The sequence below is a fragment of the Bradyrhizobium lupini genome (assembly GCF_040939785.1).
Lineage (GTDB): Bacteria > Pseudomonadota > Alphaproteobacteria > Rhizobiales > Xanthobacteraceae > Bradyrhizobium > Bradyrhizobium canariense_D.
This window is the reverse complement of record NZ_CP162553.1, coordinates 2954103-3069445: the sequence shown is the minus strand read 5'-3', so window position 1 is coordinate 3069445 and position 115343 is coordinate 2954103. Positions and strand designations below refer to the sequence as shown.

Annotated in this window: 95 protein-coding genes, 1 tRNA gene and 8 pseudogenes (2 of these 104 cut by a window edge); 47 read left to right on the top strand and 57 right to left on the bottom strand. The window is 63.9% G+C overall.

The genetic code is table 11. From position 1 onward, the window contains the following. Positions 1 to 539, bottom strand: the 5' end (the start) of a protein-coding gene (locus tag AB3L03_RS14555; protein ID WP_368508833.1) for a permease. 988 nt of this gene lie to the left of the window's left edge; the window shows 539 of its 1527 coding nt (coding positions 1–539); its start codon is at positions 537 to 539; the stop codon falls past the left edge of the window. Then, positions 536 to 1285 carry an ABC transporter ATP-binding protein gene (locus tag AB3L03_RS14550; RefSeq protein WP_085383890.1) on the bottom strand — a complete coding sequence of 250 codons (750 nt, stop codon included), beginning with the start codon at positions 1283 to 1285 and terminating at the stop codon, positions 536 to 538. Before AB3L03_RS14550 ends, AB3L03_RS14555 begins: the two co-directional genes overlap by 4 nt. A gap of 263 nt (positions 1286 to 1548) precedes the next feature. Here AB3L03_RS14550 and AB3L03_RS14545 point away from each other — a divergent pair, with 263 nt between their 5' ends. The 6 genes from AB3L03_RS14545 to AB3L03_RS14520 all read left to right on the top strand — a co-directional run bounded on the left by AB3L03_RS14545 (position 1549) and on the right by AB3L03_RS14520 (position 8385). Beyond that, on the top strand, positions 1549 to 2424 hold the full coding sequence (locus AB3L03_RS14545) for a branched-chain amino acid ABC transporter permease (RefSeq protein WP_368508832.1): 876 nt from the start codon (positions 1549 to 1551) through the stop codon (positions 2422 to 2424). A gap of 4 nt (positions 2425 to 2428) precedes the next feature. Continuing rightward, a complete protein-coding gene (locus tag AB3L03_RS14540; RefSeq protein WP_018458186.1) occupies positions 2429 to 3580 on the top strand; it encodes a branched-chain amino acid ABC transporter permease in 1152 nt (383 codons plus the stop codon). Next, positions 3577 to 4335, top strand: coding sequence for an ABC transporter ATP-binding protein (locus AB3L03_RS14535; protein ID WP_018458187.1), 759 nt, complete (start codon positions 3577 to 3579; stop codon positions 4333 to 4335). The genes AB3L03_RS14540 and AB3L03_RS14535 overlap by 4 nt, the downstream gene beginning before the upstream one ends. Positions 4336 to 4339: 4 nt before the next feature. Further along, positions 4340 to 5128 (top strand): ABC transporter ATP-binding protein, encoded by a 789-nt coding sequence (locus AB3L03_RS14530; protein WP_018458188.1) that lies wholly within the window; start codon positions 4340 to 4342, stop codon positions 5126 to 5128. Between the two features lie 139 nt (positions 5129 to 5267). Then, a complete protein-coding gene (locus AB3L03_RS14525; RefSeq protein ID WP_085349298.1) occupies positions 5268 to 7106 on the top strand; it encodes a long-chain fatty acid--CoA ligase in 1839 nt (612 codons plus the stop codon). A 79-nt stretch (positions 7107 to 7185) separates the two neighbouring features. Next, entirely contained in the window at positions 7186 to 8385 is a 1200-nt protein-coding gene (locus AB3L03_RS14520) for an ABC transporter substrate-binding protein (protein WP_368508831.1), read from the top strand. 160 nt (positions 8386 to 8545) lie between these two features. On the opposite strand, the gene AB3L03_RS14515 is transcribed toward AB3L03_RS14520, so the two are convergent. Then, positions 8546 to 9670 (bottom strand): lysozyme inhibitor LprI family protein, encoded by a 1125-nt coding sequence (locus AB3L03_RS14515; RefSeq protein ID WP_085349300.1) that lies wholly within the window; start codon positions 9668 to 9670, stop codon positions 8546 to 8548. A gap of 100 nt (positions 9671 to 9770) precedes the next feature. Next, the gene (locus tag AB3L03_RS14510) at positions 9771 to 10502 is read right to left on the bottom strand and encodes a transglutaminase-like cysteine peptidase (protein ID WP_204513225.1); all 732 of its coding nucleotides are present in this window, start codon (positions 10500 to 10502) and stop codon (positions 9771 to 9773) included. A 728-nt stretch (positions 10503 to 11230) separates the two neighbouring features. On the opposite strand from AB3L03_RS14510, the gene AB3L03_RS14505 reads away from it, so the two are divergent. Next, positions 11231 to 19549 carry a VCBS domain-containing protein gene (locus AB3L03_RS14505; protein WP_368508830.1) on the top strand — a complete coding sequence of 2773 codons (8319 nt, stop codon included), beginning with the start codon at positions 11231 to 11233 and terminating at the stop codon, positions 19547 to 19549. A 79-nt stretch (positions 19550 to 19628) separates the two neighbouring features. After that, complete coding sequence (locus AB3L03_RS14500) at positions 19629 to 21860, top strand: CHASE2 domain-containing protein (RefSeq protein WP_368508829.1); 2232 nt, start codon at positions 19629 to 19631, stop codon at positions 21858 to 21860. Between the two features lie 255 nt (positions 21861 to 22115). Here AB3L03_RS14500 and AB3L03_RS14495 read toward each other — a convergent pair. Then, a pseudogene (locus AB3L03_RS14495) lies at positions 22116 to 23710 on the bottom strand (ABC transporter substrate-binding protein). A 210-nt stretch (positions 23711 to 23920) separates the two neighbouring features. Between AB3L03_RS14495 and AB3L03_RS14490 the strand changes: the two are divergent. The 13 genes and pseudogenes from AB3L03_RS14490 to AB3L03_RS14430 all read left to right on the top strand — a co-directional run bounded on the left by AB3L03_RS14490 (position 23921) and on the right by AB3L03_RS14430 (position 38555). Beyond that, positions 23921 to 25579 (top strand): ABC transporter substrate-binding protein, encoded by a 1659-nt coding sequence (locus AB3L03_RS14490; RefSeq protein WP_368508828.1) that lies wholly within the window; start codon positions 23921 to 23923, stop codon positions 25577 to 25579. A 195-nt stretch (positions 25580 to 25774) separates the two neighbouring features. Next, positions 25775 to 26728, top strand: a complete 954-nt coding sequence (locus AB3L03_RS14485) for an ABC transporter permease (RefSeq protein WP_085349306.1) — start codon at positions 25775 to 25777, stop codon at positions 26726 to 26728. A gap of 2 nt (positions 26729 to 26730) precedes the next feature. Next, a pseudogene (locus AB3L03_RS14480) lies at positions 26731 to 27632 on the top strand (ABC transporter permease). Positions 27633 to 27634: 2 nt separating this feature from the next. Continuing rightward, the gene (locus tag AB3L03_RS14475) at positions 27635 to 28696 is read left to right on the top strand and encodes an ABC transporter ATP-binding protein (RefSeq protein WP_085383889.1); all 1062 of its coding nucleotides are present in this window, start codon (positions 27635 to 27637) and stop codon (positions 28694 to 28696) included. Then, a complete protein-coding gene (locus AB3L03_RS14470) occupies positions 28693 to 28887 on the top strand; it encodes a hypothetical protein (protein WP_018457593.1) in 195 nt (64 codons plus the stop codon). Before AB3L03_RS14475 ends, AB3L03_RS14470 begins: the two co-directional genes overlap by 4 nt. Next, positions 28884 to 30298, top strand: a pseudogene (locus tag AB3L03_RS14465) (amidase). The gene AB3L03_RS14470 and the pseudogene AB3L03_RS14465 overlap by 4 nt, the downstream one beginning before the upstream one ends. Then, the gene (locus AB3L03_RS14460) at positions 30295 to 31272 is read left to right on the top strand and encodes an ABC transporter ATP-binding protein (protein WP_085358021.1); all 978 of its coding nucleotides are present in this window, start codon (positions 30295 to 30297) and stop codon (positions 31270 to 31272) included. Before AB3L03_RS14465 ends, AB3L03_RS14460 begins: the two are co-directional and overlap by 4 nt. 97 nt (positions 31273 to 31369) lie before the next feature. Beyond that, a complete protein-coding gene (locus AB3L03_RS14455) occupies positions 31370 to 31639 on the top strand; it encodes a GlsB/YeaQ/YmgE family stress response membrane protein (RefSeq protein ID WP_007605178.1) in 270 nt (89 codons plus the stop codon). A 260-nt stretch (positions 31640 to 31899) separates the two neighbouring features. Continuing rightward, the gene (locus AB3L03_RS14450; protein ID WP_085358019.1) at positions 31900 to 33645 is read left to right on the top strand and encodes a type I secretion system permease/ATPase; all 1746 of its coding nucleotides are present in this window, start codon (positions 31900 to 31902) and stop codon (positions 33643 to 33645) included. Further along, positions 33642 to 34976 (top strand): HlyD family type I secretion periplasmic adaptor subunit, encoded by a 1335-nt coding sequence (locus tag AB3L03_RS14445; RefSeq protein WP_085354331.1) that lies wholly within the window; start codon positions 33642 to 33644, stop codon positions 34974 to 34976. The genes AB3L03_RS14450 and AB3L03_RS14445 overlap by 4 nt, the downstream gene beginning before the upstream one ends. Before the next feature lie 100 nt (positions 34977 to 35076). After that, positions 35077 to 36546 carry an AMP nucleosidase gene (locus tag AB3L03_RS14440; RefSeq protein ID WP_204513229.1) on the top strand — a complete coding sequence of 490 codons (1470 nt, stop codon included), beginning with the start codon at positions 35077 to 35079 and terminating at the stop codon, positions 36544 to 36546. 77 nt (positions 36547 to 36623) lie between these two features. Beyond that, entirely contained in the window at positions 36624 to 36899 is a 276-nt protein-coding gene (locus tag AB3L03_RS14435) for a DUF1488 family protein (RefSeq protein WP_026233404.1), read from the top strand. Positions 36900 to 37139: 240 nt separating this feature from the next. Then, on the top strand, positions 37140 to 38555 hold the full coding sequence (locus AB3L03_RS14430; RefSeq protein WP_368508827.1) for a hypothetical protein: 1416 nt from the start codon (positions 37140 to 37142) through the stop codon (positions 38553 to 38555). On the opposite strand, the gene AB3L03_RS14425 is transcribed toward AB3L03_RS14430, so the two are convergent. After that, positions 38539 to 39627 (bottom strand): Zn-dependent alcohol dehydrogenase, encoded by a 1089-nt coding sequence (locus AB3L03_RS14425; protein ID WP_027515339.1) that lies wholly within the window; start codon positions 39625 to 39627, stop codon positions 38539 to 38541. The two genes, AB3L03_RS14430 and AB3L03_RS14425, sit on opposite strands and share 17 nt — an antisense overlap. Before the next feature lie 44 nt (positions 39628 to 39671). Further along, positions 39672 to 41456 (bottom strand): acyl-CoA dehydrogenase family protein, encoded by a 1785-nt coding sequence (locus AB3L03_RS14420; RefSeq protein ID WP_026233403.1) that lies wholly within the window; start codon positions 41454 to 41456, stop codon positions 39672 to 39674. A gap of 231 nt (positions 41457 to 41687) precedes the next feature. Between AB3L03_RS14420 and AB3L03_RS14415 the strand changes: the two genes are divergently transcribed. Together AB3L03_RS14415 and AB3L03_RS14410 are read left to right on the top strand one after the other, a co-directional pair. Continuing rightward, a complete protein-coding gene (locus AB3L03_RS14415; protein WP_018457582.1) occupies positions 41688 to 42389 on the top strand; it encodes an SDR family NAD(P)-dependent oxidoreductase in 702 nt (233 codons plus the stop codon). 111 nt (positions 42390 to 42500) lie between these two features. Continuing rightward, positions 42501 to 43331 carry an enoyl-CoA hydratase gene (locus AB3L03_RS14410; protein ID WP_018457581.1) on the top strand — a complete coding sequence of 277 codons (831 nt, stop codon included), beginning with the start codon at positions 42501 to 42503 and terminating at the stop codon, positions 43329 to 43331. A 51-nt stretch (positions 43332 to 43382) separates the two neighbouring features. On the opposite strand, the gene AB3L03_RS14405 is transcribed toward AB3L03_RS14410, so the two are convergent. Both AB3L03_RS14405 and AB3L03_RS14400 read right to left on the bottom strand, forming a co-directional pair. Beyond that, positions 43383 to 44006 carry a GNAT family N-acetyltransferase gene (locus AB3L03_RS14405; protein ID WP_018457580.1) on the bottom strand — a complete coding sequence of 208 codons (624 nt, stop codon included), beginning with the start codon at positions 44004 to 44006 and terminating at the stop codon, positions 43383 to 43385. An 80-nt stretch (positions 44007 to 44086) separates the two neighbouring features. Continuing rightward, complete coding sequence (locus tag AB3L03_RS14400; protein ID WP_007599575.1) at positions 44087 to 44290, bottom strand: DUF1127 domain-containing protein; 204 nt, start codon at positions 44288 to 44290, stop codon at positions 44087 to 44089. Between the two features lie 110 nt (positions 44291 to 44400). Here AB3L03_RS14400 and AB3L03_RS14395 point away from each other — a divergent pair, with 110 nt between their 5' ends. Further along, on the top strand, positions 44401 to 45300 hold the full coding sequence (locus tag AB3L03_RS14395; protein ID WP_026233402.1) for a transcriptional regulator GcvA: 900 nt from the start codon (positions 44401 to 44403) through the stop codon (positions 45298 to 45300). A 37-nt stretch (positions 45301 to 45337) separates the two neighbouring features. On the opposite strand, the gene AB3L03_RS14390 is transcribed toward AB3L03_RS14395, so the two are convergent. Genes AB3L03_RS14390 through AB3L03_RS14380 form a run of 3 tightly spaced genes read right to left on the bottom strand, consistent with a single transcriptional unit; the run spans position 45338 to position 47942 of the window. After that, positions 45338 to 45751, bottom strand: a complete 414-nt coding sequence (locus AB3L03_RS14390; RefSeq protein WP_018457577.1) for a Rieske (2Fe-2S) protein — start codon at positions 45749 to 45751, stop codon at positions 45338 to 45340. Beyond that, positions 45751 to 46860, bottom strand: coding sequence for an amidohydrolase family protein (locus AB3L03_RS14385; protein ID WP_018457576.1), 1110 nt, complete (start codon positions 46858 to 46860; stop codon positions 45751 to 45753). The genes AB3L03_RS14390 and AB3L03_RS14385 overlap by 1 nt, the downstream gene beginning before the upstream one ends. Positions 46861 to 46883: 23 nt before the next feature. Then, positions 46884 to 47942 carry an amidohydrolase family protein gene (locus AB3L03_RS14380; RefSeq protein ID WP_204513236.1) on the bottom strand — a complete coding sequence of 353 codons (1059 nt, stop codon included), beginning with the start codon at positions 47940 to 47942 and terminating at the stop codon, positions 46884 to 46886. Between the two features lie 169 nt (positions 47943 to 48111). Between AB3L03_RS14380 and AB3L03_RS14375 the strand changes: the two genes are divergently transcribed. Continuing rightward, positions 48112 to 48594: a CinA family protein gene (locus AB3L03_RS14375; protein WP_018457574.1), complete on the top strand. Its 483-nt coding sequence runs from the start codon at positions 48112 to 48114 to the stop codon at positions 48592 to 48594. Between the two features lie 57 nt (positions 48595 to 48651). Here the strand turns inward: AB3L03_RS14375 and AB3L03_RS14370 are convergent, their stop codons facing one another. The 9 genes from AB3L03_RS14370 to AB3L03_RS14330 form a co-directional block, all read right to left on the bottom strand. Then, positions 48652 to 49005 carry a nuclear transport factor 2 family protein gene (locus AB3L03_RS14370; RefSeq protein WP_018457573.1) on the bottom strand — a complete coding sequence of 118 codons (354 nt, stop codon included), beginning with the start codon at positions 49003 to 49005 and terminating at the stop codon, positions 48652 to 48654. A gap of 10 nt (positions 49006 to 49015) precedes the next feature. After that, a complete protein-coding gene (locus AB3L03_RS14365; protein WP_368508826.1) occupies positions 49016 to 50488 on the bottom strand; it encodes an amidase in 1473 nt (490 codons plus the stop codon). A gap of 230 nt (positions 50489 to 50718) precedes the next feature. After that, the gene (gene mbfA / locus AB3L03_RS14360; RefSeq protein ID WP_368508825.1) at positions 50719 to 51690 is read right to left on the bottom strand and encodes an iron exporter MbfA; all 972 of its coding nucleotides are present in this window, start codon (positions 51688 to 51690) and stop codon (positions 50719 to 50721) included. Between the two features lie 62 nt (positions 51691 to 51752). Beyond that, a complete protein-coding gene (locus AB3L03_RS14355; protein ID WP_204513239.1) occupies positions 51753 to 52904 on the bottom strand; it encodes an alpha/beta fold hydrolase in 1152 nt (383 codons plus the stop codon). 134 nt (positions 52905 to 53038) lie between these two features. Beyond that, the gene (locus AB3L03_RS14350) at positions 53039 to 53908 is read right to left on the bottom strand and encodes an MBL fold metallo-hydrolase (RefSeq protein WP_368508824.1); all 870 of its coding nucleotides are present in this window, start codon (positions 53906 to 53908) and stop codon (positions 53039 to 53041) included. Positions 53909 to 53924: 16 nt separating this feature from the next. Next, positions 53925 to 55118, bottom strand: a complete 1194-nt coding sequence (locus tag AB3L03_RS14345; protein ID WP_368508823.1) for a serine hydrolase domain-containing protein — start codon at positions 55116 to 55118, stop codon at positions 53925 to 53927. Between the two features lie 25 nt (positions 55119 to 55143). Continuing rightward, on the bottom strand, positions 55144 to 55755 hold the full coding sequence (locus AB3L03_RS14340) for a glutathione S-transferase family protein (protein ID WP_018457568.1): 612 nt from the start codon (positions 55753 to 55755) through the stop codon (positions 55144 to 55146). Between the two features lie 156 nt (positions 55756 to 55911). Next, positions 55912 to 56754 carry a fumarylacetoacetate hydrolase family protein gene (locus AB3L03_RS14335; RefSeq protein WP_085361660.1) on the bottom strand — a complete coding sequence of 281 codons (843 nt, stop codon included), beginning with the start codon at positions 56752 to 56754 and terminating at the stop codon, positions 55912 to 55914. Between the two features lie 128 nt (positions 56755 to 56882). Next, positions 56883 to 57731 carry an MBL fold metallo-hydrolase gene (locus tag AB3L03_RS14330; protein WP_026233400.1) on the bottom strand — a complete coding sequence of 283 codons (849 nt, stop codon included), beginning with the start codon at positions 57729 to 57731 and terminating at the stop codon, positions 56883 to 56885. A 136-nt stretch (positions 57732 to 57867) separates the two neighbouring features. Here AB3L03_RS14330 and AB3L03_RS14325 point away from each other — a divergent pair, with 136 nt between their 5' ends. Next, a complete protein-coding gene (locus AB3L03_RS14325) occupies positions 57868 to 58344 on the top strand; it encodes a DUF3775 domain-containing protein (RefSeq protein WP_018457565.1) in 477 nt (158 codons plus the stop codon). A 12-nt stretch (positions 58345 to 58356) separates the two neighbouring features. On the opposite strand, the gene AB3L03_RS14320 is transcribed toward AB3L03_RS14325, so the two are convergent. The 3 genes from AB3L03_RS14320 to AB3L03_RS14310 all read right to left on the bottom strand — a co-directional run bounded on the left by AB3L03_RS14320 (position 58357) and on the right by AB3L03_RS14310 (position 60765). Beyond that, positions 58357 to 59346 carry an NADPH:quinone reductase gene (locus tag AB3L03_RS14320; protein ID WP_085361658.1) on the bottom strand — a complete coding sequence of 330 codons (990 nt, stop codon included), beginning with the start codon at positions 59344 to 59346 and terminating at the stop codon, positions 58357 to 58359. After that, on the bottom strand, positions 59343 to 60125 hold the full coding sequence (locus tag AB3L03_RS14315) for an SDR family oxidoreductase (protein WP_085361657.1): 783 nt from the start codon (positions 60123 to 60125) through the stop codon (positions 59343 to 59345). Before AB3L03_RS14315 ends, AB3L03_RS14320 begins: the two co-directional genes overlap by 4 nt. A gap of 127 nt (positions 60126 to 60252) precedes the next feature. Beyond that, positions 60253 to 60765: a CvpA family protein gene (locus AB3L03_RS14310; protein ID WP_018457563.1), complete on the bottom strand. Its 513-nt coding sequence runs from the start codon at positions 60763 to 60765 to the stop codon at positions 60253 to 60255. A gap of 118 nt (positions 60766 to 60883) precedes the next feature. Between AB3L03_RS14310 and AB3L03_RS14305 the strand changes: the two genes are divergently transcribed. Beyond that, positions 60884 to 61645: an SDR family oxidoreductase gene (locus AB3L03_RS14305; protein WP_085361656.1), complete on the top strand. Its 762-nt coding sequence runs from the start codon at positions 60884 to 60886 to the stop codon at positions 61643 to 61645. A 64-nt stretch (positions 61646 to 61709) separates the two neighbouring features. On the opposite strand, the gene AB3L03_RS14300 is transcribed toward AB3L03_RS14305, so the two are convergent. After that, positions 61710 to 63302: a GMC family oxidoreductase gene (locus tag AB3L03_RS14300; protein WP_085385072.1), complete on the bottom strand. Its 1593-nt coding sequence runs from the start codon at positions 63300 to 63302 to the stop codon at positions 61710 to 61712. Positions 63303 to 63422: 120 nt separating this feature from the next. Continuing rightward, positions 63423 to 64880 (bottom strand): coniferyl aldehyde dehydrogenase, encoded by a 1458-nt coding sequence (locus AB3L03_RS14295; RefSeq protein WP_085361654.1) that lies wholly within the window; start codon positions 64878 to 64880, stop codon positions 63423 to 63425. 312 nt (positions 64881 to 65192) lie between these two features. Here AB3L03_RS14295 and AB3L03_RS14290 point away from each other — a divergent pair. Further along, a tRNA-Met gene (locus AB3L03_RS14290) sits at positions 65193 to 65269 on the top strand. Between the two features lie 117 nt (positions 65270 to 65386). Here AB3L03_RS14290 and AB3L03_RS14285 read toward each other — a convergent pair. Then, the gene (locus tag AB3L03_RS14285) at positions 65387 to 65698 is read right to left on the bottom strand and encodes a helix-turn-helix transcriptional regulator (RefSeq protein WP_026233807.1); all 312 of its coding nucleotides are present in this window, start codon (positions 65696 to 65698) and stop codon (positions 65387 to 65389) included. A gap of 93 nt (positions 65699 to 65791) precedes the next feature. On the opposite strand from AB3L03_RS14285, the gene AB3L03_RS14280 reads away from it, so the two are divergent. Together AB3L03_RS14280 and AB3L03_RS14275 are read left to right on the top strand one after the other, a co-directional pair. Beyond that, positions 65792 to 66544, top strand: a complete 753-nt coding sequence (locus tag AB3L03_RS14280; protein WP_085361679.1) for an SDR family NAD(P)-dependent oxidoreductase — start codon at positions 65792 to 65794, stop codon at positions 66542 to 66544. Between the two features lie 281 nt (positions 66545 to 66825). Further along, positions 66826 to 67725 carry an alpha/beta fold hydrolase gene (locus tag AB3L03_RS14275; RefSeq protein ID WP_231189505.1) on the top strand — a complete coding sequence of 300 codons (900 nt, stop codon included), beginning with the start codon at positions 66826 to 66828 and terminating at the stop codon, positions 67723 to 67725. 149 nt (positions 67726 to 67874) lie between these two features. Here the strand turns inward: AB3L03_RS14275 and AB3L03_RS14270 are convergent, their stop codons facing one another. Continuing rightward, positions 67875 to 68366: a hypothetical protein gene (locus tag AB3L03_RS14270; protein WP_018459438.1), complete on the bottom strand. Its 492-nt coding sequence runs from the start codon at positions 68364 to 68366 to the stop codon at positions 67875 to 67877. Between the two features lie 263 nt (positions 68367 to 68629). On the opposite strand from AB3L03_RS14270, the pseudogene AB3L03_RS14265 reads away from it, so the two are divergent. The 3 genes and pseudogenes from AB3L03_RS14265 (at position 68630) to AB3L03_RS14255 (ending at position 73752) form a co-directional block, all read left to right on the top strand. Beyond that, positions 68630 to 71685 (top strand): annotated as a pseudogene (locus AB3L03_RS14265) (adenylate/guanylate cyclase domain-containing protein). A gap of 314 nt (positions 71686 to 71999) precedes the next feature. Beyond that, the gene (locus AB3L03_RS14260; protein WP_026233810.1) at positions 72000 to 73217 is read left to right on the top strand and encodes an OpgC domain-containing protein; all 1218 of its coding nucleotides are present in this window, start codon (positions 72000 to 72002) and stop codon (positions 73215 to 73217) included. A 46-nt stretch (positions 73218 to 73263) separates the two neighbouring features. Then, positions 73264 to 73752: a DUF2059 domain-containing protein gene (locus AB3L03_RS14255; protein ID WP_026233811.1), complete on the top strand. Its 489-nt coding sequence runs from the start codon at positions 73264 to 73266 to the stop codon at positions 73750 to 73752. Between the two features lie 49 nt (positions 73753 to 73801). On the opposite strand, the gene AB3L03_RS14250 is transcribed toward AB3L03_RS14255, so the two are convergent. Further along, the gene (locus AB3L03_RS14250; protein WP_026233812.1) at positions 73802 to 75004 is read right to left on the bottom strand and encodes an ABC transporter substrate-binding protein; all 1203 of its coding nucleotides are present in this window, start codon (positions 75002 to 75004) and stop codon (positions 73802 to 73804) included. Between the two features lie 213 nt (positions 75005 to 75217). Here AB3L03_RS14250 and AB3L03_RS14245 point away from each other — a divergent pair. After that, positions 75218 to 76830 (top strand): annotated as a pseudogene (locus tag AB3L03_RS14245) (acyl-CoA synthetase). Positions 76831 to 76840: 10 nt separating this feature from the next. On the opposite strand, the gene AB3L03_RS14240 reads toward AB3L03_RS14245, so the two are convergent. Continuing rightward, on the bottom strand, positions 76841 to 78043 hold the full coding sequence (locus AB3L03_RS14240; protein ID WP_026233813.1) for an MFS transporter: 1203 nt from the start codon (positions 78041 to 78043) through the stop codon (positions 76841 to 76843). Between the two features lie 190 nt (positions 78044 to 78233). Here AB3L03_RS14240 and AB3L03_RS14235 point away from each other — a divergent pair, with 190 nt between their 5' ends. From AB3L03_RS14235 to AB3L03_RS14225, 3 genes are all read left to right on the top strand, one after another. Further along, positions 78234 to 79037 carry a hypothetical protein gene (locus AB3L03_RS14235; protein ID WP_018459445.1) on the top strand — a complete coding sequence of 268 codons (804 nt, stop codon included), beginning with the start codon at positions 78234 to 78236 and terminating at the stop codon, positions 79035 to 79037. Positions 79038 to 79191: 154 nt separating this feature from the next. After that, complete coding sequence (locus AB3L03_RS14230) at positions 79192 to 80208, top strand: alpha/beta fold hydrolase (RefSeq protein WP_018459446.1); 1017 nt, start codon at positions 79192 to 79194, stop codon at positions 80206 to 80208. A 15-nt stretch (positions 80209 to 80223) separates the two neighbouring features. Then, positions 80224 to 81171, top strand: coding sequence for a fatty acid desaturase (locus tag AB3L03_RS14225; RefSeq protein ID WP_018459447.1), 948 nt, complete (start codon positions 80224 to 80226; stop codon positions 81169 to 81171). A 68-nt stretch (positions 81172 to 81239) separates the two neighbouring features. Here the strand turns inward: AB3L03_RS14225 and AB3L03_RS14220 are convergent, their stop codons facing one another. Next, positions 81240 to 81473 (bottom strand): hypothetical protein, encoded by a 234-nt coding sequence (locus AB3L03_RS14220; protein ID WP_018459448.1) that lies wholly within the window; start codon positions 81471 to 81473, stop codon positions 81240 to 81242. Positions 81474 to 81572: 99 nt separating this feature from the next. Then, positions 81573 to 82592, bottom strand: a complete 1020-nt coding sequence (locus AB3L03_RS14215; RefSeq protein ID WP_085361649.1) for a YafY family protein — start codon at positions 82590 to 82592, stop codon at positions 81573 to 81575. Positions 82593 to 82673: 81 nt separating this feature from the next. Here AB3L03_RS14215 and AB3L03_RS14210 point away from each other — a divergent pair, with 81 nt between their 5' ends. Both AB3L03_RS14210 and AB3L03_RS14205 read left to right on the top strand, forming a co-directional pair. Continuing rightward, complete coding sequence (locus tag AB3L03_RS14210) at positions 82674 to 83318, top strand: glutathione S-transferase family protein (RefSeq protein ID WP_026233814.1); 645 nt, start codon at positions 82674 to 82676, stop codon at positions 83316 to 83318. A gap of 17 nt (positions 83319 to 83335) precedes the next feature. Then, entirely contained in the window at positions 83336 to 83770 is a 435-nt protein-coding gene (locus AB3L03_RS14205; RefSeq protein ID WP_018459450.1) for a DUF6157 family protein, read from the top strand. Here AB3L03_RS14205 and AB3L03_RS14200 read toward each other — a convergent pair whose 3' ends face one another. The 4 genes from AB3L03_RS14200 to AB3L03_RS14185 form a co-directional block, all read right to left on the bottom strand. Next, complete coding sequence (locus AB3L03_RS14200; protein ID WP_368508822.1) at positions 83771 to 84556, bottom strand: enoyl-CoA hydratase/isomerase family protein; 786 nt, start codon at positions 84554 to 84556, stop codon at positions 83771 to 83773. Between the two features lie 31 nt (positions 84557 to 84587). Then, on the bottom strand, positions 84588 to 85697 hold the full coding sequence (locus AB3L03_RS14195; protein ID WP_026233815.1) for a cyclic nucleotide-gated ion channel: 1110 nt from the start codon (positions 85695 to 85697) through the stop codon (positions 84588 to 84590). 108 nt (positions 85698 to 85805) lie between these two features. Further along, positions 85806 to 86024: a hypothetical protein gene (locus AB3L03_RS14190; RefSeq protein ID WP_018459453.1), complete on the bottom strand. Its 219-nt coding sequence runs from the start codon at positions 86022 to 86024 to the stop codon at positions 85806 to 85808. A gap of 122 nt (positions 86025 to 86146) precedes the next feature. After that, complete coding sequence (locus AB3L03_RS14185) at positions 86147 to 87592, bottom strand: TAXI family TRAP transporter solute-binding subunit (RefSeq protein WP_368508821.1); 1446 nt, start codon at positions 87590 to 87592, stop codon at positions 86147 to 86149. 401 nt (positions 87593 to 87993) lie between these two features. Between AB3L03_RS14185 and AB3L03_RS14180 the strand changes: the two genes are divergently transcribed. Next, a complete protein-coding gene (locus tag AB3L03_RS14180; protein WP_018458457.1) occupies positions 87994 to 88341 on the top strand; it encodes a DUF3307 domain-containing protein in 348 nt (115 codons plus the stop codon). A 309-nt stretch (positions 88342 to 88650) separates the two neighbouring features. Continuing rightward, the gene (locus tag AB3L03_RS14175) at positions 88651 to 89049 is read left to right on the top strand and encodes a hypothetical protein (protein ID WP_007599645.1); all 399 of its coding nucleotides are present in this window, start codon (positions 88651 to 88653) and stop codon (positions 89047 to 89049) included. A gap of 73 nt (positions 89050 to 89122) precedes the next feature. Here the strand turns inward: AB3L03_RS14175 and AB3L03_RS14170 are convergent, their stop codons facing one another. Then, complete coding sequence (locus AB3L03_RS14170; RefSeq protein ID WP_018458459.1) at positions 89123 to 89452, bottom strand: YkgJ family cysteine cluster protein; 330 nt, start codon at positions 89450 to 89452, stop codon at positions 89123 to 89125. A 2-nt stretch (positions 89453 to 89454) separates the two neighbouring features. Beyond that, positions 89455 to 90153: a YafY family protein gene (locus AB3L03_RS14165; RefSeq protein WP_007599649.1), complete on the bottom strand. Its 699-nt coding sequence runs from the start codon at positions 90151 to 90153 to the stop codon at positions 89455 to 89457. Positions 90154 to 90265: 112 nt separating this feature from the next. On the opposite strand from AB3L03_RS14165, the gene AB3L03_RS14160 reads away from it, so the two are divergent. Further along, complete coding sequence (locus AB3L03_RS14160) at positions 90266 to 90571, top strand: hypothetical protein (protein WP_085351693.1); 306 nt, start codon at positions 90266 to 90268, stop codon at positions 90569 to 90571. 38 nt (positions 90572 to 90609) lie between these two features. Further along, positions 90610 to 91338: a glutathione S-transferase family protein gene (locus tag AB3L03_RS14155; protein WP_204513255.1), complete on the top strand. Its 729-nt coding sequence runs from the start codon at positions 90610 to 90612 to the stop codon at positions 91336 to 91338. Between the two features lie 177 nt (positions 91339 to 91515). On the opposite strand, the gene AB3L03_RS14150 is transcribed toward AB3L03_RS14155, so the two are convergent. The 11 genes from AB3L03_RS14150 to AB3L03_RS14100 form a co-directional block, all read right to left on the bottom strand. Next, the gene (locus tag AB3L03_RS14150) at positions 91516 to 92667 is read right to left on the bottom strand and encodes an ABC transporter substrate-binding protein (protein ID WP_204513256.1); all 1152 of its coding nucleotides are present in this window, start codon (positions 92665 to 92667) and stop codon (positions 91516 to 91518) included. A gap of 78 nt (positions 92668 to 92745) precedes the next feature. Further along, positions 92746 to 93177, bottom strand: coding sequence for a thioesterase family protein (locus AB3L03_RS14145; RefSeq protein WP_018458463.1), 432 nt, complete (start codon positions 93175 to 93177; stop codon positions 92746 to 92748). Between the two features lie 10 nt (positions 93178 to 93187). Then, positions 93188 to 93949 (bottom strand): SDR family NAD(P)-dependent oxidoreductase, encoded by a 762-nt coding sequence (locus AB3L03_RS14140; protein WP_204513258.1) that lies wholly within the window; start codon positions 93947 to 93949, stop codon positions 93188 to 93190. A 26-nt stretch (positions 93950 to 93975) separates the two neighbouring features. Continuing rightward, complete coding sequence (locus tag AB3L03_RS14135) at positions 93976 to 95859, bottom strand: feruloyl-CoA synthase (protein ID WP_368508820.1); 1884 nt, start codon at positions 95857 to 95859, stop codon at positions 93976 to 93978. Further along, complete coding sequence (locus AB3L03_RS14130) at positions 95856 to 96665, bottom strand: crotonase/enoyl-CoA hydratase family protein (RefSeq protein ID WP_085361644.1); 810 nt, start codon at positions 96663 to 96665, stop codon at positions 95856 to 95858. Before AB3L03_RS14130 ends, AB3L03_RS14135 begins: the two co-directional genes overlap by 4 nt. Before the next feature lie 147 nt (positions 96666 to 96812). After that, positions 96813 to 97211, bottom strand: a complete 399-nt coding sequence (locus tag AB3L03_RS14125; protein WP_085351700.1) for a type II toxin-antitoxin system HicB family antitoxin — start codon at positions 97209 to 97211, stop codon at positions 96813 to 96815. A 5-nt stretch (positions 97212 to 97216) separates the two neighbouring features. Next, positions 97217 to 97405, bottom strand: coding sequence for a type II toxin-antitoxin system HicA family toxin (locus AB3L03_RS14120; RefSeq protein WP_368508819.1), 189 nt, complete (start codon positions 97403 to 97405; stop codon positions 97217 to 97219). Between the two features lie 41 nt (positions 97406 to 97446). Beyond that, positions 97447 to 97908: a DUF3237 domain-containing protein gene (locus AB3L03_RS14115; RefSeq protein ID WP_085361643.1), complete on the bottom strand. Its 462-nt coding sequence runs from the start codon at positions 97906 to 97908 to the stop codon at positions 97447 to 97449. Positions 97909 to 97920: 12 nt separating this feature from the next. Continuing rightward, positions 97921 to 99240, bottom strand: a complete 1320-nt coding sequence (locus AB3L03_RS14110; protein WP_018458468.1) for a TRAP transporter large permease — start codon at positions 99238 to 99240, stop codon at positions 97921 to 97923. A 2-nt stretch (positions 99241 to 99242) separates the two neighbouring features. After that, positions 99243 to 99752, bottom strand: a complete 510-nt coding sequence (locus AB3L03_RS14105) for a TRAP transporter small permease (protein ID WP_085351703.1) — start codon at positions 99750 to 99752, stop codon at positions 99243 to 99245. Positions 99753 to 99972: 220 nt separating this feature from the next. Then, positions 99973 to 100989, bottom strand: a complete 1017-nt coding sequence (locus AB3L03_RS14100; protein ID WP_018458470.1) for a TRAP transporter substrate-binding protein — start codon at positions 100987 to 100989, stop codon at positions 99973 to 99975. Positions 100990 to 101203: 214 nt separating this feature from the next. On the opposite strand from AB3L03_RS14100, the gene pobA reads away from it, so the two are divergent. Further along, complete coding sequence (gene pobA, locus AB3L03_RS14095) at positions 101204 to 102373, top strand: 4-hydroxybenzoate 3-monooxygenase (RefSeq protein ID WP_368508818.1); 1170 nt, start codon at positions 101204 to 101206, stop codon at positions 102371 to 102373. A gap of 234 nt (positions 102374 to 102607) precedes the next feature. After that, complete coding sequence (locus AB3L03_RS14090; RefSeq protein WP_018458472.1) at positions 102608 to 103027, top strand: PaaI family thioesterase; 420 nt, start codon at positions 102608 to 102610, stop codon at positions 103025 to 103027. Between the two features lie 5 nt (positions 103028 to 103032). Here AB3L03_RS14090 and AB3L03_RS14085 read toward each other — a convergent pair. Beyond that, a pseudogene (locus AB3L03_RS14085) lies at positions 103033 to 103916 on the bottom strand (LysR family transcriptional regulator). Positions 103917 to 104036: 120 nt separating this feature from the next. Here AB3L03_RS14085 and AB3L03_RS14080 point away from each other — a divergent pair. Next, a pseudogene (locus AB3L03_RS14080) lies at positions 104037 to 104650 on the top strand (pyridoxamine 5'-phosphate oxidase family protein). 178 nt (positions 104651 to 104828) lie between these two features. On the opposite strand, the gene AB3L03_RS14075 reads toward AB3L03_RS14080, so the two are convergent. The 3 genes and pseudogenes from AB3L03_RS14075 to AB3L03_RS14065 form a co-directional block, all read right to left on the bottom strand. Then, the gene (locus AB3L03_RS14075; RefSeq protein ID WP_018458475.1) at positions 104829 to 105560 is read right to left on the bottom strand and encodes an ABC transporter ATP-binding protein; all 732 of its coding nucleotides are present in this window, start codon (positions 105558 to 105560) and stop codon (positions 104829 to 104831) included. Next, positions 105557 to 107325, bottom strand: a pseudogene (locus AB3L03_RS14070) (ATP-binding cassette domain-containing protein). Before AB3L03_RS14070 ends, AB3L03_RS14075 begins: the two are co-directional and overlap by 4 nt. A gap of 7 nt (positions 107326 to 107332) precedes the next feature. Continuing rightward, the gene (locus AB3L03_RS14065; RefSeq protein ID WP_368508817.1) at positions 107333 to 108373 is read right to left on the bottom strand and encodes a branched-chain amino acid ABC transporter permease; all 1041 of its coding nucleotides are present in this window, start codon (positions 108371 to 108373) and stop codon (positions 107333 to 107335) included. 176 nt (positions 108374 to 108549) lie between these two features. Between AB3L03_RS14065 and AB3L03_RS14060 the strand changes: the two genes are divergently transcribed. Further along, positions 108550 to 109071 (top strand): MarR family winged helix-turn-helix transcriptional regulator, encoded by a 522-nt coding sequence (locus AB3L03_RS14060; protein WP_085351833.1) that lies wholly within the window; start codon positions 108550 to 108552, stop codon positions 109069 to 109071. Between the two features lie 58 nt (positions 109072 to 109129). Here AB3L03_RS14060 and AB3L03_RS14055 read toward each other — a convergent pair whose 3' ends face one another. From AB3L03_RS14055 to AB3L03_RS14040, 4 genes are all read right to left on the bottom strand, one after another. After that, complete coding sequence (locus tag AB3L03_RS14055; protein ID WP_368508816.1) at positions 109130 to 111229, bottom strand: putative bifunctional diguanylate cyclase/phosphodiesterase; 2100 nt, start codon at positions 111227 to 111229, stop codon at positions 109130 to 109132. A 222-nt stretch (positions 111230 to 111451) separates the two neighbouring features. Then, positions 111452 to 112786, bottom strand: a complete 1335-nt coding sequence (locus AB3L03_RS14050) for a glycerate kinase (protein ID WP_368508815.1) — start codon at positions 112784 to 112786, stop codon at positions 111452 to 111454. Positions 112787 to 112926: 140 nt separating this feature from the next. Continuing rightward, positions 112927 to 114156, bottom strand: a complete 1230-nt coding sequence (locus AB3L03_RS14045; RefSeq protein ID WP_204513262.1) for an ABC transporter substrate-binding protein — start codon at positions 114154 to 114156, stop codon at positions 112927 to 112929. 239 nt (positions 114157 to 114395) lie between these two features. Further along, positions 114396 to 115343, bottom strand: the 3' portion of a protein-coding gene (locus AB3L03_RS14040; RefSeq protein ID WP_368508814.1) for an ABC transporter substrate-binding protein. The gene runs 279 nt beyond the window's last position; only the last 948 of its 1227 coding nucleotides appear in the window; its start codon lies off the right edge, out of view — the gene reads right to left on this strand; it ends in the stop codon at positions 114396 to 114398.

Here is a 115343-nt window from a genome sequence, read left to right as displayed (position 1 = left end):
ATCAGGCGGAACAGCAGGATGGTGACGGCGATCGCGATCGCTGCGGCCGACAGGCCCATCGCGACGACGACGCCGAACGCTGCAAGCCAGCGCGCGCCGCCCCCGAACACCAGCACGTCGATGAAGGGTGTCGAGAACAGCAGCGCCATCACCGTGATGGCGAGCGCGATCGCGGCGATGCGCACCGAGAACAGATTGGCCAGCGTCGCGGGTGAGGACATGATGAGCTCGAGATCGGCGCGTGCGTAGAACACCCGCGTCACCGATTCGATCGCCTGTGACAGCATCAGCGTCCAGGCGAGAAAAATTGTCGCCGAAATCACGATCAGCGAGGATTTGTCGAGCGGCAATTGCAGGTCGGCGAAGCGGCCGATCACCGCCCAGGCCGGGACGTGCAGCAGCGCCGCGAAGAACAGCAGGCCGATCACCGCGGCACGCGTTCGATTGCGCCGCCCGCCGGTCATCATGGCAAGCCATTCGCGCCAGGCGAGCCGGAGCTCGTGGCGGGCGAACCAGGACAGCGCGGTGGCCGAGCTCATGCGGCTTCCTGGAGGGTCACCAGCGCGATGAAGAGATCTTCCAGGCTGGTATCGGCGTGCCCGTTTTGCTGCCGGAGCTCAGTCAGCGTGCCCTCGGCAACCAGGCGGCCGGCTGCGATCACGCCGATGCGGTCGGCCATGCGTTCGGCGACCTCGAGGATATGCGTGGTCATGATGACGGTGCAGCCGGCGCGGACGCGCTCGCTCAGGAGTCCCTTGACATGGCGGGCGGAGACGGCGTCCAGTCCCGTCAGCGGCTCGTCGAGGATGATGAGGCGGGGATCGTGCACCAGGGCGCCGGCGAGGGCGACCTTCTGGCGCATGCCCTTGGAAAAGCCCTCGCAGCGTTCGTGCCGGTGCAGCTCGAGCCCGAGCGAGTTCAGGAGCTCCGTGGCGACCGGTTCCGAGGCCGATGGTGCGATGCCCCACAGACCGGCTACGAACTCGAGATATTCGAGCGGCGTGAGCTTGTCATAGATCATGGGCTCGTCGGAGACCCACGCCATCACCTGCTTGGCGGCGACGGGGTTTTGGAGCGCATCGATGCCGAAGATGGAGACCGAGCCGGCATCGGGCCGCAAAAGGCCTGCAACCATGCGCAAAGTGGTGGTCTTGCCGGCGCCGTTGGGGCCGACCAGCGCATAGAATTCGCCGGCATGGATGGTGAGATCGAGGTTATCGACCGCCAGACGGTCAAAACACTTCGTTAACCCCATGACTTCGAGCGCCGAGTCGTCCCGCTTCATCACGGCCACACCTTGCGGTTTTGCATCGCTCGCGACCATGCCCCGAAGATGATTCGGCACCGTGAATCGCGCTGCCGCAAATTCCGTCATCCGGATTGGACTAATGGCAAGTCACCGTTTGTTGACAGCGCTTGGCGGTTCAGGCTGAATTGGTGAAGGGACGAATGGCGCGAACGCAGCGAAACGACTGCGTAGCGACTGAACACAAGATGCGGCAAGGCGGTCAGGAAGAACCGCCGGTTGTATCGGGAGGATGCGCGACGATGCTGGATTTCGTTCAGCAGCTGGTCAGCGGTGTTGCGCTCGGCTGCGTCTACGGCCTGATCGCGCTCGGCTTCGTGCTTGTCTACAAGGCCACCGAGGTCGTCAATTTCGCCCAGGGCGATTTGATGATGCTGGGCGGCTTCTTAGCCTTCACCTTCATCGGCATGATGGGGCTGAACTACTGGATCGGCTTTGCCGGTGCGGTGGCGGCGATGGCGCTGTTCGGCATGCTGGCCGAGCGCGTGGTGGTGCGGCCGATCCTCGGCTATCCGCAATTCTCCATCATCATGGCCACCATCGGGCTCGGCTATTTCCTGCGCTCGATCGCAGGCATGATCTGGGGGACCGATGATCTGAAGATCGAGACGCCGTTTAGCCAGGGCGTGCTGCGCATCGGCCCGCTGGTGCTCGCCTACGACAAGCTCTCGGTGATCGCGGCGACCATGATCCTGTGCACGCTGCTCTATCTGTTCTTCAACAAGACCACGCTCGGCACTGCGATGCGCGCCAGTTCCGAGAACATGCTCGCGGCCTATTACATGGGCATTCCGGTCAAGCGCGTGGTGTCGATCGTCTGGGCGATCAGCGCGGCGGTCGCGACCTGCGCCGGCGTGCTGCTGGCGCCGATCACCTTCATCCATTCCAATGTCGGCCTCGTGCTCGGCCTCAAGGCGTTTCCGGCCGCCGTGCTCGGCGGCTTCGGCTCGATCCCCGGCGCCGTGGTCGGCGGCGTCCTGATCGGCGTCATCGAGAGCATGGCGGGCTTCTATCTGGCCGAGGGCTGGAAGGACGTCGCGCCCTACATCGTGCTGCTCGCCGTGCTCTTGCTCAAGCCCGAAGGCCTGTTCGGCCTTCACGTCCGCAAGAAGGTCTGAACGCATGCGCTTCCTGTTCAAGACCGACTACGAGGACGACATCAGGCTGTTTCCGCATTCGGGCTATTACGTCTCATACGGTCTCCTGCTGGCCGTGCTGCTGATCGCGCCCTATGTGCTCTCCAGCTATCTGATGAGCCAGCTCGTCTTCGTCTGCATCTATGCGACCGTCGGCGTGGCGCTGCTGATCCTGACCGGTTTCACCGGGCAGGCCTCGCTCGGGCACGCGGCGTTCCTCGCGATCGGCGCCTACACGGCGGCGTACTTGCAGACGTACAACGTGCCGTTCCCGGTCTACTTCCTCGCCGCAGGCCTTCTGTCCGGTTGCATTGGCGCGTTGGTCGGCTTTCCCGCGCTGCGGCTCCAGGGCATCTACCTCGTCATCGCCACTATCTCCTTCGCCTTGATCGTCGAGGAGATCCTGGCGCGTTGGGAGAGCGTGACCCACGGCAACGAGGGCATGCGGGTGAAGACGCTGTCGCTGCTCGGCGTTGCGGTGCCGCGCGACAGCCCCACTTTCTATTTCCTCTGCCTCGCCGTGCTGGTGCTGACCATCGTCGGTACGCTCAATCTGCTGCGTTCGCCCACCGGGCGCGCCTTCGTCGCGATCCGCGACAGCGAGACCGCGGCGCGCAGCATGGGCGTCAATGTCGCGCTGTACAAGGTGAAGTCCTTTGCGATCTCCGCGGCGATCACCGGCTTCGCCGGCGTGTTGTTCGCGCACAAGCTCTCCTTCATCTCGCCGGAGATGTTCACGCTCCAGCTCTCGATCGAGTTCATCATCGTAATCCTGATCGGCGGCACCTTCAGCCTGCACGGCGCGGTGCTGGGGGCAATCTTCATCGTGATGATCGATCCGTTCCTGACCTACCTCAAGGACGACATGCCCGGCATCATCGCCGGCATTGCAGCGACCTTCGGAGCGGGCACGCAAGCCGCAGCCAATGTCCAGTCCAAGGTCGCGGCCTTTGCCTCGCTCAACGGCCTGAAAGGCGCGATCTACGGCATCATCATCGTATTGTTCGTGCTATTCGAGCCGCTCGGGCTTTACGGCCGCTGGCTCAAGATCAAACTCTTCTTCCAGCTGTTCCCGCTCTACAAGCGCGCCACCTTCAAGCGGCAGAAGATCTACGTGAAGTCGGAGCGCAACCGATGAGCTATTTTCGCGCCGAGAACTTGTCCCTGCATTTCGGTGGGCTGAAGGCCGTCGATGCGGTGTCGTTCGCGGTCGAGAAGGGCGAGATCCTCTCGATCATCGGGCCCAACGGTGCCGGCAAGAGCTCGATTTTCAACCTGATTTCGCGGATCTACCGCCCGACCTCGGGTCGCATCTTCTTCGAGGACCAGGACATCACGGAGCAGCCGCCCCACGACATCGCAAGGCTCGGCATCGCCCGCACGTTCCAGAACATCGAACTGTTCGAGAATGCGACGGTGTTGTCGAACCTGTTGGTCGGCCGCCACCGGCATTCGACCACGCAGCTTTGGCAGGAGCTGTTGTTCCTGCCGGGCGTGCGCGCCGACGAGAAGGTGCATCGCCGCAGGGTCGAACAGGTCATCGAATTCCTCGATCTCGAGCCCTACCGCGACAAGCTGATCTCGGGTCTGCCTTACGGCGTGCGCAAGGTGATCGAGCTGGCGCGCGCGCTGTGCTCGGAGCCGAAGCTGATCCTGCTCGACGAGCCGTCCTCCGGCCTCAACGTGGAGGAGACCGACGACATGTCGTTCTGGATCCGCGACCTGAAGAGCGAGCTCGGCGTCACCGTGCTCATGGTCGAGCACGACATGTCGCTGGTCAACCGCGTCTCCGACCGCGTCATCGCCCTGAACTACGGCCGGGTGCTGGCGATGGGCTCGCCCGCCGAAGTGCAACAGCACCCCGATGTCGTTGCCGCCTATCTGGGAGCCTGACGCGATGGATGCCGTGGTAACACCAGACATCATCCTGAAACTCTCCAACATCGAGAGCTATTACGGGCCGATCATGGCGATCCGCGGCATCTCGCTCGAAGTGCCGCGCGGCCGCATCGTCACGCTGCTGGGCGCCAACGGCGCCGGCAAGACGACGGTGCTGAAGACGATCTCGGGCATTCTCGATCCGCAGAAGGGCGCCATCGAGTTCATGGGCAAGTCGATTCAACGCATGGAGGCGGACAGGATCGTGCGGCTGGGCCTCAGCCACGTGCCGGAGGGACGCGAGGTGTTCCCGTTCCTCTCCGTGCGCGAGAACCTGATGATGGGGGCCTATCCGCGCAAGGATCGTAACGGCGTTGCGGACGATCTGGAGCGCGTCTACGGCTATTTCCCGCGGCTGAAGGAGCGCATCAACCAGCCGGCCGGACAGCTCTCCGGCGGCGAGCAGCAGATGCTCGCGATCGGCCGCGCGCTGATGAACCGGCCGACTCTGTTGCTGCTCGACGAGCCCTCGCTCGGGCTGTCGCCGATCCTGGTGAAGGAAATCTTCGCGATCATCCGGCGCGTCAATGAGGAGCAGGGCATGTCGATCCTGCTGGTCGAGCAGAACGCCAAGGTGGCGCTGGAGACGGCGCATTATGGCTATGTACTGGAGACCGGCCGGATCGTGATGAACGACAGCTGCGACCGCTTGATGCATTCGAAGGACATCCAGGAATTCTACCTTGGCGCCAAGGAAGCGGGCGCACGAGGCGAGCGGCGCTGGAAAAAGAAGAAGACTTGGCGTTAGAGGAAGACTTGGCGTTAAGGGAAGACTTGGCGTTAAGGGAAGACTTGGCGTTAGAAAAAGCCTTAAATACCAAAGCCCATCCGCCAATATAGACCGCCGGCAAGGCAGGCAGCGGAGGGGAACGCGGGAGGAGACGTGCATGGCCCGACCGGCGGTGCTGACGGTCGCTGACACGATCGCGAAAAGCTTTTTGCGCGCCGCGGAGACGCGGGGCGACAGGCCGGCTATACGCGAGAAGAAATTCGGGATCTGGCAGCCGACCAGCTGGCGCGAATGGCTGGAGATCTCGAAGGAGGTCGCCTACGCGCTGCATGCCATCGGCTTCAGGCCCGGCGACGTTGCTTCCATCATCGCCAACGCCGTGCCGGAATGGGTCCATGTCGACATGGGCATTCTGTGCGCCGGCGGCGTCTCTTCCGGGATCTATCCGACCGATGCCTCATCCCAGGTCGAATATCTCGTCAACGATTCCCGGACGAAGGTGATCTTCGCCGAGGACGAGGAGCAACTCGACAAGATCCTGGCCTGTCGTGCACGCTGCCCGTCTCTGCGAAAGATCATCGTGTTCGACATGGAGGGCCTCAGCGGCTTCTCCGATGAAATGGTGATGTCGCTCGACGAGTTTCGCGCGCTCGGGCGCAACCACATGGCCGGCCGCGAGGCGCTGTGGCAGGAGATGGTCGACAGTCGTAGCGCAAGCGATCTCGCGGTCCTCGTCTATACATCCGGCACCACGGGTCCGCCCAAGGGCGCCATGCACGCCAACCGTAGCGTCACGCACCAGATGCGGCACGCCAACGATTTCATTCCGGCGCGCGAGAACGAGGACCGGCTGATCTTCCTGCCGCTTTGCCACGTCGCCGAACGGATCGGCGGCTATTACATCTCGGTCGCGCTTGGCTCGGTGATGAATTTTGCCGAGAGTCCGGAGACTGTGCCGGACAATCTGCGCGAGGTGCAGCCGACCATCTTCCTCGCGGTGCCGCGGATCTGGGAGAAATTCTATTCCGCGATCACCATCGCGCTGAAGGATGCGACGCGGTTGCAGCAATGGGTCTACCGCCGCGCCATCGACATCGGCTATCGCATGGTCGATTGCAGGATTGAAGGCAAGCCGCCGCCGCTGCCGTTGCGGCTCGCCAACGGCATCGCTTACCGGCTCGTCTTCCGCAACATCCGACGCATGATCGGGCTCGACCGTTGCCGCATCGCCTTCACCGGCGCGGCGCCAATCGCGCCGGAGCTGATCCGCTGGTATCTCGCGCTCGGCATCGACATTCACGAGGTCTACGGCCAGACCGAGAATTGCGGGGTCGCCACCATGATGCCGGCGGAGCGGATCAAGCTCGGCTCGGTAGGCAAGGCGGTTTCCTGGGGCGAAGTCGCGCTGTCACCCGAGGGGGAAATCCTGATCAGGGGCGACTTCCTGTTCATGGGCTACCTGAACCAGCCGGAGAGGACAGCCGAGACCATCGACCATCGCGGTTGGCTGCATACCGGCGACGTCGGCACCATCGACAATGAGGGCTTCGTCCGCATCACCGACCGGATGAAGGACATCATCATCACCTCCGGGGGCAAGAACATCACGCCGTCCGAAATCGAAAATCAACTGAAATTCTCGCCCTACATCTCGGATTCCGTGGTGATCGGCGACAAGCGGCCATACCTCACCTGCCTCGTGATGATCGACCAGGAGAATGTCGAGAAATTCGCGCAGGACCACGACATCCCCTTCACCAATTATGCCAGCCTGTGCCGCGCGGCGGAGATCCAGGACCTGATCTGGCGCGAAATCGAAACGGTCAATGCCAATTTCGCCCGCGTCGAGACCATCAAGAGATTCTATCTGATCGAACGCCAGCTCACCCCGGAGGACGAAGAGCTGACGCCAACCATGAAGCTGAAGCGCGGCTTCGTGAACAAGCGTTATGCCGCCGAGATCGACGCGATGTATCCGGCGCGGGCGGTGGCTTGAACAATCTTGTTTGAATAACAGCGAAGGAGTGAAGGCCCCACCCTTCGCATCATAAGGGCCCCAAGGAGAGGAGACTTCAATGTCGAGATCGTTGAAAACGTTCGGCTTTGCGGCAGGCGCGGTGGTGCTCACCTGTCTGCCTGCCGCGGCGCAGACCAAGGTCACCAATGAGGGCATCTCGGCCTCCGAGATCGTCATCGGCACCCATCAGGATCTTTCGGGGCCGATCAAGGGCTGGGGTGTGCCAGTCTCGAACGGCATGAAGATGGCGGTCGAGGAGATCAACGCCGCCGGCGGCGTCCAGGGGCGAAAGATTCGGCTTGTGGTCGAGGACAGCGGCTACGATCCGAAGAAGGCCGTGCTCGCGTCGCAGAAGCTGATCGAGCGCGACAAGATCTTCGCGATGGTGGGGCCAATGGGCTCGCCGACCGTGCTGGCGGCGCAGGATATCCTGCTCGACGCCGGCGTGCTTCAGCTCTTCCCGCTGACGGCGGCGGAGTTCACGTTCAAGTTCGATCCCGCCAAGCCGCAGGAGCGGCTGAAGTTCAACAATCTGCTGCCCTATGTCGAGAGTACGCGGGCGGCGCTGAAGTACATGATGGAGTGGAAGAACTTCAAGAAACCCTGCATCATGCATCAGGACGACGAGTACGGGAAGAACGTGCTCGACGGCTTCAACCAGCAGCTTACTGCCATGAAGGTGCAGCCGGCCTCGATCACGAGCTACAAGCGCGGTGCCTCCGACTTCAGCGCGCAGATCGCCAAGATGAAGTCCGACAGCTGCGACCTCGTTGTGCTCGGCGCTGTGCTCCGTGAGCCCATCGGCGCGATGACGGAAGCCAAGAAGCTCGGCTGGGAGGTCACCTTTCTCGGCGCGACGCCGACCAACGTGATGGAGGTGCCCATGCTCGGCAAGGAGGCGGTCGAAGGCCTCTATGCTGCGTCCGGATTCGAGATTCCCTACGAGGATACCGCAAAGGGCAAGGTGAAGGACTGGCTGGTCAACTACAAGAAGATGTTCAGCACCGATGCCAACACGCAGGCCATCATTGGCTACAATGCGGTGATGACGTTCGCGTTTTACGCCAACAAGGCGGGCAGGGATCTGACCGGCCAGAAGATGCTGGACGCGCTGGAATCGGGCGACAAGTTCCTCGACATCTTCAACTCGCCGCCGACCAAATTCTCCAAGACCGACCACCTCGCCAACACCATCACCCAGGTGCAGCAGGTCAAGGGCGGCCGCTGGGTTCTGGTGAAGGACAATCTGATGTTTTGATTTCTTCGCCTCTTCCCGCATGCGGGGAGAGGCGGGAATTTGCGCAGCAAATCCGGGTGAGGGGGCTCTCCCAAGAGTCTAACTGTCACCGGATTCGCTGAAGCAGCCGCTCACCCCAACCCTCTCCCTGCGAAGAGCGGGAGAGGGAGAGCACACAGCCCTACGATCCTCCACCCGCGGTGCCTGAATTCACCGGGGCCAGTTCGTCTTCCCGGCAGCGCCAGCCATCGGCGGCTTTGACAAATGCAAACGTGCGCTGGATCCGCAGGCGGCGTGTGACGTTGAAGGCGTCCGTGGAGCGCTCCTTGTTGCCGACGCCGGGCTGCGGACGACCCGTTCTGGCATCCCAGCAGGTGCCCGTACAGGTCGTGGCGATCTTGCTGCAGGTGGCGAAGGGCGCCAGCACGGCCATCTCGATCTCGCCCGTGACCTGCGCCTCCTGCTCGCCCACCTGGCTGTCGAGTGCGTAGACGCGGTTGATGCGGAGGAAGTTGCCGCAGGAATTGGCCGCGTGGATTCGCGCGGCGCAGAAATCGACGGCATCGGTGTCGGGCGAGTGGGCTGCGACCTGCCGGCCGAACACCTTCTTCGGATCGCCTTTCGCCGTGCCAATCTCGTCAGCCTTGTGCTTCAGATAGCCGGCGAGACAGTCCTCCGCGGACTCGAGCTCCCCGAGCGGCACGTTCTCCTTGCCAACCAGATTGCATTTGCGATCGCGCTCCCGCGTCCACCGGCCGTATTCGGCGAAGGCAAAGCGCGCCGCGGTCGGATCGAGCTTGCCGATCAGGCCGAGAACCTGGCTGTTCAACTCAGTCTCGGCCAGCGCCAGCGACGGGTCCGCACAGATCAGCGCGCCCGCGGCGGTGTTGGCGGCGAGACAGTCGAAATCCGGATCGCGTACGATCGCTGCGCGCTCATCGGTCACCTTGAGAAGACATGCCTTCACCCGGTCGAAATCTTCGGCGCGGATCGCGGTCTGGCCGACGATGCCGCAACCGAGATTGCGCTGGCGGATCCAGATCGCGTTCTCCTCGATCCCAGGCAGGCGATCGGGCAGGCGGGCAAGCCGCGCCTCGATTCCCGTGCTCAGCTTCTCGGCGGCGGCGGCAAGCTCGGCATCACCGCAGAACAATTGATTGCCGGGATCGCGGATCTGCTGGCAGTTGTTCTTGGCAAACAGCGGCAGCCTGTCGGCGACGGAGCGGTCAGACGGGCTGGATTGCGCGAAGCCTGGAGCCGCCGGCAAGGCCAGCAGCGCAAGCATAGTCAGCACGATGAACCGCATTCCAGTCGCCCCCGCATAGCCGCGGGCATGCTAGCGTCCCGAATCGCGCGGCGAAATGGCTTTGTGGGGTAAGCGTACTTTTTACCGGGCTACAACAAGATCAACGCGCCTCGGCGGCGATCATCGAGAACCGCACGGGCTCGTCGACATATTTCAACACGGCCGACTGGTAGAGCACGAACAGCGGCTGGTAGCTCCGTGCAGCGTCGTCCTCGACCATTGCCATGCGACGGTTGTCGAGCATCAGCCAGTGGCCGTCGAGCCGTGCAGCGGCAATTGCATGCTCTTCGCCGGCCCTGAGGTCGCGCACCACGACGATGCGGAGATCTTCGGCGGCAATGCCCGCGAGCTTAAGAGCGGCGAGCTTGGCAATGGCATAGTCCTCGCAATCCCCGGCGCCACGCGCGAAGGTCGCGAGCGGCGAGCTCCAGACGTCCTCAGAACCGTCATCGGCGGCGCGGATGCCGAGGTTGATGGCGCGATTGGTTTCGCCCAGCCGGGCGCGGCCGTCACGGCTGCGGGCCTGGTCGACGATCGCGAGCAGTTTCAGCGCAGCGGGCGAAGCGCAATTGTTCCGGTCGCCGTCGCACAGCGCGAGCTGCACCATGTCATCGTCGAGCCTGGACCTCAGCGCGAGCCATTTCTCTTGCAGGCTGCCGGCTGAGATGGCGAAGGCGAACACGCCGAACGGCTCGGCGGATTTACGCACGAGGACGCCGGCTCCCGGCGATAGTAGCGTGCCAGCGCGAAGCTCGGCGGCCGATCCGAGTAGGATCAATCCGCACAGCACAAGGATAGCGCGCCAAGCGCGCGAACGAGCAGCGGTCTCCATCTGACATCCCCTTCCGGCTTCGCCAGGTCCCCCTCGACCTGCACGTGCCGGGCTTTGTTGCTTTCGCGGAGATAGTGCGAGGCGGGCGGTTTTGTTCTGCTTAACGCGCCCGGCTGGGGTCCCAAAACCGGGCAACAGGCTGAAACGGGCCTGCTCATATTGCGTAAAATTTTACGATTCGCCCGCTAGGAGGGCGGCGGTTGCCGCGAAGAGGGACCAATCGCAGGCGGAAGTTGTCGTGGAACTGATTCTGCGCCCTGTGGCTAACGGTTGGCTATTTCGCAAGTTCTGTTAGCTGGATCACAGATTTGGCCCCGTATTTGCCGCAGGGTGGTGCGGGGCACCACGAACAAAAGATGACAGAAGTATCTATTGCCAGATTTCTGCAATAGAATACATGAGGTTACTGAAAATGAGCGAAAATAAGCGCTACTTTACTTATGAGTATTTGAAAGATTACTTTGACTTCCCTGCAGGTGCCCAGCCGTCCGAGAGCATCGACCGCTTGGTGATGCGAAATCACACAAGCAATAGGTGGTTTCGCTAAGGACTTGGTAATGATATGCAAGTTTAGGCAAGCGATACTTACTTAGATTTTAACTCCTTTTTTGGTGCCCGGATTGAATTACGCTGGCAAATTTGACGCCGCGATTTCCTTGGACGGCTTGGGTTCCCGATCGCCCGCCGATGGCCATGTCGATTCCTTTACTGCGAAGGCACACGGCCACGTGCCCGATGGCGCATTCGTGGTTCCCGACCCGAACCTGATCTTCAACGGCGATTTCAAGCGCGCCGGTCTCGATCTCGTGCTGTCTCATGATGGGCACGATTTCGTCGTTCACGATTATTTCAGGGGCGACAAGCGCGCGGCGATCGCCTCGCCCGACGGCGCGCACCTCACCGGCGACGTCGTCAACGCACTCACCGGCCATGTGCAATACGCGCAGGCCGCCTCAGGCATTGCCGCCGCGCAGGTCATCGGCCACGTCACCAAGCTCTCCGGCAGCGCGACCGCGGTCCGTAACGGCGTCTCCGTCATCCTGAACAATGGCGACAACGTCGAGAAGGGCGACGTGGTCTCGACCGGCGGCGACTCGACGCTCGGCATTACGTTCATCGACGGCACGGTGTTCGGCCTGTCCTCCAATGCGCGGATGGTGCTGAACGATATGGTCTACGACCCCAACGGGTCGAACAATTCCTCTCTGCTCAGTCTGGTCGCAGGCACCATCACTTTCGTTGCCGGTGAGACCGCTAAGCACGGCGACATGAAGGTCGACACGCCGGTCGCCACCATGGGCATCCGCGGTACGGCGGTGCTGAGCCAGATCAACTTCGTCGTTCCCGCTGGCGGCGGCGATCCGCAGCCGCAGGCAAGCTTCCAGGTGCTGGTCGAGCCGAACGGCACGACGGGCTCCTACATCCTGTTCGACAAGGTCACGCTGCTGCCGATCGCGACGGTCAACCAGGCCGGCCAGATGATCCAGATCAGCGGCGGCAACGTCTCGATCTCCAATGCGCTGATGTCGCCGGACATCCAGAAGCTGATCACGGACGTGTTCACGCTGAAGTTCACGGACAACAACAGCAACACCAAGCTGACCCAGAACTTCACCGACTCGATCACGCAGACCGGCAACATTGTCTTCATCAAGACGGATACCGGTGCCACCGCGACCGCGACCTTCACGCATCTCCCTGAGCCGGGATCGCAGGGGACCGGCCATAATCCGTCGACCAGCACCCGCATTCCCGGCCCGCCCGTTCGTCGAAGCCTCGATCTCAACGGCAATGTGAAGACGGCGTTCGAGATGATCGAGCGCGCGGGCACGACCGGCGACACAACTCATTACGATACCATCTCCGGTCGCATCACCTTCGTCGATCAAAACCTGGCCGATCTGCCAACGGTGAGCATAGACCTCGGCGATGCGCCGAACTTTGTCTACAAGAACGCCGGCCAGCAGGATGTCACCGGCGCGCTCTCTGCGCTCCAGAAGCAGGACATCGCGGCAACGCAGATCCAGCTCAGCGTGGCCGCAGCCGCCGGTAACAACAACAACGGCTCGGCGGTCTGGACCTACACGATTCCCGACCACGTCTTCGACTTCCTCGCGGCGGGCGAAACGTTGACGCTGACCTACAAGGTCCGCGTCAACAATAATTTCTCGGTCAATCCCGAAACGTCGACCATCGACATCACCATCACGATCACCGGCACCAACGACAAGCCGGTGATCACCACCAGCGTTCCGACCATCATCTTCGAAGGCGGCACCAGCGTGCCGGGTGGCCCGCTCACCAGCGATGTTCCCACGTCGGGCACGCTGAGCTTCGACGACGTCGATCTCACCGACAAGCATACGGTGTCGGTGGCGTTGAGCAGCGCGACCCTGCCTGACGGCACCGTTCCGCCGGGGCCGCTTGCGGCGTTCCAGAGCGCGATGTCGGTCGCGATCGCGGCGGGCGCCGATAGCACCGGAGACGGCACCGGCACCATCAACTGGTCGCTGGCTGACCTGCCGGTCTATCTCGCCGACTTCATCCCCAAGGGTGAGGTGCTGACGCTGGTCTACACCGTGACGCTCAAGGACGCGCAAGGCGCCACCTCGCAGCAGACCATCACCGTCACGATCACCGGCACCGACGCTCCCGCCGTGGTGTGGATCGCGACCGACAAGCTCGGCGCTCCCTCGGGCGGCTTCTGGAAGGATGCGGCCAACTGGGCAACCGGCACGGTCCCGACCATCAATGACGACGTCATCGTCATCACCGACCAGCTGCATGGGCTGACGCCGTCCTATCCGGTGACGATCGACACGGCAGCCTTTGCCAAGTCGATCACGATGAACGACTACGACACCGCGGTCGGCCACAAGGCGCCGGAAGTCATCAACAAGAGTGCGTTGACGATTGCGGGCGAGATCAGCCTCAAGGCCGATTCGAAGCTCACCAATTTCACGGCAAGCACGATCTCGGTTGGTGGCAAGGCTGAGTTCCTGGACAGCAGCGTCCTCACCAATGCCGGCTACCTGACGCTCAAGGGCGGCGGCGATTTCGCCAACGGCACCACAATCACCAATTCCGGCACGATCGAGCTGTTCGGCGGCACGCTGAAGACGCTCGCCGGAATTAACAATGCCGGCGGCACGCTGAAGGCCGATGCCGGCACGACGCTGATCGTCGACACCGCCACCATCAGCGGCGGCACGGTCACCATCGCCGGCAAGCTGGAACTCGACGGCAGCAGCGTCCTCAAGAACGGCACGCTGAACAATTCAGGGGCGGTCAACGTCAAGGGCACGGCGGATTTCGCCCACGAGACCGTCGCAAACACGTCCGGCGGCACGATCAAGGTGCTGGCGAATGGCTGGCTGACGATCGACCAGGGCTCCGGCGTCGCCAACACCGGCAACGTCACGGTGGACGCCACCGGCAAGCTGACGGTCAACGGCGCCACGATCAGCGGCACCGGCACGGTCACCGGCAACGGTGAGATTGATCTCACCGGCGCTGCGGTGCTGAGCGGCAGCATCCTGAACAACAACGCGGTCTTTAAGGTCAGCGGCACCGGCAACGTGCTGGACCACGAGACGGTCACGAATGCGAGCACCGGCACGATCGAAGTGCTGGCGAACGGCGCGCTGACGATCGACCAGGGCTCGACGGTCGCGAATGCCGGTAACGTCACGGTCGATGCCAACGGCAAGCTGACAGTCAATGGCGCCACGCTCAACGGTGCCGGGACTGTCACCGGCAACGGCGAGATCGACCTGACCGGCGCTGCCGTGCTGAGCGGCGGCATCCTAAACAACAACGCGGCCTTCAAGGTCAGCGGCAGCGGCAACGCGCTGGACCACGAAACGATCACGAATGCGACGACCGGCACGATCGAAGTGCTAGCGAACGGCGCGCTGACGATCGACCAGGGCTCGACGGTTGCGAATGCCGGCAACGTCACGGTCGATGCCAACGGCAAGCTGACGGTGAACGGCGCCACGATCAATGGTGCCGGTACGGTCACCAGCAATGGCGAGATCGATCTGACCGGCGGCGCGGTTCTGAGCGGCGGCATCCTGAACAACAATGCGGCCTTCAAGGTCAGCGGCACCGGCAACGCGCTCGACCATGAGACGATCACGAATGCGAGCACCGGCACGATCGAGGTGCTGGCGAACGGCACGCTGACGATCGACCAGGGCTCGACTGTCGCGAATGCCGGCAACGTCACGATCGATTCCGCTGGCAAGCTGACAGTTAACGGCGCCACGATCAGCGGTACCGGGACTGTCACGGGCAATGGCGAGATCGATTTGACCGGCGCTGCGGTGCTGAGCGGCGGCATCCTGAACAACAACGCGGCCTTCAAGGTCAGCGGCACGGGTAACGCGCTAGACCATGGAACAATCACGAACGCGGGCACCGGCACGATCGAAGTGCTGGCGAACGGTGCGCTGACGATCGACCAGGGCTCGACGGTCGCGAATGCCGGTAACGTCACGGTCGATGCCAACGGCAAGCTGACGGTCAACGGGGCGACGATCAACGGCACCGGCACGGTCACCGGCAATGGCGAGATCGATTTGACCGGCGCTGCGGTGCTGAGCGGTGGCATCCTGAACAACAACGCGGCCTTCAAGGTCAGCGGCACCGGCAACGCGCTGGACCACGAGACGGTCACGAACGCGAGCACCGGTACGATCGAAGTGCTGGCGAACGGTGCGCTGACGATCGACCAGGGCTCGACGGTTGCGAATGCCGGTAACGTCACGGTCGATGCCAACGGCAAGCTGACGGTCAACGGGGCGACGATCAACGGCACCGGCACGGTCACCGGCAATGGCGAGATCGATTTGACCGGCGCTGCGGTGCTGAGCGGCGGCATCCTGAACAACAACGCGGCGTTGAAGGTCAGCGGCACCGGCAACGCGCTGGACCACGAGACGATCACGAATGCGAGCACCGGCACGATCGAGGTGCTGACGAATGGCGCGCTGACGATCGACCAGGGCTCGACGGTCGCGAATGCCGGTAACGTCACGGTCGATGCCAACGGCAAGCTGACAGTTAACGGCGCGACGATCAGCGGTGGTACGATCAACGGTCTCGGCACGATCGATGTCACCGGCGCCAGCAAGATCGATCAATCGGCGACGCTGAGCACCACTGCCGTGACGGTCGAGAGCGGCGTCATCCTGACGCTGGATGACGTGATAGTTGCGGGCACCGCAATCGCCAATCATGGCACGGTCAAGGTCGATGCAGGCAGCAAGCTGACATTGAACGGTGCGAGCCTGACAGGCGGCGCGCTCACCGTTTCGGGCACGCTGAATTCGACCGGCACAACTGCGATTACCGACGCCAACATCTCGAACAACTATCTGATCGAGGCAACCCTGGGCGCGTTGACGCTGCTGGCGACGACCTCCGCAAGCTCGATCGCGAATGGCGGCATCCTCAGGGCCAATGGCGCCGAGCTCGACATCAACGGCGAAGCCATCGCAAACACCGGCACGCTGGCGGCGATCAATCATGGGACACTGAAGCTGATCGGGATGACGGTGACCGACACCGGCAGCGGTAGTGTCTCGGTCGAGTCCGGCTCGGCACTCGATCTTCAGGGCGCGACCATCGACGGCGGCACGGTGACGATTGCCGGTACGCTGGAATCGACCGGCACCAGCGCCATCGACAATGCCGACATTACCAACACCGGCACGATCACGGTCACCAGCGGTACGCTGACGATTGATCCCGCCACGCTTCACGCCATCACCAATCACAATCTCATTCAGGCGAAGGGCGGCGTGCTCGACGTCTCCGGTGAGGATATCTCCAACACTGCGGCTCTTGAGGCAGTCAACCACGGCACGCTGAAGCTGGCAAATCTCACCGTTAGCAACAGCAGTGCTGGGTCGATCACGGTCGACGGCACCTCGAAGCTCTATCTGACCGACGTTTCGATCAACGGCGGCAGCCTGAGCAATGCCGGCAATCTCTACAGCGCCGGCGTCGATACGGTCACGGGCAGCGTCACCAACACTGGCATCATCGAGGTCCAGAGCGGCATTCTCGACCTTGCGGGCGGCATCGCCGGTTCAGGCAAGGTAATCGTCGATGTTGGCGCGACGCTGGAGTTTTCGGGCGCGACCGGTTCGATCCACATCGTCAATTCCGGCTCCATCGTGGGCGCCGGTGGCAATGCGGCGATCCACATCCAGCAGGATACGACCGGTTCGGTGATCAACAATTCCGGCACCATCGGGCCGCCCGCCGCTTCGAGCGTGACCTCCGCGACCGACGCGATCATCGAGATCGGTGGCAGCCTCACGATCAACAACACCGGCCACATCAACGGCAATATCTCGGTCGCCAGCGCGACCTTCAATAACGAGTCCGGCGGCACCTGGACGGTCGCCGGCACGAGCGCCTTCGGCAATGCGTCGTCGATCGTCAATGACGGTGTCATCGATCTCCTCAACGGCGCCTCGATCTCCCTGGGTGGGCCTGGACTCGTCAATCACAGCCACATCGACAGCTGGGGCACGGCGTCGATCTCGGGCACCATCAGCAATACCGGCAGCATCGAGGTCCATGATGGCGAGCTGTCGCTGTTCGGCTTGCTGACCGGCACGGGCTCGGTCACCGTCGATGCCGGTGCGCTGCTGAAGCTCGAAGGCACGGTCGCGCAGACGATCAACCTCGCGGGCGACGGCGCCGCGGTTGAGATCGATACGGATACGTTCGGCGGATCGATCGCGGAGCTGTCGGCGAACGACACGATCGACCTGTCGACGATCAAATACGGGCTCGGCACCAGCGCGGTCTATGTTGCAAACTCCAATCCCGCGACCGGCGGCGTGCTGACGGTGACCGATGCGGACGGCAATCACATCAGCCTGAACCTGGCCGGCGCCGACTACAGCAATGCCCATTTCGCCGGGAGCGACGACGGCACTGGCCACACGCTGATCACGATGACCGATGACCACGCCCCGGCCTTCACCGCCGGCGGCGTGCTGGCGGGGGGCGTCTCCGAGCAGGCGGACGCCACCGGTGACTTCGCCACCTCCGATACCTCAACGCCTGCGACCGGCGCGATTGACTTCACCGACATCGACCTGACCGACCTGCCGTCGGCACAGATCACCGGCCAGGACGTGACCTCGCTTGGCGCCGATCACAGCACTAACCTCACCTCGTCGCTCTCGCTTGACGAGATCGCGGCGCTCAAGAGCGGGCTGACGCTTCTGCCGCAGGCCGGGCTGAACAATGGCATCGTCACCTGGAGCTATTCGATCGCCGACGGCGCGCTGGACTTCCTCGCCAAGGACCAGACCGCGAAGGTGGTTTCTACCATCACGAGCACGGACGATTACGGCGAGACCGCCACAACCGACGTCACGGTCACGATCACAGGCAAGAACGACGCGCCGACCTTGGCCGCGGTCACCACGGATCCGCTCGTCGATACCTCCATCGCCGACAGCTTCTCGGACGTCACGGGAATGCTGGTCGGAACCGACGCCGACCATGGAGAGACGGCGGGGCTGACCTATGCCGTTCTGAACGCGGATAGTCATGGGACGACGGCTGGCCTGTACGGCTCGCTGACGGTCAACGCGAACGGCACCTACACCTACGTTCCCGATGCGGCTTCGATCAACGCGCTTTCGGAAGGCCCTTGTTCGGACGTCTTCACGATTCAGACCACGGACGCGCAAGGTGCTGTCGGCACGGCATCATTCACGGTTGCCGTAACAGGCGCCAACGACGCTCCGGTGTTGACCGATGGTAGCATCGGGCAGCTCACCGATACGTGCGCAGCGGATAATTTCTCTGACCTCACCGGACAGGTGGTCGGGACCGATGCCGACTCCGGCGATACGCTGACCTACACCTTGCTGAACGCAGATCACCAGGCAGTCGGAGAGGTCACGGGTCACTATGGCGCGCTGGCGCTCAACACGAACGGCACCTACACCTACGTTCCCGATGCGGCTTCGATTAACGCGCTGCCGGGCTGCTTGCACTATTCCGACAGTTTCACGGTCCAGGTCACGGATGCACATGGCGCCGCCTCCACGGCGATATACACGGTGGACCTGACGGGCGCCAACGACGTGCCAACGCTGTCCGCTCTCAACCTCGGCAAGCTTACGGACACGGCGGCGACCGACACCTTCTCCAATCTCACCGGAAATCTCGCGGGCACCGACGCCGATGCCGACGAGACGGTGACGCTGACCTATTCTGTCCAGAATGCGGATAGTTGCGGGACGGCTCCAGGACACTACGGCGCGCTGACGGTCCACTCTGACGGCAGCTACACCTACGTTCCCGACGCGGCTGCGATCAACGCGTTGCAAGAAGGGCCCTTCGCGGATACGTTTACGGTCCAGACGACGGACGCGCATGGCGCGGCCGGCACTGCGATACTCACGGTGGACGTGGACGGCGCGAACGATGCGCCGGTAATGGACGTCAACCAGATCAGCCTCACGCATGACGGCGCTCAAGTCACTGTGCACGGTATCTCGGCCACCGACTCCGATGCGGCTGCCAATGAAACCTTCACGCTCGTTGCTTCCGGCTCGGGTAGCAATTTGAGTCCGGCGTCGACGTCAGATACCTTGGCGCATATCAATTCCGCGCTGCAGACCGTGACCTACACTGATGCAAGTGAAGGTGCGGCCATACAGACGGTCACGCTCACCGTGGCCGACAGTCACAACGCAAGCAAGACGGTTAGCCTGCTCTTTGGCACGGCCGGGCAAGATGACTTCATCGGGACAGGCCATCAGGACCAGTTCGTGTTCGCCGCCAGTTCCAACAACGATACGATCACCAATTTCACGCCCGGTCAGGACCATATCGACTTGTCGGCAGTCGTGACCGCCAGCGATTTTGGGGCATGGATGGCGCAGCACGTGGCGGCTTCGCCGACCAATTCCGCTGACACCCTGGTCACGATCAACGCTTCGGACACCATCCTTCTGAAGGGTGTCGCCCACCTCCAGGCGAGCGACTTCATCGTCCATGCCTGATTGCTGCATGATGGGCCGCGATCGTCGGCAGGCCCGATCCACGCTGCCGTTCACCGCCAAAGCGTGATATCCAGCCACCATGAAACGTCTCAAGATCCTGCGGCGGTGGTTTGCGCGCAAGTTCGGGTTTGCGCGGCTGATGTGCCTTGCGCTGCTGGTCGTATTTGCCGGCGCTCGGCTCTGGGATCCGCCTCCGATCCAGGAACTGCGGCTGCGCACGTTCGACATGTTTCAGTTGATCGATCCGCGCCACAAGACGGCGCGGCCGGTCACCATCGTCGACATCGACGACAAGAGCCTCGCCAAGCTCGGCCAGTGGCCGTGGCCGCGGACGCGGATCGCCGACATGATCCAGAACCTCACCAGTCACGGCGCGGTGGCGATCGGCTTCGACGTCGTGTTCTCGGAGGCCGACCGGCTCAACCCGGATCTGGTCGCGAGCCAGATGCGCTACCTGGACGACGCCACCCGCGCCAAGCTGCGCGAGCTGCCGAGCAACGACCAGATCCTCTCCGAAGCGATCAAGCGCTCGCGCGTGATCCTGGGCGAGACTGGGCAGCGGGCGATTTCGTCCGAGGTCGACAAGTCGCTGCCCTTCACCGGCGTCGCGACGGTCGGCGAGGAGGGCGCTGAGCGCTTCCTGTTCGAATTTCCCGGGCTGTTGCGCAACGTGCCCGAGATCGAGAAGGTCGCGGCCGGCCGCGGCCTGTTCTCGATCAAGACCGAGCGCGACGGCCTGATCCGGCGCGTGCCGATGATCATGCGCGCCCAGGGCATGGTCATGCCTTCGCTGAGCCTCGAGATTTTGCGCGTCGTCACGGGCACGCCGACCTTGCTGGTTCGGACCGACAAGACCGGCGTGCGGGCCGTGCGTCTCAAGGGCGTGGAGATCCCAACCGACAGGAACGGTCAGCTCTGGGTGCATTACGCGCGCCAGGATCCCTCGATCTACGTCTCGGCCGCCGACGTGCTCGACAATACGGTGCCGCCTAACAAGATCGCCGGCAAGCTGGTGCTGATCGGCACCTCGGCGGTTGGGCTCAACGACATCAAGACCACGCCGGTGTCCTCGACCATGCCCGGCGTCGAGATCCACGCCCAGGTGCTGGAGAGCGTGCTGAGCGGCGCGGTGATCTCCCAGCCGAACTATGCGCTCGGCGTCGAGCTGCTCGCCGCGCTCGTCATCGGCTTGCTCGTCATCATCTTCACGCCGAACCTCGGACCAGTTCGCCTCGTGCTTGCCGGCGCGACCTTCGCCGCTATCCTGATCGGAGTGTCCTGGTTCTTCTATGCGCAGCACCGCTATCTCATCGACTTCACTTATCCGCTGCTCTCGACCACCGCGATCTATCTGACGCTAATCTTCGCCAGCTTCGTGCGCGAGCAGCGCCAGCGCGTGCAGATCCGCGGCATGTTCGCGCAATACATGTCGCCGGTGCTGGTCGAGCAACTCGCGCAGTCACCGGAAAAACTCGTCCTCGGCGGCGAGGAGCGCGAAATGACGATCATGTTCTCCGACGTGCGCGGCTTCACCACCATATCGGAAACCTACAAGCACGATCCGCAGGGCCTGATCGCGCTGATGAACCGCTTCCTGACTCCGCTGACCGACGTGATCATCGATCAGAAGGGCTATATCGACAAATATATGGGCGACGCCATCATGGCGTTCTGGAATGCGCCGCTCGACGATGCCGAGCACGAGGTCAACGCCTGTGAGGCCGCGATCCAGATGTTGGAGAAGATCGACGCGGTCAACAAGGACCGCGAGCAGGAGGCCATTGATGGCGGTCACGTCTACATCCCGCTCAATGTCGGTATCGGTCTCAACACCGGCATCGGCGTCGTCGGCAACATGGGCTCCGACCTGAAGAAGAACTATTCGGTGCTCGGCGACAGCGTCAACCTGGCCTCGCGCCTGGAAGGCCAGTCGAAGGAATACGGCTTTCCCATTATCGTTGGCTCGCGCACCGCGCTCGCGGCCAAGGACAAGTTCGCGATCCTCGAACTCGACTTCATCATGGTCAAGGGCAAGACCGAGCCGGAGGTGATCTATGCCATCGCCGGCCGCGAGGATGTGATGCTTTCAGGCGCCTTCCAGCGGCTGCGCAACGTCACCATCGAAATGCTCGCCTGCTATCGCAGCCGCGACTGGCAGGGCGCGCTGGACGCGATCGACCGCGGCCGCAGGAGCGAGGATGCCGACACGCTGGAAAAGCTGTTCAAGCTCTATGAAGTGCGCATCAAGGAATTCCAGGTCAATCCACCGCCGGAAGGTTGGACCGGGGCCTATGCGCTGCTGACGAAATAAGGGAGGCGCTTGCTAGCGGCTAAACCCTCGGTGTCGTCCCGGCGCAGGCCGGGACCCATACTCCGCAGCAGAAGCTGTACGCCAGATCGGAGTTGGCTGTCGTTGCCGAATTCAACTCGGTGGTTATGGGTCCCGGCTACGCCGGGACGACAGCGGTGTTCGACGCCGCAGGCCGTCGCCTTAATAAGAGGTGTCGTCCTGGCTTTCGCCAGGACGACAGTGGTGTTTGCGGAAGCGGGGTGCCGACCTTGAGCCTCACTCCGCCCCGATCGTCGTGAGATCCTGGAACCAGTGCTGCGCCTGCACGAACTGCTTGACCTTGGGCGACAGCGCATGCGGGTTGGTGTCGTGCACCACCCATACCAGCGTGGCGTCGTCGACGATCAGCGCGTGCGCCTGCGCCAGCAGCTCATCCTGCTTGGCGCTGTCGAAGGTCTGCTTGGCCTCGTCGATCAGCGCGTCGACCTTCGGGTTTTTGTAGCCGCCCCAGTTGACGCCGACCGGCGCGATCTGGCTCGAATGGAAGAAGCGGACGATGGCGTAGAGCGGGTCAGAGGTGACATAGGCGATGTTGTTGGCGGTGATGCCGGCGTTCATCTCGTCGGCCGCGCCCTTGCGCCAATGCGTATAGAGTGTCTCGAGCTCGACGACCTTGAAATCGATGTCGATGCCGATCTCCTTGAAGCTCTGCTGCAAAAATTCGTTCATCGGCAGCGACAGCATCTGGCCGGTGCCGCCCTGTGCGATGATGAAGGTCGCTTTCAGCGGCTTCGCCTTGGAGTAGCCGGCTTCCTCGACCAGCTTCTTGGCGGCTGCGACATCGTATTTCAGCTCGAAGCTCGGCTTGCCGAACCAGGGCTCGACGGATCGACCTGTCCCTTGGCGGGTTTCGCAAGGCCATTCATCAGGCCCACCACGGCTTCACGATCGATCGCGAGGTTCAGCGCCTTGCGCAGGCGGATGTCGGTCCAGGGCGAACCCGGCAGCACGCTCAGATGATAATTCCAGACATGCGGCGTAACGTTGTCGACGAGCTTCATGCCGGCGGCCTTGAGCTGCGGCACGGCATCCGGCGCCGGCGTCTCGATCAGATCGACCTGCCCGGCCAGCAGCGCATTGGTGCGCGTCAGCGCTTCCGGCATCGGCACCAGCACGAGCTTGTCGACCTTGGGAATACGCTTCTTGTTCCAATAATCCGGATTCTTCGTGAGCTCGGCGAGTTCGCGCGGCACCAGTTTTGTCAGTTTGAACGGGCCGGTCCCCGAAGGCTGGCTCGCGAACTTGTCCCAGTCCTTACCGAGCTTCTCGTATTGCGCCGGGCTGGAGACCAGGAACCACAGCATCTGATAGGGAAAGAAGGAATCGACCGTCTTGGTGGTGATCTCCACCGTGAAGTCGTCGATCTTGGCGTAGCTCGCGACCGAAGGCAGGCGGGTCTTGACCTGCGCACTCTGGCGCTTGTCGAATTGCGGCGCCTTGTCATTGAGCACCTTGTCCAGATTCCAGATCACGGCGTCGGCATCGAACTCGCTGCCATCGTGAAACTTCACGCCCTTGCGCAAGGTGAAGCGCCATTTGGTCTTGTTCTCGGCATCGACCCTCCACTCGGTGGCCAATCCGGGCACCAGCTTTCCCGGCCGGTCGGCGACGTCCATCTCCCACGCCACGAGCGGATCGTAGATGGTGTAGGCCGTGAACTGATAGGCGCCCGCGCCGCGATCGGGCTGGCCGGTCGTCAGCGGGATGTCCGCCATCGAGATGCCGTAGCGCAGCACCGTTTCGGCGCCCGCCGGAATCGCGGACAACGCCAGTGCAAGCACGGCGAAACAGGTCGATAGTCGGATACGCATGGGCCAAAGCTCCAAGGAAGACTTCAAGGACAATCGGAGCCAAACCTGCAATCTTGATGCCAGAATAGGCAGCGAGGTGCTTTCGCCGACGTGTCATCACAAGGACTTGTCGTCGCAGGGGCAATTTGCAGAATAAGTTTCCCCATTGGCATAGGCATTGCATACGATTGCATCAAAATTAGTCATCGAAGCCGGAAAAGGATTGAGTCAATGTTGATCAAGAAAAACAAGACCCGCGCGGCGCTGATCGCGTTGCTGGCGCTCAGTAGCGCGGCTGCGTGGCCGCGCGCGGCCACTGCCGAAACCGTGCTGCGCATCGCCATGACGGCTGCCGATATTCCGCGCACGCTGGGCCAGCCCGATCAGGGCTTTGAAGGCAACCGCTTCACCGGCCTCACCATGTATGACGCGCTCACCGGCTGGGACCTTTCCTCGGCCGACAAGGCGAGCGTGGTGATCCCCGGCCTTGCTACCGAGTGGAAGGTCGACGATGCCGACAAGACCAAATGGACTTTCAAGCTGCGGCCGGGCGTCACCTTCCATGACGGCTCGCCGTTCAATGCGGACGCCGTGGTGTGGAATGTCGAGAAGGTGCTGAAGCAGGACGCGCCGCAATTCGACGCCAGCCAGGTCGGTGTCACGGCCTCGCGCATGCCGACGCTGGCATCAGCGAAGAAGGTCGACGACATGACGGTCGAGCTCACCACCAAGGAGCCCGACAGCTTCCTGCCGATCAACCTCACCAATCTCTTCATGGCGAGCCCGGCGAAGTGGCAGGCCTTCTACGACAAGGCGGAGGGCGCCGACGCCAAGGCCAAGTCGCAGGCCGCATGGACCGCGTTTGCCAAGGACGCCGCGGGCACCGGCCCGTGGAAGATGGCGGGCTTCACCCCGCGCGAGCGGCTGGAGCTGGTCAAGAATGCGAGCTACTGGAACAAGGACCGCGTGCCCAAGGTCGACAAGATGGTGCTGTTGCCGATGCCGGAGGCCAACGCGCGCACCGCGGCGCTGCTTTCCGGGCAGGTCGATTGGGTCGAGGCGCCGGCGCCGGACGCGTTGCCCGAGCTCAAGCAGCGCGGCTTCAAGCTCTACGCCAACGAGCAGCCGCACGTCTGGCCGTGGCAGTTCTCGCGCGTCGAGGGCTCGCCCTGGAACGACATCCGCGTGCGCAAGGCCGCGAACCTCTGCGTCGATCGCGAAGGCCTCAAGGACGGCCTGCTCGCGGGGCTGATGGTGCCCGCGACCGGCACGTTCGAGGTCGGCCATCCCTGGCGCGGCAGACCGACCTTCGAGATCAAGTACGACAAGGCTGCTGCACAGAAGCTGATGCAGGAGGCCGGATTCGGCCCGAACAAGAAGCTGACGGTGAAGACCCAGACGTCTGCGTCCGGCTCGGGCCAGATGCAGCCGTTGCCGATGAACGAATATATCCAGCAGGCGCTGGCCGAATGCTATTTCGACGTGCAGCTCGATGTCATCGAGTGGAATACGCTGTTCACCAACTGGCGCCGCGGCGTCAAGGATCCCAGTGCCAACGGCTCGAACGCGACCAACGTCACCTATGCGGCGATGGACCCGTTCTTCGCGCTGGTGCGCTTCCTGCAATCGGGCATGGCGCCGCCGGTCTCGAACAATTGGGGTTTCATCAACAATCCCAAATTCGACGAGCTGGTGAAGAAGGCGCGGCAGACCTTCGATCCCGCCGCGCGTGACGCCGCGCTCGCCGAACTGCACGCGGCCTCCGTCGATGACGCGGCCTTCCTCTATGTCGCCCACGACGTCGGTCCCCGCGCCATCAGCCCGAAGGTGACAGGCGTCGTGCAGCCAAAGAGCTGGTTCATCGACTTCTCACTGGTGTCGATGCAATAGTTCGCGCCTCATACGCAGTGCACCCTCTCCCCTTGCGGGAGAGGGTGGCTTCGCGCAAGCGAAGCCGGGTGAGGGATCTCTTTCCGCGGATGACCCTCTCTCTTTTTCGTTAACACTGCATCCGGGGTTAGAGCCCTCATCCGGCGCTTTGCGCCACCTTCTCCCACAAGGGGAGAAGGGAAGAAAAGAAACAACGTGCTCGCCTATATCGCCAGACGCATCGTCTACGTCATCCCGATCGTCATCAGCGTCGCGCTGGTGTGTTTTCTGCTCGTGCACATCACGCCGGGCGATCCGCTCGTCGCGGTGCTCCCCGCAGACGCCTCGCAGGAGCTCGCCGCGCAGCTCCGGACAGCCTATGGTTTCGACCGCCCGCTGCCGGTGCAGTTCGGGCTTTGGCTGCTCCGCGCGCTTCATGGCGATCTCGGCAATTCCATCGCCACGGGCCGCCCGGTGCTCGCCGAGGTCATGCGCGCGGTCAGCAACACGGTCACGCTGGCGATTGCGGCGGCGATCATCGGCTTCACCATGGGCATCCTGCTCGGCCTGATCGCCGGCTATTTCCGCGAGACCTGGATCGACAAGCTGGCGACCTCCTTTGCCATCGCCGGCGTTTCGGTGCCGCATTACTGGCTTGGCATGGTGCTCGTCATCATCTTCTCGGTCCAGCTGAACTGGCTGCCCGCTGTCGGCGCCGGACCCGGCGGCTCGGCCGCCTGGGCCTGGGACTGGGCGCATTTGCAATATCTCGTGCTGCCAGCGATCACGACCTCGGTGATCCCGATGGGCATCGTCACTCGCACGGTGCGCGCGCTGACCGGCGACATTCTCAGCCAGGACTTCGTCGAGGCGCTGCGTGCAAAAGGCCTGCATGAGCGCGGCGTGTTCCGCCACGTCATCAAGAACGCCGCCCCCACCGCGCTCGCGGTGATGGGACTTCAGCTCGGTTACATGCTCGGCGGCTCGATCCTGATCGAGACGGTGTTCTCCTGGCCGGGCTCGGGCTTCCTGCTCAACTCCGCGATTTTCCAGCGCGACCTGCCGCTGCTGCAGGGCACGATCCTGATCCTGGCGCTGTTCTTCGTCTTCCTCAATCTGATGGTCGACATCGCGCAAGCCGCGATCGACCCGCGCATCAAACGGGGCTAGCGATGAGCGAGCTTCCGTTGTCCGTCACCAGCGATACGGCGCTTCAGTCCGCGCCCGCGACCAAGGCGCGCGGCTATTGGGCGACCGTCGGCCGTCGTATCCGGCGTGACAAGGTCAGCATGGTCTGCGCGCTGGTGCTGCTGCTGATCTTCCTCTCCGCGATCGTTGCGCCGTGGCTCGGTCTGGAAGATCCCTACAGGGGCTCGATGATCCGCCGCCTTCGGCACATTGGCACATCCGGCTACCCGCTCGGCACCGACGAACTCGGCCGCGACATGCTGGCGCGGTTGATCTATGGCGGCCGGCTGTCGCTTCTCATCGGCATTTTGCCGGTGATCCTCGCCTTCTGCATCGGCACCTCGCTCGGCCTCGTTGCCGGCTATGTCGGCGGCAAGCTCAACACCGCGATCATGCGCACGATCGACGTGTTCTACGCGTTTCCGTCCGTGCTGCTGGCGATCGCGATCTCGGCGCGCTGGGCGCGGGCATCCTCAATTCCATCGTGTCGTTGACCGTCGTGTTCGTGCCGCAGATCACCCGCGTCGCCGAAAGCGTCACGACGGGCGTGCGCAACATGGACTTCGTCGACGCCGCGCGCGCCTCGGGCGCGGGACCGTTCACCATCATGCGCGTTCATATCCTCGGCAATGTGCTCGGTTCGATCTTCGTCTACGCGACCAGCCTGATCTCGGTCTCGATGATCCTCGCGGCAGGCCTGTCGTTCCTCGGCCTCGGCACCAAACCGCCGGAGCCGGAATGGGGCCTGATGTTGAATACCTTGCGGACCGCGATCTATGTCAACCCCTGGGTCGCCGCGCTCCCCGGTGCAATGATCTTCGCGGTCTCGATCTGCTTCAACCTGCTCTCGGACGGCCTGCGCAGCGCCATGGACATCAGGAACTAGCCATGAGCGAAACCAACCTCTCCGTCGCAATGCTGGAGCCGATCGAAGACCTCGGCGGCGTCGCCCAGCCGCTGCTCCAGGTCAACGGCCTCACCAAGCATTTCCCGGTTCGTGGCGGCCTGTTCGCCGCAAAGCGCACCGTGCGGGCGGTTGATAATGTCTCGTTCACCGTCGCCAAGGGCGAGACCGTCGGCATCGTCGGCGAGTCCGGTTGCGGCAAGTCGACCACCGCGCGGCTGCTCATGCATCTGATGCCGCGCGACACCGGCGACATCATCTATGACGGCATGAGCGTCGGCCAGTCGCTCTCCTTGCGCGAGCTGCGCCGCGGCATGCAGATGGTGTTCCAGGATTCCTACGCTTCGCTCAACCCGCGCCTGACCATCGAGGACTCGATCGCCTTCGGCCCAAAGGTGCACGGCATGGCCGACGGCGCCGCGCGCGCGCTGGCGCGCGAGCTGCTGGGCAAAGTGGGCCTGGTTCCTGCAAACTTTGCCAACCGCTACCCGCATGAGATCTCCGGTGGCCAGCGCCAGCGCGTCAACATCGCGCGTGCGCTGGCCCTGTCGCCGCGGCTGGTGATTCTCGACGAAGCCGTCTCCGCGCTCGACAAGTCGGTCGAGGCGCAGGTGCTCAATTTGCTTGCCGATCTCAAGAGTGAGTTCGGCCTGACCTATCTCTTCATCAGTCACGACCTCAACGTCGTGCGCTATATCAGCGATCGCGTGCTGGTGATGTATCTCGGCGAGGTCGTCGAGCTCGGCCCGGTCGACCAGGTCTGGGACCAACCGGCGCATCCCTATACGCGCGCACTTCTTGCCGCGATGCCGTCCTCGGATCCGGACCGCCGCACCGAGACGCCGCCGATCACGGGCGATCCGCCCAATCCGATCGATCCACCCTCGGGCTGCCGCTTCCACACCCGTTGCCCGTTTGCGGAGCCGCTCTGCGCAAATGCGACACCAAAACTCACCGCGCTCGATAGAATGGGCCACGAGGCCGCGTGCTACATGGCGATCCCGGGTTCAGGCCATAGCCGCGCGCCGAAGGAGGAAACCGCATGAGACCGACGACAAAAGAGATCAAGGCGACGGCACAGGTCGCCGGCGTTCCCGTCGACGACGAGATCGCGACGCGCATCTCCAATTCCATCGGACCGGCCTTCGAGGGCTTTGCAGCCATTGCCGGCACGTTGCCGTTCGATCTCGAGCCCGCGCTTTATCCGATCGCGCAGACTGCCAAGGTCTCGAAATGAGCACCGAGCCCGCATTGATGACGCTCACCGAGGTCGCGCGCGCGATCGCGATGAAGCAGGTGTCCTCGCATGAGGTGACGCGTGCGCTGCTGCATCGCATCGCGCAGTGGCAGCCGCACCTCAACGCCTTCATGTCGATCGAGGCAGAGGCAGCGCTGAAGGCCGCCGATGCCGCCGACGCCGAACTCGCCAAGGGGGAAGTCCGCGGTCCGCTGCACGGTGTGCCGCTCGCGCACAAGGATATGTATTACGACGCAGGTCACGTCGCGACCTGCGGCTCGTTGATCCGCCGCGATTTCGTTCCGACCGTCACCTCCACCGCCTTGCAGCGGCTGAAGGACGCCGGCCAGGTTCGCCTCGGCACGTTGCATCTCGCCGAATTCGCCTATGGCCCGACTGGCCATAACGCCCATTACGGCCCGGTTCGCAATCCCTGGAACGCTGCGCACATCACCGGCGGCTCGTCGTCGGGCTCGGGCTCGGCGGTCGCGGCGCGACTGACCTATGCGGCGCTCGGCTCCGACACCGGCGGCTCGATCCGCATGCCCGCGCATTTCTGCGGCGTCACGGGATTGAAGACCACCGTCGGCCGGGTCAGCCGCGCCGGCGCGATGCCGCTGTCGCAGTCGCTCGACACGGTCGGCCCGCTCGCCCGCACCGCCGAGGATTGCGCGCTGCTGCTGGCGCTGATGGCCGGCCCTGATCCTGAGGATTCGACCTGCAGTCATGAGCCGCTGTCTGACTATGTCGGCGCGACCAAGGGCTCGCTGAAGGGCCTCAAGGTCGGCGTCCCCTCGTCCTTCTATGTCGATGATCTCGACGGCGAGGTCGCGCGCGTGCTGGACGAGACCGTCGCGGTGCTCAAGCGTGAGGGCGCCGACATCGTCACGGTCGAGCTGCCCGACCAGCGGCAATTGTCCTCGGCAAGCCAGCTCGTGCTCGCAGCCGAAGCCGCCGCCTTCCACAAGCGCTGGATGATTGAGCGGCCGCAGGATTATGGTCCGCAGGTGTTGATGCGGCTCCAGAACGGCCTCGCGGTCCCCGCCATCACCTATCTCGAGGCGATGCGCTGGCGCGGACCTGCGCTCGCCGCGCACAACGCTGCCACATCGGGCGTCGACGCGATGATCGCGCCGGCGTCCCCGTGCCGGCGCCAACGATCGAGGAGAGCGACGTTGGCGGCGGGCCGAATGCGCCGGCGCTGTTGCAGCGGCTGACGCTGTTCACCCGTCCGGTGAATTACCTCGGCCTGCCGTCGCTCACGGTGCCCTCGGGCTTCACCAAAAGCGGTCTTCCGATCGGCATGCAGCTGATCGGCCGCTCGTTCGATGAAGCGACCTTGCTCACCATCGGCGCCGCGTTCCAGCGCGCCACCGACTACCACGAAAGGCTGCCGAAACTTCCGTCATGACAAAGCTCGTCGAGATCTCAGGCCTTAACATCCGCTTCACCGGGGAGCGCACGGTCTATGCCGTGAACGGTCTCAGTCTCTCGCTCGGCGACGGCGAGGTGCTGGGCCTGCTCGGAGAGTCCGGCTCGGGCAAGAGCGTGACCTTGCGCGCGCTGATGCGCCTGTTGCCGAAGAAGCGCACGCAGATCACGGGCAAGGTCAACGTCATGGGCCGCGACGTGCTCGCCATGAACGACGAGCAGCTGTCGTCGTTCCGCGGCCAAACCGTGTCGATGATCTTTCAGGAGCCGGCGCTGGCGCTCGATCCGGTCTACACCATCGGCGCGCAGATCGCCGAAAGCGTGGTGCGTCACGAAGGCAAGTCGTATGCGGAGGGCAGGGCGCGCGCACTCGAAATGCTCGAGGTCGTGCGCATTCCTTCCGCAAAACGGCGGCTCGATGCCTATCCGCATGAGATGTCCGGCGGCATGCGTCAGCGCGCGATGATCGCGCTGGCGCTCGCGTGTCGTCCCAAGATATTGCTCGCGGACGAGCCGACCACGGCGCTCGATGCCACCGTGCAGATCCAGATCCTGCTGCTGTTGCGCGAGCTGCAGCGCGAGTTCGGCATGTCCGTCATCTTCGTCACCCATGACATCGGGGTCGCCATCGAGATCTGCGACCGGGTCGCGGTGATGTATGCCGGCCAGATCGTGGAGCAGGGCACGCTTCGCGACATCGTCCGCTCGCCGGTGCATCCCTACGCCAGGGGCCTGCTCGCCTCGACCGTCCACGGGGCCAAGCGGGGACAGCGGCTCGAGACCATCCCCGGCACCCCGCCGTCGCTGGGCGAGCGGCCGCACAACTGCTCCTTTGCGCCCCGCTGCGCCGCTGCCCAGCCGCGCTGCCTGGAGCAATTGCCTGGGAATGTGGAGGTCGGGCCGGGCCGGGCAGCACGGTGCGTGCTGGCGGAGCCGGTCACCGCGCTGTCATGATATTTGGACCGCCAGCGGGGAACGGGGGAACAGCATTCAGACCTCGTTCATCCCGGTTCCGCTTCCATGGAACCGTTCACGGAGAGGGACCTCATTTATGTACATTTCGAATGAAGGCTTGCTTGTCATCCTGTTCGTCGGCCTCGTCGCTGGTTGGCTGGCCGGCAAGGTGGTGCGCGGAACCGGGTTCGGCATCATCGGCGATATCGTGGTCGGCATTGCCGGCGCGCTGGTGGCAAGCTTCCTGTTTCCGAAGCTCGGCATTCACATCGGCACCGGGCTGATATCGGAGATCATCTATTCCGCCATCGGCGCGGTCATCCTGCTGCTGGTGGTGCGGCTCGTCCGCGGCGGCGGCCGGTTCTAATGGCGCCCGGGTTCAATTGATCGAACTTTTGACCTCTCCCCGCCCGGGGAGAGGTGACATGTCTGCAAGAAAAAGCCGCAAGATCGTGAGATTCCGGACTTGCGTGCAAGGTCGGTCGGGGGTGTTGTGGGCCATAGGGGTCCCGGGTGTTCGACTGCGTTGAGCGATGAGCGCAAACGCGATGTTAATCCGGGTCAATTACTCCTGAATTTGCCTTTGAAATCAGGGACTTTGGCCCCTACCCGAAAGAGATCAGACTGATGGCAGCCGTTCCCGGCGTCCGCCGCTCAGAGCTCGGTGATGCGCTGCGCGCCTGTCGCACGGCGTTTGTCGGCGTCGGCTTGATGAGCTGCATGATCAACCTGCTCTATCTGACCGGGTCGATCTTCATGCTGGAGGTCTACGACCGGGTGCTGCCGAGCCGCAGTATTCCGACCCTGGTCGGCCTGATCGTCCTCGCCGGTTTCCTCTACATGGCGCAGGGCGTGCTGGACATGATCCGCAACCGGATCTTGGGCCGGGTCGGTACCGCCCTGGACGAAGCCTTGAACAAGCGGGTGTTCGACACCATCGTGCGCCTGCCGCTGCTGGTTGGCAGCCGCAACGAGGGGCTTCAGCCGCTGCGGGATCTCGACAATGTCCGTTCCTTCCTCGGCGGCATGGGACCGAGCGCGTTCTTCGACCTGCCCTGGCTGCCGCTCTATCTCGCCATCTGCTTCGCCTTCCACGTCATGATCGGCGTCACCGCGCTGGTCGGAGCCGTCATCCTGGTCGGGTTGACGCTGGTCACCGAGTTGATGTCCCGCCAGCCGGCGCGCGAGGCGATGGGGCTCGCCGCCCAGCGCAACGATCTCGCCCAGGCCAGCCGCCGCAATGCCGAAGTCATGGTGTCGATGGGCATGGCCGGCCGGATGAACGCGCGCTGGAGCGAGGCCAACGAAAAATATCTCGACGGCAACCAGCGTGCGAGCGACGTCGCCGGCGGTCTCGGCGCGGTCGCAAAAGTGCTGCGCATGATGCTGCAATCGGCCGTGCTCGCGGTCGGCGCCTATCTCGTCATCCACCAGGAGGCGACCGCCGGCATCATCATCGCCGGCTCGATCCTCTCGGCACGCGCGCTCGCGCCGGTCGACCTCGCGATCGCGCACTGGAAATCCTTTGTCGCGGCACGCCAGAGCTGGCATCGTCTGACCCGCCTTCTCGAGCAGATGCCGGCGCAGACGATGCCGACCCAGTTGCAGGCGCCCACCAGCCGCCTCTCGGTCGAAGGTATCGCCATGGTGCCGCCGGGCGACCAGCGCCTCATCGTGCAAGACATCACCTTTGCGCTCGAAGCCGGCAATGGCCTCGGCGTGATCGGACCGAGCGGCTCCGGCAAGTCGTCGCTGATCCGCGCGCTGGTCGGCGTCTGGCAGCCGGTCCGCGGCAAGGTGCGGCTCGACGGCGCGGCGCTCGACCAGTGGTCGTCGGACATGCTTGGCCGCCACATCGGCTATCTGCCGCAGGACGTCGAATTGTTCGGCGGCACCATCGCGCAGAACATCAGCCGCTTCGATCCCGAGGCCACGTCTGACGGCATCATCGCCGCCGCCAAGGAAGCCGGCGTGCACGAGATGATCATCAAGATGCGCGAGGGCTACAACACCCAGGTCGGCGAGCAGGGCACGGCGCTCTCCGCGGGCCAGGCGCAGCGCGTGGCGCTGGCGCGCGCGCTCTATGGCAACCCCTTCCTGATCGTGCTCGACGAGCCCAATTCCAATCTCGATACCGAAGGCGACGAGGCGCTGACCCGCGCCATCCGCGCGACGCGCGAGCGCGGCGCCATCGTCATCGTAGTGGCGCACCGTCCGATCGGCGTGGAAGCGGTTGACCAGATCCTGGTGCTGCGCGACGGCCGCATGCAGGCCTTCGGGCCGAAGGAACAGGTGCTCGCCCAGGTGCTCCAGCCGCGCGTGACGCCGCCGGCGCCGATCAAGATCGTCAGCGAAGGCGGAGCCAAGGCATGAGCACGATGGCGCTCGGCGGCGCGAAGCCTGCCGCGAAGAGGACCGTACGGCAGTCGATCCGGTTTCACTTGATGCTCGGGCTTGGGATCGTGCTGGTCCTCCTGGTCGGCCTCGGCGGCTGGGCTTCGACGGTGCAGATTTCGGGCGCGCTGATCGCGCCGGGTCAGATCGTCGTCGAGTCCAATGTCAAAAAGGTGCAGCATCCGACCGGCGGCGTGGTCGGCGAGGTGCGTGCGCGCGATGGCGACGTGGTCAAGGCCGGCGACATCGTGGTGCGGCTCGACGACACCGTCACCAAGGCGAATCTCGCCATCGTCACCAAGAATCTCGACGCGGCGCAGGCGCGTGCGGCGCGGCTCCAGGCCGAGCAGCGCGGAATCGACAGGATCGACTACCCGCAAGCGTTGCTCGATCGCGGCAACGATCCCGACGTCAAGGCGCTGCTCTCCGCCGAAACCAAGCTGTTCGACGTCCGCGTCAACGGACGCGCCGGCCAGAAGGCGCAGCTGCGCGAGCGCATCCAGCAGCTCAACGAGGAGATCGAGGGCCTCTCCGCGCAGGAGCGAGCCAAGGACAGGGAAATCTCGCTGGTGCAGCAGGAGCTCGTGGGGGTCCGCGATCTCTATGACAAGCACCTGGTGCAGATCTCCCGTCTGACCACGCTCGAACGCGACAGCGCCCGCCTCAACGGCGAGCGCGCGCAATACATCGCCTCGCGGGCGCAGGCCAAGGGCAAGATCACCGAGACCGAGCTCCAGATCATCCAGGTCGACAAAGACATGGTCAGCGAGGTCTCCAAGGATCTGCGCGAGACCAACGACAAGATCGGCGAAATGATCGAGCGCAAGGTCGCCGCCGAGGACCAGCTTCGCCGCGTCGACATTCGCGCGCCGCAGGACGGCATGGTGCTGCAATCGACCGTGCATACCGTTGGTGGCGTCATCACCGCCGGCGACGCCCTCATGCTGATCGTGCCGCAGGCCGACGATCTCCAGGTCGAAGCCAAGGTCAATCCGGTCGATATCGACAAGCTCCAGATCGGCCAGAAGACGCTGCTGCGCCTGTCCGCCTTCAACCAGCGCACCACGCCGGAGCTCAACGGCGTCGTCAGCCGCGTCTCGCCCGACGTCACCACCGATCAGCGCACCGGCCAGAGCTACTACACCATCCGCGTCTCGCTGTCCGCGGAGGAGGTCGCCAAGCTCGGGGACTCCAGGCTGATCCCCGGCATGCCCGCGGAAGCGTTCGTCCAGACCGGTGATCGCACCATGCTGTCCTACCTGATGAAGCCGCTGCACGACCAGTTCATGCGGGCGTTCCGGGAGAAGTGACGCGCGAAAGCGCGTCATCCCATCCGTCATTGCGAGCGATGACGGCGAGGCGTCATTCTTGCTATAGTTCGATTCAGCCCCAGCAACCCGGCGTCGAACAATGCAATCTCCACCTACCATCGCCACCGAATCCTATTCCGACGCTGGCCTCGCCGTCGCCCGCCTCGAAGAGATCTACGAGCGCAACACGAAGTTCCTGCGTGACCGGTTCGAAGCTTACGTCAACGGCGAGTTAATCACGACGCGGGTGCGAGCCTTCTACCCCTTCGTCCGTATCACCACTGCGACGCATGCGCGGCTGGATTCGCGGCTCGCCTACGGCTTCGTCGCGCGGCCCGGTGTGCACGAGACCAGCGTCACGCGGCCGGATCTGTTCCGGACCTATCTCACAGAGCAGATCGGACTGTTGATCCAGAACCACGGCGTCCCGGTCGAAATCGGCGAGTCCAGCGAACCGATCCCCGTTCACTTCGCCTATCGCCGCGACATCAACATCGAGGCCGCCATCACCACCAGCGAGAATTCGCCGGTGACGCGGTCGCTGCGCGATGCGTTCGACGTGCCTGATCTGGCCACCATGGACGATGCCATCGCCGACGGCACTTTCGAACTTCAGCCCGGCGCGCCCGAACCGCTGTCCCTGTTTCGGGCAGCCCGCGTCGACTACTCGCTGCGCCGGCTCTACCACTACACGGGTACGGATCCAGAGTACTTCCAGAACTTCGTGATCTTCACCAACTACCAGTTCTATGTCGACGCCTTCGCGCAGCTTTGCCAGCAGCGGCTTCAGGCTGGCGAGGCGGGCCTCGATGCCTTCGTCGCTCCAGGCAATGTGATCACGCGCAGCGGCGGCGCGACGACGGGCGTTGCGCCCGCGCGCACGCCGCAGATGCCTGCCTTCCACCTGGCCGCGCCCGGCTATCGTGGTATCACCCTGATCAACATCGGCACCGGTCCGTCGAACGCGCGCAACGTCACCGACCATGTTGCCGTGCTGCGGCCCCATGCCTGGCTGATGCTCGGCCATTGCGCGGGCCTGCGCAACACGCAGCGGCTCGGCGACTACGTGCTCGCCCATGGCTATGTGCGCGAGGACCATGTGCTCGATCGTGAGTTGCCGCTTTGGGTGCCGATCCCGGCGCTCGCGGAGATGCAGGTGGCGCTCGAGGAGGCGGTCGAGGACGTCACCGGGCTCGAAGGATTCGAGCTCAAGCGCCTGATGCGCACCGGCACCGTCGCGAGCGTCGACAACCGCAATTGGGAGATCAGCGGGCCCGATGTCATTCGCCGCTTGTCGCAATCGCGCGCGGTTGCGCTCGACATGGAATCGGCCGCGATTGCCGCCAACGGCTACCGCTTTCGCGTCCCTTACGGCACGCTGCTGTGCGTCTCCGACAAGCCTCTCCACGGCGAGATCAAGCTCGCAGGCATGGCCAGCGAATTCTACCGCCGCCGCGTCGGCCAGCATCTCGAGATCGGCTTAAAGGCGCTGGAACGGCTCAAGCAGCAGGAATCCGAGCGACTGCATTCCCGCAAGCTCCGCAGTTTCGCCGAAGTTGCATTTCAGTAGGCCATGGATTGCCTTTGCTGCTGACAAGCAGCGGGATTTTCGGCATTTTCGGCGCGGGGGTCGACCGGGACGAATTGATGCCACTCATGCGCGACAGGATCATTGGCCATGATCTCGAACGGCTCGCCTTTCGCTTCACCATGCTGAACGACGGCGAGGTCGTGCAGTGCCAGATCAGCGACGCCGCCATGGACGAGCTTGCGGGCATGCAAGGCACCGAAAGCAGCGCGCGGCAGGCCCAGTTCCTGTCGCTGCGCGAGACCATCGAGCGGCTCGCCTCAGACCTCTACGACGAGGCGCCGCGGGTCAGGGGCCATGTGGTGCGGATCTTCACGCGACATTTGCAGCGATAGTGCCGCTCCAGCCTCCGCCGTCATGCTCCAGGACAGTTCATCAGTTGGTCAAGATTTGGTCTTGCCGGGCTTACCTTCCCGCCGGCAGCCATTTCGACGAGCGTCAATTCCTCTAAAGCATTCGCTAACCAAGCAACCGTTTCGCGGCAATCTTAAGACCTGCGAAACCAGACGTTATCCAGCTATGAATTGATGGCCCGTAGAGGTTGGGTCACGAAATGGAGCCTCACGAGTGATCGCGTGACAAAAGACATTGTTGGAATCGACGCGATCCGCGGGCCCGGTCATGACGTCAATCCGAACAAGACGCAGCCAGAGAGTTGGCGGCTTGCAATCGCCGTCGCGATCGGATGTGGACTTGTCGGCCTTGCGCTCCGCTACGTTGCCCGGGAACACGCGACCGATGACGCCATTCAGCATCTGATCCCCTGGTATGTCTTTGCTCGCGATCACGGAGTCGCCGGGCTGGCCGAAGCCTTTACCAACTACACGCCGTTCTACAGCTACCTCCTGCTGATTGCCGCCCGATTTGATTGGCTAGGCGAGCCACTTTCCCTCGTGAAAGCGATCTCGGCAGTATTCGAGTTGGGCTGCGCGATCACTGTGGCCCAGATCGTCTGGCGAGCGACAAAGCTGCCGTTGCGAGCTTCCCTGGCCTTCTGCGCTGTCTGGCTTGCACCGACGGTGATCTTCAACGGCGCGGTGTGGGCGGAGAGTGATTCGATCTGGACGTACTTCACGCTGGTTTCCATCGCGCTGTTCATGCGGGACCGAAATGGCGTTGCGTCATTTGCGATGGCATTTTCGGTGAAGGCTCAGGGCGTGTTCCTGGGACCCTTCGTGCTCGGCATGATTCTGCGCCGCAGGATCCACCCGGCATGGCTCGCCACCGTTCCCGGGATCTATGTGGTTCTCGCCATTCCGGTTCTGGTCGCCGGTAGATCTTTGGCCTCCGTGTTCGCGGTCTATCTGGACCAAGCTCACACCTTCAATCGCCTCACCATGAACGCAGCGAACATCTGGGTGCTGGCTGGCGGACTGCCGTACGCGATCGGAGTCGCCGTCGGCATGGTGCTCGCGGACGCGAGCGGGCTCGCCTTGTCGATCTTCATCGCGCGCTCTCGACGGGCGGGGCCGGAGTTTATTCTGCTCGTCGCCTGTGTATCGCTCATGCTCATGCCGTATCTGCTCCCGAAGATGCACGAGCGGTACTTCTACGCGTTCGAGCTTGCGTCGATCGCGCTGGCCTGCCTCAATCCGCGCTATGTGCCCTTCGCGGTGATTGCTCAGGTCGACGGCGTGTTATCCTATCTCGCGTTCGAAAACGGAATCGTCCTGGGCGTGCTGCCGGCGGCACTCTGCAACAGCCTTCTCGTGTACTACCTCGTGCATGATCTTTGGCGCGGCGAACGTGGATTTCGCTTTCCGAAGCTTGCTTGGCTCGGCTTCATCGCGTCGACCGCGGGATTGTTCTCCTATCTGGTTCATCGAAGGGCCCGGTTTGAACATATCGCCCCTGTACCTGCTCGCCACGGGTCTCGTGACAGCTGCGGCGCTGCTGCTCCTGAAAGAGTCGCGTGGCGACTTGGCCGGCCCGGACCAGTTGCCTTAATCCTGGGCGACCCGCGTCATCGAGCCATCAGCTGTCAAACATGATCACGCTGCGCAGCGTCTTGCCGGCCTTCATGTTGGCAAACCCTTCGTTGATCTCGGAGAGCTTCAGCTTGGCCGAGATCCAGTCTTCCAGATGCAGCCGGCCGCGCAGGTAGAAATCCACCAGCCGCGGCATGTCGACGCGAAAATGGTTCGAGCCCATCGATGAGCCCTGGATCCTGCGCTCGCGCAGGAAGTCGAAGCCGTGCAGCTCGATCTTCTGGCCGAACGGAATCATGCCGACGATGGTGGCCGTGCCGCCCGAGGCGAGCATGCCGAAGGCCTGCTCCGCGGTCTCCTTGCGGCCGAGCACCTCGAAGGAATGATGCACGCCGCCATTGGTGAGATCGCGCACCTGCTTCACGACGTCGCCGTCTGCCGGATTAATGATGTCGGTGGCGCCCAGCTTGGTCGCGAGCTGGAGCTTGGCCGGGTTGGTGTCGATGGCAATGATGCGGCCGGCGCCCGCGATCTGCGCGCCGTTGATCGCGGCCATGCCGACACCGCCGCAGCCGATCACGGCCACGGTCTCGCCGGCCGTCACCTTCGCCGTGTTCACGACCGCGCCGTAGCCGGTGATGACGCCGCAGCCGATCAGCGCGGCCAGATCGAGCGGCATCTCCTTGCGGATTTTGACGATCGCGTTCTCGTGCACCAGCATCTGCTCGGCGAAGGACGAGAGGTTGAGGAACTGATGCAGCTTCTCGGAGCGAGCCCATTGCATCCGATTGGACACCCCCGGCAGCAATTTCACCGTGGTGTCGGTGCAGAGCACCGTGCGGCCCGTGGTGCAGTTGTCGCAGGTGCCGCAGAATACCGAAAGACAGGTGACGACATGATCACCGGGCTTCACATAGGTGACGTCGGAGCCGACCTGCTCGACGACACCGGCCGACTCGTGCCCGAGCACCGCGGGCAGCGGATGCGGATAAAGGCCTTCCATGAAGTGCAGATCGGAGTGGCAGAGACCTGCGACCGAGGTCCGGATCAGGACCTCGCGCGGGCCGGGCTTCGGCAGGCTGACATCCTCGATGACTAGGGGCTTGTTGACTTCATGGAGGACGGCCGCCTTCATCGAGCACTCCCTATCGCTTTTTTTGCTTCGAACGTGGGTGCAGCCTACGCTGCCAGGACCAGTTCGCCAACCTCGCTCATGCTGCCTGCACGATCGCCGAGCAGCAGCGCCGCGATCTTCTGCTGCACGGCATTTTCCGTCAGCCGGAACGGATCGCTCGGCGACACCCGGTGATCGATCACCAGCCGCGACAACAACAGCCTGCGCGCATCGCCCCGCATGTCGTGAATACGATGCGCCTCCCAGGCGAGCGCGACGGCACCGGCGACATGATAGAGCAGGCTGGTGGCGCGGCGCGCATCGGCCTCATTGTCGGCCTTTCCCGCGACCTCGCGTGCGAAGCCCACCGCACGATCGGTGAGCGTGTGCAGCCGGTCGCGCCAGGCCTGCGGCACCGAGGGGCTGTCATCGAGGCGAGCATGCAGATCGGCGGCCAGCGCGGATTCGGCGCCGTGGCGGCCGACCGCACGCCTCAGCGCATCGATCGCGACGATGTTGCCGGTGCCTTCCCAGACCGAACCGAGATGCGCGTCGCGGAGCAGGCGGGCGGTCGCGAATTCCTCGATATAGCCGATGCCGCCGCGCATCTCGAGCGCATCGCCACAGACCTTTCGCGCATCGCGGGTGGCGCGGAATTTCAAGGTCGGCGTCAGGATGCGCAGCAGTGCGGCCGCATCCTGGCTGCCGGCCTCGGCGCGGTCGAGCGCGTCCGCAGTGAGAAAGCTCATCGACAACGCCTGCTCGACCGGCAGCATGATCTTCAGCATCTGGCGCCGACCTAGCGGCAGGTCGATGATGCGGTTGCCGAACACCACGCGGTTTTTCGCCACCGTCATCGCGTCATGGTAGGCCCGCCGCATCAGCGCGGTGGATTTGACGCCATTTGAGAGCCGCGACGAGTTCACCATCTCGGCCATCTGCACGAAGCCGCGGTCGAGCTTGCCGACCGCGTAGGCGATCGCGCCTTCGAGCTTGATTTCACCCGAGGCCATCGAGCGCGTGCCGAGCTTGTCCTTCAGACGCACGATCCGGTAGTGGTTCTGCGAGCCGTCGTCGAGGAAGCGCGGCATCAGAAACAGGCCGACTCCGCGCGTGCCGGGGCCGGCACCTTCGGGGCGCGCCAGCAGCATCACGATCTTTGCGTCGGCGTTCGAGCAGAACCATTTTTCGCCGGTGAGGCGCCAATGGTCGCCTTCCTGCACGGCCGTCGTGGTCAGCGTGCCGACATCGGAGCCGCCTTCCTTCTCGGTCATGAACTGGCCGCCCTGGGTCAGCTTGCTCATGTCGGTCTGGGTTAGTCCGTCGAGATATTTCGCCTTCAGCGCCTCGCTGCCGAAATTCGCGAGCAGCTTGGCGCAGCCGTCGGTTACGTTGATCGGGCAACCCATGCCGAATTCGGTCTGGTTGAACAGGAAGGTGAAGGCGTGCTTGGCGACGACAGGATATTTGTCCGGCCAGCCCATGATGCCCTTGCGGATCGAGAGCGCGTGGATGCCGAACTCGCCGAAGGCGGCCTTCTCCAGCTCGCGATAGGCCGGGTGGTATTCGATCCACTGCACGTCGCGACCGAACTTGTCGCGCTGGTGCAGCACCGGTGTGTGCCGGTCGGCGAGCCGCGCGCATTCATCGAGCACGCCGCCGGCGAGTTCGCCCAGCCGATCGAGATGCGGCTCGATGTGGCGGAATAGCGTCTCCGGTAGATGAATGCGGAGGAGATCGGTGAGTGCCTGATCGGCGCGGTAGAAATTCATGCCGGTGGTATCGGGAGCCAGCAGTCCGGATGGTGCGGCCGCGACCTGTTTTGGCTGCGCGGGGGCCGGCTGTCGCATGATCATCCTCTTCGTTTCCGCCTTGCGGTCATTTTGCGCTGATTTGGCGCTTGCCGCTTGTGATGATGTCGATCATGCTCCAGTCGCGAAAGCGGATAAAGCCGCAAATTGTCAGGGAGGCATGATCGCCGTGAGGGCGCAATTCGCTCTGCGGAATTATGATCGTCCCGGCTGGTTGTCCGCGCGGACCGTGCATAGATCAGCGGCTTCCCGTCTTCGAGAGATCACGCCATGGAACACCCGAAATACAAGATCGCCCTCATCGTCGGCGCCGGCGAAGGCCTGAGCGCCTCGCTGGCGCGGTTGTTGTCCGCCCAGGGCATCCGCGTCGCGCTGGCCGCGCGAAAAATCGAGAAGCTCGGCGCGCTCTGCAGCGAGACCGGCGCCAAGGCCTATGCCTGCAACGCCACCGAGCCTGATGCGGTCGAACGCCTGTTTGGCCTGGTCGAACGCGAGATCGGCATGCCCGACGTGGTCGTCTACAACGCCAGCGGCCGCGCGCGCGGGCCGTTCGTCGATCTCGTTCCGGCCGACGTGGCGAACGCCATTGCGGTCAGTGCCTATGGCGGCTTCCTGGTGGCGCAGCAAGCGGCCAGGCGCATGCTGCCGAACCAGCACGGCGCGATCCTGTTCACCGGCGCTTCGGCAAGCGTCAAGGGCTATGCGCAGTCCGCGCCGTTCGCGATGGGCAAGTTCGCACTGCGCGGGCTCGCGCAGAGCATGGCGCGCGAATTGTCGCCGCAAGGCATCCATGTCGCCCATTTCGTGATCGATGGCGGCATCAGGAGCGCAGCGCGCACGGAAGCGCCGGAGAAGCCGGATTCAATGCTCGATCCCGATGCCATCGCGGAGAGCTACTGGAACGTGTTGCAGCAGCCGCGCAGCGCCTGGAGCTGGGAGCTGGAGCTGCGGCCCTGGGTGGAGAAGTTTTGAGGCAAGCTGCCGTAGGGTGGGCAAAGGCGCATAGCGCCGTGCCCACTATCAACGACGAAACAGCAATTGGTGGGCACGCTTCGCTTTGCCCATCCTACAAGGGCGGGAATCATGTCCACGGAAACCACCATCGATACCGGCACCAGTGAACTCCTCTGCGTGATCCGCGATCGCGTCGCATTGATCACGCTGAACCGGCCCGAGGCGCGCAACTCGCTGTCGGACGCGCTGACCCCGGCGCTGCGTACGATGATCCGCTCCTGCGGCGAGAACCCCGATGTCGGCGCGCTGCTGATCACCGGCGCCGGCGAAGCGTTCTGCGCCGGCGGCAACGTCAAGGGCATGGGCGCGCATCGCGACCCGAAGAAGCTGGAGATGTCCTTTGACGACAAGGTCGCCGATCTCCAGGAGCGGCAGCGCCTGCTCACCGGCGCGCTGGTGTCGGTGCGCAAGCCGACCATCGCGGCGCTGCCGGGGCCGGCGGTCGGCGCGGGGCTCGCCATCGCCATGGCCTGCGATATCCGCATTGCCGCGCAATCGGCCTTCGTGGCCACCGGCTATGCGCGCATCGCGCTGTCCGGCGACTATGGCATCGCGTGGCTGTTGACGCGCCTCGTCGGCACCGCGCGGGCGCGCGAGCTGCTGTTCACCGGCGATCGGGTCGATGCTGTCAGGTGCGAGGCCATCGGCCTCGTCAACCGCGTGGTGCCCGATGACAAATTGCAGGCGGAGGCCTTTGCACTGGCAAAATCCCTCGCTGAAGGTCCGCGCCTCGCGTTGCGCTACATGAAGGACAATCTCGACGAGGCCCTGCTGTTCGACTTCGAGACCGCGCGCGACCACGAGGCCGAACGTCTGGTTCGCCTGACCACGACCGCCGATCACAAGGAAGCGGTGCAGGCCTTCATCGAGAAACGCAAGGCGGTGTTCACGGGGAAGTAGCGGCGCAAAAATGCCCGGCTCTGGTTTTCGCCAGGCCGGGCTCGAGTGGTGTCAGGCCGAGGCTGAGGGGCTATCGGCCTGACGGGAAAGAGCGACGAGGCGCCAGCTCGCGCAGGGAATGTCTTTCGGTGCGACGGAGATCTCCTTGTCGAAGCGCACTAGCTTCCAGTCGTCCGGATGGTTGACGAAGGCGAAGTCCGATTTACGCGCGACCGAGATCATGGCGGCGTTGGAGCGCAGCGTGTCGCCGAACATGTGGTCGGCGCCGAGCGCGGCCGCGCGGCATTCAAGATTCTTCATCAGCACGGTGGCGATGCCGTGGCCCTGCCAGCGGTCGGCAACCGACAGACCGAATTCAAGCGTCGCGGTTTCGGCATGCAGCGCATAGCGCGCTTCGGCGACGATGGTCTCGAAGCCGTCGACCATCATGGTCGCCACCACGGTAAAACGTTCGCGCTCGCCGATTTGAAGGAATTCGTGCAGCAGGCCCTGCGGCAGTTCGCTGATCGCGCCGAAGAAGCGGTTGTATCGGGACCGCGTCGAGAGCGAGCGAAAATAGTGCTGGAGCTCCTCGGTGTCGCGCGGCTCGACGAAACGAACGCGCAGCGCCTCGCCGTGTCGCGTGCGCAGCGTGTCCGAATATTGCTTCAGATCTTCCAGGCGAAGGGTGCTCATGACACGCGCCCCCAAGGGGACCAAAGGGGAAAGGGACCGCCGGCGCCCCCACAGTCAGGCGGCGCCGGCCTGGCGGCCAATCAGGCCCGCCAGAAGGGTTTGTCGGCCTCGTAGGCGACATCGCTCCAGGACAGTCCGACGTCCTGAAGGTCGCGCGCGGACCAGTTGGTGAGCTCACGCCGGGTCCGGTAACGCTCGTGCCAAACGTGAAGCGTCTCGCCGATCTGGTGGATCAGCCCTGGCGCATGATGATTTGTCATCGAATTCTGGGTCAAAGTAGACATTGCCAGCTCCTGGAGCTAAGTTGACCGCTAATATGTGCTTCCGGGTGCACTGCGACAAACGACAATTTGTACTCTTTCGCATGAAATAACGTCATGTATCCTGCTGCCAGATGACTGCCAGATTGCCCTCCCTGAATGGATTGCGGGCCTTTGAGGCCGCCGCGCGCCATCTCAGCTTCACGCTGGCGGCGTCCGAGCTGAACGTGACCCAGACCGCGATCAGCCACCAGATCCGCAGGCTCGAGGAGGAGCTCGGCATCCGCCTGTTCGTCCGGCAGAACCGCGCGCTGGCGCTGACGGCCGAGGCGCGCGACTATCTGCCGGGCGTCCGCGCCGCCTTCAACGACCTCCGGCTTGCCACCGATCGGCTGCTGCGCAAGGACGATGACAAGGTGCTGACGGTCTCGACGCTGGCTTCGCTCGCCGCAAAATGGCTGCTGCCGCGGCTGACCGATTTCCAGGAGCACCATCCCGGCATCGACGTCCGTATCACGACCTCCACCAGCCTCGTCGACTTCCAGCGCGACAATGTCGATGCCGCGATCCGCTACGGGCGCGGCCAGTGGCCGGGCTTGCGCGCCGACTGGCTGATGGCGGACGAGCTGTTTCCGGTCTGCAGCCCGTCTCTGCTGCGTGGCGACAAGCCGTTGCGCTGTCCCGAGGACCTCAAGAGCCACATGCTGCTGCACACCTCCAACGCCAACAGCGACGACTGGCGGCTGTGGTTGACGGCGGCGGGTCTGCCGGCCGACATCGCCAGGCAGCCCGGCATCACCTTCGACATGATCTTCATGACCATCCAGGCCGCGATCGACGGCATCGGCGTGGCGATGGGGCGGACCTCCTATGTCCAGGACGACATCGCCAAGGGGCGACTAGTGGTCCCCTTCAAGATCGCGCTGCCGGCCGATGCGGGCTTCTACCTGGTCGCGCCGGAGGGGCGCCGCGAAGCGCCGAAGCTCGCCGCATTCCGTGAGTGGATGATCGCGGCAACGCGGAATAAGGCCTGAAATCGTGCCGGCGCATGTCCGCGCAACCTGCTTCTCGCTACAGCTCCACCACGACGTAGTCGCTCTCGATCTTCACGGGTATCGTCTCGGCGACATACGGCCCCTTCACCACGCTTGCACCCGGCTCGACATGGGCCGGGTAGGCCTTCACGCGGAAGCGGCGAGGGTCGCAGTAGGACTGGCCGGTGCGGATGTCGAACTCCCAGCCATGCCAGGGGCAGCGAATGATCTCGCCGAGCTTGGTATATTCGATCTCGCCCGGATCCTTCGATTGCGCGAGCCCGATCAAGGGTCCCTCGCACAGCGCAGCGCCCTGATGCGGGCAGCGGTTCATCAGGCCGAAATATTCACCCTTGATGTTGAAGATTGCGATCGGCCGTCCGTCGATCTCCAGAAATTTTCGCGTGCCGGGCGGAAGCTCGTCGACCGCGGCAATCACATGCCGCGCCATCAACTGATCCCGTACAGCTTCTTCGCATTGCCGAGATAGAAGGCCTCGCGGTCGTCGTCGCTGACGCCCGCGGGCAGCACGCGCGACGGCTCGTCGTAATCCCAGTGCGGATAGTCGGTCGCGAACAGTAGCCGGTCCCAGCCGATCCACTTGATGACATCGAACAGATCCTCGCGCCGCTCCGGATCCTCCATCGGCTGCGTCGTCCACCACACCTGCTCGCGGATATATTCGGACGGCGGCCGCTTGACATGCGGCACCTCGCTGCGCAGGCGCTGCCAGACTTTGTCGAGCCGCCATGCTAGCGACGGCGCCCAGCCGAAGCCGGCCTCGATCATCACCATCTTCAACTTCGGGAAGCGCTCGAACACGCCCTCCAGCACGAGGCTTGCGAGCGCCGATTGCTGGCACTGCGAGTGGCCGACCATCTCCTCGATGTAATAGGAGGGCCAGCCCGACGGCGTGATGGGGTTGCCGCCGAAGCCGAAGGCGTGGACGCCGACGGGAAGGCCGGCCTCTTCCGCAGCCTGATAGATAGGCCAGTAGCGACGCTGGCCGAGCGGCTCGACATTGCGGCTGAGCAGCAGCACCTGCACGAAATTCTTGTCGCCGGCACGCTCGCGGATTTCCGCGGCGGCTGACAGCCCGTCCTCATTGCCGACGACGATGGACGCCTTCAGCCGCTTGTCCTTGCTGGTCCATTTGTCGATCTGCCAGTCGTTGATCGCCGAGCACAAGGCCGCCGAGAGCTCGTGATTGCGGATGCCTTGCCCGGTGTTGAGCGGATTGAGCACACCGAGCTGCACGTTGTTGGGATCGAGCAGCTGCTTCTGCATGAAGGACAGCGAGGAGCCCTGCGGCCCGCCTTCCGGCGGATAGGCGTCGCGGCGCGAGGCGTTGGGCTGGGCCTTCGGATAGGGCGGGCCTTCCATCATGCCCTGATAGGCATGGACGCCGTACACTTCGAGATGATGCTGCCAGCGTTTGGCCAGGTAGGGATAGAGCTCGGCGCGGGTCGCGCGTGCCGGATGGATGTCGCAGTCCGCGATCGCGGTTTTGACGGCCAGTGGGGAAGCGGCTTCGGAGCTTTCGCGGAACTGAATATTCATCGCCTTGCCTCCTTTGGCAGCGGCTAAGTCAGGCGGGGATAGGTCGCATGCGGATTATCGATCATGATCTTGCGCACGAGATCGGGGGTGAGACCTGCGGGCAGCGCCTCCTGGCCGTCGAACTGCCAGTGCGGATAGTCGGTGGAGAATACGACCAATTCGTCGGACTGCATATGATCAAACAGGCGAATTAATGTCGCCTCATCCGGCGGTGCATCGAATGGCTGCAACGAGAAGCGGATGTTGCTGCGCACAATGTCCAGCGGCGCGCGATCAACCCACGGCGTCTCCATCCGCACCCCACGCCAGAACTTGTGCAGGCGCCATAGAAATGGGGAGATCCAGGACACCCCGGATTCAAGCATCACCATCTTCAGCCGCGGATATTTGACGAACACGCCCTCGACGATCAGGCTGGTGAGCTGGGTCTGGAACGCCTGGGCCTGACCGGCATAATCCTCGATGTGGTAGGAACCCCAGCCCACGGCGGTCGGCGGATTGTGATAGGCGGAACCGGCATGAATGCCGATCGGTAATTCCAGCCGTTCCGCCGCCTCGTAGATCGGCCAGAGCGCGCGCTTGCCGAGCGGCGTATCGCCCATCACGAGCATCAGCACCTGCACGAAGCGGCGGTCCGTCGCACAGCGCTCGATCTCGGCGACGGCCTTCTCGACGCTTTGGGTGGGGATCACGATCGAGCCGCGCAGCCGCGGATCGCGATCGAGCCATTCCTTCACGAGCCAGTCGTTCAGCGCGCGGCCGAAGGCGGCCTGCAGATCCTCTGAAAACACCATCTGCACGCCGTAGAGCGGATTGCAGATGGCGTGCGAGAGCTGGAAGGGATCGAGCACATGGCGCTGCATGTCCGCCAGGCTTTCACCCGGCTTGCCGCTTTCGGGGCGCCAGTCGGGCCGCGCCGTGATCGGCGAGTTCTGCGGGTAGGATTGCGAGATGAGATCGACCATGCCGCGCGTCGTCACCTGATCGCGCCAATAGTCGTTCAGGTACGGCAGCAGGCTGGTCAGATGCGGCACGGCCGGATGCACATCGCAATCCACCCCGCCGGCGATCAGGGACGCCATGACGTGTCCTTCACGTTTCCTCGTCGCGTCTTTCCCGCGGGCAGAGCTTGGCCGCTCCGCCCTTTGGCCGCCATTCAAGCAGGCCTGCCCGTTGGCTGCAACTCGGCCAACGGCGCTGTCATATGCTAGAAAGGCCGAGCTCGGTTGCGAAGCAATAAGGGGTCAAGGAATGAAAGAGCTCGTCGGCATTGCGGAACAGGTCGCAGCGAAGCTGATCGCGCGCAAACAGACCATTGCTGTTGCGGAATCCTCGACCGGCGGCCTGATCTCGGCCAGCCTTCTCGCGGTGCCCGGCGCGTCCGCTTATTTCCTCGGCGGGGCCGTGGTCTACACTCGCGATGCCAGGCGCGTGCTGATGGATATTTCGGACGAAGGAATGAAGGGCTTTCGTTCCTCCTCGGAGCCCTACGCGCAATTGCTGGCCGGGCAGATGCGCAGCCGTTTCAACTGCGATTGGGGCCTGTCGGAGACCGGGGCGTCCGGTCCCACCGGCAATCGCTACGGCGATGCGGCGGGCCACAGCTGCATGGCGGTCGCCGGGCCCGCAGTCGAGGTGATGACGCTTGAGACGGGCAGCAACGACCGCTTGGCCAATATGCAGACCTTTGCAGCGACAGCGCTGAAATTGCTGCTGAAGAATCTGGAGCGGTGAGCTCGCGGCCTCCCGAATATCTGGCTGTGCCGGAGAATGTGTGGTGTGACGCGCTCTTTACCGCGACACGTGCGCCGACACCGCGAGCCACGTCCCGTTCGTCTTCGCCCAGCAATCGGTATAGCGCCCGGTGGCCTGCTGGCCGTCCGCATTGGTGTAGCTCGTTGCCGCGTGGATGATGGCGAAATCACCCATGATACGGATGATGACGTCGTGCTCTCTGAGGTTTCGGATCGCAATCGGCCGCGCCGTCTGCTTCAGGAAGGCCTCGCGATCAACCAGCGTCTTGTCGGGATTGGAGCAGTAGAACTCCGGCGCCAAAATCTCGTCGAAGCGCTTGACGTCGCAATTCTGCACTGAGGCCACATAGTCGCGGTTGAGTGCGGTGAGCTGTTCGAGGTCGTTGCTCATGGGGTTTCTCTCAGTCATTGAACAAGGGCGGCGGCACGAACCCGCCGAACTCGCGTTCGATCAGCTCGGCGAGCTTCAACGGCGTGCGGTCCTCGAGGAAGGGCCCGATGATTTGCACGCCGACCGGCAGGCCACCCTTCGACAGACCGAGCGGAATAGCCGTTGCCGGCAGGCCCGTCAGCGTGGCGATGCCGGGCCACGCAAGCTGGTCCGGATAGGCGTGGTCCTTGCCATCGATGTTGATTCGGCGCTTTTCCTGCTCCGGCGAATGATCATGCGGATAGGCCGGCGTGGGCATGATCGGACAGATCACCGCATCGAATGTCTTGAACAATTGCCGCCATTGCGCGCGCAGGCCGGCGCGGGCGCCCTCGTCGAACACCCAGGCCTGATGCGTGCTGGTGATACCACGCAGCCGTTCGGCAGCGAGGCTCTTGTCGTCGGGTGAGAGCTGCGCTGCACCGGCACGCGCGCCCGCGAGATTGTCCGGCGGAAGGAAGGCGCCGAGGAAGCTCATCAGCATGCGCATGTAGAGGCGAGAAGCCTCCGTGAAGTCCGGAAACAGCGGACTTTCGCGCGCGACGCGCGCGCCCGTGCCCGTCAATTGCCCCGCCAGTTTTTCGATCGCGCCGCGAATATCTGCATTCGCAGGCAGCAGCGGATGGCTGTCGATCACCAGCACCCGGAAATCCTTCAGCGCGCGGTGTCGCGCCTCCGGCAGCGCGAGCTTGTATCCGATGCCCAGGTCCAACGGATCGGGGCCTGCCATCACGTCCAGGAGCAAGGGCAGGTCGACTGCGCTCCGCGCCATCGGACCGATCACCGCCATATCGCGCTCCATCGGGATGGCTGGAAAGGGCGGCGGCGTGTGGCCACGCGTTGGACAGAGATTGTAGGTCGGCTTATGCGCATAGACCCCGCAATGGAAGGCGGGCACGCGCAACGAGCCGCCGATGTCGGACCCAAGCGAGAGTGGTCCGTAGCCTGCCGCGAGCGCCGCAGACGAGCCGCCCGACGAGCCACCCGGCGTGCGGCCGAGATCGAACGGATTGTTCGTCGTGCCGTAGATCTCGTTGTAGCTCTGCCAATCCGCCAAGCCCACGGGGACGTTGGTCTTGCCGAGGATGACGCCACCGGCCTCCTTGACCCGGGCGATCGACAGAGCGTCCTCCGCCGGCTTGAAATCTTTCTGCGGCGTCCAGCCCCAGGTCGTGGGCAGGCCGGCGATGTTGTAGGATTCTTTCACAGTGATGGGGAGACCGAGCAACGGCTTTCGCTCGCCGCGCGCCAATGCGGCGTCTGCCTCGCGTGCGGCGTCCAGCGCACGGTCGAAATCCCGGACGCAGATCGCGTTGACCTTGCTGTCGTGCCGTTCGATGCGGTCGATCGCATCCTGCGTGAGCTCGACCGCGGAAACCTTCTTGGCCGTCAGTGCCGCCGACAGCTCGACCGCGCTCTTGAAGCTCCATTCGGATTTGGCCATCGCGCATCTCCTGTTCTTAGCGTGGAACAATGATGCGCAGTTTGGCCCAGCACCGCAACCGCCGTTTGATCGCGATTGACATCTGAGCAAGACGGAACGCGGTGAGCCAAGCAACCACTCGCAGTCATCGCCCGGCTTGACCGGGCGATCCAGTATTCCACCGGCGCCGATTGGACACGGACAGGTCGCGGCGTGCTGGATGCCCGGTCAAGCCGGGGCATGAAGGCGTCCTACGCCGCTCCGATCAATATCCCCACCGCCAGCACGATCGCGCCGCCGAGCACGATCTGGAACACGGCCTGGAGGAACGGCGTGTCCATGTAGCGCGCGCGGATGAAGGCGATCGCCCACAATTCGAAGAACACGACAATTCCGGCGATTCCCGTCGCGATCCAGAATGCGTTGGCCCAGCTATCGGGCACGAGATAGGGCAGGGTGTGCCCAAGCCCGCCGAGCGTCGTCATCAAGCCGCAGGTGAGACCGCGCAGCCAGGGCGAACCACGCCCGGTCAGCGAGCCGTCGTCGGACAGCGCTTCCGCAAAGCCCATGCTGATGCCGGCACCGATCGAGGCGGCGAGGCCGACCAGAAATGTTTGCCAATTCTGATGCGTGGCGAAGGCAGCCGCAAACAGCGGCGCCAGCGTCGAGACGGAGCCGTCCATCAGGCCGGCGAGACCTGGCTGCACATATTGCAGCACGAACATGCGCCGGTTGGTGCGGTCTTCCTCGGCGCGCACGTCTGAACTCAGGATCCGATCCGTCAGCTTCGCCGCCACCTCTTCGTGGCCCTTCTCGGCCTCGGCCAGATCGCCGAGCAGGCGGCGCACGCCGACATCCTGCGCCTGTTCAGCGGCCTTCACGTAAAAGCGCTCGGCCTGCAATTCCATTGTCTCGACCTCCTTGCGGATGGTGTCGAGCGACAGGTTTTTGGTGAGCCAGACCGGACGGCGGCGCAGGAAGCCTTTGACGTCCTCGCGGCGGATCGGGGGCAAATGCGGACCGAAGCGCTGCTCGTACATTTCCAGCAGCATGTGGCGATGGCCGCGCTCTTCCTCGGCCATCTGCTCGAAGATCTTGGCGGAGTCCGGATAGCGCTCCTTCAAGTCTTCGGCGAAGTTCATGTAGATGCGGCTGTCCTCCTCCTCGGAGGAGATTGCGACCGCAAGCACCTCGCGCTCGGTCAGATCGGCAAAATTCTTCACGGCGGCCCTGTCTGATTAGTTTAGAATAATTCTAAACTATATAGGGCGCTTGGGTTCCCGGGTCAAACCACGCCGCGGCTCTTCGCCAGGAAATCGAGCAGCAGGCGGCTCACCTCGGCCGGCTGCTCCTGCTGCACCCAGTGACCGGCGCCATCGACGAGGTGGCAGCCCAGCAGCTTCGTGCAGGCCCGCGCCTGCATGGCCTCGAATACGCCGGGACGCTGATAGGTGCCCCAATCCTGCTTGCCCGAGATGAAGCAGGAGGGGATGTCGATGTTGCGGCCGGCCAGCAATTGGAGCTGGCTGTTGAATGCGCCCGATGTGCCGCAGCGGTACCATTGCAGGCCGCCCTGGAATCCAGTGCGGCCATATTCGGCGCCGTAGTAGCCGAGCTCGCGGTCGGGCAGCCATTGATTGGCGGCGATTGCGGCCTGCGAGGGCATCTCCTTCGCGACCGTCTCGGCCATGGTCTCGTTCAGGTCCATCACATAATAGGTCGGCAGCTTCGCAAGCTCGTTCGCCGACCAGGATTTCAGCGGATATGGCTTGTTGTCGGTCCAGTCCGCGCTCTTGTGATGATAGTAGGCGCGCAGGAAATCATGCACGCCCTGTGGCGCGCGGTGCATGTCGGCATTGGCCGGGCGTGTCGCATAGTACCATTGATAATGCTTGCGTGGACGCGGCAAGGCGGCGAGCTCGCGATGCACGGGGTCTTCGGCCGCTGGCTTTACCGGCGTGTCGACCGTGTTGAACGGCAGCGGCGGCGCTCCGCCGAATGGCGCGCTCATCATCGTCACCGAACGAAATACGTCGGGCCGCATCAGCGCGCACCAGGCCGCGACTGGGCTGCCGAAATCATGTCCGACCACGTCGACTTGCCTGTAGCCGAACGCCGACACCAGCCCGAGCGCATCCCGCACCAGGTTGAAGAGCGAAAAGGGCGCGAGATCGCCGTCATACTCCGCGCTCCATCCCGTCGTCCGGCCATAGCCGCGCTGGTCCGGCGCGATCACGTGATAGCCAGCCGAGCTCAGCGCCGGCATCACCTTTCGCCAGGAGAAGGCAAGCTCGGGAAAGCCGTGCAGCAGCAGGGTGCAGGGCCGCCCCTTGGTCTCGAAGCCGGCCTCCAGCACATGCATGCGCAGGCCGTTGATATCGTCGACATAGCGTGAGCGGATGCCGGCGGGGAGCGGGATGTCGGGGAGCATTGTCATTTGCTTTCTCCACACGGGTGGAATCGTAAGGTGGGCAAAGGCGCGCTTCGCGCGCCGTGCCCACCATCATTCTACAACGCGTTTGGCATGGTGGGCACGCTTCGCTTTGCCCACCCTACGATTGCGCCATTCGACTACACCGCCGCGCATACGAAGCCACTGCCCTTGCGCCGGATATTCCCAACGGACGGCGAGGGGAAATGCGCGGTGCAGCACAACGTGTCGGTATCGCAACAGCGTTCCAGGAAGCTGCGGCGCGTCGTTGCCGCCTTGGCCTGATCGAGGTCGAACTTGACCGACAGCTCCGGATAGAGCGTCTGCAACGGCGAGTGCATGAGGTCGCCGGAGAACACGGCGTCATCCCTGCCGTGGCCCATCGTGATGGCGATATGGCCCGGCGTGTGGCCCGGCGTCGGCAGAATACGAACGTGGTCGCCGATCTGGTGATCGTTGCCGACAAGCTCGTGGCGTTTGGCCTCGACCACCGGCAGCACGCTGTCGGCGAAGGGCGGCACCTCCGCCTTCGCGTTCTGCTCGGTCCAATGATCGAACTCCTGCTTGGCGAAGACGTAGCGCGCTTTCGGGAAGGTCGGCACCCAGCGGCCGTTCTCCAGACGCGTGTTCCAGCCGACGTGATCGACATGCAGATGCGTGCACATCACGAAGTCGATGTCGTGAGGCGAGAATCCGGCAGCGTTGAGTCCGCGCAGATAGGTGTCGTCGGTCTTCATGTTCCATTTCGGGCGCTGCGGCCGCGGCTTGTCGTTGCCGATGCAGCTGTCGACCAGAATGGTGTGGTGCGGCGTCTTGATCACATAGGACTGGAAGCACAGCATCAATGTGTCGCTGTCATCCAGGGCTTTCGCCTCCCTCATCCACGCGCGGTTCTCGGCCAGCAGCTCCGGTGTCAGCCCCGGCAACATCTCCAGCGCCGGGACGAACGAGGTTTCCTGCTCGATGATGCGATGGATGGTGAGATCGCCGACCGCGTATTTCAGGCTCATGCTCGCTTCCTTGCACTCAGCGTGCGTCACGCACGGACGGAATGACGATGTTGGAGAGGACGTCGATCGCGGCCAGCCCTTCCTTCGGCTGGCCGTATTGGGCAGCGGTGGTCATCATGACGAGGTCAAGCTCAGGCACGATGAAAATGCGTTGTCCGCCCCAGCCGAAGGCGCCAACCCATTTGATTTCCATCCCGCCGGCCAGCGAGCGGCCCATCCACCATTGATAGCCGTAGAACAGCGTGCCGCCGAAATAGCCGATCGCCTGGAAGCGCGGCGCGATCGATTGTGCAATCCAATAGGCCGAGACGATTTGTTGGCCGTTCCACTGGCCGCGATCGAGCACGAGCTGGCCGAGCTTGGCGGCATCTCGCGGACGCAAGCGCAGGCCGGCGGCCGCCGCGATCTTGCCGTTCTTCGGGTAGGCCTTCCACTCGAAATCGGTGATCCCGAGCGGCTGGAACAGCACCTCGCGCGCAAACGTCTCTAGCGGCTTGCCCGAGACGCGTTCGAGGATGTTGCCGAGCAGTTCAGTCCCGCCGCCATTATAGGTCCAGAGTACATCCGGCGGTGCGGCGATCGGTCTTGCGAGCACATAGCTGATCGGATCGGCTTCAAAGGTGAGATGCGGCTCGTCGTTGTTCGGATCGGTCCATGCTCGCGCCTCGTCCCATTTCATTCCCGAGGACATCGTCAGCAGATGGCGCAGCGTGATGGCCTCCCAGCCCGCTTGCTTCACCGCCTGATGATCGGGGAAGAACTTGAGCACAGGCTCGTCGACGCCTTCGATCAGCTTGCGATCGATCGCGATGCCGACGAGCAGCGAAACGATGCTCTTCGATGCCGAACGGATGTCGTGCTTCGTCGTCGCGGTGAATTCGCGCTGGCCTTCCGGTTGTCCCCAGGGTTGGTCGTAGCCGGCGAAGTATTGCTCGAAGACGAGCTTGCCGTGGCGCGCGACGACAACCGAATGGACCGAAGTCGCGCGTTGCCCGAGTCGGGCGGCGATGCCGCAAAGTTGCGCGCCGTCCATGCCGACGCTGTCGGGCGACGCAGTCATCCAGCCGTCGTCGGTTGACGATGGCGGTTCGCAGGCGAGGTTTCGCTGTCCAGGCACCATGCCGTCGGCTTGCACGGAAGTGGTTGAGACGGTCAACGCGAGCATGAGGCTCGCGCCGAGAATGCCGAGGCGGGGGAAGCGATCGAGCATCATCCTTCTCCCCGCCGTCGCGATACTACGCCGCTGGCGGCACTGAGATCTTCACGGAGGGCCGCTCCAGCATTTTCTGGTGGAACGCGTCGAGCTTCGGATAGGCCTTGCGCCAGCCGCAATCGGCGAAGCGGAAGTCGGCATAGCCGAGCACGCAGACGAGGCCGATCTGCGAGATGTCGAACGGACCGTTGAGGACATCGGGCATGTTCTCGAAGCGCGCCATGCCGGTCCAGGCCCGGTTCCAATGGTCGTCCGACCACGCCTGCCATTGCAGGCCCTGCGGCCGCACCATCTTCTCGTAGCGGCACAGCAGCATGGAATCGAGCATGCCGTTGATCAGGGAATGATTGGTCTTGGCCTTCCAGCGCCGCGGACCGTAATCGGGGATCAGGCTGCCGCCGGCCATCTCATTGAGATATTCGACGATGACATACGAGTCCAGGATGACGTCGCCGTCATTGGTGATCAGCACCGGCAGCTTTTTCAGCGGCGTGATGCGTGAATAGTCCTCGTTGGCCGTGCCGGGCGCGACGCTCGCCGGCGTGAGTTCGATCTTGTCGATCAGCCCGAGCTCGATCGCGGCGATGCGCACCTTGCGGGCAAAGGGCGAGGCGGGGGAGAAGGTGAGCTTCATGGGACAATTCCCTGCGATCGGTCTTGAGCAAATGGTGTCTCGTCCGTCATGGCCGGGCTTGACCCGGCCATCCACGCGCGTCCGCGTGGATAGACTGTGAGACGTGGATGCCCGGGACAAGCCCGGGCATGACGACGAGTGTGCGCTGGCCGCGGCTTACGCCGCGACGATCTCCTGGCGCTGCTCGCCGAGGCCCTCGATGCCGAGCGTGATGACGTCGCCGACATTGAGGAAGGTCGGCGGCTTCATGCCGAGGCCGACGCCGGGCGGGGTGCCTGTCGTGATGATGTCGCCCGGCAGCAGCGTCATGAACTGCGAGACATAGGAGATGCACTTGGCCATCGAGAAGATCATGGTCTTGGTCGAGCCGGTCTGACGGCGCTGGCCGTTCACGTCGAGCCACATCGGCAGGTTCTGCACGTCCTTGATCTCGTCCTTGGTGGCGAGCCAGGGACCGAGCGGGCCGAACGTGTCGTGCGACTTGCCCTTGGTCCACTGACCCAGGCGCTCGATCTGGAAGGCGCGCTCGGAGACGTCGTTGCAGACGCAGTAGCCGGCGACGTGGTTGAGCGCGTCGGCTTCCGAAACGTATTTTGCGCGCGTGCCGATGATCGCGGCGATCTCGACCTCCCAGTCGAGCTTGGTCGAGCCGCGCGGCTTCTCGATGGCGTCGTTCGGGCCGGACAGCGAGGTGTTGGCCTTCATGAAAATGATCGGCTCGCTCGGGATTTCCGCGCCGGTCTCCTTGGCGTGGTCGCTGTAGTTGAGGCCGATCGCCACGAATTTCGACATGCCGATAACGGGGGCGCCGAACCGCGGCTTGCCGGAGACGGCGGGCAGCGAGGCCGGATCGAGCGCCGCCAGCTTCTTCAGGCTCTCGGGCGAATAGGCCTCGCCGGTCAGGTCCTTCACATGCGCCGACAGGTCCCGCAACTGGCCGGATTTGTCGATCAGGCCGGGCTTTTCCGCACCCTTCTCGCCATAACGAACAAGCTTCATTCTCGTTTCTCCCTGGAATGGACCGATCGGTTAAACAGCTTCATGGAACAGGGCGGCGGGAAATTCAACCGCTCAAAGAGGGCGCATTGCAGCCCTCTCGATTCGGGAGGTTCGTCCGGGGCACGAGACTAGGCCAGCGCCTCGAACCTGAATGCGTCCCCATCCCGCTTGATGTGCCCGGCCGAAAAGTGCCCGCCGATCACCAGCGTCGGGGTGTCGGCAAACCGGCCGAACAATTCGCGCCGCGTCGCGGCAGATTGGCTCTGATCGGAATCCGCGTTCGAGGACCAGCCGAGATGCGCCATCTGGCAGGGATGATGGGCGACGTCGCCCGTCAGCAGTCCCTGCTCGCCGTCCGACCGGATCAGAACGCTCATATGCCCGGGGCTGTGGCCGGGGGTTGGGATCATGCTGATCTCCTCGCTGAGCCGGTGGTCGCTCGCGACCAACTCCGCCCGGCCGGCATCGACGATCGGCTTCACGGAATCGACAAACACGGCCTGCTTGTCCGGCTCGGTGGAGTGGTCGCGCCAGTGCTGGTATTCGGTCTTGCCGAAGACGTAGCGCGCGTTGGGGAAGCTCGGCACCCATTTGCCGTCGACCCATTTCGTGTTCCAGCCGACATGATCGACATGAAGATGCGTGCACAGCACGGTATCGATGCTGTCGGGCGGAAAGCCCGCCGCAATCATCGTCTCCAGGAATGGTGTGGTGCGATTGTTCCAGGTCGGGACGTTGCGGCCCTGCTTGTCGTTGCCAAGTCCGGTATCGACCACGATGCGGCGCGAAGGAGTTTCGAGCACCAGCGAATGGATCGACATTTTCAGCCGGCCTTCTTCCGTGGCGAAATGCGGGATCAGCCAGGGCAGCTTCCGGATTTCATCGTTGGTTGCTGCCGGGAGGATGAAGCGGGTTGAACCCACCGTCTCCATCTCGACGAGTTTGGTGATCTTGACCCTGCCGACTTTCCACTGCATCCGGCGCATCCCCATGTTCTTGTTTGATGTTCTTGCTTTGCGGGGGAACATGCGCAGTTTCGCCCTCAGGCGCAATGGATCATCTGACGCCGTGCGGCGTTATCGCGGGAACCCAGGGAAAGACAAAGGGCCAGCCATGCCAGAGCTTGCGATTTCCGCGGAGAAGGTCGCCTTCATCATCGAAAAGGCGCGTGAATTCGACGTCAAGCAGGCGGATTCCGATCCGGATTCCGGCTCGAATGCGACTGATGACGATGCGGTCGACGTCCTCGAGGATGACGGCTCCGATCCGGTCGTCAACGAACTCGGAAGTTTCATCGTGGCCATGAACGAGGACGAGCAGATCGATCTCGTCGCGCTGACCTGGCTCGGCCGCGGCGACGGCACGATCGACGATTGGGACGATTTGCGCGCACGCGCCGTGGAGGCACGCGCGGAGTATCGCAGTCCCCGGCGCGAGACGGCGCATTATCTGCTCGGTGAGCCGATGCTGGGCGATCTGCTCGCCGACGGGCTCGATGAATTCGGCGTCGACTGGACCGACGGAGACCTGGTGGCCGATTCATCCGCTCCAAGCCAGCGGGACGAAGACGAGATCACCAAGCAGCGGTGATTCCGGCCGATATCAGCGCGCGCAGTCGACCACCACGGTGCCGAGCTTGTCGCCTTTCTCGACGGCGACATGGGCCTGCGCCGTCTCCGACAGCGCAAACTGCGCCGCGACATTGTGGATTCGCGGCCCCGCTGCCAGCCATTTCGAGATGTCGGCCTGCGCCGCCGCAAGCAGCGCCGGCGGCAGCGCGAACAAGACGAGCGAGCGGAGCGTAATGCACTTCTCCATCAGCTCGCGCATCGGCACGGTCGGCGTGCGGTTGCCGTTCGTGGCGTAGACCGCGATTGTCGAATTCATGGCCATCAATTTCAGGGTCGTCGCGATGTTGCCGCCGAAATCGACATCGACCAATTGGTCGACCCCGCGTCCGCCGGTGAAGGCCATGGCCTTGGCAACGACATCTTCGTCCCTGTAATTGACCACGAGATCGGCACCGGCTTGTCGCGCATGCTCGCCTTTTATCGCCGAGCTGACGGTCGCGATCACCTGCGCGCCGCCCCATTTCGCGAGTTGCACGGCGTAATGCCCGACTGCACCCGCGCCGCCGGTGACCAGCACCGACTTGCCGACGATCGGCCCGTCCGCAAACAGGGAGCACCACGCCGTCATTGCGGGAATGCCCAGCGTCGCGCCTTGCGCAAAAGAGAGATTGTCCGGCAACGGCGTCACCAGATGCTCGGCAAGCGCGATATATTCGGCCGCGGTGCCAAAGGCGCGGCCGTTGCGCTGGCCGTTGAACAGCCAGACCCTGTCGCCGATCTTGAACCGCGTCGCGCCATCGCCGATCTGGTCGATAAAGCCCGCGCCATCGCTGTTCGGAATGACGCGCGAAAATTCCTTGGCGCGATAGCCGCCCCCGCGCCGGCCGACATCGGCCGGATTGACGCCGGAGGCTTCCAGGCGAATACGAACTTCGCCTGGACCTGCGACCGGCGTGGCCATCTCACCATAGGTGAGGACGTCCGCCGCCGGTCCTGTCTCCTCGTACCAGACCGCCCTCACAGCGTTCCCGGGAAGGCACCGCCATCGAGCAGAAGGTTCTGCCCGGTGATGAAGCCGGCCTTGGCGCCGCACAGGAATGCGCAGGCGTAGCCGAACTCCTCGGGATCGCCGAAGCGGCCCGCGGGATTGAGCTTGGCGCGCTCGGCCAGAACCTGGTCCGGCGTGATGCCGCGCTTCTCGGATTCCCCCTTCGCGGTGCTGCGCAGGCGATCGGTCTCAAACGGGCCCGGCAGCAGGCCGTTGATGGTGACGTTGTTGATCACGGTCTTGCGCGAGAGGCCGGCGATGAAGCCGGTGAGGCCGGCGCGCGCGCCGTTGGAGAGACCGAGGATGTCGATCGGCGCCTTCACCGCCGCCGAGGTGATGTTGACGATGCGGCCGAACTTGCGGGCCATCATGCCGTCCACCGTCGACTTGATCAGCTCGATCGGGGTCAGCATGTTGGCATCGATTGCCTTGATCCAGTCGTCGCGGGTCCAGTTGCGGAAATCGCCGGGCGGAGGTCCGCCGGCATTGTTGATCAGGATATCCGGCTCGGGGCAGGCCTTCAGCACCGCCTCGCGGCCCGCCGGCGTCGTGATGTCGCCGACGATCTCGGTGACGGTCACACCAGGATAGGCCTTGCGGATGTCGTCGGCCGTCTTCTTCAGGGCCTCGGCGCCGCGCGCGGTCAGCGTGACGTGAACGCCGGCCTCGGCCAGCGAGATGGCGCAGGCGCGTCCGAGGCCTTTGCTGGATGCGCAGACGATGGCGCGGCGGCCTTTGATCCCAAGATCCACTGTTTCACTCCCGTAATGTCAGGCAGGTTTTTAGAGCCGCTATTCTAGCCAACCTTGGCGCCGCTGATAAGGGATTGGCTCGCATCAAAATGCATGCACGCTTGCGCGGCGATGCAAATGCGCCTCATCAGATGCGCCGCTCCTGCTTGAGACGGTCGATCGCGGAGGCCGCCTCCGGCGGCAGCGACTTGAAGCCCATCTGGCCGACCGTCGAGAACAGCGGCCGCAGATGCGAACCGGCGAGGAACGGCGGCTGCCGGTTGGCCGGCACGATCTGGTCGAACACCAGCACCAAGGTGGTGGCGACGAGGCCGACCCTGATGGCGCCGAGCGCGGCGCCGCCGAGGCGGTCGCCGATGCCGGCGTCGCGTATCGTGTCGCTCAGCGCCAGCCGGCCGAGATGTCCAAACAGCATGCCGACCACCACGAAGATGCCGAAGAACCAGATCCAGTTCTGCAGCAGCGGCGCATTCGGATTGCCCGCGACCTGCGGGACGATCAGCGGCATCAGCGCAACCGCGATGGGGGCGGCGAGGAGATAGGCCAGGATCGTCATGGCGCTGCCGAGCAGGCCGGTCCTGAAACCGAAGCCGATCGCGATGGCGAGCGCCGCATAGACGGCGAGATCGAAACTGTTCATGCGCGGGAGCCTGCCATGGAACGAGTGAACGCAGAACCGATCATTCCGGTTTCAGATCGTTAAAATCGTCTGTATTGATGGCCAAAACCGATGACCCCAAAGCTCAGGGACGCGCCCAATGTCAGACCTATTCGACGTCAGTCGAGAAACCATCCTCGTCACAGGTGCGAGCCAGGGCTTGGGGCGGCAATTTGCCCGGGTGTTGGCGGCACATGGCGCGGCCGTCGCGCTCGCGGCGCGGCAGACCGACAAGCTGAAGAGCCTGGAAGACGAGATCCGCGGCAAGGGCGGCCGCGCCGCCGCCGTCGCGCTCGACGTCACCGACATCGCATCGATCGCCAGGGCCGTCGATGCCACGGAAGCCGCGCTCGGCCCGGTCACGGTGCTGATCAACAATGCTGGCATCGCGATCGAAAAGCTCGCGACCGAGCAGACCGAGGCCGATTGGGACGCGGTGATGGGCGCCAATCTCAAGGGCGCCTATTTCCTCGCGACCGAGATCGCGCGCCGCATGATCGCGCGCAAGCAGGCAGGCAACATCGTCAACATCGCCTCCGTGCTCGGCACCGGCGTGCTGAAGGCGGTGTCGCCTTACGCGATCTCCAAGGCCGGCATCATCCAGGCGACCAAAGCGATGGCGCTGGAGCTTGCGGGGCAGAACATCCGCGTCAACGCGCTGGCACCCGGCTACATCGACACCGAGATGAACCACGCGTTCTGGGCGACGCCGCCGGGCGAGCGCCTGACCGAGCGCATTCCCCAGCGCCGCATCGGCGCCGAGTCCGATCTCGACGGCGCGATCCTGCTGCTGGCCTCGAAGGCCTCGCGGTACATGACGGGCAGTGTGGTGACGGTGGACGGCGGGTTCTTGCTGAATTGAGAAGCTGCTATCGTCCCAGCCCCCCATGCGCAATTGCGCACTAGGCCGGGACGACGAGGTAGAGTCACCGCATCTCGCCCCTGATCATATCCGCCGCCTTCTCGCCGATCATGATCGCCGGCGCATTGGTGTTGCCGCCGATCAGTGTCGGCATGATCGAGGCGTCGACGACGCGCAGACCTTCCACGCCGTGCACCTTCAGCGCCGGATCGACCACGGCCATCGCGTCGGTGCCCATCTTGCAGGTGCCGACGGGGTGATAGACGGTGTCGACACGCGCGCGCAGGATGGCGCGGATATCGTCGTCCGTTCTCACATCGGACGTGAACATGTCCTTCTTCTGCAACGCGCGCATCGCGGGCGTCTCCATCAGCCTTCGCGTCGTCTTGAAGCCCGCGACCATCGTCTCGAGATCCTCCGCCTCGCCCAAGAAATTCGGATCGATCAGCGGCGCTGCCAGCGGATCGGCGCTTTTCAGCCAGACGCTGCCACGGCTCTTCGGCCGCAACAGGCAGACATGGCACGAGAAGCCCGCCTCCTTGTGCTTCTTGCGGCCGTGGTCGTCGAGCGTCGCGATGATGAAGTGCAGCTGGATGTCGGGCACATCGAGGTCGGCCCGGGTCTTCAGGAAGCCGCCACACTCGGCGAAATTGGTGGTCATCAGGCCGCGCCGCTCCCGGCGGTATCGTTGGATGGCGCGGAGCAGGGATGGTAGCCGGCCGAGCGACGAATGGACGAAGTGTGGATAGTCGGAGGCGTAGACGAACACGAAATCCGGATGATCCTGCAGATTGCGTCCTACGCCCGGCAAATGATGCACGACGTCGATCCCGTGGGCGGCAAGCGCCTTGCCGTCGCCTATGCCCGACAGCATCAGCAATTGCGGTGACTGGAAGGCGCCGGAGGCGAGGATCACCTCGCGACGGGCGCGTAGCTTCTTTGTCTGCTTGCCCTGGACATATTCGATGCCGACCGCGCGCCCACTTTCGAACAGGATGCGCGTGGCATGCGCCTGCGTCTCGACACGCAGATTGGCGCGCTTGTCCATGTGGGGATGCAGATAGGCGCGCGCCGCGCTCCAGCGCTCACCATTGTGCTGGGTCACCTGGTAGCTGCCGAGCCCTTCGTGATCCTCTTCATTGAAGTCCTCGCGGATGCGGAACTGCGCCTCGCGGGCGGCCTGATGGAAGATGTCGTGGATCGGATTGTCCGCGCGCAGTCTGTTGACATGCAGCGGGCCGCCCTTGCCATGATAGGCGCCGTCGAAATCGGCGTTGTTCTCCGAGCGCTTGAAATAGGGCAGCACGTCCGCATATGACCAGCCGGCATTGCCGAGCGAGGCCCAGTGGTCGTAGTCCCATTTGTTGCCGCGGATATAGACCATGGCGTTGATCGCCGAGGATCCGCCGAGTCCCTTGCCGCGCGGTTGATAGCCGATCCGGCCGTTCAATCCCTTCTGCGGCACGGTATCGAAACCCCAGTTCGCCGCCTTGTATGGCAAAGCCAGTCCGAACGGCGTGGTGATCCGCCAATTGTCGTTCCGACCGCCGGCATCGAGCAGCGCCACGGATGTCCCCGCATCCTCCGACAGCCGCCCCGCCACCGCGCAGCCGCCGGAGCCCGCGCCCACGACGACGAAATCGAATGTGTCCGTCACTGATGTTTCCCCCTGCATTCATTCTTTCCGTCATTGCGAGCGCAAGCGAAGCAATCCAGACCTTTGCCGCGGAGGGATTCTGGATTGCTTCGCTGCGCTCGCAATGACAGGTGCTGAAACCTACGACATGAATCGCATCATCTTCTCCAGCCGCGCGATCTTGCCGCCATAGGGTGGATAGAGGTCGGCGAGGCGGTTGAATTTCGAGCGATAGAACACCGGCTTCAGCTTGCTGAACGTGCGAAAGCCCCATTCGCCATGATAGGCGCCGGTGCCGGATGCGCCGACGCCGCCCATCGGCTGGTTGATCTGCGCGAAGTGGAACAGGCAGTCGTTGATGGTGACGCCGCCGGAGACGGTGCGCGCCAGCACCTCGTCGCGCGCAACGCGGTCCTTGCCGAACCAGTACAGCGCCAGCGGCCGGTCGCTGGCGTTGACGAAGGCGATGGCATCGGCCGGTTCGCGATAGCCGAGCACGGGCAGTACGGGGCCGAAAATCTCCTCCTGCATCACCGCCATGTCTTCGGTTGCGCCCACGATCAGCGTCGGCGGGAATTTGCGGTGCGCCTTCCAGTTGGGATCGTCCGGTTCCGCCGGCTGCAGGATCTTTGCGCCGCGGCCTGCCGCATCCGCGACGAGATTTTCCAGCCGCGCATAATGCCGGTCGGAGATCACGGAGGTGTAATCCTTGTTGGCGGGATCGGTGCCGTACATGCGCCGCATCTGCGCGCGAACTTTTTCGGCGAAGGCCTGCAACGCGCGCTCGGGCACCAGCACATAGTCCGGCGCGATGCAGGTCTGCCCGGCATTGAGCAGCTTGCCGTAGGCGATGCGCTCGGCGGCCTCTTCGAGGTCGGCCGAGGCGTCGATGATAACAGGCGACTTGCCGCCGAGCTCGAGTGTGACGGGCGTCAGGTTACGCCCCGCGGCCTCCGCCACCAGCCGCCCCACCCGGGTCGAGCCGGTGAACACGAGATGATCGAACGGCAGATGCGCGAAGGCCTTTGCGACCTCGTCTTCGACGCCGGTGACGAGCAATTCCGCAGCGTCGAACCGCGCGGCGACCGTCTCCTTCAGCAGCGCTGAGAAATGCGGCACGAGCTCGCTCGGCTTGATGATGACGCGGTTGCCGGCGGCGAGCGCGCCGATGGCGGGCGCGAGCGTCAGCTGCAGCGGATAATTCCAGGGCGCGATGACGCCGACGACGCCGAGCGGCTGCGGCATCAGCCGGTTGCGCGCGGGCAGGAATTGCAGCGCCGTCGAAACGCGCTGCGGCGCCATCCAGCTCTTGAGGTGCTTGGTGGCATGACGGATCTCGGAGAACACCATCATGGTCTCGGCGATATTGGTCTCGACCGCGCAGCGGTGACCGAAATCGGCCGAGATCGCCTGCCGGAAGCGCTCCTCGTTGTCGGCGACGACAGTGCGCAACCGCGCCAGCCGGTCGAGCCGCTCGGCGAGGCCAGGCGCCGGCTCGGCCCGCGACCGCTCGACCATGGCATGGAAGGCGTCTTCGAGGCCCCGAAGCGGGGCGCTCGGCGGGGGGCGATCTGAGGGGCGATCCAAGGCGTGGTCCATGGCGTTCTCCCCCATTAAGTGGCGTTTCCGCCTGGTTTTGTTGCCGCAAGCTGGCCCCTTGTGGAACTTCTGGCAAGGGCCGGCCAAATAGGCTGCAAATTCGTCCACCGCGCTGTCATAAAGTCGAAAAAAACGTCCCCACAGCCCTTTCCAAAGGCACCCCGGGTTGGTACATACCGCCCGCACCCAACGGGCTTTGCCCGGGGTTGCCTTCCAAGGAAGCCTTCGGGACGGACGAAGCAAGCCACGCGAACAGCGCCGGCCCTTCATTCACCGTCCCCGGCGCTTTCACGAAGGCAAAGCAACGGTTAACGCGGGGTGGAGCAGCCCGGTAGCTCGTCAGGCTCATAACCTGAAGGTCATAGGTTCAAATCCTATCCCCGCAACCAAGTTCGGACCTTACCGGTCCCGATCCGAAAATGGCCCGCTTCACGCGGGCCATTTTTGTTTTGGCCGCGCTCCGGTGGAAACGTCGGTCGCACCTTGCGCAAGAGTGGGGGAACGGCTCACTCCGGATAGCTCAGGATCATCTTCAGCAACTTCGGAAACCGCGCGTTGATGTCCTCCTCGCGCAGGACATTGCGGTGCTGGACGCCTTGCTTTGACGTCCGGATCAGGCCGGCCTCGCGCAGGATGCGAAAATGGTTCGACAGGGTCGACTTCGCCATGTCAGGGCAGGGCGCCGCCTCGGTGCACGACATGCAATCACTCTGTGCGGCCAGGCTTTTGACGATCCGCAGCCGCATAGGGTCCGCGAGCGCTCCCAGCACCCCAGCCAGTGAAATCTCGCTCCGCGATGGGTGAACGAACTGCACCATGCACAAAATATAGCACCTCCCTTGAACTCATTCAATAGTTCACTAGTATTGAACTATTGAATATCGGCGTCGCGCCGGATGATGGAGAATGTGATGACCAAGAGACTCGAAGGAAAAGTTGCGCTCGTGACCGGCGCATCCAAAGGCATCGGTGCCGAAATCGCCGCGCGGCTCGCAGCCGAGGGTGCGGCGGTCGCCGTCAACTACAGCGCCAGCAAACAGGCCGCCGACAGCGTGGTCGCCGCCATTGTCGCCAAGGGCGGCAAAGCGATCGCCGTTCACGGTAATCTGGCCGATGCCAAGGACGTGAAAAGCGTAGTCGCGGATACCGTGAAGGCGCTCGGTGCGATCGACATCCTCGTCAACAACGCGGGCGTTTACGAGTTCGCGCCGCTCGAGGCCATCACGCCGGAGCATTTCCACAAGCAGTTCGATCTCAATGTGCTGGGCCTCCTCCTGGTCTCAGGAGAGGCGGCGCGGCACTTCAACGCCAATGGCGGAAGCATCATCAACATCAGCTCCGCGGCGTCGACCCTCGCGCCGCCGAACGGCGCCGTCTACTCCGCCACCAAAGCATCGGTGGATGCGATCTCCGCCGTGCTGGCCAAGGAACTGGCGCCGCGCAAGATCCGCGTCAACGCCGTCAATCCCGGCATGATCGTCACCGAGGGGGTCGTGTCCGCCGGCCTGCACGAGGGCGACATGCGAAACTGGATCGAATCCACCACTCCGCTTGGCCGAGTCGGCAAGGTCGAGGAGATCGCTGCCGCGGTGGCCTTCTTCGCTTCGGACGACGCATCCTACGTCACGGGCGAGACGCTTCACGTCGCCGGCGGCCTTCGCTGAATTTGTTGGTTTACAGAAGGAAATGGCACGCCTTGCGCGCGCCATTTTTTGTTTTGGGGCGTCCTCGATCATGCATGTCCTGCTTGGCTGAGCTTGGGTTCGTTCGTACCATGCCGAAGCGCATCCCGTCGCCGTCGGTGGAGCTGCCAAGCGTAAGCGCGATCAGCCCAGAGCATGCCATCCGGGAAGGAACCCAGGATGGCGCCGGGCGTCAACACGAGGACACCGGGCCCGTCCGGTGCTCGCTTGTTGGCTTGCCGTCGTTCGGAAGGAGAGGGCCAATGCAGTTCGAGGATTTCGACGCCGCCGATGTTCAGGCGGACGAGGCCCGGATCTTCATCCGTCGGGCCGGTTCGGGGCCGGCCGTTCTCCTGTTGCACGGATTTCCGCAGACGCATCTGATGTGGCGAGACGTTGCGCCGTTGCTCGCGCAAAACTTCACCGTGGTCTGCGCCGATCTTCGCGGATATGGCCGGAGCGATTGTCCTCCCTCCAGTCCGGACCATGCGCCATATGCAAAACGAGCAATGGCAAACGACATGGTGTCCGTCATGACGAAACTCGGCTTCGACCGTTTCTCGGTCGCGGGCCATGATCGTGGCGGCCGTGTCGCCTTTCGGCTCGCGCTTGATCACCGCGAACGCGTGCAGCGGCTTGCCGTCCTGGATGTCGTTCCTATTGCCGACGCCTGGGAGCGCGCCGACAAGAACCTGACGGTCGGCTATTGGCCGTGGTCGTTGCTTGCGCAGCCTGAACCTCTTCCCGAGCGGTTATTGTCGGCAGCCCCCGACGCCATCATCGACAATGCGCTGCATGGCTGGGGGTCTTCGGCCGGCAGCTTCAGTCCGGCGGTGCGAGCAGCCTATATCGACGCGTTGAGCGATGAGGCGCATGTTCACGCGATCTGCGAGGAATATCGTGCGGCCGCGACACTCGATCACGCGCACGATGTGGCGGACCGTCGTTCCTGCCGCCGAATTGACTGCCCTGTGCTCGTGCTCTGGAGCGGTCGCGGCCCCCTCAACGCGTGGTATGCGAGCGAGGGCGGCCCCTTGGGGCTCTGGCGGGCGTGGGCAGATGACATCGACGGAAAGCCGCTTGATGGCGGGCACTTCTTCCCGGAGGAGCTTCCGCAGCAGACTGCGTACGAGCTGAACCGGTTTTTTGGAGGCGGTGGATAGGACCAGCGTCTTGGCAGTGCTGCTTCCTTCGACAGCACGGTCTTGGCAAGCGCGAGGGCTGCCCCCTTGGGGCGAACGGCGATCGGAAGCAAACATTACGCCCGCGCCAGTCGCGCGGGCGTGATGCGTCTTGCGTACTACAGAATGCGTCAGGATCTGTGCGGACAGACCATCGTCAGATTGAGCAGCGTCGGCTTGTCCGAGCCCTTCTTGTAGTCCCACTCCAGCCGGATCTCGTGCCGGTGCGCGAAAGCGTCGCTGGCTTCGTGGGTGATGATCTTCGTCTTCATCGGGATTGGCGGCTCGGAGTTGAAGCATTTCCGGACGCAGGCATCGAGCAGATCGCATCGCGTCAGCGGAATGACGCCCGGCTCATCCCTGGACAGGGGGACTGTGTTCGGCTGGGTGCTGAGGTCGACGCGGGCCCGGCCCTTTTCCTTGTGCCAGTACTTGGCGCTGCCCTGCGGCCAGTTCGATGCCGGGTTCAGAATCAAATGGTACTGGCCGTATTCCAAGGTCGGCAGGTCGATGTCCTCGGACTCCTTGAGCTTCGCGACGCTCTTCTTCATGTTCGCCAAAGGATAGTAATTGCTATTCATCAAGTCTCGAAATGCCTTGCCGCTATATACCAGTCCGGCCATCGCCTCTTTCCTTCATATGTCTGTTTGTCAAAATCTCTGGTGCGGTGGCCGAAAATACGCGTCACGCTACGGCCGATCACGCTGTTTGTTGTGCGCCCTCAACGCTACCACTCAGGAATGTATTTCGTCCAGAGAGCCTCCATCCCGTAACGTCGCCTATGTCGCAAGCCCAATTGCCATGCACTTTCCTATAGGTATTGTTGGGTCGAACGCCTCGCGGGGATTGGGGTGAGGCTGCCGAGGCAGTGGTTGAAGGCGCTGGAATGCATTGCTTCGCTTGTCAGTCGGCGATTGGTCCGGGCGACCGCTGGTGCTCCAAATGCGGAGCGGCGGTGCGCCAGCCCGTCGACCCCGACAGCGAACGACGCTTTGTGACGATTCTGCGTGCCGACGTCGTCGATTCCACAGGTCTTGTTGCCGAACTGGAGCCGGAGGCGGCGGTGTCGCGCCTCGAGCCTGCTCTTGCGGCGATGAGAGGCGCGGTGCGCCAGTTCGGCGGCATCGTCAGCAAGGAGTTGGGTGACGGGTTGGCCGCCGTCTTCGGCGCCCCGATCGCCGACGACAACCACGCGCCCTTAGCCTGCCACGCGGCCATCGAGCTGGTCCGGCGTGTTGGCAGTCTGGGCGATCCAGGACTTCAAGTCCGGGTCGGCCTGCACTCGGGTCATGTGGTGGCCTACATGGTCGCGAGCGAATTTTCCAAGGTCTACGAGATCGGCGGCGCAGCCCAGCACCTCGCGGCTCGGCTGGAGACGGCAGCCGAGGCGAACCAGATCTATGTCTCCGAAGCCTGCCAGGAGCTGGCGGACGGACACGTCCGCTTTGAATTCCTTGGCCGCAAGGCGCTCCGTGGTTTCGGCGAGCCCCTGCCTGTCTACCGGGTGATGGGTGCGAGTGATCTGTCGAGCTGGCGGGTCCGACGTGCGCGGAGCGTTTCCAGATCGTCGACCGCACGACGGAGCGGGCGTTGTTGTGGCGCGCTGCGGATAGGGTTGCTGCCGGCCGGCAGACGGTTCTGCTGATGGGTGACGCCGGCATTGGCAAGTCTCGGCTTGCGCATGAATTCGCGCAGGACCTCCGGGCTGGCGGCTGGCGGCTGATCGATGTCGAGTGCAGCCCGAATCTCCAGGGTGCGCCGTACAGCGCGCTCAAGCGCCTGTTGCTCTCGATCCTCGATACGTCAGCAAGAGATCAGACCAAGACGGATGATCCCAGAGACGAATTGCCGGTGGTGCAACAGCGGGCTCTCGACGCGATCCTGGATTTGCCGGTTTCCGATCCGCAATGGGATGAATTGGAGCCTCACGCGCGCGGTCGTGCGATTTCAGACGCAAGCTGTGCGATCATCGAGAGCGTCGCCCGTCGTCAGCGTACGATCCTTTTGATTGAGGACCTGCACTGGATGGATCGGGCCAGCGATGCGGTCGTCGCGACCCTTTCGGGGCTGCAATGCCCTGATTTGCTTGTGCTGCTGACGACGCGGCCCAATGGAATGCCGGTGTGGATCGCGAGCTGCCGCGCGGAAATCGTGGCGATGCGGCCTCTCGATGACAATTCGGGGCTGGCCATGCTCGCGGACATGCTTGGTCCCGCCACGACCAACGAAGACCTGAAGAATCGGATCATCTCTCATACGGCCAACGTTCCGCTGTTCATTGAGGAGGTCTGCCGCAGTTTGAAGGACAGCGGCATGCTTCTTGGCCAGTGGGGCGACCTTTCCCTTGCGCGTCCTGTGGACGAACTCGGCATCCCCAGCAGCATTCAGGGTGTGATCGCGGCGCGGCTGGATCGTGTGTCACGACAGGAACGATCGCTTCTCCAGATCGCCGCGGCGCTTGGACCCCGGGCCGACCAGGCCACACTGCGAAGAGTAGCGGCCGTGCCGGAAGACGTCCTGCAGGATTGCCTCACCGCGCTCGACCGGGCCGAGTTGCTCGTCAGGATCGACAGTGAGTTGGAGGATCTGCTCGAGTTCCGGCACGAGATGGTCAGGCAGGTGACCTACGATTCGATGGTCGAGAAGGTGCGGGAAAGCATCCATGCCAGCATTCTGGCGGCTCTCGAGACCGACGAGGCGTGGACCGACGGTCCGGATACGCTCTGCTATCACGCGACCCGAGCGAAGGATTGGCGGAAGGCTTTTCAGCATAGCAGGAGCGCGGCTCGAAAATGTCTGGTGCGCTCGGCCTTTGCCGAAGCGGTCGATTATTTCGAGATCGCGATGGGTTCTCTCGACAAGATCCCGGTGACGCACGCGCGCGAAACGGACGCCATCGACCTGCGGATGGAGGCGCGATTGGCCTTTGCCGGGTCGGGGCGTGTCGCCGAAGCCCTGGATTTGGGGAGCGAGGCCGAACGGCGAGCCGATGCGATTGGCGATATTGAACGCAAGGTCGCGGCCATGACCATGAGAGCGGGTGCCCAGAATTTCTATGGAACGCCGGTTGAAGCTGTCGCGATCGGGGAAGATGTGGTGCATCTGGCGGAAAGCTCGGGAAATCCCGCTTGGCGTAATCTCGCGCAATACAGTCTCGGGCAGGCCTATTTTCTTTCCGGCCGCTACGATCGCGCCGAGAAGATGCTGGCCACCGCCCGCGTCCACCTTGCGGGTCTGACCGCGAGTGCTCCGATCGGCACGACCCCACGATCTTTGCTCCTGCTTTGCTGCATGATGAACAGCGTCACTCACACGGTGATGGGCCAGATCGATGCCGCCGAGCAGCTCCAGCAGCAAGCCGCAGCGATCGCGGAGGAGACCGGCCGCCCCTACGACCGCGTCGCCGCGGCCTATAGCGGCGGCTGGCTGATGCTCGGCCGCGGCGAGCCGGCGGCGGCCGCGGCCATTCTCGAGGATGGTTTTGTCCTGGCGCAGAAGCACGGCATCCGACTGTTCGTGCCGGTGCTCGCCTGCCATCTCGGCATGGCCTATTTAGAGCAGGGGCTGTTCGACCGCGCGCGCGGCATGCTGACGGAGGCGCGTGAGGAGGCGAAGGCGGTCGGCTATACCTCGGCGGTGCTGCGCAGCTCGATCTACCTGGCGCTCGCCACCCACCGTCTCGGCGACGTACAGGCCGCGCAGAACATGCTGCGCGAGGCGCGCAACACCGCGCGGCAACAGGGGTTCTCCGGGCTGGAGGCGGAGGCCCTGTTCGGCGAGGCCGTGGTGACGCCGCCGTCGGATGCGGAGGCCAAGGCGGCGATCCTGAGCGCCCTGCGCGCGACCATCGCGATCGCCACCGGGAGCGGCGCGCTGCCGCTGCGGCACAAAGCCGAGGCGATGCTCAACGAGATGCAGGCGACGGGTGACGAGCTGAGCTGACGGCAACGGCGGCCGGGGCCGCCATCGCGGCCGAAATCTGCCCGACGTGGCAAATAAATTCAGAAGGCGCCGCAAGGAGTTAGCTACTGTGCATGGGGTTGTTTTCGCCCTTTTATCTTGAAGGGCCCTTCATGGTGCAGCGCGGAGGACGGCACGCTTGTGCGGCCCGCTCCGATGACTATGCCCTTGCGCGCGCAGCAAGGTCGGCTACCGTCGGCCCTGGCCACACGGCCAGGCGACTTTTGATTTCAATTTTTTAGCATCCGATTTTCCGGCGCCGCGACGGCGCGACGCCCACCGAACGAGGCGGGGCCATGATCACACGGGACCAGTCGGCGCTGCTCGCGCCGGTCGAGCGCGACCTGCGGCTCGATCTCTTCCGCGGCATCGGTCTGTGGATGATCTTCCTCGACCACATCCCGCACGACGTCGTGGCTTGGCTGACCTTGCGCAATTACGGCTTCAGCGACGCCGCCGAATTCTTCGTCTTCATCTCCGGTTATCTGGTCGGCTGGATCTACGGGCCGATCGTCGCGGGCGGCTGGTTTCTCGCCGCGCTGAAGCGGCTGTGGCGGCGCGCGGTCGAGATGTACGTCGCCCACATCATGCTGTTCCTGCTGTTCACGGCGCAGATCGCCCGCACCGCGCGCCGCTTCGACAATCCGATGTACGAGCACGAGTTCAACGTGTTCAATTTCCTGTCGCATCCGGACGAGCTGATCGGGCAGGCGATCCTCCTGAAGTACAAGCCGGTCAATCTCGACGTGCTGCCGCTCTACATCACGCTCGTTTTCGCCTCGCCTTTCATCGTGTGGTGCCTGGTGCGCCGGCCGAACTTGACGCTCGCCGCATCCGTGGTGCTCTACGTGCTGGCGCGCTGGTTCGACTGGAACGTCGCCTCCTATCCGCCCGGCACGCACTGGTACTTCAACCCGTTCTGCTGGCAGCTGATGTTCGTGTTCGCAGCCTGGTGCGGCATCGGCCAGATCGACAAGATCGCGAGATGGGTGTGGTCCAGGGCGGCGATGGCGCTGGCCGCGGCCTGGCTCGCCTTCGCGCTGCTGATCGTGATGACCTGGCACGTCCCCGCGCTCGATGCCCTGACCCCGAAATGGATGATCAAGGCGATCTACCCGATCGACAAGACCGACCTCGACATGCTGCGCTTCACGCATTTCCTGGCGCTGGCGATCTGGGTGACTCACCTCATCTCGCGCAAATGGCGGACCCTGCACGGGGCCTGGCTGCGCCCTGTGATCCTCTGCGGCCAGCATTCGCTGCCGATCTTCTGCCTTGGCGTCTTCCTGTCGTTCTCGGCGCACTGGATCCTGACGCAATACACCAAGGGCGTCTGGGAGCAGCTCGCGGTCTCCGTCGTCGGCATCGTCATCATGATCGCAGCCGCCTGGCTGCTCGACCGGACCGAACGGGTGCCGAACCTGTTCGTGAAGGTGACGGAGATCGAGGAGGCCGACACCGTCCTGGAAAGCGCGCCTGCGGACAGGTCTGCCGTGGCGCCCGCGGGTCGTTGAGTATCGCCGGCCTGCATTTTCGCGGAGAGATCCAACGGAGGGGTTTATGTCCAGACTTGTGTTGACGATCGCCGGCACACTCCTGCTCCTGATCTCGGGTGCATCGGCGCAAGCGCCCTCGCCGGAGGCGATGAGCGCGGCGCGCAAGCTCGTGGTCACCTTGAAGATCGCGGATCAGTATCGCGCGCTGTTGCCGCAGCTCCTGCTCAAGCTGAGGCCCTGGGTCGCGCAGGACAGGCCGGAGATCGAGCGCGATTATGACGCGGTGACGGCACCCGGCTCCGAGATCTACACCCCGGCCCTCACCTCAATGATCGACCAGGTCGCCGCTCTCTATGCGCAGAGCTTCAGCATTGACGAGCTGCGCCAGATCGAGGCTTTCTATGTCCAGCCAGCCGGGAAGAAGCTTCTGGAGAAGTCGGATGCGCTGGCGCAGGCCAGCGCGCAGATCGGTCAGGACGTCGGTCAGAAGACGGCCGACGAGTTGAAGCAGCGCCTCATCGAGGCGCTGCGACAGAAGGGGCACAAGCTCTGAGCCTGTACCGACAGCGCTAGCGAACCTACGCCTTGTCCGTCCTGTTGGCTCACTTCACAAGAGGGCAGCCGCCGTCCTTCAGGGGCCGGAAGGCCTGGTCGGCAGGGACTTCGGCGAGCAGCTTGTAATAGTCCCACGGGCCTTTGGACTCCTCGGGCTTCTTCACCTGGAACAGATACATGCTGTGCACCATGCGGCCGTCTTCGCGTAAGCTGCCGTTGTCGGTGAAGGCATCCTTCACCGGCAGCTCGCGCATCTTGGCCATCACGGTCTTGGTGTCCTTTGTGCCAGCGGCCTGCACCGCCTTCAGGTAGTGCAGCGTCGCGCTGTAGGTCGCCGCCTGGTTCATCGTCGGCATGCGCTTGACGCGCTCCATGAAACGCTTGCCGAAAGCGCGGGTCTTCTCGTTGAGGTCCCAGTAATAGGCCTCGGTGATGATCAGTCCCTGCGCGAGCTTCAGCCCTAAGCTGTGCACGTCGGAGATGAACATCACGATCGCAGCCAGGTTCTGGCCGCCGGCGACGATGCCGAACTCACCGGCCTGCTTGATCGCATTGATGGTGTCGCCACCGCCGTTCGCCAGCCCGATGATCTTGGACTTCGAGGCCTGGGCCTGCAGCAGGAATGAGGAGAAGTCCGCGGTGTTGAGCGGATGCTTGACGCTGCCGAGCACCTTTCCGCCGGCCGCCTTCACCACGTCGGAGGTGTCGCGCTCGACTGAATGACCGAACACGTAGTCCGCCGTGAGGAAGAACCAGCTATCGCCGCCGTTCTTGACGATGGCGCTGCCGACCGTGTGCGCGTTGGCGTAGGTGTCGTAGGTCCAGTGCGCGGTGTAGGGCGAGCAGGACTTTCCGGTAATGTCGGAGCTTGCCGCATCCGTCACGATCATGATCTTCTCATACTGCTTCGACAGCTCCATCACTGCAAGCGCAGTGGCCGAGGTCGGCAGGTCGATGATCATGTCGACGCCCTCGGTCTCCCACCACTTTCGCGCGATGGTGGAGGCGACATCGGGCTTGTTCAGCACGTCGGCGCTGACCATGTCGATCGGCTTGCCGAACATCTGCCCGCCGAAATCCTCGATCGCCATTTTGGTGGCCTCGACATTCCCCTGGCCTCCGATGTCGGAATAGACCGAGGAGAAGTCGGAGAGCACGCCGATCTTGAGCGGCGCCTGCTGGGCGAGAGACGGGCTGATCACAAACGCAGTCAATCCGGCCGCTAGGGCGGCACGCATAATCCGGCACATGGCATTTCCCCAAACTCTATCGTTGGCGCACGAGGCTAGATTTGCCTCCCTCAAGCGTCAACTCTTGCGTAACGGCGCCGCGCTCGCTGGCTGATTTGACGCGGCCGGTTGCCCCGACTACGCTTTTGCAAAGAACAAGACGCGCGTGAATGCAATGGCCTGACCTGTGCTCAGGGCGGCACTCACGCAATGAGAAAATTCAGGGGAACGGAAATGACCGGCGACACCGCAGCGACCATCTCGAAGGCCCGCGAGCATTCCATCGGCGACCTCCTGCGCCGTGCGGCGGGTCGCGATCCGGGCAAGCTCGGGGTGAGCTGCGGCAATGTGAGCTGGACTTTTGCCGAGATGGACGCGATCTGCAATCGGCTCGGCCGTGGCCTGGTTGGCCTCGGCGTGAAAAAGGGGACCGCCTCGCCGTGCTCTCGCGCAATTCGCATGCCTTTGCGGCGCTCCGGTTCGCGGTGGCCCGGATCGGTGCGGTGCTGGTGCCGATCAACTTCATGCTCAATCCGGACGAGATCAATTTCATCCTGAAGAGCTCCGGCGCAAAGCTGCTCGCGGCCGGCCCTGATTTCGTCGAGCCCGCGCGCGCGGCCAGCGCCAGGGATTGCGCGGTCGAGAAGATGATCTGGCTGCCGGGTGAGGATCCCGCCACCGCGCCCGCTAGCCTCACCACCTTCGACGATCTCCTCAGCTCCGACGGCTCGTATCTCGATGCGTCCGTCGACAGCCGCGATCTCGCGCAGATCGTCTATACCAGCGGCACGGAGTCGCTGCCCAAAGGCGCGATGCTGACCCATGACGCGGTGATGTGGCAGTATGTCAGCTGCATCATCGACGGCGGCATGAGCGTGGACGACAAATTCCTGCACGCGCTTCCGCTCTATCACTGCGCGCAGCTCGACGTGTTCCTGGGGCCGCAAATCTATCTCGGCGCCTCCGGTGTGATCACGGGCAAGCCTGCGGCCGACAATATTCTGACATTGATCCAGGCGCACAGGATCACATCGTTCTTTGCGCCGCCGACGATCTGGATCGCGATGCTGCGCTCGCCCAATTTCGACAAGACGGATTTGTCGACCTTGCAGAAGGGCTATTACGGCGCCTCGATCATGCCGGTGGAGGTGCTGCTCGAGCTCCAGCGCCGCCTGCCCAGCGTGAAGTTCTGGAATTTCTACGGCCAGACCGAGATCGCGCCGCTCGCGACCGTGCTGGGTCCTGCGGACCAACTGCGCAAGGCCGGCTCGGCGGGCAAGCCCGTGCTCAATGTCGAGACCCGCGTGGTCAACACTTCGATGGAGGATGTGAAGGTCGGCGAAGTCGGCGAGATCGTGCACCGCTCGCCGCATCTGCTCTCCGGCTATTACAACGATCCGGTCAAGACGGCGGCGGCGTTCTCCGGCGGCTGGTTTCACTCCGGCGATCTCGCCACCGTCGATGACGAGGGCCACATCACCGTGGTCGATCGCGTCAAGGACATGATCAAGACCGGTGGCGAGAACGTCGCGAGCCGCGAGGTCGAGGAGATGGTCTACCGCATCCCTGCCGTGTCGGAGGTTGCTGTGGTAGGCCTGCCCGATCCGCGCTGGATCGAGGCAGTGACTGCGATCGTCGTGGTCAAGAGCGGGGAGAAGCTCGACGAGGAGTCCGTCATCAAGCATTGCGCCGGCCAGATGGCGCATTTCAAGGTGCCCAAGCGCGTCATCTTCGTCGATGCCCTGCCCAAGAACCCGAGCGGCAAGCTGCTCAAGCGCGAGCTACGCCAGCGCTTCGTCGGCGGCGAGACGCTCGACAAGGCGATCCAGAAGAATTTTGGCACGTGAAGCTCGCGCCTCAATACTTCTTCACGTGGGCGCCGAACGCGAACCACAGCGCCATGGACGCGAGGCCGAAACCGCCGAGTAGCAGGAATGTCGGGCCGTAGCCGATCCATTGCGCGATCCAGCCGCCAAGCGCGGGGCTGAGGCTCGCGCCGACACCCTGCACGGTGATCACGGCACCCTGGCCGAGATTGATGCGGCCGGTGCCGTTGAGCGAGCGCGCGACCATGCCGGGGACGGCAACCGTCTGGAGTCCGGTGCCCAGGCCGTCGAGCACCTGCATCGGTACGACGCCCCACCATCCCGTGACGAAGAAGGCGAGCACGCCGCGGATGGGCAGGAACATGAAGGAGACAAGAATGATGGGCCAGTAGTTGCGCTTGCTCGCCGCCTTCATTGCGATCAGCGACGTGATGACCATGACGCCTTGTGCGATCACCACGATGGTCGCGACGAAGCTCGGGCCGTTGGCCTGGCCCTCGGCGACCGCCGCCAGGCCATAGAGCGGAACGATGGCGGCATTGCCGAGATGAAACAGCGCGAGCGCCAGTGCCAGCACCAGCAGCGCGCGGTGCTTGAGCAGCATCGTGAACGCGTCCGGCGCGCTGTCGGGATCGTCCTCCTTGCTGCCGCGCGCGGCGCGATCATCGATCGCCTTGGCCGGAATCATCATCACACAGGCGATCGCGATGGCGCCGAACACCGCCGCCAGCACGAACACCGAGACATAGCCGAACTTGTAACCGAGATAGCCCGACAGCGCGGCGCCGACCATGTTGCCGGCGTGGTTGAAGGCCTGGTTGCGGCCGTTGAGCGCGTTGAAGCCCTTCTGCTTGGCGATGCCGAGCGTGATGCCGGTGACCGCGGGCACGATCGCGGCGCTCGCCAGCGATTGTGCGATCTGCGAGAACGTCACCGCCCAGAAATTTTGCGAGATCAGGATGATCGCGGAGGCGAGCACCACGCAGATGCCGGGAATCACGACCCACATGCGCTTGTTGCGGCTGGCGTCGATGAAGCCGCCGATCGGCGTGGTGATCAGCATGCCCGCGACATTGCCGATCGTCATCGCGGTACCGATCAACCCGCTCGCCCAGCCGCGCTCCTGGAGGAAGACGCCGACGAAAGGGCCGATGCCCGACTGCATGTCGGCCATGAAGAAGTTGAGAGCGAACAGGGGCCAGATACGAGACGAGGAGGGGGACCGCGATGTCATCGATACCAAAACGTCGTCTCAGCCGGAATACGGCGGGTGGGACATAATCCTTTCAGCCAATCGTTCTGGCGCGGACGAGGCATTAACGAGTGCTGATCGGGTTGGTTCCAGCCCTTGCCCGGAGGCGGGCCTTGCAGTTACGGCCAGCAATTCCTTATTGACGTTGGATTGTCTCTGTTGGGAGTACGGCATGCCTCTCTGGACCTGCGAAACCTGCGGCGCGCAATTCCCGGATGGCGAAAATCCGCCCGCGGCCTGTCAGATTTGCGAGGACGAGCGGCAATACGTCGGTTGGAAGGGCCAGACTTTCCTCACGCGCGAGGCGCTCTCGGAACGTCACTGCCTGGCCTGGCGCGACGATCTCGGCTTGACCGGCATCGCGCTCGAGCCAAGTTTTGCGATCGGCCAGCGGGCGCTGCTGGTGCCGCTCGCGGACGGCTGGCTGATGTGGGACTGCGTACCGCTGGCGACGCCGGAGGCGATCGCGCATATGCGGTCGCTCGGCGGGTTGAAGGCGATCGCGATCTCGCATCCGCATTACTATGGCGCGCTCGCCGACTGGAGCGAGGCGTTCGGCGGGGTGCCGGTCTATTTGCACGCCGATGATCGCCAATGGGTGACGCGTCCGCATGCGTCGATCGTGCACTGGACCGGCGAAAACCATCGCATCTCCGACGATGTGCTGCTCCTGCGCACCGGTGGTCACTTCGCCGGCGCCACCATGCTGCACCATGCGAGGGGTGCGGACGGCAGGGGCGCGCTGCTCACCGGCGATATCGCGCAGGTCACGATGGATCGCCGCTTCGTCAGCTTCATGTACTCATATCCGAACTACATGCCACTCAATGCCGCCGCAGTGCGACGGATTGCGGCTGCCGTCGAGCCGCTGGCCTTCGATCGCATCTACGGCGCCTGGTGGGACCGCAACATCGCCGCAGGCGCCAAGGCCGCCTTCGCGGCCTCTGTCGCGCGCTACCTGGCCGCCATCGCCTGAGCCGGCTCGCGACGGGATTTATCTTGCTGATCCACAATAAATGGACTATAAGTACAGTTATTAAGCGTTACGCGACGATGCGTCTGCGGGACCGGCATGATCGATGCATCGCTGTTTCCGCGGCGCGCTCGCCGCGTGAGCGGGAGTTCGGTCCATGACGGCAGGGCGCGACTACGAGATCTTCGAGGCCGGCGACGTCACGCTCCGGTCCGGGGCCGTCGTCCCTTCGCTCAAGCTCGCCTACAAGACCTACGGCACGCTCGGTCCGGACAAGGACAATGTCATTCTCTATCCGACCTCGTTCAGCGCGCAGCACACCGACACCGAGTGGCTGATCGGCCCCGACGGCGTGCTCGACCCCACGCGCTACTTCATCGTGATTCCGAACCTGTTCGGCAACGGCCTGTCGTCCTCGCCGTCGAATACCGCCGCGCCGTTCCCGATCGTGAGCTATCACGATGCCATCGCGGTCCAGCATCGGCTGCTCACCGAGCGGTTCGGCATCTCGAAGCTAGCCTTGGTCTATGGCTGGTCGATGGGCGGCATGCAGGCCTATCACTGGGCGGCGCTGCATCCCGATATGGTCGAACGGGCGGCCGTCGTCTGCGGCAGTGCCCGTTGTGCGCCCTATAATTACGTCTTCCTGGAAAGTGTGAAGGCCGCGCTGACCGCCGATCCCGCCTTCCGTGACGGCCGCTTCGCCGAGAAGCCCGTCGCAGGCTATCGCGCCATGGGGCGAGTCTACGCGGGTTGGGCGATGTCGCACGGTTTCTATCGCGACGAGATCTGGCGCGAAGCAGGCTTCACCTCGTTGGACGACTATCTCGTCCGCACATGGGACGCGGCGTTTGCCCGGCGCGATGCCAACGATCTCCTGGCTCAGATCGGGATCTGGCAGAACGGAGATATCAGTCGCTGCGCCACATTCAACGGCGATTTCGATCGCGCGCTCGGTGCGATCACGGCCCACATGCTGCTGATGCCCGGTGCGACCGACCGCTATTTCGACGTCCGCGACAACGAGGACGAACTCGGCCGGCTGGTCAATGCGCGCTCTGCGGTGCTGCATCCGATCCCGTCGCTGCACGGCCATCGCGCCGGCAACCCCATCAACAATCCGCGCGATCGGGCCTTCATCAAGGCCGAGATCGCGGAGCTTCTCGGCAAGTAGGGCAGGCATCCGATCATGAGCGACGCAACCGTTTCAGACTCCGGCCATCGGCTGAAGCCGTTGGCGCCGGCGATGCTGCGTGAACTGTCGGTGCGGTCCAACCTCAGGGGCGCCGTGCAGAGCCTCGGCCATTACGGCATGGTCGTACTGGTCGGCGCGCTGATCTGGCGGGTCTCGACGACCTGGGGTATCCTTTGGGCGTTGCCGCTGATGGCGGTGCAGGGCTATCTCGTCGCCTTCCTGTTCATGGCCGTGCACGAGACCGCGCACAAGACCGCGTTCAAAAGTCGCGGTCTCAACCTCGTGGTCGGCTATCTCTCGGGCTTCATCATCGGCTTGCCCTACGAATATTATTGCCTGTTTCACTGGGACCATCACCGCTACACCCAAGACCCCGAGAGGGACCCGGAGCTCGTCGTCGGCGTGAAGCCGAAATCCGACACGCAGCTCGCGCTCGCCTATAGCGGCGTGCTTCAGGTCGCCGGCCGCCTGTGGCTGATGCTCGGCCATGCCGTCACCGGCAAGGTCGTCGTGCCATGGATCCCCGAGAACAGGCGCGCCATCATCGTCACCGAGGCGCGCGCCTATGTCGCGCTCTATGCGCTGCTGCTCGTGCTGTCGTTGTGGTTCTCGTCGGCGCTGCTGCTCTGGGTCTGGATCGTGCCGTTGATCATTGGGCAGTTCTTCCTGCGTCCCTATCTCTACGCCGAGCACACCGGCTGCGAGCGTACCCGCAGCGCATTCCAGAACACCCGCACCACCTACACCGGCGCGATCGTCAAATGGATCGCGTGGAACATGCCCTACCATGTCGAGCATCACGCCTATCCCTCGATCCCGTTCCACGCACTGCCGAAGCTGAACGGGATCGTCGACGGCGAAATCGTCCATCGTGGCCGCGGCTACATCCGGACGACGCGCGAGACCTGGGCCTGGTTTCGGCGACATAGACAGGCCGGCTAGCGGAAGAAAAATCGACGCGCAAAGCCCCGATCGCGGTGCGATCGGGGCTTTGTCGTGAATGCGGGATATCAGTAGATCCCGTATGCGCAGACGTTCACGACGCGGACGCGCAGGCCGTGGCGGGTCTGGACGACGCGCTCCTGATAGCAATTGTTGACGCCGCTGTTGACGTAGACCCCGCCAAAGCCCCAGCCGTGACCCCAGTGATGGTGGAAGCCGTGGGCCGACGCGGCGGTGGGGGCGAGAGCGGCAACGCCGAGCGAGCCGGCGGCGATCAGACCAAGTGCAAGCTTACGAAACATTTTCATTCTCCAGTTTGGCGTAAGGGCCGTTGTTGTGTCCCTGCATCTCGGTCGAGCCGAAACGCGAATGCGTTCATGCAGCGCGGGGAGAATCGTGTTTCAGGAGTGTTTCGTCGGTCGCGGCGCGTCGCGCCGCCGTCCTGTTTTCCGCGCCGCGCGATAGCGCACAGCCATCGCCTCTGTCAGCTCGGCCATCTTCTCGCGCAGGTCGGCCGGCTCCAGCACTTCGGCCTCGGGCCCGAGCCGCAACAATTCGGCGGCGGCATGCCATGACGTCTTGCCGGTCGGCACTCTGGCAATGCGCCAGCCGTCCGCATCCGCGGTCTCTTCGAGCTGCGTACGCGCCCTGACGTAAGGCTGGCTCAGGGCATCGAGCAGTTTCACGCCGAAGGGCGACAGCCGAACGATCGCGACATTGGGATGCATCTCGGCCTCAAGACGCAGCGTTGCATCCCGCCAATAGCCGGCGAGATCGAAACCGGCGGGCCGCTCACACCGATCGTCGAGCGCGGTGCAGTCGAGCACGCGCGCGACGCGATAGGTCCGCACGCTGCCGTCGACCAGACCTGCGAGATACCAGCTGCCCCCTTTCAGCACGAGACCGAGCGGCGCGACGCGACGCTGCTTCTCGGCGCGCCAGCTCTGGTAGCGGATCTTGATCAGTGTCCCGCGCAGGGTCGCGGCGGCGATCGTGCGCAGATGCTTCGGTTCTTCCGCCTCGCCGAACCAGCCCGGCGCGTCGAGGTGAAAGCGCTCCTGCATCCGTCCGGCGTCTTCGCGCAAATTGGCGGGCAGCGCGGCCATCAGCTTGTTCTGTGCGGCGATCATCGCCGCATCCAGCCCGAACGCCGCCGCTGGGCCCGGCAATCCCCCCAGAAACAGCGCTTCCGCCTCGCTCTGCGACAGACCGTTCAGCCGCACGCGATAGCCGTCGAGCAGGCGATAGCCGCCCTCCGCCCCGCGGTCGGCATAGACGGGGACGCCGGACGCCGCGAGCGCGTCGATGTCGCGGTAGATCGTGCGCACCGAGACTTCGCAGGCCTGCGCGAGCTCGGGCGCGGTGACCTGCCCCTTGGCCTGGAGGGTGGTGAGGATCGACAGCATCCGGCTCGCGCGCATGATTCCTTAAACCATACCTGACACAGGATGTCAGGTATGGTCCGCTACAACGCCATCGCCAGCCGGCAGATGGAGACCGCCATGACTGATCCGAACCGCATCACGCTGTATTATTCGCCGCAAACCCGGGCCACCGGCACGCGGGTGCTGCTGGAGGAACTGGGAGCGCCTTATGATCTTCGTGTCCTCAACATGAAGGCCGGCGAGCAGCGCCAGCCGGCCTATCTCGCCATCAACCCGCTCGGCAAGGTGCCGGCGATTCACCACCGCAACGCGCTGGTGACCGAGCAGGTCGCGATCACCATCTATCTAGCCGATTTGTTTCCGCAGGCGGGGCTGACACCCGCGCTGAACGATCCGCTGCGCGGCCCGTATCTGCGCTGGATCGCCTATTACGGCGCCTCGTTCGAGCCGGCCCTGATCGACAAGTTCATGCAGCGCGAGCCGGCACCGATCACGCAATCGCCGTATGCCGACTATGACATCATGCTCGGCGCGCTCGAGGCGCAGCTGTCGAAGGGCCCGTATCTGCTCGGCGAGCGCATGACGGGCGCCGACGTGCTGTGGGGCGTCGCGTTCAGCTGGACCATGATGTTCGGCATTGTGCCGAAAAAGGACGTGTTCGTCCGCTATGCCGAACGCATGACCTCGCGGCCCGCGTTCCAGCGCATCAACGCAGCGGACGCTGAGATGGCGGCGCAGCATGCTGCGGCGGCTGGCGGTTGAATGAACCGGGGTTGCAGATGACGAAGCCGGTGCACACGACCAACTGCTTCAACACCTTCATCCAGGTTGCTGAAGATTGTCCTGCGCGTACCGGCGAAGAGCCGCCGCTGCGCGCGGGAAAGCCGACGGTGGCGTGCCTGCAATACGGGATGATCGCCAAGGCGCCTTACAAATACACGTCCGACGACGTGATCTTCGCGACCTCTGCGTCGGGACGCGAACTCGCCGTGAAGGCGACGAAAACGGAGAAGCAGGCGGCCCGCGAAGCGTTCTTCTCCCGAGGGCAGGCGTGCATGAGGGCGTCGAGCCTGGGCAAGCGCTTCGGCTGGGGCGTTCATGCCGATAGCAAGGGCCGGATCGCGATCTATCCCATCGAGAGCAAACACTACAAGGCGCTTGCCCGCGATCCCAGGCTCACGCAGGTGCGCGCGATGCGGTCGAAGCGGGCTTGATCAGAATTTCGGCGGTCGCTTCTCCGCGAACGCCTTGATGCCTTCCTTGATCTCGTCGCCGCGCATGCTGTCGCGGTGACGCTGATCGGCGGCTTGCGCGTCCAATTCGCCGCGGGCGAATTCGTTGATGGCGCGCTTCATGCCGCGCATCGCCTGCGGCGCGTTGCCGGCGAGGATCGCAGCGAGCCTGTCGACCTCCTCGTCCAGAAACTCCAACGCCACCATGTCGGTGAGATAGCCGATCCGCAGCATCTCCGGCGCGCTGATCTTTCGCGCGGTCAGGAACAGTTTTTTTGCATTGTCGACGCCGAGCCGCGTCACGTAACGCTTGATGCCGCTGCTGTAGTAATGCAGCCCGAGCCGTGCCGCGGGCATGAACATCTCGGCGGTATCGACGCCGATGCGGAAGTCGCAGGCAAGCGCGAGGTCGGTCGCGCCGCCATAGACGCCGCCGTTGAGCCGGCAGATCGTGGGGACGCCGAGATCCTCCAGCCGGTTGACGACCACCTCGAACGCCGATCCCGCGCTCTGCTGCTCGTTCGCACTGACCGCGCGCTCGGCAACGGAATTGAGGTCATAGCCGGCGGAGAAGGCGCGCCCCGTGCCGGTCAGCACCAGCACGCGGATAGCAGGATCGGCCTCGACCCGGTCGAACAGTTTGACCAGTTCGCCGAGATCCTCGGCCTGGAGCCGGTTGAGATGTTTGGGCCGGTTGAGGCGGATGGTGGCGCGTGCGCCAACGAGTTCGAGCACCGGGCCAGTGGCTGCGTCGGCTGTGTCCGACATTCTTGTCTCCATTTATTTTGCTTGTCGCCATTTATTTGTTTTCGAGCGTGCGCCGCTTCGCCTCGGCATCGATGGTCTCGGCGAGATCGGGATGCCGCGCCATCAGCACGCGGAAGTCGACGAGGTCGAGCACAAGAAGCCGCGACACCTTGGTGGTCGAGACGTTGGCGCCGCGCAAATTGTTGCCGAGCAAGGCCATCTCGCCGAAGAAGGCGCCATCGCCGAGCCGCACCTTCTTGCCGGGCAGGTCGACCTCGACCTCGCCGGCGGCGATGAAATACATGCAGTCGCCCTGCGCACCCTTGCGGATGATCATGGTGCGCGCCGGCAGCTCCATGGTGCGCAGCATGTGGGTGACGTCGGCGATGGCGGCCGGTCCAAGCGCTGCAAAGAACGGCACCTTGCTGACGGATTCCCAGGTCTTGAGGAAATTGTCGCGCCGGGTCTCCGCGGCAAAGCCGGTCGCCAAAATACCGGTCCAGAGGCCGAACACACCGAGGCCGGAGATCATCACCAGCGCCGCCACCATGCGGCCCAGCGGCGTCACCGGCACCACGTCGCCATAGCCCGTCGTCGTCAGGGTTGCGACGGCCCACCACAGCGCGGCCGGCACGCTGCCGAACGTCTGCGGCTGCACGTCCCGCTCCAGGAAATATTCGGCAACCGAGGCCAGGAAGACCACCATCAGGAAGATCACGAGCACGCTGACCAGCGGCCCCGATTCCAGCACCAGCACGCGGCGGAGCTGCCGCAGGCCGGGAATGCCCGGCACCACCTTCAGCACCCAGAGCACGCTGAGCAGCCACGCCGTCCTGGGCTCGATCCCGAGAATCAGCGCGGCCGGCACGGCCAACGCACCGACCGCGTCGACCAGCCCGGCGGAGGAGGACATGTAGAGTGCAAGGCGCCCCTGTCGCGTCATATGGCGCAGCCGGACCACCCATTCGTATACGAAGTACACGAGACAGGTCCAAAGCAGGGCGTCGACCCAGCGATGTGCCGTCTCATAGGCCGGGTTGACCGTCAGGAGCACCATGGCAAGCACGCCGACGGCGACGGCCACATAGGCCGCCCTGGTCATGTTGCGGCCGGCCGTGGCGGCCGCGAACTGGGCCAGAGCGGAGATCAGCGGCTTGGACATGCGGGCAGGCGGCTCAGTTTCGTCTTTGCGGTCCCCGGCTGGAACCTCGCTGCCAAAGTGCCTGCCCGGCTCGAGGCCGTCAACGACGGTCCGCCGGACCACGCGCCGCTACTTGAAATGCGGCGGTTCGTCGTAGCCGCGACGGCTGCTGAAGAACAGCAGCACCATCAAGCCGATGCCGACAAGAACGGAAAAACCGGCCCCCAGCGCCAGCGCCACGTAGCCTTCCGTCGGGATCGGCTCGCCCTCGACCGCCATCGCGGAATAAACGAAATAGCCAACCGCGGCCAACATTCCCAGCAGGAAGATGATGAGGAGTGCACGCATGGCGCGGTCTCCGGTTGATCCGAGAACAAACGGTTGTGGACAGGGACGGTTCCCGGCCTAGGGCCCCCGGTCGCTCGAAGACGTGCCGGCAAGGCGTCGCCGTAGGTCCTCAAATTGATGGGTCAGGCACTCTGAGCTGTCTTCACCACCACGACATTGCTCTCGTCGTGCTGGGAAGGGGCCACATCCTGAGCGGCCTTCTCGCCCGCGCCCGCATGGCGCTTGAGATAGTCGCGGCGCATGCCGATCTCGTCGCGGACGAATTCGTAGCCGAGCTTGAAGGTGTCGAGCCCGTCGGTACTGATCGTGCCGTCTCTGAGGCCGATGACGGCGCCGCGTAAAATGCCTTCCAGCTCGTCCTGGAGACATTCGAGCTGGTCGAGCGAATGCGCATGTTCGATCCGCTCGCCGATGTCGAGGATGGCGGTGGCCAGCTCGCTGGCCTTCTCCGGCGCGATCCGGGTGATCTTGGCGTAGATCGCGGCGAAGATCGAGCCGATGACGCTGAGCGCGGCAGCGCCGAGATACATCAGGTCGCTGTACTTATCCATGAACGACTTGGTGTCGTCGTTGATGTAGTCGGCCGCCCCTTGATGCGCCATCACGAAGGCGTCCTTCTCGACGGAGGCGGGCTCGATCCTAGTGGCAAAGCCGCTGTCGAGCCCGAGCGCGGACTTGTTCTCGTAGACGGTGCGCGCGAGCTCCCCGGCCGTCGTCGGCGACATCCTGGATTGGGCGACCAGCAACCATTCGAGCCCGATCGTGTCGAGATCGTCGCCGGGAATTTCCGGCGATGCAGACAGCGTGCCCGCCGTCAGCGTCTCGCTGGAAATGCCGGGGATCTTGCGCGCCAGCGCTTTCGCCTCGTCGATCGCGTTCAGCGTGAAGCCGCCGCGCCTGGCGACCTGCTCATACGCCTTGTCCCGCACCGCCCGCGAGGCGTGGACGATGGCGACGACTGCGCCAAAGCCGCTCGCCGGCGCGAACAGCTTGTCGAGCGTAGCGCCCTGTGGCGCCATCCGGATCCTCTCCGCGTCCGCACCCTCCGGAACGTCGAGGATACCGCGGACGAAGACGAGCGCGGAGTCGTTGTCGGCGACGACGGCGACCTTCTTCTTCTTCAGCTCGGCGAGCGACTTGATCTTCTTGTTTCCGGGCCCGAGCAGCAGCACGATATCGTGCTCGAGGATCGCGAGCGTGCGTGCCCGCAGCGGCACCTTGGCGTCGGTGCGCAGCACCGCGAGGTCGGCCTGCTTGCGATCGAACTGGGCGATCGCCTTGGCGTTGTCGGCGTTGTTGACGATCTTGATCCGGAAGCGCGAGGCGTTGTTCTTCAGGACGGCGGCGAGCTTGGCTGCGAACAGCGCCTCGTCGCTGTTGGGGGCGCCGACCGCAAAGGTCAGCGTCTCCGAATTGTGCACCAGCATGCGGCCGGCCCAGACGGTGGCAAGCGACAACAGCAGGGTCAGCACGACGTAGAGGAAGACCTGCTGCTGGTTGGTCTTGATCACCTTGGGTCGCCGGGGCGGTGGCTCGATCGGCGATGAGGTCGGGCCCTCAGTACTCATGGCAGCACTCTGGCCTTATGCTTCCGGTGGCGGGCGGCTTGCGGATGTGATCGCTGCGGTCGCCCTGCAATTCGTAAACGTCTGAAAAAAGAACGATATTCTCTACTGGCGATGGTAGCGCGCAGGCCGCGGAATGCAAATTCCGAGCCGAAGGTAACCTTACTCAACTCGGCCCCGGCGATTGGTCATCCTATCACCAGTTAGCCACAGTTGGCGATTTTCCGGTTCCCCCCGGCTGCATTCCGCCGCGGGAGGTGTCATAAATCGCAAGTCCCGGCGATTTGACCGGTCCAGGAAGAGATTGCGCTGAACGCTCCAATTCTTCTTGTCACGTCAACGAGGGCGCCTTGTCGTTTCCACCCCTGTCATCGGCGGTTCCGGTCGAAGCCCTCATTGGTTGGATGTTGCTGCTGACGTTCAAGCACATCATCGCCGATTTCGTCCTCCAGACCGCCTGGATGGCGCACGGCAAGGACCAGAAGCACGGTTGGGCCCTGCCGCTCCTGGTGCACTGCCTGGTTCACCTTGCGGTTGCGCTGCCGCTGATCCTGATCGTGGCGCCCAAATTCTGGTTTGTGGCGCTGATCGACTTCGTCATCCACATCACGATCGACCGCGCCAAGGGCCTCGTCTCAGCCAATTTCGGTGTCGATCTTGCGCATCCCTGGTTCTGGACCCTGATCGGTGTCGACCAGGCCCTGCACCATCTGACTGGCTTCGGCCTCTCCATCTTCATGGCGGCGAACTGACCGCTGGCGGCCTCGGCGCGTAGGTGGTCGTCCATCGGCATCCACAAGAGGTCGTCATGCCCGGGCTTGTCCCGGGCATCCACGATCTTCGCGCCTCTCGGCTTTCCGTGGATGGCCGGGACAAGCCCGGCCATGACGCGGTGGAGGCGTTCGCGCCTGACTCATCGGCTCAGATAGCGCGGCTGGATCCCCGCCCAGCCCATTGATTCGCGGCCCACGCGCAAAGGACCCCCGGGTGACTACCGGGCAGCGTGGTTAACCTTTCATTAGAGAATTGCACTGCATCTTCCCAGACGAGGGAGAACTGCAATGTTTTCAAGCCGCGATACCTTTGAAGGCGATTCGTGCCCGGTCCGCGACGAACTCCTTGGCGAGATGTACCGCGCCAGCGAGAGTGGCCTGCCGAGGCTGGTTGAAAGTGTTTCCCCTGACGCGCGCGCCAGGCTGGCGCTGTTCTGCTATCGCCGCAGCCATCTGCACTCGCTGGCGGTCGCGATCGCTGGCAGCTGTAACGAGCGCGACCTGATCGAGAACGGCGGCCGTGTCGGTTCGACGCTCTACGCGCTTGCGCGCGAAGGCGCGGCGAAATCCTCGCCGTCGCTGTCGGGTGGCCGCAAGCCGATCACGCTGTCGACCAAGCCGCTCTCGGTGCTCGCGCCGCTGGACGACGAGATCGACGACGAGATCAGCGAAGCCGTCCCGGCCTAAAGCACGATCGATCGCGCTCTAGCTCTCTATTGGCGTATGATCTCGGCGGAAAACCGCTGCACACTTTTCCGGATCATGCGCCGGCGGCCTCTATCACCGGCAGCCCGAATTTCCGTCGCGCCATCGCGCATTCGGCATCGCCCGGCATGCAGGTGCGGCACACGTCCGGCCGCACTGCATAGATGCCGCACGCGGTCGCTTTTCCAATGTTCCCCTGCAACGCCGAACAGCGATCGCCTTCGCAGCGCATGCCGGACTGACGGTCGTTGACGAGCGCTTCGGGAATCGCGGCAAGCTCCTCGTCGCTCTCGATCGAGAAGCGCGGCCAGTTCGCCGAATAGCCGCAGCAGGCGCCGCAACTCTGGCAACAGCTCGACAGGTCGATGGGGGCGTTCTCATCCATCGTCACGTGTCCTTTGGCGGGCCCCAGACCAGGCTCTGGCGCCATTTCGCGCGCAGCACGTCGCGCCTTTCAGGATATCTCTCGTCGGGATAGCTCGCGTCGACCACGCGGTCGGTGCGGAAGCTGCGGAAGTCGCCGCGCAGCTCGCACCAGGCCGCGAGCAGGCGCACGGCTTCGAGATAGCCGATCGAAATCGGCCAGATCATGCGCTCGCTGGCGCGGCCCTGCTCGTCGCGATAGCGCAGCATGATCTTCTTGCCTTCGTGGATCTGGGTGCGCGTGCGAGCCATGTCCAGGCGGTCCGGCTCCCTGTTCCAGCTCGGCCGGGCCCGGCTTGCCGGCTCCAGCACGAACGGACGCAGGCGCTCAGGGACAGTGTCGGCGATCTTGGCCATCAGATCTTCAGCCGCACGCGCCAGCGCGGGATCGGCATGGCCGGCGACCCATTGCGCGCCCAGCACCGCCGCCTCGATTTCGTCGGGTGTCAGCATCAAAGGCGGCAGGTCAAAACCCTTTTCCAGGATGTAGCCCATGCCGGCTTCACCACGGATCGGCACGCGCTGGCCGATCAGCGTGGCGATGTCGCGATAGATTGTGCGCTTCGAGGTCTCGAGCTCGGCCGCGATAGCGTCCGCCGTCAGCGGCTTACGCGTGCGCCTCAGCACCTGGATGATTTGAAACAGCCGGTCGGCGCGTCTCATGACGGATCTCTTGTCGGTGGTTTTTCAGAAGGCGGCGCGTGGCTGCTGACAGGATGTTGGCAGCAGGGGAGTTCTATACCGGGACAACACGTCGACTGAAGAGGATTTGTCCATGATCATTCCAACTCATTTCGGCCCGGCCGCTGCGCTGTGGCGGACCCCGCCTTTACAGGTCCAGCCTTTGCGAGTCCCGACTTTGCAAGCCCGAGCTTGGTACGCATGGGCGTTCGGCCGCCTCGTATCCCTTGATCTCATGGTCCTCGACCTCCGCCTTGCGCTCGCGACCATGGTGGCTCGCTTCCTGGTCCAGGCCGCGGACGCGCTGGTCCGTCATGTCATGGCCCGCGCCTGGCGGGGGGCCCGTTTCGCAGAAGATATCACGGCTGCTGCCACCATGGTGGCAGCAGCCCGCGGTTAAGTTCCCTCAACTCTTTCGGTCGTTTCAGGAGAGCCTTCATGATCACGCTTTACGGCTTTGGCGCCGGCTTCGGCCTGCCGGAAATCAGCCCCTTCGTCACCAAGACGGAGGTGCAGCTCAAGATGGCGGGATTGCCCTACCGGAAGGAGCGGGCGATGCCACCCGCATCACCCAAGGGGCAGCTGCCCTTCATCGACGATGGCGGCGAGGCGGTGGCCGATTCCACTTTCATCCGCGCCCATATCGAGCGCCGCTACGGCTTCGATTTCGACGCCGGTCTGTCGCTCGTCGAGCGCGCGCAGGCCTGGGCATTCGAACGCATGATCGAGCATCACGTTTATTTTGCGCTGGTCGGGGCGCGCTGGGTCGATCCGGTCAACTTCGCCAAGGGGCCTGCGCATTTCTTCGACGGCGCGCCGGAGCACAATCGCGAGAAGTTGCGCGAGGACGCGCAATTCCGTGTCGCCGAGAACTACCTGCTCTCCGGACTCGGCCGCCACGCGCCCGATGACGACGTCGATCTCGCCGTGCGCTCGCTGTTTGCGCTCTCGGTGCAGCTCGGCGACAAGTCCTATCTGATGGGCAACAAGCCCTGCGGCGTCGATGCCACCGCCTTCGGTGCACTCGCCGGGATCCTGACGCCGTTCTTCGAATCCGCACTGCGCCGTCGCGCCGAAGGATTTCCGAACCTCACCGCTTATGTCGACCGGATGATGGACAGTTACTATTCGGAGTTCGCCTGGACCCCGCTGCGGCAGGCGGCTTGAGGCCTGGAATGAGACTCATCTAGCGCCCCGAGAAAGGTGTGTCCCCTCCCCCACAAGGGAGGAGGGAACTCAGAGAGCGGTGCTGTTGTTCAAACGCGATCCGGCATTACGCTCGCTGCAAACAAAAAGAGCCGGCCCATCGGGCCGGCTTTCGTCGTCTCAATCCTGCCGCTGCGTCTATTTCACCAGCGTGTACTTGCCGTTCTTCACCGTGAGCAGGATGCGCGAGCGCTCGTCGAGGCCGTAGCGATCCTTTTCGGTGAAATTGTAGACGCCTTGGCTCGCCGCAAGCTCCTTCTCCGACAGCAGCGCCTGGCGAATCGCCTCGCGGAATTCCGGCGTGCCTGGCTTCGCCGTCTTGAGTGCCGCCGGGATGATGCGCTTGAGAATCTCGAAGGCGTCGTAAGAGTGACCGGCGAACTGGCTGCGGCTGTTCGGGCCGTACTTGGCTTCATAGGCCGAGTTGAGCGCGAGGCCCGGCTTCTTGGTGGCGGCTTCGTCCGGCTGGTCCTCGGGATCCATGACGGGACCAGAGGCCATCAGCACGCCTTCCGCAGCTTTGCCGGCGATGCGGATGAAGTCCATACTGGCGGCGCCATGGGTCTGGTAGATCAGGCCCTGATAGCCACGCTCGCGTAGCTCGGTCTGCGGCAGCGCGGCCGCGGTGCCGGAAGCGCCGACCAGAATGGCATCGGGATTCGCCGCCACGAGCTTCAGCACCTGTCCGGTCACCGACGTGTCGGGGCGAGCGAAGCGCTCCTCGTCGGCGATGGTTATGCCCATCGGCACGGCCTGCGCCTTCAAATCGTTGAACCAGAGGTCGCCATAGGAGTCGGAATAGCCGATATAACCGACGGTCTTCACACCCTTCGACTTCATGTGGTCGTACAGCACCTTGCCCACGATCGGGATCGGCTGCGGCATCGCCACCGACCACTTCATGCGCTCCGGCGTAATCGGGAACGGCGCCAGGCCGAAATGCGGGATGCCGGCTTCGTTGGCGACGTTGGACACCGCGATGGTCGGCGGCGTCAGCGCCGAGCCCATGATGATGTCGGCCTTGGATTCGGTCACGAAGCGGCGGGCGTTGGTGGTCGCGGTGGTCGGATCGCCGCCGTCGTCGAGTACGATCACCTTCAGCGGCACGCCGCCGATCTCCTTCGGCACGAACTCCAGCGCATTGCGCTCGGGAATGCCCAGCGCTGCGCCCGGGCCGGTCGTGGTGGTGGTGATGCCGATGGTGACCTCGGCGGTCTGGGCCAGCGCGGGCACGGCCGGCAGCGCAAGCGCAGCCGCGGTGACGGCGGCGGTCAGGTAAAAGCGTTTCATCTATTCCTCCCTTTATGTGTTTCTTTGAAAGCAGAAATCGGGGGGTAATTCAGCCCCCTCTTTTGGTGATGTGGCGATTTAGCTCCGGGCCTCGCTCCCCGTGAATTTGGCTACCATTTCCGCAGGAAACGGTGCCGATTTCAGTTTGTCGGGGTTAACGGGGTCGCGCCCGACCAGGACACGGGTCTCGAAACCCTCGATCGCCAGCGCCTCGCCCTTGAAGACGCTGTGCTTCACCTCGAAGCTCGAGCGCTTGATGCTCTCGATCTTGGTTTCGATGGTGATCCAGTCGCCATAAGTCGAGGGGATGTAGAACTTGGCGCGTGTATCGACCATGGGAATGCCCACCAGGCCGTATTTCTTGACCAGGTCCTGCTTGGAGAAGCCGGCGACTTCGAACAGGGTCGACGTCGAATCGTCGAACATCGCGAAATAACGCGGGTAATAGACGATGTTGGCGGGGTCGCAGTCACCCCACTGGATCTGGACGTCGCGCCGGTTCACGAACATATGCCGCGCCCTATTTCGGCGCCATGCGCAGCGAGCCGTCGAGGCGCACCACTTCGCCGTTGAGGTAGGAATTCTCGACCATGTGCAGGGCGAGCGCCGCGAACTCGTCGGCGTGGCCGAGCCGGCGCGGGAACGGGATCGCGGCGGCGAGCGAGTCCTGGGCTTCCTGCGGCAGGTTGGCGAGCAGCGGCGTGAGGAACAGGCCGGGCGCGATCGTCAGCACGCGGACGCCGAACTGCGCCAGCTCGCGCGCGATCGGCAGCGTCATGCCGACGATGCCGCCCTTGGAGGCCGAATAGGCCGATTGCCCGATCTGGCCGTCATAAGCGGCAACGGATGCCGTGTTGATGATGACGCCGCGCTCGCCGGTTGCCTGCGGCTCGAGCTTGGACATCTCGTTCGCGGCAAGGCGGAGCATGTTGAAGGTGCCGATCAAATTGACCTTGATCACCTTGTCGAAATCGGCGAGCGCCATCGGGCCGTCGCGGCCGACGACGCGCTTGGCAACGCCGATGCCGGCGCAATTGACCAGCACGCGCGCGGGTCCATGGGACTTGGTCGCTTGGGCGATCGCAGCCTCAGCGGAAGCCGCATCGGAGACGTCGCAAGCCACAGCCACGCCCTTGATCTCGGCGGCGACAGTTTTGGCGAGCTTGGCATTGAGGTCGCACACCGCGACCCTGGCGCCCTGCGCCGCCAGCTTACGCGCGGTCGCCGCGCCCAGTCCCGACGCGCCGCCCGTGACGATGACAGCCTGATCCTTCAACAACATGGCGTTCTCCCTGGTGCGACGTTTTCTTACCCGACCGATATCACACGGTCCGATGGATTGGCAGCGTAGAGCTCCTCGATCAGCAGGCTGCGATGCTCGAGCACCGCGCGCTGGTTGATCGAGCCCTTGTCGGTGACCTCGCCCTTGTCGATCGAGAGTGGCGTGTCCAAGAGGATCGCGCGCGTGATCCGCGTCGAGGATCCCGTGGCCGCGCTGAGAAAGCGGGTCAGCCGTTCGCGAAATGCCTCGCGCACCAGCCGGTCGCGGGTCGCGACGACGAGATCGTCGGTCGGCAGCGTCGGGTTGATCAGCCGGCAGCCGTCGAGATCGAGCACGACGAGCGCGGAGATCTCGTCTCGGTTGATGCCGGCGATGACGACGTCGCGCACCAGCGGCGCGCAAGCCGCGACGAAGCGCGCGCGCAATGGGCCGACGCTGACCCAGGTGCCGCTGCCGAGCTTGAAATCCTCACCGATGCGGCCGTCGAAATCGAAGCCGGCATTGAGATCATCGGGATCGACGGGCTTGAGGGCATCGCCGAGCTTGTAGAAGCCTTCTTCGTCGAACGAATTTGCGGTGATGTCGGGCTGGCGCCAGTAGCCGGGCATCACGTTCGGCCCCTTGCAACGAACTTCCATCTTGCCGTTGTTCGGCACCAGCTTGGCGTCATTGCCGGATACGGGAAGCCCGACATGGCCGGAGCGGCTGGTGCGCGGGTTGACCGACATGAAGAACGGCGCGGTCTCGGTTGCACCGAGGCCGGTCAGCATCGGTACGCGGTAGCCTTTTTCCTTCACCGCGAGCTCGTCGAGGCTGTTCCAGACGAACGGCGACAGGGCCGCGCCCGAGAAGAACATCGCGTGCAGCCGGTCGAAGAATTTTGCGCGCAGCCCTTGGTCGTCGCGCAGATAAGGCAGCAGCGACTCGTAGCCCTTGGGCACGTTGAAATAGACCGTCGGCGAAATCTCCTGGAGATTGCGCACGGTCTCCTCGATGCCTCCCGGCACCGGCTTGCCGGCGTCGAGATACATCGAGCCGCCATTGTAAAGCGTCAGCCCGATGTTGTGGTTGCCGCCAAAAGTGTGATTCCAGGGCAGCCAGTCGATGATGACGGGCGGCTCGTCCTTGAGGAAGGCGAGCGTCTCGCGCAGCATCACCTGGTTGGCGCAGATCATGCGCTGGGTGTTGATGACCGCCTTGGGGTTGCCGGTCGAGCCCGAGGTCAGCAGGAATTTCGCGATGGTGTCGGGGCCGATCTTGCCGTGGACCTCGTCCAGATCGCCGCGGATCGGCGTTGCCATGAGGTCGGCGAGCAAGGTGACGTCGCGGCCCGGCACGCGACCGTAGGACGCGGCGATGTCGGTGCCGAGCGAGACGTTGGCCGCGAGCGCGTCGGCGAACTTTTCGGCGTCCTCGGCAAAGACGAGGCCGGGCGTCAGCAGCTTCATCAGGTAGGAGAGCTTGCCGTAATCCTTCGATACCAGCGAATAGGCGGGCGACACCGGGCAGAACGGAATGCCGGCATAGAACGCGCCGAACGCGAGCAATGCGTGGTCGATCGAATTGCCGGAGAGGATGACGACCGGCCGCTCCGCCGACAGCCCGCGCGCAATGAGCCCTGAGGCGATGTGCCGGCTCGCGGCGAGCAGCTCGGCGTAGCTGATCTTGCGCCAGCCGCGGCCACCTTCGCGCTCGGCCATGAAGACGCGATCGGGCGTCGCGCTCGCCCAGTGATGCAGGCGGTCGGTGATGCGGGCCGGATAATCGCCGAGCGGCTGTTTGGGCCGCAGATAAATCGTGCCGTCGTCGCGCCGCTCGATATTGACGACGGGATCGCCGAACGAAATGGGCCGCAGCGGGGAAGTGCTCGCGCCGCGCTCCATGCTGGAAGAGGACGGCTGCGCGCTCATGATTTCGGCTTCACCTTTGCGGTCTTGTGTTCGAGGAACTCGCGGATCCTGCGTTTTGCCTCTTTGTCGCTCTGCGCCACCGTCGCCATCAGCGATTCCATCAACAGGCCGGTCTGCGGATTGGCCTCCGCGATCATCGGCAGCGCCTGGAGCACGGCGAAGTTGGTCAGCGGCGCGTTGGAGGCGACCTTGGTCGCAAGCTCCATCGCCTTGCCGAGCCCGTTGCCGGCTTCCGTGACATATTGCGCAAAGCCGTAGGAGGTGCCTTCGGTCGCGGAATAGACGCGGCCGGTCAGCATCATGTCCATCATCCTGGCGACGCCGATCAGGCGCGGCAGGCGCACCGAACCGCCGCCACCGACGAAGATGCCGCGCTGCCCCTCCGGCAGCGCGAAATAGGTCGAGGGTTCGGCGACACGGATATGCGCCGCGCAGGCGAGCTCCAGCCCGCCTCCGATCACGGCGCCCCTGAGCGCGGCGATCACAGGCACGCGGCTGTACTGGATGCGGTCGAACACCCGGTGCCACATCTGGGAATGGAGAAGGCCGCCACTGGCATCATGGTCGGTCAGTTCGGAGAGGTCGAGACCGCTGGAAAAATGGTCGCCGATGCCGTGGATGACGACGGCGCCGATATCCTCGGGCAGGGCCGCAAAACACTCGCCGATCTCCAGGATGATGCCGTCGTTGAGCGCATTGCGCTTGGCCGGCCGATTGAGGCCGACGGTCAAAACCCGGTCCGCCCGCTCGATCTTCAAAAGCCCGGAGGCGCCCGCGTCAGCGGTCTCGGCGTTTCCCTGTGTCATTTGCGTCCTTGTCAGAATAGTTATGTTGTATAACGAATTCAGGGGGAGTCAACAAGGGAAGTCCCGCCGTTGCGCTTCGAAGCCTCCTTCGAAACGGGAAAACGTCAGCCAATTGGGCGCCGCATTCGGCGCAATACGTGGAGCGCCTCAGGCTGCGTCGGTCATCAGCTTCTTCGCGGCCTGAGCAAGCAGGCCCGATCGCGTGTAGCCGTGGGCCTCGGCGTATTTGTCAATTTGCTCCAGGACATCACCCGGCAAGGTGACATTGACGCGCACGACCTTCGGCAGATCGTCCTTCATCGAGACCAGAATGGCGACGCCCGAGCGGTTCTCGGGCTTGGACATGATATCTTCGAGTGAGGAAGGCTCTGGGATCGGTTCGCCGTCCTCCGCCATCCCCTCGAGGTGAAGCGCCAGCGCTTCCTCGGCCATGTCGCGTGCCTCGTCGAGCGTGGTTCCTGCGGTCACGAGGCCGGGCAGATCGGGAAACGACACGCCGAAATCGCTGTCGGCGTCCTTATGGATAAGACCAATGTAGTGGCGCATGGCGCTTACCTCAGCTTCAGGCCGGATTGCTTTTCAATACTCTTCAGTGTTCCGAGAGGGACGTCCCGCTTCGGATGAGGGACCGTGACCCGGCCCTGCTTCGCGGGGTGCTTGAACTGGACGTGGCTGCCCTTCTGAGCCACTTGGACCCAGCCATCTCTTTGAAGGACCGAGATAATTTCCCGGTCATTCATGATGTGTATTTATACACATTTGCCCGTGCTCGTCAATGAACTCACATCACCTGATGCACGTCGATCACGACGCGGTCCGCATGCCGGGCTGCTGAACCGACAAAAATGTGCTGCATCAGCCAGCGGTATTTCTCATGCCCGGTCTCGAACTTCGGCACGGTGCGGAAATAGATCAGTTTGGGATCCACCGGCTCGCCGCGCTTGAGCTTTTGCAACAGCTCGACCGGGCCGAAGCGCATGCCCTTGTTCTCGACATAGACGGTGGCGCCGTCATCGGTTTGGAACGCGTACTTCGCTTCGAGATCAATCAGCTCATTCGGGCGGATGGTCTGGAAGTCCGCGCCGAACGGCAGCACCTTGCCGGTGATCGCACCCGTCACCTCGCCGCCGACGATCGGGATGATGCGGCGAATGCCGATACCGGTCTCGCCGGCGGTGACGACGTCGCCGATGCGTGCGGTGACGGTAAAGACGTATCTGGTTTCCAGCGACGGCGTGGTCATCGCTTCACCTCCTCAATGCGCCATCATCCGCGTCGGCAACCACGTCGCCAGCAGCGGGAAGGCGATCAGGATCACCAGGCGCACCAGGTCTGTCGCCACGAACGGAATCACGCCCTTGAAGATGGTGGAGAAGGAAACGTCCTTCACCACGCTCTTGATGACAAAGACGTTCATGCCCACCGGCGGATGGATCAGGCCGAGCTCGACCGTCATGACGATGATGACGCCGAACCAGATCGGGTCGAAACCGAGATGCATGATCACGGGGAAGATGATCGGCACGGTGAGGATGATCATCGCCATGGCGTCCATCAGGCAGCCGAGCACGAGATACATCACCATGATCAGCGCCAGCACGCCGTAGGGGCCGAGACCGAGGCCGGTGAGGAATTCCGTCACCTTTTGCGGGGTCTGCGTCACCGTGAGGAAATAGCCGAAGATCAAGGCGCCGATCAGCACGGTGAACACGGCGGCGGCCGTGCGCGTCGCCTGGAGCAGCGACGCCAGAATCTTCTCGCGGTCGAGCCGGCCGGTCGCCACGCCGATGATGAAGGCGCCGGCGGCGCCGACGCCGCCCGCTTCCGTCGGCGTGAAGCGCGGCAAATAGGGCAGGCCGTAAAGGCCGCCGATCACGAACACGAACAGCAGCACCGGCGCCCAGATGTCCTTCAGGCCGGCGAAGCGCTCGCGCCACGGCAGCTCCTTGCCCTTGGGCAGGAAGTCGGGCCGGAAATAACCGATCAGGAAGATCGTGATCATGTACATGGTCATCGCCAGGATGCCCGGGATGATGCCGGCGATGAACAGCTTGCCGATGTCCTGCTCGGTGATGATGCCGTAGACGGCGAGCACGGTGGAGGGCGGCAGCATCGCACCCAGCGTGCCGCCGGCCGCGATCACGCCGGTGGCAAACGACTGCGGATAGCCGAAGCGGCGCATCTCGGGGTAAGCGACCGCGGAGAAGGTCGCGGCGGTCGCGACCGAGGAGCCGCAGATCGCGGCAAAGCCGCCGCAGGCGCCGACGGTGGCGATGCCGAGTCCGCCGCGCAAATGGCCGACAAAGCCGTTGGCGGCGCGGAACAGTTCGCGGCTCATGCCGGAATTGCTGACGAAGGAGCCCATCAGCAAAAACATCGGAATGACGCCGAAGGTGTAGTCGGTCACCGTGCGCATCGAGGTCTGGCCGACCAGCTTCAGCGCCGGCGTGGCGCCAACGAGATAGGAGAAGCCGGAGACGCCGACGAGGCCCATGGCCATGCCGACGGGCACGCGCAGCAGCATCAACGCGAACAGGGAAACGAAGCCGATAACGGCGACGGCATCGGTGCTCATGATTACTCCGTCGCCTTCAGCTTGGGGTCGTGCATCTCTTCGGGATGGAAGATCAACCGGTAGGTGCGGATCGCGATCAGCAGCACGGCGGAGACGTCGCCGATCCAGGCGATCGCGAAGAACGGCCAGGTCGGCATGTGCATGTCGAAGGTTTGGACGTTGTCGTTGTAGGTGCCGCGGACCTTGTCGAACAGCGTCCAGGTCTGCACCGTCACGACGAACAGCAGCACCAGGGTCGCGAACACGTCGATCCAGCGCTGGTAGCGCGGCCCGACATTGCCCCAGACGAGGTCGACAGTGATGTGGGTGCCGCGATAGGAGGTCGCGGCGATGCCCCAGAAGATGAGGATGCCGAGCAGCATGCGGCCGATGTCGAAACTATCGGGGATCGCATAGTTCAGCGTGTTGCGCAGCAACACCGAGAGGAAGATGTCGAGCGCGACGATGCCGACGAAGCCGGCTGCGATCCACTCGATCGAATCGATCACGCGATCCATCCAGGCGCGCTTCATGGGAGTGTCCTAGGTGATGTCATTCTCGTTCTCGACTCGGCTGCTGCTCCTCGCCTCTCCCCGCGTGCGGAGAGAGGCCGCATCGCATCGTAGATGCGGTCGGGTGAGGGGACTCTCCACGAGTCCATCTCTCACTCTATCTTGCGGAAGCGGCCCCTCACCCCACCCCTCTCCCCGTAAAGACGGAGAGAGGGGAGGAGAGGCCGATCGCGTCGCAGCTTCACTCCGCCAGCGCGTTGTACTTCTTCAGCGAGGCCTTCAGCTCGCTAAGCGCCGCGTCCGGATCCACGCCGGTCTTCTTCGCGCCGTCACTCCAGGTCTTCACCAGCGGCTCGGCGGCCTTCTTCCAGGCCGCGGTCTGCTCGGGCGTCAGCTTGTAGACCTCGTGACCGGACTCCGCCTTGACCTTGTCGATGCCGGCATCCTCGAACTTGCCCCAGTGCTCGCCGACCACGCCTGCCATTTCGACCGTGCAATTCTTGTCGATCGCGGCCTTCTGCTTGTCGGACATCGCATTGTACTTGTCCTTGTTCATGACGAACACGAAGGTCGTGGTGTAGAGCGGCGCCTCCATGTCGTATTTGGTCACCTTGTCGATGCCGAACAGCACCAGCGAGCCCCAGGGGAAGGTGACGCCATCGGCGACGCCGCGCTCGATGATGTCGCGCACTTCGGGCGCGGAGGATTGCACATTGGTGCCGCCGAGCGAGGTGACGAAGTTCGCCATGGTGGCGTGGGCGGGGCGGATCTTCAGGCCCTTCACGTCCTCCGGCATCACGATCTTCTTGGTGCGGGAATGGAAGGAGGAGGGCGAGTGGACGAAGGCGAGGCAGTATTTGACGTCCTTCATCTCCTTCTCGGCGTATTTGCGGTACCAGGCGTCGAGCCCCATCGAGCCGCCCTTGGCATCCGAGATCAGGAATGGCAATTCGCCGGCGCCGATGATCGGGAAACGGCCGGGCTGGTAGCCGGGATTGACATAGGTGACGTCGGCGATGCCGTCGCGCGCCATGTCATAATGATCGAACGCCTTGCCCATCTGCTGGGCCGGAAACACCTTGCCCTTGATGGTGCCGCCGGAATCCTTCTCGACCGCGGCAGCCCAGTCCTCCAGCGATTTCTGCAGCGGATGCGAGGCCGGCACCCAGTGCGAGATCTTCAAATCGAAGGTCTTGTCCTGCGCGAACGCAGGGCTCACGCTTGCTGCCAGCAGCAACGCCAGACAGGCTTTTCTCATCACGCGTCTCTCCCTCTTTTGACGGCGGGCTTCGATGGCCCGGTCTCGTTAATTAACATGTTATCTAGTTGGCCGGCGCGTTCAAGCCGGAACTGGCGCGACGTGCCGCCGCGCACTCCCTTTTGCCCAACCGTTATATGATATAATTATCGTGCGCGGACGGCCGCGACAAGCGAGCCACGACGAAAGCCTACAAGATCGGGAGGAGCAAGTATTGCGGACAAAAGTCGCAATCATCGGGGCAGGGCCGGCAGGATTGTTGCTTGGGCAACTGCTGCATCATTATGGCATCGACAATGTCATTCTGGAGCGGCAGAGCCAGGACTATGTGCTCGGCCGCATCCGTGCCGGACTGCTGGAGGAGGGAACAGTTGCGCTGCTCGACCAGATCGGCGCCGGCGCACGGGCGCATGCCGAAGGGCTGGTGCATGAAGGGATCGAACTCACCTTCTCGGGGCGCCGCCACCGCATCGACATGAAGGCTGCGACCGGCAAGACGGTCATGATTTACGGCCAGACCGAGGTCACGCTCGATCTGATGAATGCGCGCACGGCCGCCGGCCTCACCTCGGTCTACGAGGCCAAGGACGTGCAGCCGCAGGATTTCGACGGCGGTCACCCGCGCGTAACCTACGTGAAAGATGGCGTCACCCACACCATCGATTGCGATTTCATCGCCGGTTGCGACGGGTTTCACGGCGTCAGCCGCGCCAGCGTTCCGGCTTCGGCCATCGAGGAGTTCGAGCGCATCTATCCGTTCGGCTGGCTCGGCATCCTCTCCGAGACGCCGCCGGTCAGCCACGAGCTGATCTATTCCAACCACGCCCGTGGCTTTGCGCTCTGCACCATGCGTTCGACCAGGCGCAGCCGTTACTATGTGCAGTGCGCGCTCGACGACCACGTCGACCAATGGCCGGACGACCGTTTCTGGGACGAGCTCAAGCGCCGGCTCGACCAGGACGCCGCCGACACCCTGGTCACGGGCCCCTCGATCGAGAAGAGCATTGCGCCGCTGCGCAGCTTCGTCGCCGAGCCGATGCGCTTCGGCAGGATGTTCCTGTGCGGTGACGCCGCCCATATCGTGCCGCCGACCGGCGCCAAGGGGCTGAACCTGGCCGCGAGCGACGCGCATTATCTGTCGAGTGCGTTTCGCGAGTTCTACGACGAAAAATCCAGCGCCGGCATTGATGCCTATTCGGCGAAGGCGCTGGCGCGGGTCTGGAAGGCCGTGCGCTTCTCCTGGTGGATGACCTCGATGCTGCACAAATTCCCCGACACCGGCACCATCGGCGCGCGCATCCAGCTCGCCGAACTCGACTATGTCACGCAGTCGCAGGCCGCGATGACCTCGCTGTCGGAGAATTACGTGGGGCTGCCGTTTTAGGGCGCGCCGTCATGCCCCGCGAAAGCGGGGCATCCAGTACGCCGCGGCCTCTCCGTATCACGTCACCGTCTCTGGAATACTGGATCACCCGCTTTCGCGGGTGATGACAGGGATAGCGGGGCGACGGCGCCACTCCTTTCAAACACCCGCGCAAATTCCGTTTAAAACTTTGTAGGTGGTGCATCTGTCCCGTCTGCCGCGTTCAATGGCGGGAGCCACCAACGCGAGACGGACATGACCAGCACCGACATTCCCGCCGGCTTCGAGCCGCACTTTCGCAAAGCCCCGCTCACCGATCCCTGGGAGCCGCTTTACTCCAGGAAGACCGACAACGGCGTCACCGTGGGATTGCGGCTGGCGAAACCGCACACCAACGCGCGCGGGCTGATCCATGGCGGCCTGATCGCGGCGCTGGCCGATGCCGCCATGGGCTACAGCTGCGCGCAGGCGACGGGCTGGACGACCTCGTTGGTCACGATCTCGCTGTCGGTCGACTATGTCGGCGCCGGCGAGATCGGCCAATGGCTCGCGGTCGAGGGTGAGGCGATCAAGACCGGCAGCACGATCTGTTTCGCGCAGTGCCTCGCGAAGGCCGACGGCGCCGTGATCGCCCGCGCCAGCGGCACCTTTCGCGTCGTGCCGAAGAAGGGGTGAGGGCGTCACCCGAATTTCCACTCCGCGGTCTCCACCACGAGATCGACGAAGGCGCGCACCTTGGCGGAGAGCAGGCGCGAGGTCGGGTAGACGATGTGGATCGGCAACGCCGGCTGCTCGTATTTCGCCAACACGATTCTGAGCCGCCCGCGCCGCAGGCCCTCGGCAGCCTGATAGGCCAGCACCCGGGTCACGCCGCCGCCCGCCTCGGCATATTGCAGGGCGGCGTCGGCGCTGTTGCTGGCGAAGCGTGGATTCGGCGCCACCTCGATGTCGCGGCCGTCCTGCACGAAGCGCCAGTTCGCGGATGGACCGAAGGCGATGGTCTGGTGCCCGAGCAATGCCTCCGGCGTCTTCGGCTCGCCATGGCGCTTGAGATAGCCAGGTGTCGCCACCACGATCCGCCGCATCTCGCCGACCTGGCGCGCGACGAGAGAGGGTCGGCGAGATGGCCGATCCGCACCGCGACGTCGACGGCATCTTCCACGAGATTGACCAGATTGTCCGACAGCCGCAATTCGCAAGCGACCTCGGGATAGCGCTTGAGGTAGGCGATCATGACAGGCCCGACATGGAGCCGGCCGAAGCCGACCGGCGCCGACACCACCAGCCGCCCGCTCGGCCGGTTGCGCTCCTCCCGTGCAGAGCCGTCGGCCTCCTCGACATCGGCCAGGATGCGACGCACGCGCTCCAGATAGCGCGTGCCGACGTCGGTCAGGGTCACTTGACGGGTGGTCCGCTGCAACAGCCGCGCGCCGAGATGCTCCTCCAGCGCCGCGATCAGCCGCGTCACCGCGGAGGGCGACAGCCGCAGTTTTCGCGCCGCCGGCGCGAAGCCGCGCAGGTCGGCGACGGTGACGAAAACATGCATGGCTTCGAGGCGATCCATGGCATTATTGCCTATACCGCAATGATGAAGTGTCAAGCGGGACGATTGTTTTAGCCTGCGAAAAGTCCACTTTAGATCGCGAAGTCGAAGGGATGCGCCGGGATTTCAGGAGACGTTCCGATGACGGCAACTCACACCTACGCCAGCGACGTGGCGTTCACGCCGGCGGTGAAGTCGATCCAGACCCGCAAGGGATCACGCGAAGGCTATGCGCATGCCGAGCAGCGCGGCTGGCGCACCGAGGTCGATGAGAACCTCGCGGCATTCCTGGCCGACGCCAACAGCTTCTATCTCGCCACGGCCTCGGCCGACGGCCAGCCCTACATCCAGCATCGCGGCGGCCCGAAGGGGTTTTGAAGGTGCTGGACAAGCAGACGCTCGCCTTCACGGACTATGCGGGCAATCGTCAATACATCACGCAGGGAAATCTGTCCGAAAACCCCAAGGCTTACATCTTCGTGATGGACTACGCCCATCGCCGCCGGGTGAAGATCTGGGGCGAGGCGCGGGTGGTCGAGGACGACGAGGCGCTGACGACATCGCTGATGCCGAAAGGCTATCGCGCCCGGCCGGAGCAGGTGATCCTGTTCAAGATCGAAGCGTGGGACACGAACTGCCCGCAGCACATCCCGCAAAAATTCGACGCGACGGATGTGGCAGCGGCGCTGGCGGCAAGGGATGCGAAGATCGCGGAGCTGGAAGCGGAGGTCGCGGGGCTGAAGGGAGCGAGTTGAGCGGCCTCTTCGCCTCCCCGAATCCACCGATGTCATGCCCCGCGAAGGCGGGGCATCCAGTACGCCGCGGCGTCTCGGTTCCAGCACAGCGGTCTCTGGGATACTGGATCGTCCGCCCCTGTGCGCAGTTGCGCACTAGGCGGACGATGACAGATGAGTTTGAGGAAGCGTCTCGAAACTACAACACACTCGCGCCTTCGTGCTGGAAGCCGAGATAGCTCGCCGCCACGCGCTCGTTCGCCGCGATGTCGCTGGCCTTGCCGCTGAGCACGAACTCGCCGAGCTCCATGACATAGGCCTGATCCGCGATCTTCAATGCCGCCTGCGCGTTCTGCTCGACCAGCAGCACGGAGACGCCGGCGGCGCGCAGTTCGGTGACGATGCGGAAAATGTCGGCGACGATGATCGGGGCGAGGCCGAGGCTCGGCTCGTCCAGCATCAGGAGCTTGGGCTCGCCCATCAGTGCGCGGCCCATTGCAAGCATCTGCTGCTCGCCGCCGGAGAGCGTGCCGGCGAGCTGCTTGCGCCGCTCCTTGAGCCGCGGAAACAGCGTGTAGACCCGCTCCATCGAGGCTTTCGCCTTGCTTCTCTCGATGCGGAAGGCCCCTAACTCGAGATTGTCCTCGACATTCATGGTCACGAACAATTCGCGGTGCTCGGGAACGAGGCCAAGCCCCATGGCGACGCGGTCCTCGATGTCGAGCCGCGACAGGTCCTGACCTGCGAATGAAACACGCCCTTTCAGCGGCAAGATGCCGATGATGGCGGAGAGCAGCGTGGTCTTGCCGGCGCCGTTGGCGCCGACGATGGTGACGATCTGGTTCTGGCCGACTTCGAGCGAGACCGAGCGCACGGCCTCGACCTTGCCATATGCGACATGGGCGTTGGCGACGGACAACAGCGCGCTCATGCCGCCACTCCGAGATAGGCCTTGATCACTTCGGGATTGGTCTTGATCGTGGCCGGCGTTCCTTCCGCGATCTTGGTGCCGAAATCGAGCACCACGATGCGGTCGGCGAGGTTCATGACGAAGCCCATGTCGTGCTCGACCAGCAGGACGCTCATGCCGCCGTCGCGCAGCTCGCGCAGCAGCGTCGCGAGCCGCTCCTTCTCCATGTGGCGCAGGCCGGCGGCCGGCTCGTCGAGCAGCAGCAGCATCGGATCGACGCACAACGCACGGGCGATCTCGACGATCCGTTGCTGTCCCAGTGAGAGCGAGCCTGCGAGCTGATGTATCTGCTCGCCAAGTCCGACGCGCTCGATCTGGCGGGCGGCTTCGGCGAGCAGCTTTGCCTCATCAGTGCGGTCGAGCCGCAGCATCGAGGAGATCGGCCCCGAATGGCCGCGCAGATGGGCGCCGATCGCGACGTTTTCCAGCACGGTCATATCAGGCACCAGCTTGACGTGCTGGAAGGTGCGGGAGATGCCGAGCTTGACGATCTCCTGCGGCGGCGCCCTGTCGACCTTGTTGCCGAGCACGGAGATCGAGCCCGAGCTGGCGGACAGCACGCCGGTGATCAGGTTGAAGGTGGTGCTCTTGCCGGCGCCGTTGGGGCCGATCAGCGCGACGATCTCGCGAGCCTGAACGTCGAAGGAGACGTTGTTCACCGCGACCACGCCGCCAAATTGCTTCCGCGCCTTCTCGACCTGGAGCAGGACGCTGGATTGGCCGGGGGAGCGGGTGCGCTGCTCCAGTTTCAACGAAGTGTCCGGCTTTTGCCACCGGTAGCCTGGGGCAGGAACGACATCAGCCAGGGCCAGACGCCGCCGGGTGCGAGCTGGAGCAGCGCCACCAGCATGATGCCGAACACGATCGTTTCAACCTGGCCGGAGCCGGGCAGGATCAACGGCAGGTAGCTCTGCAGCACTTCCTTCAGGACCACGACGAGCGCCGCGCCCAGGACGCCGCCCCAGACATAGCCGGCGCCGCCGACCACGGCGATGAAGAGATACTCGATGCCGGCCTGCGCGCCGAACGGCGTCGGGTTCACCGCGCGTTGAAGATGGGCGTAGAGCCAGCCGGAGAGGCCGGCGAGCACGGCGGCATGGATGAACACCAGCATTTTCGCCCGCGGCGTGTGCACGCCGAACGCCTCGGCCGCGACATGGCCGCGCCGGAGCGCGCGGATGGCGCGGCCGGTGCGGGAGTCCAGCAGGTTCATTGTGAGCAACGCCGAGAGGATCACGGCAACCCAGATCGCGTAGTAGATCGAGCCGGGCGAGAGCATTTTGAACGAGCCGATCGACAGCGGCGGGATCGCCGAGATGCCGTCGTTTCTTCCCAAAAATTCCAGCTTGCTGAAGAGATAGAACAAGCCGAGTCCCCAGGCGAGCGTGCCGAGCGGCAGATAATGACCGGAGAGACGGACCGTGACGAGGCCGAGCAGCACCGCCAGCAATCCGCTGACCACCAGCGACAGCGGTAGCGTCAGCCAGGGCGACATGCCGTAGGTCGTCGACAGCACCGCAGTGGTGTAGGCGCCGAAGCCGACGAAGGCCGCTTGTCCAAACGAGGTCAGGCCGCCGACGCCGGTCAGCAGCACGAGGCCCATCGCGACCAGGGCCGCGAGACCGATATTGTCGAGCAGCACGATCCAGAATGGGGGCATGCCCGGAACGAACGGGATCGCCGCCATGATCAGCGCGAAGATGAGGATGGGGAGCCGGCTCTGCATCTTGGCGTCAGTCCTTCTCTTCCTCGACCGCAGGCGCGGCGAGCGAGCGCAGCAGCAGCACGGGAATCAAGAGCATGAAAACGATCACCTCCTTGTAGTTGGAGGCATAGAAGGACGAGAACGCCTCGACGATGCCGACGACCAGCGCCGCGACGGCGGTGAGGGGGTAGCTGACAAGCCCGCCGATGATCGCGGCGACAAAGCCCTTCAGGCCGATCAGGAAGCCCGAGTCGTAATACAGCGTCGTGATCGGCACGATCATGATGCCCGACAGTGCGCCGATGACGGACGCCAGCAGGAAGGCGATCTGCCCGGATAGCGTGGTGCGGATGCCGACGAGCCGGGCACCGAGCCGGTTCACGGCGGTCGCGCGCAGTGCCTTGCCGTAGAGCGTCAGCCCGAAAAACAGCCACAGCCCGACGATGAAAGCGATGGTAATGCCATAGACCGTGATGCTCTGGCCGGTGAAGCGCAGCGCACCGGTGGTGAAAGAGCCGGACAGCACGGCAGGTCCGCGCTGGCCTTCGGCGCCGAAGAACAAAAGGCCCAAACCCTGAAGGGCGAGGTGGACGCCCACCGAGGCGATCAACAGCACCAGCACGGAGGTGTGCGCCAGCGGCTGGAATGCGATGCGGTAGAGAAACAGGCCGATCATCGCCACGATCACCAGTGACAGCGCGATGCAGACCGCAACCGGCGGCTTCTGAGCGGCGTAGTAGACGGTCAGCGCCAGCACGATGGCCGGCAGCACGATATTGGTGATGACGCTGCGCAGGATCAGGCGTCCGTGCAGCGCCTTGCGCGCGGCGAACAGGTCGAACGCGAAGGCGCCAATGCCGAGGGCGAGCGCGAGTTTCGCCGTACCCGGCATCTGGCCCGCGGCCAGCGAGGCATAGGTCAGCGCGCCATAGGTGACGAATTCGCCTTGCGGAATGAGGATGACGCGGGTGACGGCGAACACCAGCACCAGCGCCAGGCCGAGCAGCGCATAGATTGCGCCATTGGTGATGCCGTCCTGCAGCAGGAACAGCATGATGGTGGTATTCAAGACCGGACGCTCCCCCTCAAAGATTCAGGACCGGTCCCCTGATTGTGGTGGACGGTCCGCTCACAGCCATTGAACAGCGCTGACGATATTTGATATGGTCCATAACAATTATCAAATATAACATCAAGAGTGGCGAACGATCCTCCCGAACTTAACGGGATTGCGAGCATGAGGCGATGACCGTTTCCAAAACCGCTGAAAAGTCTTCTGAAAAACCCGCCGACACAGCCAAGGGCCGCAAGGACGCGGCCGACGGGCCCGGCGAAGCCCTCCAGCTCGGCGAACTCTCGGAGCAGCTCGGCTATGTCCTGAAGCGGGCACAGCTCAAGGTGTTCGAGAACTTCCTGCGCTGCATGGCCTCGCTCCAGCTCACGCCGGCGCAGTTCTCCGTGCTGCTGCTGGTCGAGAAAAACCCCGGCCGTAACCAGACCGAGATCGCCTCCACCCTCGGCATCCTGCGCCCGAATTTCGTGGCGATGCTCGACAATCTCGAGAGCCGCGACCTTTGCGCGCGGATCCGCTCCACCAACGACCGCCGCTCGCACATCCTGGTGCTGACCGACAAGGGCAAGGCCGTGCTGGCGCGCGCCAAGAAGCTCGTCGCCACCAAGCACGAGGCCCGGCTGAACGAGCTGCTCGGGCCGTCCAACCGCGAAGCCCTGCTCGGGATGCTCTCGAAGATCGCCAACGAGTTTTGACGGTTGATTGCCCGGCGACCGGCCATCGAGCCCGGAATCGCGGGCGGGCTGGCGACGGTTACGCCGCGGCGAACCGGTGGGGCATGGCAGGTGCTGCTTCCGCGGACAGGAAACGGCGCTCGATTTCCAGGGCGGGCAAGGGAGGGCTGAACAGATAGCCCTGCATTTCGGTGCAGCCCTCCGCTGCGATCCGGTCCCGTTGCTCCTCGGTCTCCACGCCCTCCGCCGTCGTCGTCATGCCCATCCCGCGCGCCAGTGCCGCCACCGCCCGCACGATGCTGAGGGAGGCCGCATTGTTTTCCACGCCGCTGACGAAAGACCGGTCGATCTTGATCTTGTCGAAGGGGAAGCATTGCAGATAGGTCAGTGACGAATAGCCGGTGCCGAAATCGTCCATGGCGACCTTGATGCCCAGTGCGCGGAGCTGGTGCAGCGTCGTCAGCGTCCCGTTCCTGTCCTGCAGCAGAACACTTTCCGTGATCTCGATCTCCAGCCGCCGCGGATCGAGGCCGGAGGCCGCCAGCGCGCCGACGATCACCTCCGTCAGGCCCGGCTGGCGGAATTGCACCGCCGAGATGTTGACGGCGACGTGCAGATGGTTCGGCCACCGGCTTGCAGTGGCACAGGCCTGCCGGATCACCCATTCGCCGATCGGCACGATCAGGCCGATCTCTTCCGCAAGCGGGATAAAGCTGTTCGGCGCGACCAGTCCGCGCCCTGGATGTCGCCAACGGATCAAGGCTTCGAAGCCGCTGATATCGCCGCCGTCGGTCTTCACGACCGGCTGGTAGTGCAGTTCGAACTGGCCGGCGGCAAGGCCGTTGCGCAGGTCCTGCTCCAGCCCGCGACGGCTTTGCGCTTCTTCGCCCATGGCCGGTTCGAAGAAGCAGTGCATGCCGCGGCCGTCGCTTTTCGCGCGATACAGGGCCAGATCGGCATTGTGCAGGAGTTGCTCGGGCGTCGAGCCGTCGCCAGGCGCAATCGCGATCCCGATGCTCGCGCCCGCAATGGTCTGGTGTCCGTCGAGCCCGAACGGAGCACTCAGCGTCCTGACAACGTCGCGCGCCAGCAGGTCCGCCTCGCTCGAATCGGAAATCGGCGTCTGGAGGATCACGAATTCATCGCCACCCATGCGCGCGACCGTATCGCTGTCGCGCGCGAGCTGCTTGAGGCGGCGGCTGACATCCTGCAGCAGGATGTCGCCGGCCTGGTGGCCCAGGGTGTCGTTGACGGCCTTGAACTTGTCGAGATCGACGTGGTGGATCGCGAACATCCCGCCCTGTTCGAGCGCCTGCTTGAGGCGCTGACCGAGCAGGGCGCGATTGGCGAGGTCCGTCAGCGCGTCGTGGTGCGCCATATGCGCAATCTGCAATTCCGCCTTGCGCTGCTCGGTGATGTCTTCGTGGGTCGCGACCCACCCGAGATCGGGCATCGGTCGGTGCCTGATCTTGAAGGTTCGCCCGTTCTGCATCTCGACGATGCGGTCCATGGCCTCGGCTGACATGGCGACATCGGTCCGCCATTTGGCGTATTCCTCCCGCGTCATCGCCGGCACGCTGCCGACCTCGTAGCGTAGGTCGAGGATCTCCTGGAGCGGCGTGCCCGGACGAACGCGGTCGGGCGGCAGGCCGTACATCTCGATAAAGTGCGTGTTGCAGACCACCAGCCGATGGTCGGCGCTGAAGAAGCAGAGTCCGTGCGACATGTTGTTGATCGCGATGTCGAACTGGAAGTTGCGCTCCTGCAACCGCCGACTGAGCTCTTCGCGCTCTGTAATGTCCTCGTGCGTCGCCATGCCGCCGCCGTCGGGCAGGGGATGAATGGTGTAGGCGATGATTCGTCCGTCGGCGAATTGCTGGACCGTCTGCTCGCTGACGACCGAACCCTCGGTGCGGGCACGGACATAGGCGCCGGCTTCTCCGCCGATGCTCAGGCCCAGTTTGAGCCGATGCTCGATCAGGTCCTTGATCGGCGTGCCCGGGTGCACCTGGTCGGGCGAGAGCGCGTACATCTCGCGGTAGCGCGGGTTGCAGAAAATGACCCTGCGGTCGCTGCCAAAGAGGATGATCCCAAGCCACAGATTATTGGCGGCGCACTTGAGCAACTCGCCGAGCACAAGCGGATCAATGCTTGCGACCTCCTGATCACTCTCCCCCATGCGCGTTGCCCCCGGGACGACGCGATTAGAGCAGGCGGTGGTGAATCAGCCCGACAATTCGCCCAATTTCGGGACATGTTCCTGAAACTGCGGCGAACGCGAGGTTAAGGGCGGCGATGCCCGCCCCCTGGAAAAGAGGACACCGACGAGAATTCAGAGATCGTTAACCATGTCGTCCCGCCGAACCGCGCGGGGCGCCGGCGGGATGGCGATGCCGCCGTGTCAGTCGACCAGGATTACCCTGATGTCGTTCACATTGGTCAGCGTGGGCCCCGGCAGCAACAGGTCGCCCGTCGCCTCGAAGAACGTGGTCGCGTCGTTGTTGTCGAGATAGGCCTGCGGCTCCAGCCGCTGCGCCGCCATCTTCGCGAACGTCGCCGCGTCGATCAGCGCGCCGGCGGGATCAGTGGGATTGCCGGCACCGCCATCGGCGCCGTCGGTGTCGCCGGCGAGCGCGGAGATGTCAGGCGTGTCCTTCAAGAGGCCGGCGAGCGCCAGCGCATATTCCTGGTTCGGCCCGCCGCGGCCATTGCCGCGCACGGTGACCGTGAGCTCGCCGCCGGAGAGGATCGCGACCCGCTTGCCCTGCGCGCGGGCCTGAAGCGCCAGCCTGGCGTGATCGGCGGCAACGTCGCGGGCCTCCCCTTCGAGGTCGGCGCCGAGATCGATCGTCTCGTAACCGGCCTCATGCGCGAGTTTGACCGCAGCGTCGAGCGATTGCTTCGGACGTGCGATCAATTCGAAATGCGCGCGCGCGAAGGCGGCATCACCGGGCTTGCAGCTCTCGTTGGCGGGGTCGTCCAGCGCGCGGCGGACGGCATCGTCGATGTCGAGCTTGTACCTGGCGACAATGGCGCGCGCATCATTGAGCGTGGTCGGATCGGGCACGGTCGGACCTGAGGCGATCGCGGAGGGATCGTCATGCGGCACGTCGGAAATCGCAAGCGTCACGATCTCGGCGGCATTTTTGCCGGCGCGCGCCAGCCGCCCGCCCTTGATCCGCGACAGATGCTTGCGCACGACATTCATCTCGCCGATCGGCGCGCCGGAGCGGAGCAGCGCCTTGTTGACCGCCTGCTTCTGCCCGAAGCTGATGCCGTTGACGGGCGCGATCCAGTTCGCCGAGCCGCCGCCGGTGAGCAGCACCAAGAGCAGATCGTCCGGCCCGGCCTCGGCCGCGAGCGCCAGCGTGTCGGCCGCGCCCTTCAGGCCGGCTTCGTCGGGCACGGGATGACCGGCCTCGACCACGCGGATGCGGCGCGTCGGCACGCCGTAGCCGTGACGCGTGGTGGCGATGCCGACGAGGCGTTCCGGTGCGAGCCCGAGCGTGTCGAGATAATGCCGCTCGGCGGCGGCGGCCATCGCGGCCGCGCCCTTGCCGGCGGCGAGACAGATCACGCGTCCCTTGGCGCGGGCCGCAGGTGCGGCGCCAGAATTGTGCTCGGATGAGCGGCGGCAACGGCGGCGTCGTAGAGCGCGCGGAGCAGGGGGCGTCGGTCGGTCATGACGAAGGGCCTTGAGCGGACAGGAAAGACTGGCGGCGAACGCGCCGCTCACCTGCCTACCGCATCATGCGCCAAAGCGTAAGCCGGCTTTGCCATCATTCGATTGTGCAATCGCGTGATCATAATCGCCGCGCAAGCAAAAAACCCCTGCGATGGTTCGCAGGGGGTTCCGTCGTCGCGTCCTTGATGGGGCTAGCCGCCGACGTCGGCGCTGATCACGTCTCCGAACAGCTCAAACTTCTCGCCTTTGAACTTCTCGAGTTGAAGCTGGCTGATCGGCGCGAAATCGGTCGGCGAGGTGTTGATCTTCACGCCCGGCAGCAGGGCCTCGGTGCGGAAGTCCTTCAGATTCGCCGCTTGCTTCATGACGTTCTCGCGCGTGAGATCGTCACCGCACTGCTTCAAGACCTGAACCAGGGTCTGGGCCACGGCATAGCCGACGATCGTGCCCTTATCGAGCTTGTCGCCCTCGGGGAAGTATTTGGTCATGAAGGCGAGAAAGTCCTTCATGCCGGCATCATTGGCCCACTGCGGATCCGAGACGTCCTTCAGATAATCGGCCGAGATGATGTCCTGGCCGTTCTCGAAGCCGGCAGGCTTCATCACGCTGCCGACGGAGGCAGAGACGTTGTTGAGGAAGTGCAGCGGCTTCCAGCCGATCTCGGCGTTCTTCTTGATCGCCTGGGCTGCGAATTTCGGCGTCGTGATGTTCATGAAGACGTCGGCGCCGGTCGACTTCAGCTTGACGATGTGGTTGTCGATGGTCGGTTCGGAGGTCTCGTAGCTCTCCTCCACGACGATCATCGACGCGGCTTTGGCGCCGAGGCCGTCCTTCAGGCCCTTGAGATAATCCTTGCCGTAATCGTCGTTCTGGAACAGCACGGCGATCTTGGCGTCGGGCTTGTTCTTCAGCAGCCACTTCGCGTAGATCTGCGTCTCGCTCTGGTAGTTGGGCTGCCACCCCATGGTCCAGGGGAAGTTCTGCGGATCGTTCCACTTGGTGGCGCCGGTGGCGACGAAGAGCTGCGGCACCTTCTTCGAGTTCATGTATTTGTGGATCGCCGAGTTCGGCGGCGTGCCGAGCGAGTTGAAGATGAACAGCACCTCGTCGCTCTCGACCAGCTTGCGCGCCTGCTCCACCGTTTTCGGCGGCGAGTAGGCGTCGTCGTAGCTGATGAAGTTGATCTTGCGACCGTTGATGCCGCCTTCGTCGTTGATCTTCTTGAAATAGGCAGCTTCGGTCCGTCCGATGATGCCGTAGGCGGAGGCCGGTCCGCTGTAAGGCATGATGTTGCCGACCTTGATCTCGGTATCGGTCGCGCCGGTGTCGTATTTCTTCTGGGCCGATGCAGTGGAGGCCAAGGCCGCAATGAGCGCGAGCGCCAGTGACGCGGCCGCAAGTTTGCCGGTGACAGCGGGCATTCCTATCTCCCTATTTTCTTGGTGTGTGTGCGTCCCTTTTCTTGTGTTGCCTGTTTTTGGTGACGCAGCCGCAATTCAATACGATTTACCTGATGCCTACAACAGAAAGCCCCTGCGGCGGGGTCGCGGAGGCTGCTTCTTTAGTAGTCAGGGGCGGCCGCGCGCTCGTGTGCGACTGCGAGAAGATACATCCGCTTGAGTTGATGAGCCGATCAGGAGCGAGTTTGAGTTGCGCGGCTTCAGTGGTCGAGCTCGCTCGAGATCACGTCCCCGAACAGCTCCCACTTCTTGCCCTTGAAGCGCATCATCTGGAGCTGCTCGATCGGGGCGAAATCGTCGGCTGCGGTGTTGATCTTGATGCCTGGCAACAGCGTGTCGGGCTGGAAATCCTTCAAGGAGGCGGCCTGCTTCATGACGTTGTCGCGGGTGAGGTCGTCACCGCACATTTGCAGCACCTTCACCATGGTCTGCGCGGCGGCATAGCCGAACACCACGCCGGCATCGAGCTTGTTGGCCTTGGGATCGTATTTGGCGAGGAAGTTGTAGAATTTCTTCATGCCGTCATCGGCATTCCATTGCGGGTCGGAGGCGTCCTTGGTGTAGCTCGCCGACAGGATCCCTTGCGAGATCTCGAGCCCCGCCGGCTCGAGTACGCCGCCGACCGAGGCCGAGACGTTGGAGATGATGTGGACCGGATGCCAGCCGATCTCGGCCGCCTTCTTGATCGCCTGCGCTGCAAATTTCGGGGTGGTGATGCTGACGAAAATGTCGGCGCCGGAGGCCTTCAATTTCACAACGTGCTCGTCGATTGCCGGCTCCGACGTGTCGTAACCGTCTTCCAGCACGATCATCGAGGCCTTGGGTCCAAGGCCATCCTTCAGCCCTTTCAGGTAGTCCTTGCCGAAATCGTCGTTCTGATAGAGCACGCCGATCTTGCCGTCCGGCTTCTCCTTCATGATGTATTTGGCGTAGATGCGCGCCTCGCTGGCGTAGCTCGGCTGCCAGCCCATGGTCCAGGGATATTGCTTCGGATCGTTCCACTTCGAAGCGCCGCTCGCCACGAACAATTGCGGCACCTTCTTCTCGTTCATGTATTTGCGGATGGCGCCGTTGGTGGAGGTGCCGAGCGAGCCGAAGATCAGCAGCACCCCGTCGCTCTCGAACAGCTTGCGGGCCTGCTCCACCGT

Excerpts from the sequence above, each read along its gene's own strand:
- AB3L03_RS14180 (WP_018458457.1), top strand. The coding sequence starts at position 87,994 with ATGTTGCTGCTGACGTTCAAGCACATCATCGCCGATTTCGTCCTCCAG.
- AB3L03_RS14210 (WP_026233814.1), top strand. The coding sequence starts at position 82,674 with ATGACTGATCCGAACCGCATCACGCTGTATTATTCGCCGCAAACCCGG.
- AB3L03_RS14445 (WP_085354331.1), top strand. The coding sequence starts at position 33,642 with ATGAGCACGATGGCGCTCGGCGGCGCGAAGCCTGCCGCGAAGAGGACC.
- AB3L03_RS14175 (WP_007599645.1), top strand. The coding sequence starts at position 88,651 with ATGTTTTCAAGCCGCGATACCTTTGAAGGCGATTCGTGCCCGGTCCGC.
- AB3L03_RS14490 (WP_368508828.1), top strand. The coding sequence starts at position 23,921 with ATGTTGATCAAGAAAAACAAGACCCGCGCGGCGCTGATCGCGTTGCTG.
- AB3L03_RS14455 (WP_007605178.1), top strand. The coding sequence starts at position 31,370 with ATGTACATTTCGAATGAAGGCTTGCTTGTCATCCTGTTCGTCGGCCTC.
- AB3L03_RS14250 (WP_026233812.1), bottom strand. The coding sequence starts at position 75,004 with ATGTGCCGGATTATGCGTGCCGCCCTAGCGGCCGGATTGACTGCGTTT.
- AB3L03_RS14520 (WP_368508831.1), top strand. The coding sequence starts at position 7,186 with ATGTCGAGATCGTTGAAAACGTTCGGCTTTGCGGCAGGCGCGGTGGTG.
- AB3L03_RS14200 (WP_368508822.1), bottom strand. The coding sequence starts at position 84,556 with ATGTCGGACACAGCCGACGCAGCCACTGGCCCGGTGCTCGAACTCGTT.
- AB3L03_RS14415 (WP_018457582.1), top strand. The coding sequence starts at position 41,688 with ATGGAACACCCGAAATACAAGATCGCCCTCATCGTCGGCGCCGGCGAA.
- AB3L03_RS14550 (WP_085383890.1), bottom strand. The coding sequence starts at position 1,285 with ATGAAGCGGGACGACTCGGCGCTCGAAGTCATGGGGTTAACGAAGTGT.
- AB3L03_RS14410 (WP_018457581.1), top strand. The coding sequence starts at position 42,501 with ATGTCCACGGAAACCACCATCGATACCGGCACCAGTGAACTCCTCTGC.
- AB3L03_RS14100 (WP_018458470.1), bottom strand. The coding sequence starts at position 100,989 with ATGAGAAAAGCCTGTCTGGCGTTGCTGCTGGCAGCAAGCGTGAGCCCT.
- AB3L03_RS14450 (WP_085358019.1), top strand. The coding sequence starts at position 31,900 with ATGGCAGCCGTTCCCGGCGTCCGCCGCTCAGAGCTCGGTGATGCGCTG.
- AB3L03_RS14365 (WP_368508826.1), bottom strand. The coding sequence starts at position 50,488 with ATGGCCAAATCCGAATGGAGCTTCAAGAGCGCGGTCGAGCTGTCGGCG.
- AB3L03_RS14165 (WP_007599649.1), bottom strand. The coding sequence starts at position 90,153 with ATGAGACGCGCCGACCGGCTGTTTCAAATCATCCAGGTGCTGAGGCGC.
- AB3L03_RS14145 (WP_018458463.1), bottom strand. The coding sequence starts at position 93,177 with ATGTTCGTGAACCGGCGCGACGTCCAGATCCAGTGGGGTGACTGCGAC.
- AB3L03_RS14295 (WP_085361654.1), bottom strand. The coding sequence starts at position 64,880 with ATGGACCACGCCTTGGATCGCCCCTCAGATCGCCCCCCGCCGAGCGCC.
- AB3L03_RS14420 (WP_026233403.1), bottom strand. The coding sequence starts at position 41,456 with ATGCGACAGCCGGCCCCCGCGCAGCCAAAACAGGTCGCGGCCGCACCA.
- AB3L03_RS14310 (WP_018457563.1), bottom strand. The coding sequence starts at position 60,765 with ATGAACAGTTTCGATCTCGCCGTCTATGCGGCGCTCGCCATCGCGATC.
- AB3L03_RS14330 (WP_026233400.1), bottom strand. The coding sequence starts at position 57,731 with ATGCAGTGGAAAGTCGGCAGGGTCAAGATCACCAAACTCGTCGAGATG.
- AB3L03_RS14140 (WP_204513258.1), bottom strand. The coding sequence starts at position 93,949 with ATGTTGTTGAAGGATCAGGCTGTCATCGTCACGGGCGGCGCGTCGGGA.
- AB3L03_RS14205 (WP_018459450.1), top strand. The coding sequence starts at position 83,336 with ATGACGAAGCCGGTGCACACGACCAACTGCTTCAACACCTTCATCCAG.
- AB3L03_RS14500 (WP_368508829.1), top strand. The coding sequence starts at position 19,629 with ATGAAACGTCTCAAGATCCTGCGGCGGTGGTTTGCGCGCAAGTTCGGG.
- AB3L03_RS14540 (WP_018458186.1), top strand. The coding sequence starts at position 2,429 with ATGCGCTTCCTGTTCAAGACCGACTACGAGGACGACATCAGGCTGTTT.
- AB3L03_RS14075 (WP_018458475.1), bottom strand. The coding sequence starts at position 105,560 with ATGAGCGCGCTGTTGTCCGTCGCCAACGCCCATGTCGCATATGGCAAG.
- AB3L03_RS14370 (WP_018457573.1), bottom strand. The coding sequence starts at position 49,005 with ATGAGCAACGACCTCGAACAGCTCACCGCACTCAACCGCGACTATGTG.
- AB3L03_RS14345 (WP_368508823.1), bottom strand. The coding sequence starts at position 55,118 with ATGCTCGATCGCTTCCCCCGCCTCGGCATTCTCGGCGCGAGCCTCATG.
- AB3L03_RS14395 (WP_026233402.1), top strand. The coding sequence starts at position 44,401 with ATGACTGCCAGATTGCCCTCCCTGAATGGATTGCGGGCCTTTGAGGCC.
- AB3L03_RS14375 (WP_018457574.1), top strand. The coding sequence starts at position 48,112 with ATGAAAGAGCTCGTCGGCATTGCGGAACAGGTCGCAGCGAAGCTGATC.
- AB3L03_RS14090 (WP_018458472.1), top strand. The coding sequence starts at position 102,608 with ATGACCAGCACCGACATTCCCGCCGGCTTCGAGCCGCACTTTCGCAAA.
- AB3L03_RS14460 (WP_085358021.1), top strand. The coding sequence starts at position 30,295 with ATGACAAAGCTCGTCGAGATCTCAGGCCTTAACATCCGCTTCACCGGG.
- AB3L03_RS14325 (WP_018457565.1), top strand. The coding sequence starts at position 57,868 with ATGCCAGAGCTTGCGATTTCCGCGGAGAAGGTCGCCTTCATCATCGAA.
- AB3L03_RS14280 (WP_085361679.1), top strand. The coding sequence starts at position 65,792 with ATGACCAAGAGACTCGAAGGAAAAGTTGCGCTCGTGACCGGCGCATCC.
- AB3L03_RS14305 (WP_085361656.1), top strand. The coding sequence starts at position 60,884 with ATGTCAGACCTATTCGACGTCAGTCGAGAAACCATCCTCGTCACAGGT.
- AB3L03_RS14510 (WP_204513225.1), bottom strand. The coding sequence starts at position 10,502 with ATGGAGACCGCTGCTCGTTCGCGCGCTTGGCGCGCTATCCTTGTGCTG.
- AB3L03_RS14335 (WP_085361660.1), bottom strand. The coding sequence starts at position 56,754 with ATGAAGCTTGTTCGTTATGGCGAGAAGGGTGCGGAAAAGCCCGGCCTG.
- AB3L03_RS14215 (WP_085361649.1), bottom strand. The coding sequence starts at position 82,592 with ATGCGCGCGAGCCGGATGCTGTCGATCCTCACCACCCTCCAGGCCAAG.
- AB3L03_RS14350 (WP_368508824.1), bottom strand. The coding sequence starts at position 53,908 with ATGAGCCTGAAATACGCGGTCGGCGATCTCACCATCCATCGCATCATC.
- AB3L03_RS14195 (WP_026233815.1), bottom strand. The coding sequence starts at position 85,697 with ATGTCCAAGCCGCTGATCTCCGCTCTGGCCCAGTTCGCGGCCGCCACG.
- AB3L03_RS14235 (WP_018459445.1), top strand. The coding sequence starts at position 78,234 with ATGCCTCTCTGGACCTGCGAAACCTGCGGCGCGCAATTCCCGGATGGC.
- AB3L03_RS14405 (WP_018457580.1), bottom strand. The coding sequence starts at position 44,006 with ATGAGCACCCTTCGCCTGGAAGATCTGAAGCAATATTCGGACACGCTG.
- AB3L03_RS14115 (WP_085361643.1), bottom strand. The coding sequence starts at position 97,908 with ATGACCACGCCGTCGCTGGAAACCAGATACGTCTTTACCGTCACCGCA.
- AB3L03_RS14275 (WP_231189505.1), top strand. The coding sequence starts at position 66,826 with ATGCAGTTCGAGGATTTCGACGCCGCCGATGTTCAGGCGGACGAGGCC.
- AB3L03_RS14105 (WP_085351703.1), bottom strand. The coding sequence starts at position 99,752 with ATGAAGCGCGCCTGGATGGATCGCGTGATCGATTCGATCGAGTGGATC.
- AB3L03_RS14160 (WP_085351693.1), top strand. The coding sequence starts at position 90,266 with ATGATCATTCCAACTCATTTCGGCCCGGCCGCTGCGCTGTGGCGGACC.
- AB3L03_RS14340 (WP_018457568.1), bottom strand. The coding sequence starts at position 55,755 with ATGAAGCTCACCTTCTCCCCCGCCTCGCCCTTTGCCCGCAAGGTGCGC.
- AB3L03_RS14535 (WP_018458187.1), top strand. The coding sequence starts at position 3,577 with ATGAGCTATTTTCGCGCCGAGAACTTGTCCCTGCATTTCGGTGGGCTG.
- AB3L03_RS14380 (WP_204513236.1), bottom strand. The coding sequence starts at position 47,942 with ATGGCGTCCCTGATCGCCGGCGGGGTGGATTGCGATGTGCATCCGGCC.
- AB3L03_RS14045 (WP_204513262.1), bottom strand. The coding sequence starts at position 114,156 with ATGCCCGCTGTCACCGGCAAACTTGCGGCCGCGTCACTGGCGCTCGCG.
- AB3L03_RS14125 (WP_085351700.1), bottom strand. The coding sequence starts at position 97,211 with ATGCGCCACTACATTGGTCTTATCCATAAGGACGCCGACAGCGATTTC.
- AB3L03_RS14425 (WP_027515339.1), bottom strand. The coding sequence starts at position 39,627 with ATGAAGGCGGCCGTCCTCCATGAAGTCAACAAGCCCCTAGTCATCGAG.
- AB3L03_RS14225 (WP_018459447.1), top strand. The coding sequence starts at position 80,224 with ATGAGCGACGCAACCGTTTCAGACTCCGGCCATCGGCTGAAGCCGTTG.
- AB3L03_RS14515 (WP_085349300.1), bottom strand. The coding sequence starts at position 9,670 with ATGCGGTTCATCGTGCTGACTATGCTTGCGCTGCTGGCCTTGCCGGCG.
- AB3L03_RS14060 (WP_085351833.1), top strand. The coding sequence starts at position 108,550 with ATGACCGTTTCCAAAACCGCTGAAAAGTCTTCTGAAAAACCCGCCGAC.
- AB3L03_RS14260 (WP_026233810.1), top strand. The coding sequence starts at position 72,000 with ATGATCACACGGGACCAGTCGGCGCTGCTCGCGCCGGTCGAGCGCGAC.
- AB3L03_RS14220 (WP_018459448.1), bottom strand. The coding sequence starts at position 81,473 with ATGTTTCGTAAGCTTGCACTTGGTCTGATCGCCGCCGGCTCGCTCGGC.
- AB3L03_RS14240 (WP_026233813.1), bottom strand. The coding sequence starts at position 78,043 with ATGACATCGCGGTCCCCCTCCTCGTCTCGTATCTGGCCCCTGTTCGCT.
- AB3L03_RS14400 (WP_007599575.1), bottom strand. The coding sequence starts at position 44,290 with ATGTCTACTTTGACCCAGAATTCGATGACAAATCATCATGCGCCAGGG.
- AB3L03_RS14170 (WP_018458459.1), bottom strand. The coding sequence starts at position 89,452 with ATGGATGAGAACGCCCCCATCGACCTGTCGAGCTGTTGCCAGAGTTGC.
- AB3L03_RS14475 (WP_085383889.1), top strand. The coding sequence starts at position 27,635 with ATGAGCGAAACCAACCTCTCCGTCGCAATGCTGGAGCCGATCGAAGAC.
- AB3L03_RS14385 (WP_018457576.1), bottom strand. The coding sequence starts at position 46,860 with ATGAATATTCAGTTCCGCGAAAGCTCCGAAGCCGCTTCCCCACTGGCC.
- AB3L03_RS14355 (WP_204513239.1), bottom strand. The coding sequence starts at position 52,904 with ATGACAATGCTCCCCGACATCCCGCTCCCCGCCGGCATCCGCTCACGC.
- AB3L03_RS14525 (WP_085349298.1), top strand. The coding sequence starts at position 5,268 with ATGGCCCGACCGGCGGTGCTGACGGTCGCTGACACGATCGCGAAAAGC.
- AB3L03_RS14120 (WP_368508819.1), bottom strand. The coding sequence starts at position 97,405 with ATGAATGACCGGGAAATTATCTCGGTCCTTCAAAGAGATGGCTGGGTC.
- AB3L03_RS14150 (WP_204513256.1), bottom strand. The coding sequence starts at position 92,667 with ATGAAACGCTTTTACCTGACCGCCGCCGTCACCGCGGCTGCGCTTGCG.
- AB3L03_RS14185 (WP_368508821.1), bottom strand. The coding sequence starts at position 87,592 with ATGAGTACTGAGGGCCCGACCTCATCGCCGATCGAGCCACCGCCCCGG.
- AB3L03_RS14270 (WP_018459438.1), bottom strand. The coding sequence starts at position 68,366 with ATGGCCGGACTGGTATATAGCGGCAAGGCATTTCGAGACTTGATGAAT.
- AB3L03_RS14190 (WP_018459453.1), bottom strand. The coding sequence starts at position 86,024 with ATGCGTGCACTCCTCATCATCTTCCTGCTGGGAATGTTGGCCGCGGTT.
- AB3L03_RS14530 (WP_018458188.1), top strand. The coding sequence starts at position 4,340 with ATGGATGCCGTGGTAACACCAGACATCATCCTGAAACTCTCCAACATC.
- AB3L03_RS14135 (WP_368508820.1), bottom strand. The coding sequence starts at position 95,859 with ATGAGCGCGCAGCCGTCCTCTTCCAGCATGGAGCGCGGCGCGAGCACT.
- AB3L03_RS14255 (WP_026233811.1), top strand. The coding sequence starts at position 73,264 with ATGTCCAGACTTGTGTTGACGATCGCCGGCACACTCCTGCTCCTGATC.
- AB3L03_RS14130 (WP_085361644.1), bottom strand. The coding sequence starts at position 96,665 with ATGACACAGGGAAACGCCGAGACCGCTGACGCGGGCGCCTCCGGGCTT.
- AB3L03_RS14435 (WP_026233404.1), top strand. The coding sequence starts at position 36,624 with ATGCCACTCATGCGCGACAGGATCATTGGCCATGATCTCGAACGGCTC.
- AB3L03_RS14470 (WP_018457593.1), top strand. The coding sequence starts at position 28,693 with ATGAGACCGACGACAAAAGAGATCAAGGCGACGGCACAGGTCGCCGGC.
- AB3L03_RS14055 (WP_368508816.1), bottom strand. The coding sequence starts at position 111,229 with ATGGGGGAGAGTGATCAGGAGGTCGCAAGCATTGATCCGCTTGTGCTC.
- AB3L03_RS14155 (WP_204513255.1), top strand. The coding sequence starts at position 90,610 with ATGATCACGCTTTACGGCTTTGGCGCCGGCTTCGGCCTGCCGGAAATC.
- AB3L03_RS14440 (WP_204513229.1), top strand. The coding sequence starts at position 35,077 with ATGCAATCTCCACCTACCATCGCCACCGAATCCTATTCCGACGCTGGC.
- AB3L03_RS14545 (WP_368508832.1), top strand. The coding sequence starts at position 1,549 with ATGCTGGATTTCGTTCAGCAGCTGGTCAGCGGTGTTGCGCTCGGCTGC.
- AB3L03_RS14110 (WP_018458468.1), bottom strand. The coding sequence starts at position 99,240 with ATGAGCACCGATGCCGTCGCCGTTATCGGCTTCGTTTCCCTGTTCGCG.
- AB3L03_RS14230 (WP_018459446.1), top strand. The coding sequence starts at position 79,192 with ATGACGGCAGGGCGCGACTACGAGATCTTCGAGGCCGGCGACGTCACG.
- AB3L03_RS14390 (WP_018457577.1), bottom strand. The coding sequence starts at position 45,751 with ATGGCGCGGCATGTGATTGCCGCGGTCGACGAGCTTCCGCCCGGCACG.
- AB3L03_RS14285 (WP_026233807.1), bottom strand. The coding sequence starts at position 65,698 with ATGGTGCAGTTCGTTCACCCATCGCGGAGCGAGATTTCACTGGCTGGG.